Below are 115,343 nucleotides of genomic sequence, written 5' to 3'. Positions count from 1 at the left end.
ACATCAAAACACCTTCAGGCACTACTAGAGGCTAGATTAGTTAAATTTAGTAAGGATAAAAACTTTGTATTCTACTCTTTAACAGATGATAACGTAATTGAACTCCTGCATTCGATTAAAAATTTAGCCGAAATGCAGTTTAGTGATATTACACACGTAAGAAAAGGTTATATAGGAAGAGATGAAAGGATTAAAATGGTTCATCTTAAAGATATGTTGAAAGAGATACAAAATGGTGAGGCTGTTCTAATTGATGTTAGACCAGAAGATGAATATAAAAATCAACATATTACGGGAGCTCTATCGATACCTGTTGAAGATCTAGAGGAGCATATTTCTTCTCTTCCAAAAGATAAAAAAATAATTGCTTATTGTCGTGGACCTTATTGTGCTTTTGCAACACAAGCAGTAGAAACATTAAACTCCCTTGGATACGAAGCTTATCGCATGGAAGAAGGGGTTCATGAGTGGAAACAATCTGATTATATTCATTAATTTTAAGGAGGAATTAAAAATGTTATTTCGTCAATATTTACACACTAATCCAGTAGCAGCATCATATTTTTTTGGGTGTGGAAGTCAATCACAAGGAGTGGTGGTAGACCCACTAGAAGATCAAGTTGATTTTTATGTAGAAGAAGCTGAAAAGTTAGGCATGAATATTGTTTATGTAATTGATACACATCTTCATGCTGACCATGTATCAGGTGCAAGAAAATTAGCTGAGAAAACAGGTGCAAAATATGTCCTTCATTCTTCAGCAGAAACAAGCTTTAACTTTACTCCAGTAGAAGACGGGGATGAATTATTAGCTGGAAATACACTATTAAAGTTCTTGCATACCCCAGGTCATACACCAGAGCACATTTCTATCGTGGTTTCTGATAAACGTCGAGCTGATGAACCTTGGTTTGTCTTAACAGGTCATACGTTAATGGTTGGAGATGCAGGTAGAACTGAATTGGCTGTATCTATTGAAGAAGGGGCAAAAGATTTGTATCAAAGCTTAAAAAAGATCACTCAATTAGAAGACCATGTTGAAATTTATCCTGGAGCGTTTTCAGGATCAGTTTGTGGACGTGGTTTAAGTGGGAAACCTTCTTCAACCATTGGATTTGAAAAACGTCACAATGAAGCAATGAGATTTGATAACGAGAAGGAATTTGTTGATTTTATGACAACGAACGTACCACCACAACCAGAAGGTTTTAAAGAGATGAGAAAAACAAATCAAGGAAAATAATAAAGTGGAGAACCTCTATTTGGTTCTCCCTTTTTGGAGGTGAATGGTTTGAGTAAAGTACAAATTGGAATTAAAGAAAATTTAATAAATTTCATACTTCTAGTTGTTACGAACTTCTTTGTTGGTTCAATGGTTGGTTTAGAAAGAACCATTCTCCCGATTATTGGTGAAGAAGATTTTGGTTTGGCATCGGCTAGTGCGGCATTATCTTTTATTATTAGTTTTGGATTTTCAAAGGCTATTGTGAATTATTTTGCAGGTGCTATCGCAGACCGATTAGGAAGAAAGAAAGTCCTTCTTATCGGTTGGAGTATCGGCTTATTAGTTCCTTTGCTGGTTATATTTGCGACCTCATGGTGGATGATTGTAGTTGCAAATATTTTCTTAGGTATCAACCAAGGATTATCTTGGTCCATGACCGTAAATATGAAAATTGATTTATCGAAACCTACTCAAAGAGGTTTTGCTGTAGGGTTAAATGAATTTGCAGGGTATATAGGAGTAGCTGTAATGGCTGGTGTCTCTGGTTTTGTTGCAACAAATTTTTCTAACCGCCCCGAACCATTTTATTTAGGTATTATTATTGTGGTAATCGGTTTTATCTTATCATTACTTGTAAGAGATACAGAAGAACATATAAAGCTTCAAACAAAATCATCCAATAATGGTCCGACTTTATCTGCAAAAGAAGTGTTCAAAATAACTACGTTTAAGAATAAAAGTTTATCTAGCATCACTTTTGCAGGATTAAGCACAAACCTTAAAGATGGTATGGCTTGGGGACTCTTCCCATTATTCTTTACAGGTGTTGGCTTAACCGTATCAGAAATTGGAGTGTTAGTTGCGATTTATCCAGCTTCATGGGGATTTTTCCAACTGTTTACCGGAGCGTTAAGTGATAAGATCGGACGAAAGTGGTTCATTGTTGGTGGAATGTGGCTTCAAGCTCTTTCTCTGTGGATGATTTTATTTGTAAACGAATATAGCCTATGGTTCATAGCAGCTATTCTTCTAGGACTAGGAACCGCAATGGTATATCCAACCTTACAAGCTTCAATTAGTGATATAGCACAACCAGAATGGAGAGCCTCATCAATGGGAGTTTATCGTTTTTGGAGAGATAGTGGATATGCATTTGGAGCATTATTTGCAGGATTTATTGCAGATATGCTTAATATTAGTTGGGCAATTGGTTTAGTTGCTCTATTACCTCTAATTGCAGGAATCATAACAGCAGTTCGAATGAATGAAACATTAATAAGGTAGGAACAGAGTATTGAATCAATATAAAAGATTTATTGAAAAATCCTACTCAATGTACGACAAAGACCAAACTTAAGGCTTGTAGTATCTTATTACTCATTTTATAATTAATATATACCATTACGGGTATACGTATATAATGGAAGGGGGGATGATTCTGTCTCATCGAACTGATCCAAATAGAGCATATAGGCTCTTTGATCCAAAGAGAAAAAAGCTTATAACACCCAATAAGGCATTGGAATTATTAGAACTTGAAGAGTTTGAAAATGTCGCTGATCTAGGTGCGGGTAACGGCTATTTTACACTTTCACTAACGAAAAAATCTAAGATGGTTTATGCTGTAGATATTGAACCCAGGATGTTGAAATTATTAATGGAACGTGCAGAAAAGGAGAACATAAGTAATATCAGGTATGTTGAAAGTAATCTTGAGGATATAAAATTGGAAAAGAATATTGTAGATAGATAAAGCGTTAATAGCTTTTGTCATACATGAAGTGCCTGATATAAAAGCTGCACTCGGAGAAATTCGTAGGATTATAAAGCCAGGTGGAATGTTTGTATTGTTAGAATGGGAAGCGGTGGAATCAGAGATAGGACCTTCAATAGAACAGAAAGTACCGTCTATAACCATGAAAAAGTTATTAGAACAAAACGGCTTTCATCCAAAACTTGTGCATTTAAATCAATCAATTTATGCAATAATTGCTAAAAACATTAAATTTTAAGGAGGATAAAAAATGTTTGACTATACCGTTGAAACAAAAAAGAGTATTAATGAAGCAGTAACAAGTTTAGAAACTAATTTGAAAGAAGAGAAGTTTGGCGTTTTGTGGATGTTTGATATCAAAGACAAACTTCAAGAGAAGGGACTAGATTTTAATCAGGAATATAAGGTCTTAGAAGTCTGTAATCCACATGAAGCTCAGAGAGTTTTAAATGAAAACTTATTAGTGGGGTATTTTTTACCATGTAAAATTGTTGTTTACAGTGACAATGGGCAAACTAAGATAGGGATGCCTAGACCAACAGCACTTATTAAGCTTGTGAATAATGATGAAATCATAAAGCTTGCAAAAGATATTGAGGATCGTTTAATTAATTGTATTAATAAAAGTATATAGAAACTGTGAATTTGCCAGTCAAGAAATAAATATTTTATAACTACTTTGAAAAAAACGGGCGACGATAAAAAACTATCGCCGTCCTTTTTTTTATTTTTCGTTTACTATTTTATTTATCGTATCTATCATTTCAGGACTTTGAAATATTTCTATCATGCCATCTTGCATTTCCGGTACTGCCATCATGTCCAGCATACATATTTGGGCTTATGCCACCAGAGTACATCATATGATCGATGCCACCATATCCGGCAAGAAGGAGTAAGGCTAAAACGGCAACGACACGTTGATTTGTTTTTATTTTCATTTGTTTTCCTCCTTGTTTAGACATTCACTTTTACTGCTTTCCCGAATAAATGTCTTTTATAGCCCTAAGGTTAATCCACCTAATATTTCAAACAAAATTAAACTCCACCTAAAACTCCACCTACTATTATTATTTTTTTATTCATTTTAATCACTCCAGTTCAACTTTATACCCCTGTTAGTATTGTGATATTAACATTACTAAAATCAATTAGTGTGATAAAAGTTACAATTAGAAGCTTATTTTGGATTTATATGGACGTGGCAAATAAACATATTTAACCGATAAAAGAGAATTCTAAGTATGACTTGTATTACTTCAACATAAGGAGTGACGAAATGAATACTAAGTCAAAAGTTGCTGAGATTTTACCAAAAGAAGTATCTGAAAAAGTAAGGCAAGGAAAAGCACAAAGTATTATCGATGTTCGTGAACATGAAGAAGTTGCACAAGGGAGAATCCCAGGTGCTTACCATATTCCTTTAGGAGAGCTTGAAAATCGATTACATGAAATTGACAAAGACAAGGAGCATTTTATGGTATGCCAATCGGGGAATCGGAGTGGAATGGCTGCTGAATTTTTGCAAGATAAGGGGTATAAAGTGAAAAATATGGTTGGTGGAATGCTTAATTGGGAAGATGAAGTCGAAAAACCGTAACCCAAGAAGGAGGAATCTCAATGGAAGTTACAGTTAATAGGGTGTTAGATGCAAAGGGACTGGCTTGCCCGATGCCAATTGTAAAAACAAAAAAAGAAATGAACACCCTTGAACCAGGTGAAGTGATGGAAATTCAAGCTACCGATAAAGGTTCAACAGCTGATTTAAAGGCTTGGGCTTCTAGTACCGGTCATCAGTATTTAGGAACTGTAGAAGAGGGAGAGACCTTAAAACATTATCTTCGAAAAGTTCGTTCAGAAGAAGAAAAACCTGAAGCAAAACATCCGGATGTGGTTCATTTAGATGAATTATTAAAGAAATTAGATGGAAATGAAAAAATAACTGTTTTAGATGTGAGAGAACCGGCTGAATATGCATTCGGTCATGTACCGGGTGCTATTAATATCCCACTTGGTGAATTAGAAAATCGGTTTGAGGAACTTAACAATGTAGACAATCTACATGTCATTTGTAGAACGGGTAGTCGTAGTGATTTTGCTGCACAAAAGTTAACCGAAAAAGGCTTTAACAACGTTAAAAATGTAGTTCCTGGAATGAAAGACTGGACAGGACCTATCGATAAAAATCATTAAACAAGGAGGAATAATAATGAAAGTAGCTATCATTGCCTCAAACGGTGGGATGTTTGATGCCTATAAAGTATTCAATATTGCAACGGCTGCAGCTGCTACTGATGCTGAAGTGGGAATCTTTTTTACATTTGAAGGCTTAAATCTCATTCATAAAGAAGGTCATAAAAATTTGCCAATGCCTACAGGAACAGAACATTATCAAGAAGGATTTAAAAAAGCGAATGTTCCACCAGTTGAAGAGCTTGTTGCAATGGCGAGTGAGATGGGTGTGAAAATGATTGCGTGCCAAATGACAATGGATGTTATGAGTTTAGAAAAAGAGCATTTTGTAGAAGGGATTGATGTTGGCGGTGCAGTTACCTTTTTAGCGTTTGCTAAAGATGCTGACGTAACGCTAACGTTCTAAAGGAGTGAAGAATGATGAATAAGAATGTTACTGTCTATACCACAAACACTTGTCCCTATTGTGTAATGGTAAAAAACTTTTTAAATGAGCAAGGTGTCGCATTTAAAGAAGTAAATGTGCAAGAAGATCCTGCAGCAGGAGATAAATTGGTTGAAACAACAGGTCAGATGGGAGTCCCTCAAATTGAAATTAGTGGTGAGTGGGTTTTAGGGTATGATCCGGAAACGATTACTCAACTTTTAGAAAAGTAAAAGGAGGAGACACATGGGAACAACAACAGCTCTGAAAACAATATCTGTTAAAGATTTAGCCCAGAAAGTCATTAATCATGAAGACCTTTTCATCCTTGATACCCGTAATACCAGCGATTTTGACGATTGGAAAATAGAAGGGCGCAATATAGAGGTAATCAATTCTCCTTACGTTGAATTATTAGAAGGAGTCGATTCAATATTAGATAAACTACCAAAGAGCAAAGAAATTTATGTCATTTGTGCTAAAGGTGGTGCATCAGAATTTGTCGCCGAACAAATAATGGAACAGGGGTTTACAGATGTTTACTCAGTAGAAGGCGGAATGAAGGCTTGGAGTGAACACCTTGAGCCAATAAAGATTGGTGATTTGAAAAATGGAGGAAGCATCTTTCAATTTGTACGGATTGGAAAAGGCTGCCTTTCCTATTTAATTGAGTCTGACGGAAAAGGGGCAATAATTGATACTAACAGAATGTTGTCTCCATATGAAGAGATGATAAAGGAACATAATATTACGTTAACACACGTTTTAGATACTCATTTGCATGCTGACCATATTTCTGGTGGTAGAGAACTTGCTGAAAAACATGGTGCAACCTATTATTTACCACCAAAGGATGCTAAAGAAGTCACATTTAACTACTCACAAATTAATGACGGCGATGAATACAAGGTTGGACAGACAACCATAAAAGCCATTTACTCTCCTGGGCATACCATTGGTAGTACATCTTTTGTCGTTGATGATCAATATTTGTTAACAGGTGACATTTTATTTATTGATTCCATTGGTCGCCCTGATCTAGCTGGTAAAGCTGAAGACTGGGTAGGAGATTTAAGAAATACCCTTTATCAACGTTACAAAGAGCTAGCTGATAATCTTCTAGTCTTACCTGCCCATTACATGGGAATTAACGAAATGAATGATGATGGAAGTATTTCAGAAAAACTTGGTGTACTTTATCAACAAAATCATGGATTAAATATTAATGATGAAGCTGAATTCAGAAAAACGGTGACAGAAAATCTTCCGCCACAGCCGAATTCATACCAAGAAATTCGTGAGACAAATATGGGTAAAATCAAACCAGAAGAAGAACAACAAAGGGAAATGGAAATTGGACCAAATCGCTGTGCAGTGAGATAGGAGGAAAAGAGATGGAAGCAACAAAAGTATTAGATGCAAAAGGGCTAGCTTGTCCAATGCCAATTGTAAAAACAAAAAAGGAAATGGATTCATTAAGTTCAGGAGAGATCCTTGAGATTCATGCAACAGATAAAGGGGCAAAAAATGACTTGACTGCATGGGCACAATCGGGTGGACACGAATTGCTAAAAGATGAAGAAGAAAATGGTGTTTATAAGTTCTGGTTAAAAAAAGGATAGAATTTAGGGGAAGGTACCTTTAAACGGTTACCCTCCCCCTTTGATTGGAGGAAAAAGAAAGTGGATATTGGATTTATCGTGGTTATATTCCTTATCGGTTTTATTGGATCCTTCATATCCGGAATGGTAGGAATTGGTGGATCGATTATTAAATATCCCATGCTTTTATACATTCCACCACTGTTTGGATTAGCTGCATTTAGTGCACATGAGGTATCTGGAATTAGCGCCGTACAAGTTTTTTTCGCCACAATAGGGGGAGTATGGGCTTATAGAAAAGGAGGGTACTTGAATAAAACGTTAATTATATACATGGGTGTTGCCATATTAATTGGTAGTTTTATTGGTGGATATGGCTCAAAGCTCATGACCGAAAGTGGAATTAACATTGTATATGGAATTCTAGCTTTAATCGCCGTTGTGATGATGTTCTTACCTAAAAAAGGAATCGATGAGATCCCACATGATCAGGTGAAGTTTAATAAATGGCTCGCAGCTGTTCTTGCATTAATTGTTGGGGTGGGTGCGGGAATTGTTGGTGCTGCTGGTGCGTTCATTTTAGTTCCTATCATGCTCGTAGTGCTGAAAATTCCAACTAGAATGACGATAGCGACCTCTTTAGCTATTACGTTTATCTCGTCTATTGGTGCAACTGTTGGGAAAATTACAACAGGTCAAGTCGAATATTATCCAGCGTTAATCATGGTTGTAGCAAGCCTAATCGCTTCGCCACTTGGTGCTAATTTTGGTAAAAAAATAAATACCAAAATCCTACAATGGATTTTGGCATTACTCATATTAGCTACTTCAATTAAAATTTGGTCTGATATTTTATTTTAAGAGACCTTATTACTTTCAACGTATGTCTCAAGTGCAGGATGATATTCCTTTTGAAAATGATTATCTGGACATGATTTGATTACAATTGAGAGTAATGAGTTCGTTTTATCGCTGACTAAATTTTTATTACAAGTAGGGCATTTTTCATTGAAAAAAGATTTGAAAAAACGTTTCATATTAGGTTCCTCCTATACCCATTAATTCCTATTGTTATACTAGGTATTGTAGAAGATTTATTTAAAAAACTCAATGGGTTTATATACCAATCAACGAGAGGATGGGAATGTATGAGAGATCTATTTCCACCAACTACGACTAAAGTAAAGTTAAACACAGATGATAGAATCAATAATGATATAGAACGAAAAACTGCACATAATATCAACAATTACTACGGGAAAACTGAAAAAGAAATAGATAAACGTATTAAAGAATTAAATTATGAATGGGATACCGAAAGAGTTTTAGAACTTAACTTTGCATCAATTGTATTGATATCATCTTTACTTGGATTATTAAGCAATAAAAAATGGATGGCATTGTCAGGAATAACAAGTGTATTTATGATCCAACATTCTTTACAGGGGTGGTGTCCTCCATTACCACTGATAAGGAGACTTGGCGTTAGGACTGCAACAGAAATATTTGAAGAGAAGGAAGCATTAAAGAAGATACTAAATAAAAGCTGATATTGGGTTATTTTTTATAGAACACTCGTGACTTTATGAGTGTTCTTTTATTATGAAAACAGAATCAAAATCCTTCTTCATCACCTATTGTTTAAAAGTAATGGTTGAATGGACAAAATAATTAAATATGAACATATAGGAGGGAAATGGATGAATATTATTAAAAACTCAAAACAAAAGTTTATTATTTTGCGAATCGCAATTTATTTGGTGGCTTTTTATTTGGGCTTGGTCTTGTAGCTTTTATTGATGAAACGGTTTTTCATCAACTACTACACTGGCATCACTTCTATGATAAATCAACAACTGATATTGGACTAGTTTCGGATGGTCTGTTTCATGCTTTTAGTTGGTTTGCGACCATCTTTTCAGCTTTTATGTTTGCAGACCTTCGCCGCAGAAATGCTTTTTGGCTTGCAAGATGGTGGGGAGGAATATTGCTTGGGGCTGGAGGCTTTAATTTGTATGATGGTATCATCCAACACAAGTTCATGAGAATACATCAGATTCGTTACAATGTAGAAATACTTCCTTACGACTTAGTGTGGAATTTAGTTGCTGTAGCACTCATTATTGTTGGGGTGATTCTCGTATTTCGCACAAGAAAGCAATTATCCCAAGGGGAGGAAATTCTTAGTGGATCACAATCACATTGATAGTTCCGGTTATAGTTATTTAGATTATTTCTTCATTTTGGTATTTGTGTTAATGATTATTCTTTATATAATGGGAGTTGTTTTATCCAATCGAAAGCATAAAAAATGGTCGCCATACCGAACGTTATCTTGGCTTTTAGGGGTTCTGTTTGTAGCACTTGCTGTAGTGGGACCGGTAGCTGAACAAGCCCATATGGATCTTAAAATACACATGCTAGGTCATTTATTTCTTGGGATGTTAGGACCTCTACTTATTGCGCTTTCTGCACCGATGACGCTTTTTTTAAGAACTCTGTCTGTGAAATTAGCACGACGGTTTACACAGATATTAAAAAGTTACCCGGTCCGCATTGTAAGTGATCCTTTTATCGCATCGCTTCTAAATATTGGAGGACTATGGGTACTCTATACAACGGACTTATACGCACAAATGCACGGGAATTTATATCTTTATGTCTTTATACACGTTCATGTATTCATAGCAGGATACCTTTTTACAGTATCCATGATCTATATTGATCCAGTTGCCCATAGAACAAGTTTCCTCTATCGTTCTATTGTTTTAATAATCGCCTCAGGCATCCACGGTATTCTATCAAAGTATATTTATGCCCATCCCCCAAAGAGTGTACCAATTTCCCAAGCCGAGATGGGTGGAGTGCTAATGTATTATGGTGGAGATGTGATCGATATATTTCTAATCTTCATTTTTTGTTATCAATGGTATATATCCACAAATAAAAGAAGGGTATCTGATACATCAAAATTATTCTTACAAAGTTAAAAAGAAATAAATTTAAAGGTATTGACAATATACCCTAATGGGTATAATATAAACGTTGTAAGACATTCCTTTTTTTATTAGTAAAGGAGACAGCATATGATAGTTGCTATAATAATGAGTGCCATTATTGTTGCTCTTTTTAAAAGACATTTTCCCGTTTTTAGGGTTGAAAATATAACTAATCACGTTGATATGGGAACATCAATAGTCGTAGATGTAAGAGATTATATTGAGTCTCATAACAGCCCAATAGAAAGAGCCATCAATGTTCCAGTGGCATACCTTAATAGGTTTTATTCAGAAATCCCAAAAAGTGACTTGATTGTAGTGGCATCAAACCGCCTTGAAAGGAATCTAGCGATTCGTTTCTTACGCAAAAGAGATTTTAAGGTCGTTGGCTATTTAATTACAAATCAAACACAAACAGTATTAAAGGAAAATCAATTAAATAAAGAAAGTTATTGTTAAGGGGGAAAACAGATGGAATACAACGACCAAATGAAAAACAGAGTAAAGCGCATTGAAGGACAACTTAGAGGAATTTTGAGAATGATGGAAGAAAATAAAGACTGCAAAGATGTTATTACTCAGTTGTCTGCAGCAAGAACAGCGATTGATCGGACGATTGGAGTTGTCGTCAGTTCAAATTTAGTGGAATGTGTTCGTAACGCCGAAGAAATTGGTGAGAAAAATACAGAAGAACTATTAAAAGAAGCTGTCAATCTGCTTGTAAGAAGTAGATAGAAATAAAGGGGTTGACACTCTCTTTTATTTTTAATAATATTATACCCATAGGGGTAAAGGTAAAAGGAAAATTTTTTATACAGAAAAATACCCTAATGGGTAAACAACAAGAGGAGGAACAAACATGACAGAAACAAAAAAAACAACAATCGTATTATTTAGTGGTGATTATGATAAAGCAATGGCTGCTTATATTATTGCAAACGGGGCAGCTGCCTATGATCATGAAGTAACTATTTTCCACACATTTTGGGGATTAAATGCTCTACGTAAGGATGAAGATATTGAAGTGAAAAAAGGTTTCATGGAAAAGATGTTTGGCAAAATGATGCCAAGAGGTGCTGAAAAAATGGGTCTGTCAAAAATGCACTTTGCAGGTTTCGGTCCTAAAATGATTAAAGATGTAATGAAAAAGCATAATGCAATGCCACTTTCAGACTTAATTGAAATGGCAAAAGAACAAGATGTTAAGCTCGTTGCTTGTACGATGACAATGGATTTATTAGGACTTCAAAAAGAAGAACTTTTAGATAATATCGAGTATGCAGGTGTAGCTGCATATTTAGCTGATGCAGAAGATGGAAATGTAAACCTATTTATCTAAACACGTTAGGGGGATTATCCCCTACATAAAAGGAGGGAGTAAGTTTGGAATATCTAAATTATTTAATCATTGGACTCTTTCTGTTATTTATCATTAAACGAATCATCCCGGCTAAAGGTGTTAGACAGATTTCAACAACAGATTTAAAGAATGAATTAAAAGATAGGAATAAACAATTTGTTGATGTACGTACTCCTGGGGAGTTTAAGGGAAGAAACATTAAAGGATTTAAAAATCTCCCACTCCAACAACTTGCGCAAAAAGCGGAGAAGGAACTATCAAAAGACAAAGAAGTAGTTGTTATTTGTCAAAGTGGAATGAGAAGTCAAAATGCTACTAAAATATTAAAAAAATTAGGATTTACGAACGTGACAAATGTAAAAGGTGGTATGAGTGCCTGGAGATAAAAAGGAGGAGAGAAAATGAAACAACTAACAGCAAAAGAAGTGGAAACATCGTTAGTAGAAGGTCAACCATTAAACTTGATTGATGTTCGTGAAGTGGATGAAGTTGAAACTGGGAAAATCCCAGGAGCGATCCACATTCCACTAGGGTTATTAGAATTCCGTATGCATGAATTAGATAAGTCTCAAGACTATATCATGGTTTGTCGTTCTGGTGCACGTAGTGGTCGCGCCTGTCAATTTCTTGAAAGTCATGGGTTTAAGGTAACCAACATGACAGGCGGAATGCTTGCGTGGGAAGGCGAAACAAAATAAGGTGATTTTTTTTAGAAGTCAATATACTCGTAAGGGTAATAAACAGGAGGTTTTTATATTATGAATTCATTAAAAACAGATCTTTTATTAGATGCAAAGGGCCTAGCTTGCCCAATGCCTATCGTCAAAACAAAAAAGGCAATGAATGAGTTACAATCTGGTCAAGTCTTAGAGGTTCAAGCAACAGATAAAGGGTCAAAAGCTGACCTTGAAGCATGGGCAAAAAGCGCTGGACATCAGTATCTAGGCACAATTGAACAAGGAGATGTGTTAAAGCATTACCTTAGAAAATCTTCCAATGATGGAACAATTGAAAGAAAACATCCTAACATCACAAGCAATGAAGAGTTGGAGAAAAAACTAGATGTTAACGAGAATATTGTTGTTCTCGATGTTAGAGAAGCAGCGGAGTACGCATTCAACCATATTCCAAACGCCATCTCTATTCCGTTAGGAGAGTTAGAGGATCGTCTTTCAGAGCTTAATACAGCTGATGAGATTTATGTGGTGTGTCGAACTGGAAACCGTAGTGATCTCGCAGCTCAAAAATTAGCTGAAAAAGGTTTTGCAAATGTGATTAATGTTGTGCCAGGGATGAGTGCTTGGTCAGGCAAAACCAATAGTTTAAATAAATAAGGAGGGGAAATTTGATATGAGCACAGTAACGGTATACACAACCACACGCTGTCCGTATTGTGTTATGCTAAAGAACTTTTTGGCAGATCAAACTATACCTTTTAAAGAGGTAAATGTTGAAGAAAACCCAGAGATTATGAACCAACTAGTCGCAAAGACCGGACAACTGGGTGTGCCTCAAACAGAGGTAAATGGCAAGTGGGTTGTTGGTTATGATCCAAATAATATAATGCTAGCATTAAGAAACTAGGAGGAATTAAGAATGAGTAAAGTAGCAATTATAGCAAGTAATGGTGGATTATTTGATGCATATAAAGTTTTTAATATCGCAACAGCTGCAGCAGCATCTGATCAGGAAGTTGCCATATTCTTTACATTTGAAGGATTAAACTTAATTCATAAAGAGGCATACACACAACTACCAATGCCAGAGGGGAAAGAGCATTTTGCTGAAGGGTTTGCAAAAGCAAACGTACCAGCTATACCTGAGTTAGTGGCAATGGCACAAGAAATGGGTGTCAAATTCATTGGTTGCCAAATGACAATGGATGTGATGGGATTAGAAAAGGAAGCATTTGTGGATGGAATTGAAGTGGGTGGAGCTGTAACCTTTTTAGAATTTGCAAAAGATGCAGATGTAACTCTTACGTTTTAATAAAAATTAATTATTTTTTTGAATTTAAATATACCATAGGGGGTAAAATGATATGACTGTAAAGGCTATGACTTCAAAAGAAGTAACAAAAAAAGTATTTAATAAAGAACCATTATTTATTCTAGACGTTCGTAATGAAAGTGACTTTCAAGATTGGAAAATTGAAGGAGAAAACTTCGACTATTATAATATTCCGTATTTCGAGTTACTGGATGGAGTGGAAGGAATCTTAGATAAAATCCCGGCTAATCAAGAAGTTTTAGTCGTTTGTGCAAAAGAAGGATCTTCATTAATGGTGGCAGAGATGTTATCAGAACAAGGATTAACGGCTTCTTACCTGCAAGGTGGGATGAAAGCGTGGAGTGAGTACTTAGAGCCTGTGAAGGTCGGGGACTTAAACGATGGAGGTGAAGTGTATCAGTTCGTTCGTATCGGTAAGGGCTGCCTATCTTACATGGTCGTCTCAAATGGGGAAGCAGCTATCATCGATGCAACTCGTATGACTGATATTTATCTTGATTTTGCAAAAGAAATTGGTGCAAAAATTACGCATGTATTTGATACGCATCTTCATGCTGACCACATTTCTGGTGGAAGAGTCATTGCTGAGAGAACAGGTGCTACGTATTGGTTACCACCAAAGGATGCAACAGAAGTCACATTTGAGTATAAGCCTTTAGAAGATGGAAATGTGGTAACAATCGGAAATACTGCCATCGATATTCATGCCCTGTATTCTCCAGGTCACACAATTGGTTCTACATCGTTTGTTGTGGATTCTCAGTTCTTATTATCAGGTGATATCCTATTCATCGATTCAATCGGCAGACCAGACTTAGCTGGGATGGCAGAAGACTGGGTAGCAGATTTAAGAGAAAGTTTGTACATCCGTTACAGAGAGCTTTCAGAAGAACTAGTTGTTCTACCAGCGCACTTTATGATCATTGATGAATTGAATGACGATGGTAGTGTATCAGAAAAATTAGGGACACTATTTGCAAAAAATCATGGTCTAAACATCGAGGACGAAAATGAATTCAGAAAATTAGTAACAGAAAACCTACCACCACAACCAAATGCGTATCAAGAAATTCGTGAAACTAACATGGGGAAAATTAACCCAGATGATGAAAAACAACGTGAAATGGAAATTGGACCAAACCGTTGTGCGGTTCGATAAAAACTTATTTTAGGAGGAATAACGAAATGGAAGCAACTAAAGTATTAGACGCAAAAGGATTAGCATGTCCAATGCCAATTGTAAAAACAAAAAAGGCAATCAATGAATTAGCATCAGGTGAAATTCTAGAAATTCATGCTACTGATAAAGGTGCTAAAAACGACCTAACAGCTTGGGCAAAATCTGGTGGTCATGAACTAATTAAGCATGAAGAAGAAAATGATGTATTTAAATTTTGGATTAAAAAAGGTTAAAAAATAAGGGGAGCCTATGTAGGGTTCCCTTTTTTCAAAAGGAGGTAACACCATGGATTTTGGATTCATCATTACGATTTTCTTAATAGGATTTATTGGATCATATGTTTCAGGAATGTTAGGAATCGGCGGGTCTATTATTAAATACCCAATGTTATTATATATTCCACCGTTATTTGGCTTAGCAGCATTTACTGCACATGAAGTTTCAGGCATAAGTGCGATTCAAGTATTCTTTGCAACTATTGGTGGAGTTTGGGCTTACCGAAAAGGTGGATATTTAAATAAAACGTTAATTATGTATATGGGTGCTAGTATTTTAGTGGGTAGTTTTGTTGGAGGATTTGGATCAAAGTTAATGTCTGAAGGAGGCATTAATTTAATTTATGGGATATTAGCCTTAATTGCAGCAGTGATGATGTTTATTCCGAAAAAGGGAATAGACGACATTCCATTAGATCAGGTGAAATTTAACAAATGGCTTGCAGCACTATTAGCCCTTATTGTAGGGGTGGGGGCTGGGATCGTTGGAGCAGCAGGAGCCTTTTTATTAGTGCCAATCATGTTAGTGGTATTAAAAATTCCAACAAGAATGACGATCGCTTCTTCTCTAGCGATTACGTTTATTTCATCAATCGGAGCGACAGTAGGTAAAATTACGACCGGACAAATTGACTACTTCCCAGCTTTTATTATGATCGTTGCAAGTTTAATTGCTTCCCCATTGGGTGCAATGGCTGGAAAAAAAGTAAATACCAAAGTGTTGCAAGTCATTTTAGCGTTATTAATTGGAGCTACTGCCGTTAAGATTTGGTTAGATATTTTGTAAAAACAGGGGAAAATAAAGTGTATTCATAGTAGGTTTGAAAGAAGGGGTTATAATGACGAACAAGAAATTTGTTTATTTTGTATCGTTAAGCTCAAATGTTCCCTATGTGTTGAAGAAATCAATCGAAATGGTTGAACAAAAAAATGAAGTCGCCATATTTTTTGATCTTGATGGAGCGCGTGTTTTAGATAAACGTTATTTAAAAAGAATGACGAGAACACATGGAGTAGATCTATCCTTACTTTTTAACTTGGCTTTAAATGCGGGAATTAAATTGTATGGTTGTCAAATGAATGTGTTAATTGCTGATGGTTTGGAATTAATAGAAGGGGCAGAACTCGCGGGCGTTGTTACCTTTTTAGAAACAGCCTACCAAGCTGATGCTGTTTTAAGTTTTTAAGAGGGGGACTAAACATGAATACGAAAAAAGTTGTCGTTTTAGCACTTCATGATGAATTAGAGTCTGCTTACCCACCTTTAAATGTTGCTGTTGGAGCTGCTTCATCCGGGGCTGATGTGATCTTAGCCTTCTCACGAAAAGGAGTAAACATTTTAGATCAAAAATACATTCCTATTCCATCGGATGGAATTGAATACTTGTCTAATGCTCTAGCTGATTTTAACGCACCTTCAATTAACGATTTACTTGAGATAGCTGTTGAATCTGGCGTTAAATTTTATGTGGTGGACTTAGATATAAAGGACCATACGCAATTTAAGTACCCAGCTGAGCAAGTCCCCATTAAATGGGTTTTAAATGAGGCAGTTTCAGCGGATTTGTTTGTACATTTTTAAATATTGAGGAGGAATAACGTTGATTAAAATTACAGATGCTGCGATATCAAAAATAAAACAAGAAGTTAAAGATGTAAAAAAACCATTTATTCGTCTTGCAATGGGCATTGGTTGAGGGGGACCTCAGCTTCGTCTGGCTCTGGAAGAGTCAGCTTTAGAAAATGATGAGATTATTGAACAAGATGGCATAAGTTTTTTAGTACATGAAACAAGTAAACCATATTTTAATAATGTCAAAATTGATTATACCAAGACCATATTGGGTGGCGGGCAATTTATTGTCCTTACACTATAAGTACATCTGAAAGCAGGAGTTTCCTTGAAGATTAAAACAATAGCATTATATCTACCCCTTGTCATTTTAGTATTATATTTTGGCTATACCCAGTTTGAAAATAATAGCATTAAAACAATTTCAATTAATGAGTTGGAGCAAAAATTACAGGATCCCAAATCAAGTAACATAATCTTTGTTGATGTGCGTGAACCCCATGAATATGAAGCAGGTCATATTAAAGGGATGAAAAACATTCCACTAAGCACATTAAAATCCGATTATAAAGGTCTTTCTAAAGATGCGGAAATCGTTCTATTGTGCAGAAGTGGGAAACGAAGTCTTCAAGCTGCAAACATTTTAAAAGACTATGGTTATGGTAATGTTGTAAGTGTAAGTGGCGGTATTCAAGAATGGCAGGGAGAAATTATAAAATAAGTAATGGAGTAGGCTGATAATATGAATAAAGATCATAACAACTGTGGCAAAGGTAGTTGAGGAATTCCTAACAAAAAATCACGGTCATTTTTCCCACCCATATGACCAGGGATTTTAGTCTGGCTCCTGGTAGGAGTCATCGTCTTGTTTCAAAGAATCTTTTAAGAAGAGGGGCTAAACAGCCCCTTTTTGTGTAAACATCAAGCAATTTTTTTGGAGGTACCCATGGATATCATTCAAATCGGTTCATTTACGATTCTCCTTAAATGGTTTCTTCTTGGAGTGGCAATTCTATTTGGAATAGTTTTTATAAAAGTATTGCTCCTACGCTTACCGAATAGGGAACATAATAAGGCAGTATTTGACTTATTAACTAATAGCGTGTTTTTAGGCTTTTTTATTTGGAAAGGTAGCTTACTTCTTACGGAACCTTCATTAGTAATAAAAAGTCCTTTGTCGTTGTTGTATTTTACAGGAGGAAGAAGTGGCTTAATTTTAGCTATTATTTTTTCAATCTACTACTTTATTTATAAAGCAAGGAAATTAGATATTTCAATGCTAGTTACTTTGAAATACGGCTTACTATTTAGTTTTTCAGTGCTGTCTGTCTATCACTTTTTATCCGCCACCTTTGTAGAGGATAATTTCATTTATCATGTTCTTTTTGGCATTTATTCGTTGACTAATTTGATACTCATTCTAGTTCAAAAAATTCTATCCTCATATAAATCATTTTTTTCTGTCATCGTCTTATTTTCATTCTACAAAATAATACTCTCATTGGTTCTAATCAATGAAAATACGATTTTTATTTTCTCGATGGAGCAGTGGTTTTTTGTAGGATTAATAATCTTGTCTCTTTACCTTTGGGATAGAAAACTACAGTAGAAAGATAGGTGGGTAAGAATTGGAAAATATCACAATATTTTTTGCATTAACTGCAGGGGTACTTTCATTTTTTTCACCTTGTGTGTTTCCATTAATTCCTGCATATGTTGCTCATTTAACCGATGGTTCAGTAAAAGATGGAAAAGTAAATACCCAGAAGAGTGTCCTGTTTTCTCGTTCAATAAGTTTTATCTTTGGATTTAGTATTGTATTTGTGTTACTAGGAGCTTCAGCAAGTGTTGTAGGACAAATATTTTTAGATAATAAGAAATTAATTCAAATGATAGGGGGATTCCTCATCATTATTTTTGGGTTACAGATGCTTGGTGTGTTTAAAATAAAGTTTTTAATGACTGAAAAACGGTTTGATTATAATAGGAAGTCCAAAGCTAGTTCTCTAAAATCATTTATCCTTGGTTTAGCATTTGGATCAGGATGGACACCTTGTGTAGGACTTGCTTTATCGTCCATTTTATTACTGGCTAGTTCAACTGAAACGATTTATTCTGGCATGTTTTTATTATGGATATACGCCTTAGGTCTAGGCATTCCTTTTCTCATGTTATCTTTTCTTGTGACATACTCTTTAAATGTGATTAAAAGAATCAATAAGGTTTTACCAAAGCTTTCGTTAGTTAATGGAGTAATCCTTATCATAATGGGATTGTTATTATTCACTGGTCAAATGGAAAAGATCAGTGCTTATCTCTCTACATTCACGATTTTTGAAGGAGTGGGATTATGAACAAACAAATACTCGTCTTAGTAGGTTTGATTGGTCTTTTAGGTTGGGGAGTATATGACTATGCATTTTCAGAAAAAGACAATATGGATGAAACCTCCCTTAACAATCGAATAGAAAATAATGATTTAATTAGTGGAATAAAAGAAGGAAATTTGGCACCTGAATTTCAACTCCAGACTTTAGAAGGAAGAGAAGTAAAACTGTCTGACTATAAAGGAAAGAAAGTCATTTTAAATTTTTGGGCTACTTGGTGTCCTCCTTGTAAAGCTGAAATGCCTCATATGCAAGAATTTTATCTAGATCAACAAAATGAAAATGTAGAAATTTTAGCAGTTAATTTAACTACTGCAGAAAAGAACACAAATGATATTGGAAAATTTGTAAAAGATTATGGATTAACTTTTCCAATACTGCTTGATACTAAAGGCGATACAGGAGAAACATATCAAGCTTTTACGATCCCAACAAGTTATATAATTGATTCGCAGGGGATTGTTCGAAAGAAAATTGTCGGACCGATGGATAAGGAAATGATGGAGCAATTAATAAAAAGTATTGACTAAAAAATTAAATCAAAGGAGAACAAGCTATGAATTCCTGGAATGATCGATTTAAAAATGAGAATTATGTTTATGGAACTAATCCAAACGTATTTCTTGCGGATGTCCATAAAAAATTAAACCTATCAGGAGATGCATTGGCTATTGCTGAAGGAGAAGGTAGAAATGCAGTCTACTTGGCGCAACAAGGAATGAATGTAACTGCATGGGATTATGCGCAATCCGGACTGGCTAAAACAGAAAAGCTTGCCAAGGATAGAAATGTAACAGTTCAAACAAAGCTTGTAGACTTAAATGAAGCTAACTGGGATAAAGAGCAGTGGGATGAATTGATTTGTATTTTTGGTCACTTTCCAGAGGCATTACGTACAAAAACACTTGAAGGTGTTAAAGATGCAGTTAAACCAGGTGGTTATTTTATTTCAGAGGTGTATTCGGTTTATCAGCTACCATACAAAAGTGGAGGACCACAAAACGTAGAACTACTTTATAAACCAGAAGAGTTTTTAAGCGTTTTTTTTGATTGGCGGATTGTTCACTTTTTTATGGGCGAGGTTGTAAGGAATGAAGGAGAACTTCATAATGGTTTGTCACATGTTATTCAGTTTGTGGCGCAAAAAAGAGAATAAAATAACTTTGGAGTTGCCTTCAGCAACTCTTTTGGTGGTGAATACAAGTGGAAAATACAATGGAGAATATAATGTTTTATGGTATGGGTGGATTAATTATGACCATTTTTTGGGTAGTTATTTTTGTTGGTGGAGGCTATTTTGTATACACATTCATGAAAAATAAAGAAAACGGACATGAAGATAACACAAAATAGTCGTGAAATGAGTGAATTGATAATGAAAAATCCTATTTTTATTGTTTTATTTATGAATACCGTCTTCTCAGGTGTGTTAGCTTTTTCAAACTTATATATAAACATTTTTTTATGGAATCAAGGAGCAAGTCTTTCTACTATAGGAGTATACAATGCCTCGGTTTTTGTATCTGTGTTCATAGGAACAATGATAGGGGCATATACGATGAGGTGGATGAATAGTCGAATGACGTTTGTTTTATCTTCTTCCTTTCTACTAGCGGTGTTCGGATTACTCATAAGTAAAGAAGAGAATGTAATAGGATATATTATCATTTTAGGTACTTTATATGGTACAGCTGTAGGATTGTATTATTCTGGATTTAATCTTTATTCAATATTATTAACCAACCCTGAAAATAGGCAACTTTTTATGGGGATGGAGCAAGGTATGAACCGGATCACCGCAGTCTTAACACCATTAATATTTTCTTATTTAATTCTTTATTATGATTATAATGAAACATTTCGATTAATATTTGTTATGTTGATTATTCAAGTGATTATAAGTTTATTTACACCAAAATATAAAAGCAACTTCAATATTTCATCCTTACGGTATAAAGATATATGGAAGGAGTATAAAGCTGTTCTCGTTTCTATAGTGGCTTTTGGTTTCTTTCAAAGTATAATTCAACTCGCATCCAGCATTCTCTTATTTCAATATGTTCAGAAGGAAACGATTGTTGGATGGTTAAACACATTATTTGCAATTACAGGAATCTTAACACTTGTTTTCATAAGCCGTCCACGACTTGTAAAAAGTAGAATGAAGGTAACGTATGTAGGTGCTATATTAGCGACCGTCATGACTATTTTTTTATTTTTCCCGAGTTTTTCAACATTGATTATTTTTAATGTATTGGCAGCAATTGCTTTACCTCTAATATGGATCCCGGTTAGTGTTATTCATTATACAAAGATTAAGGAGCTAGCTTGCGAGTCAGAGGTGGATTGTGATATTGGATTAACGGCTCACTATCTGTTAATTAGGGAGTTTATGCTCAATGTGGGGCGTACTTCCTTTTATTTATTCCTTATTATGGGGCTAGATTTTACACAGGGATATCATTACATACCAATCTTTTTATTTTCTTTGGTTATTCCACTAGTAATATATATATGTAATAAAGGTCTGTTTAGAGAACTAGGTTAATTGTTATGGAATTGCTAGTGTAGTAACTCTTCCTACCTTTTAGTTTTATTTTACTCCTTGGGTAAATAAAGAAAAGATGGGATAAGATAATCGTAAAATATTAAAATCAGTGGAGGATATAATCGTGGAAAAAGTCGTTATTTTAGGAACGGGTCCTGCAGGTTTAACAGCTGCTATTTATTTAGCAAGAGCAAATATGAAACCAATTGTTATAGAAGGAGATCAACCAGGCGGCCAATTAACACTAACAACTGAAGTTGAAAACTTTCCTGGTTTTATTAATGGCATTATGGGACCAGAACTCATGGATAATATGAGAAAACAAGCAGAACGTTTTGGAGCTGAGTTTAAAAGAGGATGGGTAACTAACGTTGATTTTTCGAAAAAACCGTATACCTTACAAGTAAACGGAAAAGCAGAAATTGTAACAGAGTCTCTCATCCTTTCAACAGGTGCTTCAGCTAAACTTTTAAATATTCCTGGAGAGAAGGAAAACATCGGGCGAGGAGTGAGTACCTGTGCAACCTGCGATGGATTCTTCTTTAGAGGAAAAAAGGTAATTATTGTAGGCGGTGGGGACTCTGCGATGGAGGAAGCAAGTTTTTTAACTAAATTTGCAAATGAAGTCATTATCGTGCATAGAAGGACTGAACTCCGAGCCTCAAAAATTATGCAGGACCGCGCAAGAGAAAATACAAAGATTACTTGGGAATTAAATAAAACACCTATCGAAGTTTTGGCAGGAGGGAATGGCGTTACAGGTTTAAAAGTGAAGAATAATGAGTCTGGAGAAGATGAAGTGATACAAACAGATGGGATATTTGTAGCGATTGGACATACACCTAATACCGGTTTTTTAAATGGTCAAATTGAAACCGATGAAACGGGTTATATCAATGTTAAGTCTGGAACAACAGAAACGAATATTCCTGGAGTTTTTGCATGTGGGGATGTTCAAGATAAAAAATACCGGCAAGCCATTACAGCCGCAGGTACAGGTTGTATGGCAGAATCTAGATGCAGAAAGGTACGTAGAAGGTAGTGCTGTTCACGACTGGAGTAAAACATTTAGTTGAGTGGATAGTAAAAAACATTACAAAAAGTAGAAAAAACGAGATTGAATCTCGTTTTTTTAATTAGAAGTTCGTTAAATTATGTTAAGTCCAATTTCTATTTCCTTAATCTCCATAAACATCTACTTTTTCTACACTAGTTTGTAGTAATGGTTCAGCGCCTTGGGGTGGAATTGAATCAATAGTATCCCTAATGTTTTGAATCGACTTCTCAGGTTTTTGCTTCTGTATTAACATCGGCAATAATTTTTTCCATTCAGTCCTTTCCTTTTCTTCGTTAAGGTCTTCTATTTCGATTAATCCAGCAGTATATGCTTCTTTTTATGGGCGAAGTTTTACTCCAAGAGGGGGAGCTTCATAATGGATTGTTTCACGTCATTAAATTCGTAGGGCAAAAAAGAGTATCGGTAAAAAAGAATGTATTATTGATCGAGACAAATGCAGATTAGAGACAAGCAATTTTTTCCCATGATATGGTGAATATAGTATAAAGAGGGAAAGCTCTAAATAAAAAAAGTAAAGAAAGGTCCTTTAATTATACATAGAATTTCTTTACTGCACAGTACAAAAATACTGTTCAACAAGAAAATTATATTCTACAATCAGGCGCTTTAATTGAGAAATGAAAAAAGCCTAGTTTCTTCACAGTTAATTGAGAAATTAGGCTTTTTGATATTGAAATTTCCTTAACGTTGTAAATCCGCATTTTCCTGACGCTACCCCAAATAGAAAAGAGGGCGTGATATGAAAGAACTCAAGTTAAATCTGATGCATTTAGATGAGTCAAATAATAAGGAAATTATAATTTAGATAAAAGGAAAGTCCAAAAGTGAACTTGAGCTGACTTTGCAAGCCATTGATGTTCTGATCCATTCCATTGAGGATACCTGTAGGGAAGATCCAGAATGTTACAAGGAAGCTTCTATAAGAATAAAATCTGCATTAAAAAGTACCGATGAATGGGTGAGTTAAAACTAGATATAGTAAAATATTGATAAAGCTAGAAATTTATAGTAAAATATTTCTGTGAGTATTTTTTTCTATTAATTTTTTTGCAGTCTATTGAAGACTAGCGGGAACGCTTAAAAGTTACGGCCTTTGTGGTCGATGGAACATTACTTTATTTGTAATGTCTTTCTATCGCCCAAAGGTCGTTTTTTTGTGCAAATTTTCAAGACAAAAAACGAAAGGGTGAGGTAAAATATGTTAACAAAGATATTAATAGCAGCAGGGATAGGTTCAGTGATGGGCGTATTATCTCATGCTAAGAGGAATAACACCATTAAAAAACCAAGAAACACAAAAAGAACATTCTATCCAGGTTTTTTAACTGATATGGCTTATGGGGCATTGGCTGCCGTCGCAGTTGTTATTGTGGCAGACCCTAATGGTATGGAAAGAGTAATATTGACTTCTATCTTAGGCGGCTATGCTGGAGAAGGTGCAATTGCCAAATTAGAAGCGTCAAATCAGCAAGCTAATATTGATTCGGTTAAGAGCAATTTGGAAAAATTAAACGAATCTTTGCCTGCTCCTGAACCGAAAGACAATGAGTCCTCAGCAAAACAAGAGAAAGAACAATAAACAAGCATTGTTCTTTTTTACATATTTTGCAAGAAAAATATGATATAATTACCGTAACAATTAAACGATATCTAAAAGGAGACTGAATCTTAGCAAATAAAACCCGAAAGGAGATGCCAAGATGCAACTTAAGGACTTTCTAAATGCTAATGAGCTTGAGAAGTTTAATGAACTTCAACTTGAACTACTTGATGCCCATAACAAGAAGGAGAGGATCTTAATTCAGGCTGAGATTGACGAAATCTTAAATACAGCGAGAAGTCGGTACGAATCTTTAATGAGCGGAAATAAAGAACAGGCTTCAACCTATGAACTTATTAGAGCAACGTCACCTTTTGTCCGGATTAAAGGAAAGAAAGAGCATGTATTACAATGAAAAAAGCTGTATTCCATCATATTGTGGGATACAGCTTTTTTAGTTTGTAGATAGCACTATTGAATCGAGTTAAGGCCATCCAGCGTCTTTAGATAATAGTCCGCCGATTATTGGATTAGGCGGTTGTGTACCTTTCCTAAGCAGTAGAAAACATATTTTTAGGGATATACTCGATCAAGTAACAAAGAGACACCCTAATGTTTGTTTTATGGATTAGGCTTAGCAGATGAAATGCTCCTGGATTTTTATCTATTCTCTGTAGACACTACAAGCTAAACAAAATATTCATTTCTTATTAGGACTTGAAGAAATAAAAAACAGGTAGCTATCTTTTACAGAACTGAAAGTGGCATAAATACCATTTAAGCTGAACTTTTGAACAGCTGTTGATTTAAAATAAAGTAGGATAATTTGTAGTAAAATTCGATAATTTATATTAAAGATTAATTAAAATTCCTGAATCAATACAGGAATTTTTTATTCGCAATCGTGCCATTTTCTTGAATAACTCTCGATAAGTAAATTATATAAAACGTGCAATAAAAATAATTTGGGATTATCAAAGTCACAATTGATCAATGGTAGATGGAATATATAATATTGGAGAAATTATAATAATCCTATGTTTTTGAGGAATAATAAATTGAAATGTAATAACAAGAATAAAGCGAGGAGTTTTATGAAAAAGGTTGCAATGTTTCTCCTATGTCTTCTTATATTAATTCTTCCATCACAAGTTTTTGCCCAACGTAAAGTACCAATTTTAATATATCATTCAATTGACGAATATAAAGGGCAGGGTTCTAAGGAGTTATATGTAACACCGAAGAATTTCGAGAAACAAATGATTTATCTAAGAGACCATGGCTACACATTATTAACTTTTGATCGATGGCCAGACATTTATAAAGTAAACAAACCCATTTTCATTACCTTTGATGATGGATACAAAAACAATCTGAATGCATTTGGTATCTTTCAAAAACTGAAAAACGAACGTTTTAAACCAACTGGTACCATTTTTGTTATATCTGACTTTATCGGTCGCTCCAACCGATTATCGGAATCGGATTTAAAAATGATGGCTGATTCGGGGATCATATCAATTCAGTCTCATACTGCTACACATCCTGATTTGACGAAAATGAAAAATTTTGAATATGAACTGAAAGGGTCAAAAGATAAAATTCAAAAAGTTACAGGCAAACCAGTTAATGCTCTTGCGTATCCATACGGAAATTTCAGTAACAAGATCGTAGCAGAAACGAAGAAATACTACTTATTTGGACTTACGACAACTCCTGAACTATTTTCTGAGAAGGGTATAAAAGACGAATACTATCTCTTACCACGGATCTATATCAAGTATTCAACTACTCTTGATGACTTTGCAAAGATCGTTGACGGAGAATGAAGGCGGTTACTATACCAGGTAATCGTTTTTTCTTTTGGAACGAAGCAGGTTAGTTAGAGTGTTATTTATCTTGTGTCCAACTTTCGAATAACTTAATAAGATTGTTAATGGGTGAACTTAAACGAATTTATATTTCAAAACAACATCAGCTTTTTTTATCCCACAAAAATATTATTGTGAAATTCTACAATGAAAACTTTTGGGTGTTCTTATGATGAAGATACGAGTTGAAACTCTACACTTAACCTTATGGGAGGAAAGAAGAACATGAAGAAAAAATTATTGAGCATTACTCTGGCTTCCGCAATAACTCTTAGTGGAGCCGCAGCATTACCAACAGGAGCTTCTGCTACCTCTAATTTATCGAGTAACTTAGGAGTAGTTGAAATTAGTACCAGCCTAATAAAAACCGAGGTAGCAGCATTTGATGAGTTTCAAAAAGCAACCTGGGAAAATATTAATATTGGTACTAAAAAAGTGGGTGAAAAGAATAAATTCCAGATCGAACTTTCTGAGATTCAAAAACTTGCGAAAGTAAAAGACGCTGAAGTAAATCTTGAAAGAGCAAAAGCAGAGTTCAATCAATTAAGAACTAAAAATCCTCAATTAGCGAAACAAAAACTTGATGAAGCCCATAGGAAGTTTGAGCAAGCAAGAGTAAGAGCCGGAGAAGAGTTTAAGCTTCAAGCACAGAAAATACAGACTGATTTCGCAAGAGAGAGAAGCAAAATTAAATCAATGACTTCACAAAACGATAAAGTGATAAAAGATAAGGGCACTAAGGTTCGTAAGACTACTGGCGTTGAAGAGGTACAAAATGCTATTGTACTAGTCAATGAGTATAAAAATTTTAAAGTGGATAGTATCCAGGATCAGGCTGTTGCCGAAAGAGAAATAAATAAAATAACTGCTGAGATCTTAGAGCGCCAATATTTTATCAACAAAGTAGATACAGAAATCATGAAAATAAAAAATATCTTAAGTGAAAAAGGGTACCGCGCTAAAATAGATTCTTTAAATAAAGAGTACCAGCTGCAAAGCAAGAAATTGCAAGACCAATATGCAAAAATTAGAGTTAATGAGAATCAGCGTTACCAAGTGGTCAATAAACGGGCCCAAGATTCAATCTCCTTATTAAAACTAAGGCTCAAGTCAGTTAGTAAGTAATTTTTGTTTTATCCTTTCTTAGATATATGTTAATCTGGTTTTAATTAAACTTATCTAATGGGAGAACCCACGTTACAGAATGTATAAACCTCATTCTGCAATTGTAGGTTTTCTTTTTTTGTATTTAAGAGAGGATAGTTTATAGGAGGATAAGGATGATAAAAAAATTAGATAGAAAATCGAAAGCACAAGTTGGTGAAGAAATCTTATTCACAAGACAAGGAAAGGAGCATGAAGGAATAGTTTATAAAGTCCAGGACAACAGTGTCCTTGTGGTAATATCAAATGATTCCAAGGAGTGTTTAGGTTACGAAAACAACAACACTGTGGTTGCTCATAAAAACTACTGTGTGTTGAAACCAGCTAAAAGATTTCACAATTAAAAACATCACATTATGATATTTTAATAGTATTATGAATTTGTGTTTTGGAGGCAAGCGTGGAACTGAAAAAACAGATTGATCATTTAGATCATAAAAGTACTAACGAGAATACTGATATCGTAAATTTAAAAGAAATTCACATGAGAAAATGGATAAGACTGCAGCTCGACTTGAATAATTCATCTATTCCCCGAACAATGTATGAGTCCTTATAGAGAATATATTTTTTCCTTATACAACACTCGAATCTTAAAATCATTGATTTTATAGATACTGATTGTCTTATCAAGTATATAATGCAAAATGCAAAGAATGAGTTCAAAGACGTTACTCTTAAACAAACCATTAAAGATATAAAGCATCTACTACATTTCCTTATAAATATTAGAGGGATTAAACACCCACCCAAAATTGATCTCTCTCTCCAAAATATAGACTTATGGACAAGACTATAATACTCTCAATCTTAACAATCATTCCGTAAGTACCAATCTTGTAGGTAGATGTAATTTTCGCTATGATATATTTAATAAAATAAACTATAAAATGGGAATTCCCCAAGAGCACACAGTGAACACCTTACTGTGTCTCTTGGGGTTTTTTTGTTTGGAGGGAAGTCATGAAAAGATTAGCAACATTATCAGCTGCCCTTGTTATAGGTGTAGGCAGTCTCCCAGATCCTGTCCTTGCAGAAACAAACAGTACTGTTTCTAGGATTGAGGAACAAATTGAAGGTATACAGCAGCAAATAGTTAAAATGGATAGCACCATTAATCAATTTCAGAATGAGAAGACCGTTTTAAAGAATCATATCGATAGATTAAAAACGGCCATATTAGATAACCGCGAGAAGATAAAAGAAGCTAGAGAGGAGAGCTTTCGACTAGAAACTGAAATTCAAGAACTGAAACTAAATATCAAGCCCCTGCAAGATAGAATTTCTATAATTCCAACTTATGATTCAACACTTTTGCCAACTCACCAAAGGTTCCAACTGATTCCTTCAGCATTGGAAACGACAAAACAGATTATAACTGAAACTGAAACACTTAATATGTTAATAGAGAAAGAAGAAGCAATTACATCTAAATTAAAAAAGCAGCAAAGCCTGGAACTCGAATTAAAGGGTATGGCTGAACTTTTAAGTGAGCAAATCGCTGAAAAAGATAAGCTTCTTTCGGAATTAGAATTTAAGGAAAAACAAAATCATGAAGCTAAAGAAACCTTGGAAAAAGAAAGCCAAATGCTCTCTAAACAAAAGACAGTCGTTGAAAGGGCGATTGAAAATGAAAAGGCTCGGCAGAATGGGACTTTAGGAGATTTACAAGTGGATAAACCTAGAACATCAATTGTTGTTTCAGCGCATCCTAAAGGCCAGGTTCCTCCTGAATATATGAAGTATTATCTTCATGCTGAAAAAGAATATAAGATCCCTTGGTACTACTTGGCCTCCCTACATGGAATAGAAACTGATTTTTCTAGGCACCAAACAATGTTTTCATCAGTAGGAGCAGTAGGTCACATGCAGTTCATGCCGGCAACTTGGGTAGGTCATAGGTATGAAACAAGCGGCGGGTTAGTCGCCCCTGACATTGATATAACGGATTTAACCTTTATTAAGGCGGGTTCTGGGTACGGAGTAGATGCAGATAATGACGGTATAGCAAGCACTTGGAGTATCGCTGATAGCGTGGCCTCTGCCGCTAAATATCTCGCTAGTCATGGATTCAAAAAAGATGTGAGGAAGGCGATATGGCACTATAACCACGCTGATTGGTATGTAGATAAGGTCATTGCACAAGCAGAAGTATACAAAAACAGCATGAAGGTTAATGAAAATGGTGAAGTTAATATAACTCCTGGTGCAGACAATGACGTAACCACTATAGGTAGCCGGTGGATAAATAATTCAGTGTATGTTTTTGGGGGTGGAAGAAACCAAAACGATATTAAAATGGGAAGATTCGATTGTTCTAGCTTTGTCCATTGGGCCTTTTCTCAGGTCGGTGTTAAATTGGGTGAATTAACATCTGTCAGTACTGAAACACTTAAACACATAGGTACTACCATTAATGTGGAGGAAATGCAGCCGGGTGATCTCGTGTTCTTTGACACATACAAAAAGGATGGCCACGTGGGTATATATATAGGTGGTGGGAAATTTATAGGAGCTCAAAGTTCTACTGGAGTAGCGATTGCAAATATAAATGAAGGCTACTGGAAGGAAAAATTTAATAAAAGGGTAAAACGCATTGATTACGTCAAAAGGTAAGTTTCTAAACGTGGTTGTTAGAAAGTAGGAAGCGTATTTATAAGCTTCTCCTGTATTTTTATTTGCTATATGAAGAGATGCCTCTGACGGGATTCGAACCCGCACTCCTTTCGTAAGCATAGGCTAGGGGAGAACACGCTTCCCTACGGAATTTCACCGGCTAGGAATTTCACCTGCCTCAGCTAATTTGCTTTTCGGTGCTTCTGAAACCCTTGCCTTGCGACCCGGTTTCTACAATGTTTTCCGGCGCTCTTCCCTTCTAAAGCTACAGAGGCATTTTTGTATTATATTCTATAACTTTATGGAGTATCAATAAAATTTTTCTTTACTTAAGAAGAATTATTCTAGTTTCCTAGGAAAAAAATTATACGGGTAAAGCGAATTGATTTGAAATAGGAAACTCTAATAAATATTTTGAAAAATATTATATACATAATTATTAATAGTTTTCCATACTTTCTGCATATTAATTATTTATTATAAAGGTCTAGGACAAATACCCACCCTCTATATGTAATAGTAAGAAGAAGCACACTCAAGGGGGTGCTTTTTCTTATAATCATTTCTACTAATCTAAAAAATCTCACGAATATTATTAGATAATTTGTCCATACTAACAAAGAGGAGGGTTGGATATGAAAGAAGCATTTTTTAGCATATCATTAGCAGTATTTTTAATATTTTTCTATGGTCAGGTTGGACAGGGTAAAGATGATAACCTCTTATACATTGTAAATAGTTTAGATGAAATGAACGCAAAAATAAGTGAATGGTCTATGTATTATAAGTATGATGTAAGGTATTCAGATTCCTTAAGCACTTTTAGAGAGCATGAAGCCACTCTGAAAAATAAATATCCCAACTTTCAATGGGAAGAAAATAGAGTCAAAGATCACCACATAATATTAACCGGAAAGTTAAACAGAAAAGATACCCGAGAGCAAATTGTTCTTACAGTACTAAAAGATGGAAACAGGTTTAAACTTTTACAAACATATAGTTATACTAGTGAAATTTGGTCACAAGATGAGTACCTAAGACTAACTAATATTTTTGAAAACAAACATAACCTTTACTTTACTGTAAAGTCTAATATAATGCCTTCTAAGCATCAGAAATTAAGTGATAAGGCCAATAACATCTTGGATAAACTTTCATCACAACCAGTTGAACAACTTGTAGAGGAAAACTTTGTTTCCGTCTCAGCTTATAAAAATTCCTGGGAAAATTTCTTATTAACTAGGAATAATGAAAAAATGAACTTACAATTAGGTTTGAGAAAAAATCATGAAGATAAATTGATAAGCATTACAATTGGAAGCCCTATTATTACAATTGAGTATTAAAAAGGGAATAGGAATCTTAATAAACATAGCTTGCTTTTAGTCTATTTTACAAATTTTAGTTTAAGAGTTTGCATCTATTATTGTCATCAAAAGAAAAGGGAGCTGTCCAGCTCCCAGATATTGAACTTATATTTTAGTGTAAGATTTAATTAAAATTATTAATGATAATTCCTTAGCTGACCTTGATATTCAATATAATCTAAATTTGCAATTGAAATAGAACCTTTTTTTGAATGAGCTTCTAAAGATAAAAGGGAATTTGGATATATTTTTAACATTCTTCTCAGCTCAGTTGGAATAGAGAACTTCCCGTTCCTAAAAATTACTTTATTTAAATGATCATCTTCGTGGTGTTTGCTAATCAGTAACCGCCCGGCCTCCATATATATATAGACATACTCTCCATCATTTACACCCAATTTTTTCTTAAGTGATAACGGAACTGAGATTTGACCATTTTTTGATAACTTTTTAATATACAAGGAATCTTCATCCTTTCTATTCTACAAATTTCCGTTGGAATTCCATTTATATCCTGTTCCCCAAACTGTAATTAAATGATGATCTACGGGATAATCAGACTGCCTTAACTTATCTCGGATATTTCTTATATGCGAATCAATCGTCCTGTTATCTGTCTGGTCATTATTCTCCCAGATACTTTTTAACAGTGCTTCACGGGAAAACACATAGTTGGGCTTTTTTAGCATGGTACCTAAAAGGGCAAATTCCTTCGGGGTTAAGGGGATTGATGTTCCGTTATAAGTAAGATCAAATCCGCTTTCATCCCACAATAATCCTTGAAAGGAAAGCCCCCTCTTCTTGGGAATAGTAGTCCTTCTTATTAAAGCCTCTACTCTCGCTAACAGTTCTTCCTCATTAAAAGGTTTGATAATATAATCGTCCGCTCCTAGCTTAAACCCAGTGAGTATCTCTTTTTTTTCTTTTTTGGTTGTCAAAATTATGATTGGTACATTAGAAATTTTTCGAATCTCTTTGCAGACTGTCCAACCATCTATATTAGATAATGAAATCTCTAGTAATACTAACGACACATTTTCTGAAGTTAGGCATGTTATTGCATGCTTGATAGAGTGTGGACGCACACATTGATAGTATGGTAAGAAAAGCTCTCTTAAATAGTTAATCACTCCTTGATCTTCATCAATAATCATGATCTTATTCATTTCAGTTACTCCTCATTTGGTAATATCCTTAAAGTTACTTTACAAAAAAAATATGAAGAAATTTTGCATTATTATTAACTTCTATAAAAATTCTTAGGTGTTTTCTTTGGAAATTGAAATCTATAAGCATTCCTTCTATGTGGAAATTTATTCGTGGATTAAGGAGTAGTTAACAAAGGGATAAACAAGATAAGGAGGAAACTTTGAAGAGAATTATTAGGTATTTATTAAGACAGGGCTTGATAGTATATAAAAAAGAGAAAGTAGAAATAAAAGTTGACTCAATTGGAAAAGTAAAATCACTGTTTTGTTTTGCTTTTTGCTAATTAATCATTGTAATTTATTTACTAATATTATTTGTTTTAACCATTAGACAGGATAATGTTATTTATTTTGTATAACATATTCAGGTATTTTCTCTTTTTTATTTTACCCATTAGGAATCTCACCAAAGCGAAAATAACTTACGTATTACCTTGTGTCTTTTCTGCACATTAAGTGCATATTTTTGTTGTAATCTTTATTTGATCGTTTGAAGAAGAATTAAGAAAATGAATAAACTTGAGAGGCGCGTGGTCTATATAGAATATATAGGGAAAAGGACTCTGATTCGTTCTCGCCACGTGTCATCTTTAGTTTGTCTTCTTCCTGAAATGATCCTATAATTGGTAACAGGAGTGAGATCTATGAAAAAGTCTTTATTATTAGCAGTACTTGCCTTAGCCTTTAGCCTAGCAGCATGTGGACAGGCTGAAGAAAAAAATAACAAGGTTACCGAACAATCCGAAACTCAAACAAATGAAGATGGAAACGTGGGCGAGGGAGCATCCGATAGCTTTTTTGAAGTCTTTGATGGGAAAATTGATCACATCCATGGGGTAGGCTATTCCGGAAATCAAAGTAAGCCCTTTTATGCAGCTCATGATGGATTAAAAGTTTATGATGGAGGGAAATGGTTTAAAACTAAGGAACAAAACAATGACTATATGGGCTTTAATGCAACCAAAGACGGCTTTTATACGAGTGGTCACCCTGGACAGGATTCAAGCCTTCCAAATCCATTAGGAATACAAAAGAGTACCGATGATGGAAAAACTCTTGAACATTTAGCTCTTGAAGGTGAAACAGATTTCCATCTGATGGGAGTGGGGTATGAAAATCAGGTGATTTTCCTAATGAATCCACAGAAAAATTCCATGATGGAAAAGGGAAAATTCTATCTTAGCGAAGATAATGCAGAGACATGGAAGGAAGTAGCAGCAAATGGTCTTGATGATACATTGCTTAGTGTGGCTGTACATCCTCAAAAAGCTGATTATTTGGCTGCCTCAGGTCAGCAAGGAATATACCTGTCCAAGGATAAAGGTGAAACCTTTGAACGAATCTCGAAAAGCGGACAAGGCACATCCGTCTTTTTTACAAATGACAGCTTAATCTACGGGACTTACGATGGTACAGCTAAACTGACAAAGGTTTCTCTGTCTGATGAAACAGAAGAGGAAATAGCATTGCCTAAAATGAAAGAAGATGCAGTTATGTATTTTGCTCAAAACCCAAATAATGAACAGGAAATGACGTTTGTTTCTTTTAATGGAGACATATATTATACAACTGATGGCGCTAAAAACTGGGATGCCATTGTAGAAGCAGGCAAAATTAAATAAATTAATTATAAAGATCGAAGGCTTTCTTCGATCTTTTTTGCTTTTTAAACAGCTATTATTAACCTTATACTGTCCTTACATCACCGCTTCTTTGTGCTCTACAATATGGCTTTGGTGCATAATGAAGTCTTCTGCTATTACCCTCAATTAATATCTTAAACCCTTCTGCTCCCTTTCGTATTTTATCTTATGCACTTGTATATTAACTGCATAGTTTCACGATGATGTTTTTTATTTATAGCTTATTTTTAAAGCTACCCCAAAATTTTAGTGGTAAATATGCATTTTTTGTTGAGTTTATTTAAAAAATGCAGTGGTAAAACTGTATAGAAGAGTTGATAGTAAAACTTTTTTGAGGTGAAATAATGAATCAGGAATCGAACCATAGTACGCATGGACATGAATCTCATGTCCATACGGTACTTTCTAATAGCGTAGAAGAAATACAAACTGAATGGAATGTCAGTCCTGCTACTGTTAAACCTAAGCAAGATACTGAAATTTCTTTATCAATCAAAAGCAACGGAAAGAATATGATTTCCTTCTCAGCTGTACATGAAAAACAAATGCACATACTAGTTATAAGTCACGATCTAAGTATTTTTCAACATTTGCATCCCAATTATGATGGGGAAGGTAAGTTTATTGTAAAGACCACTTTCCCAAAAGCAGGAAAGTATAAAATATTTGCTGAATTCCTTCCAGATGGTTCTGCTCAGCAACTTGCCAAGTATGACGTAAAAGTAGAAGGCGAGGAACAGGATGAAACAGTCAATTCTGATAAGGAGTTAAAAAAGCATGTAGATCAATTAATGTTTGAGTTGAAATTCGATGATTTGACCGTAAAACAGCCTGTACTGATGACATTTACTGTTACGGATAGCAAAGGCAGCAAAATTACGGATTTGGAGCCTTACCTTGGAACAGCAGGACATGTAGTCATTGTAAGTGAAAAAATGGACGAGTTTCTCCACGTCCATCCAAAAGATGAGGCCGCTAAAGGACCGGATGTGGAATATATGACTACATTCCCTATTTCAGGAAAGTATAAAATTTGGGGACAATTTAAATATCTTGGAAAGCTTTATACGGTTCCATTTGTAATAAATGTTCAGGTAAGTAAATAATATAAATGGCCTAATTATAAACTAGCGCACACTTTTTAGGTGTGCCTTATTTAGTTAAAGGGGTAACATTTATTATTTACAGCCTTCTCAGAAACGGAGGGAAGATAATGAAAGAAGAGGTTGTAGATGCAAAACTGAAAAATGTTCAGTCTAATAAAGATAGGCTAAAAATTATTACAGTGCTTGCCATTCCGGCTGTAATCGAAAATTTTTTTCAAACCATCCTTGGTTTTGTAGACACCTACTTTGTATCAAAGATAGGCTTGGCCGAAGTGTCTGCTGTAGGAGTTACCAATGCAGTCCTTGCTATCTATATTGCCCTGTTCATGGCAATTGGGGTGGCTGCAAACGTTAGAATTGCAAATTTTCTTGGAGCGAACTTACCGGAAAAGGCAAGGCATATTTCCCAGCAATCTGTAGTAATAGCCATACTGTTTGGTTTGCTTACTGGAGTAATTACCCTTTTTTTTGCAGAACCATTACTGAAGCTTATGGGAATAGAGGCTAAAGTGTTAGAAGCTGGTTCTCTTTATTTTCGAATAGTAGGCATTCCGTCTATCTTCATGTCTTTAATGTTTGTATTGAGTGCCATACTTAGAGGGGCTGGAGATACAAAAACACCGATGAAAATCAGCATCATAATTAATATTGTGAATGCGGTATTGGATTACGTCTTGATATTCGGCTTTTTATTTATTCCAGAAATGGGAATTGTGGGAGCTGCACTTTCTACTGTATTTGCCCGTGTTGTTGGAAGTATAGCACTGCTTTATCACTTAAACCGGTCCGAGGTTCTCACTTTTCGAGAGGACTATTGGAAACTAGACAAAGAGCATTTAATGGAGTTGACGACTCTCGGAGCTCCAGCAGCGGGTGAACGATTAGTAATGCGTGCTGGCCAAATCGTTTATTTCGGCTTTGTTGTGGCACTCGGAACAAATGCCTTTGCAGCCCACCAAATCGCAGGAAATATTGAGGTCTTTTCATATATGATTGGTTACGGGTTCGCAACGGCAGCAACAATACTAGTCGGACAGCAAATTGGGGCAGGTAACCTAGATGAAGCGAGAAGATATGCCAAACTTACAACCGTCTTAACTTTAGTATCAATGTCTGTTCTAGGGGCTATGCTATTTTTTCTTGGTGAATGGGCGGGAAGATTCTTTACAGAAGATCAAGAGGTAGTCGGAAACATAGGAACAGCTTTAAAGATATCGGGAGTTTTTCAACCTTTTTTAGCTGTGCTTATGGTCTTAACAGGGGCATTCCAAGGTGCAAATAATACAAAATTCCCAATGTACCTCACCGCCATTGGAATGTGGGCTGTGCGTACACTCCTTGTCTATTTATTAGGCATAAAGCTAGGCTGGGGTTTAGCTGGTGTCTGGATTGCGATAGGCGCTGATATAGCATTCCGGGCTATTGTGCTGGTTATTCAGTTCAGAAGAGGAAAGTGGATGGCTCTTGAAAAAGCACCGGAGGCAGAGTCTGAATGCCATCCGCAGACAACAAAGGAAACAATGTCGTCTTGCATAAACAACTATTAATTTTTGATTTTTGCTAAGAACCAAGGTAAGAATTTGTGTGCTTTTTAATGAAAAAGGACCATAAAAGGTCCTTTTTCATTTTTCTATAAAAATAGGGGGATCTTTATTATATGTTAAAGTTTTGCAAGATTTAAGGATTTAAATAAAACTTTAAAAAAAGTTGCACTGCTTTTATTATTATGATAATTTCCTCACAATAAAAATTTGTCCAACATTTACATAGCAGGATATCCGGAATTTATAAAAGTCATTACCGCAAACCAGCCAAAAACAAGGAAGCTGCCAAATCCAAATAACACACCTAGGAAATTTTTATTTTTTAATGCACTAATTGTTCCAAAACCAGCAAGTAAAGCGACTAGTCCAAAGATAATTACAATGCCCACCCGAAAACACTCCTTTCTTATTATTTTTTAACCTCTCAAAAAAAGCGACCTTTTTTTAGGCCGCTTTTCTATGTCTTCTAGCGGTAGTACTATTCTGGTTTATTATTAGCATTTGGATCAGGAGTAAAACTTGGCTTAAATCCATCGTACTTGACCATATTTACCATTCCAGCTGTGGCATGGTGAAGATCATGACAGTGGAACAGCCAATTGCCTGGGTTATCGGCTTTAAACGCAACAACATATTCATCACCCGGTTTTAAGTTAATGGTATCCTTCATTATCGGAGAGCCTTCTACAGGTTTTCCATTCTTGCTAAGGACCTGGAAGAAGTGGCCATGAAGGTGCATAGGATGATCATCCATCATTGAATTATTAGTCAATGTCACCTTAACGAGATCGCCTTCTTTAACATTTATATTATCTGATTTAGGGAAAGTTTTGCCGTTAATCGTATAGACCATTTCATTGTCATCCATCGCTGTATTCAGATCCATTTTATATTCAACATCATATTTCTGATCCAGCGAAAATTCCCCTTGTTTAGAAGCGCCATAATTAACAAATGTGAATTCTGGAAGTTCTTCGGACTGATTAGATTTATCTGTTGAATTAGAAAAGTTTTCATATTGAATTTTTGTATTCATTCCACTTGTGCCTTCCATGTCACCGTGGCACTCGATGAACCATTCGCCAGGGTTGTCCGCAGTAAACTCAATGTCATATCGCTCCCCTGGTGCTATTGAAATAACTTGATCTTTGATTTCTTTTGGTTCTTTTAGTTCTTGTCCATCGATGGCTGCCACTTTAAAATCATGGCCATGCAGATGGATCTTATGAGACATATACCCTACATTGACAAGACGAATTCTGACTTTTTCTCCTTCTTTTACTTTTAAAGGCTCAATGCTATCGCCGCTTTTGCCATTTATTGAAAAGATATCGTAGGCGCTCATGTCGTGGCCCATTTCCCCCATTTCATTCATGCTGTCATTGCTATCAGACCCCATACTGCCGTGATCCATGCCGCTCATACCTGAATCCTCTGAATCAGCCTCTTTATCGCTGTCTTCTTCTGAACCCATGTTACTGTGATCCATACCTTCCATACTTGATTCACCCTCTTCAGGTTTGCTCATCCACTCATCAAGCATTAGGGTATAGTCGCGATCATATGTCTTCTCTTTTGGTTCTACAATAAAAGAACCGTAAAGACCTTTATCCATTTGCTCAACAGCATTTTGATGGGTATGGTACATGTATGTTCCAGGATCCTCCGGGGTGAATTCATATGTGAAGGATTTACCTGGCTGTACCGCATTTTGTGTTACACCTGGTATCCCGTCCATTTCATTAGGAACCCTAATCCCATGCCAGTGTATGGACACAGGTTCATCAAGTTCATTTTTAAGATTTATTTTTACTTTTTCGCCTTGTTTTACCCGAATTTGGGTACCGGGAACAGAGCCATTGAATGTTAATGCATCCACACTTACGCTCTCATTCAGTTGATGTTTGCCTTCTTTAGCAACAATGTTTATTTCGTTTCCTGTCAGTGTTTCTGTGGCGGTTGTAGTTTGTAGTCCCTCTACTTTTTCTTTTTCATCTGTATTATTTTCTTCTTCCATGTCCATGTTCCCATGGTCCATTCCACTCATGCCGCTATTAGAACATGCAGCAAGAAATAAGATAGAAAAAAGGAATATAGCAAGCAGTTTAAGTTTCATGACTGAATACCTCCTATAATTATTCAAACAAATCATAATAAAAATAAGTGCAGAAATTATGGATAAAAAATTTTTTGCAGATTTTTTTTGGTTTTTAGTTAAAACAATATTCATATTTGTTTCAGGCTCTTTCTGAGGATCATAGAAATTTCTGCAAAAAATAATGTTAACATAAATCCTAAATAAGGGAGGTAGCGAGAATGGATAAATGGAGCAGACGAACATTTATTTCAAAAACGCTAAAAGGAACAGCGGGTGTATTTGCCATTTCAGTTCTTCCTCTGGGTTTGACAGCCTGTAACAACAGGGAAAGGGTGGATACGAGTGCGATGGCCAGCTTAGGGCCAATCAGTGAACTGGATGGGGGAATTTCCAAAGAAAGTCCCTTAGAAAACAACAGTTCAGGATGCCTGGGTTGAACAAAAAATGGAAGGGTTTGTATACATCAATAAAACCGAAAATGATGATTCTTTAATCATAATGTCGCCTAGTACACATTTAGGATGTATTGCAGGAAATGCAGAAGAAGCCATTAAGAAAGAAGGAATTACCTTTTACTGCCCCTGTCAAGGTGGAAGGTATGATGAATTTGGTTTTAATGTCGGAGGACCTCTACCAAGACCACTGGATGTTTTCAAAACGTATATCCAAGACGGTAATGTTTATATAGCTATTCTTAGCCCAATCAAAAGGGAAAAATCAAAAGGATGAACGGAGTGATGTCATATGTCGTGCTGTTCGAATAAGAAGGGGAAAATTAGAAAAAATAGAATACCAACCGGTATATTTTTAATAGTCTGGTCTTTGATTGTGGGATTGATAGGATTAATCAGTTTATTTTTCAGATAAAATAAACTAGTAATTCCTAATGAACAGGCAACAATTTGGTTTGTTCATTTTTTTGCGTTGAAAATTCTTATCGTACATTCCAAATATGAAAATTTTATGGAGTTCAAAAGATTGTTAGACTTTTTAAAAATAAACTTGGCATAGTGAAATAAATCACTATTGTATTCTTTTTTAGTTATTATGCTTTCCTTAAATTCGAAAAGGAGGAACATATAATGAGTAATATAAAAAAGAGTGTATTTATTTTTCTTTTGCTTTTAGGAGCGATACTGGCAGGATGTAGTTCAGCAAGTAATGCTGGGGAAGATAAAAAGAGTGAAGAGGAACCTGTTTCCAAAGTAGAAAACAAGGAGCGGGAAGTAGATGGGAATAAAGAAAAGGCCGATGAGAAGACAGCTGTTCAATATTATTTCACCGCAAACGAGGGAGGAAGCATCTCTAAAATTGATGCAGCTAATAATTCAATTGTATCGACAATAGAAGTAGATGGTTCGGTTCATAATGTGCAGGTTTCACCAGATGGAAAAATGATTGGGGTAACGGTGGTGCCTAGTATGGCAGGGCACGGTGGAGAGGATGATGGTCACGGAGAAGAAATGGAAATGGGTGCAAAAGCTATTTTTTACAGCATTGAAAACGATGAACTACTGCAGGAAGTCGAAGTTGGCAACCATCCTGCCCATATTGTTTTTTCAGAGGATGGGAAGTACGCTGCCGTAACAAACAATGAAGACAATAATGTGACCGTCATTGATATGCCGAGTTTTAATGTAATTAATACAGTGGAGACAGGGAAAGGGCCACATGGATTCAGAATTTCATCAGATAGCAAGAGAGCTTATATTGCCAACATGGGTGAAGACACAGTAAGTGTTGTTAACCTTGAAACCATGAAGGAAGAAAAGCGAATCAAAGTGGGAACAGCTCCTGTAACTACGGGTGTTACTTCTGATGGAAAAACGCTTGTCGCTACATTAAATGGAGAAAATGCTCTCGCTGTGGTTGATTTGGCTACTGATAAGGTTGATAAAATTCCAGTGGGGACTGGTCCTGCACAAGTATATATTGATGAGAAAGATCAGTTTGCCTATGTTGCAAACCAGGGAACAGAAGAAGATCCTTCTAGCAGCGTTACAGTTATAGATCTTATTGCAAAGAAAGCAACTACCGAAATCAAAACTGGAAAAGGTTCGCATGGAGTGGTTACAAGTCCAGACAATAAGAGGGTGTATGTTACGAACATGTTTGAAGATACGGTTAGCATCATCGATAAGGAACAGAATAAAGTCATTCAAACAATTGAAGTAAAAGGAGTGCCGAATGGAATAAGTATTACTAATTAATTCATATGCTATCCTCATCCTATATTCCTTTACAAACGGTTACAGCAGAAACTGTGCCAAAGGGAGAAGAGATGTATATGACAACTGATAAATGGTAATTAAAGAGCATGGGGGCGATACCCTTTTTGAACCTGAGACAGTGGAAAGCTTAATAAGCTGAAATGCAATCATGATTTTAAGATTGAGATAATAGATTACAAACATTTGTCAAAGTAAGAGTAATTACCATTACAAACCAGGCGGCTTTTTCTTATTGTGCTAAAGGGGCAGTTTAGTTAAAGAAGGAAATTAAATATATTTAGCGAATTTGATAAAGAAAATCTCGAAAAAGAAGGAATTTTTTTATGGAATATAGGGATCTAATGAATCAGAAAGGTTACTTCTATCTTCACAGCTTAATAGAACCTGAAACCAATTTGTTAAGAATTTTCGTTGATAGATGTAAAGTAAGCCAGCAAGTTGAAGATATTGAAATAGGTAAAAATATTATAAGAGACACACACCCAATAGAAGTCGATGAAGAATTGCCAATAATACAGTTAGACTTTGATTCATATGTATCTTATTCAATTATTAATGAGTCATTTACTGTTTTAGACGACTATGAAATCTTTGAAGGGGAGTCATTTCGAATATTTAAGAAATCAAGATATTTAGACTTCATTAACAAAGGTACTATCGCTAACGATGTATTTCCAGAAGAACAACTTGTTCATTACGAGATAGCCTGTTTAGACCATATCATTGATGTTATTTCTTTTGATGAACCAATAGTTACTGAAATTAATAGGAATTGTTCTTCAGCTAACGGTGCGATTCTTCAATAATGGAGGATCGCTTTTTCTTATTCGACTAACGGGTCAGGTTTGTTCAAGAAGGAGCTTCTTAAATAGAAGTTGAAGATAATACATACTTATTTAATATTAAAGGGTGAAATCATTAAATGTGGAAAGAATTTATCACTTCTATTTCTATGGAACATCAGTTTAAAAACCCTGCAACCAAGTTTGAGATTGCTCAGATAAAAAAGGGATTAAATGTTGAATTACCAGATGAATTAGCTGCCTTATTTAATGAAACAAACGGTGTGTTTGACAACTGGAATTGTCCTTTGGTTTGGTCAACTTCCCAAATTATTAAGGACAATCTATTTTATAGAAATTTTGAAGGGTATAGAGATATTTATATGCCATTTGATGATCTATTCTTTTTTTCAGATGCAGGTAATGGCGATTTATTTTGTTATGCAATCTTAAAAAGCGGGACCATTGAAAAAAACGATATATATGTTTGGAATCACGAGGATGATAGTCGAACCTGGGTTGCAGCCTCACTAAAACATTTTATTGAAGGTTGGATCACTGGTAAGATTGACATTTAATTTCTTGTTGTACTAACCGGGCAGGTTTGTTCAATAAGAACAATCTTTATTAGAGCTAGTTAAGAATCAAAGGAGGGGATGCTTTGAAAAAGAAAAGATATATGTTATTTGTTATGGCTGGGCTTTTATTAGTTGTAGTGACTGGGATTTTTATGAGTAAACCAAATGAAAATGAATTTGTTCAATGGTTTGAAAAAGAATTTGATGTAAATTGCCTCGATACTGATTTTGATTGTTCATCTTTAGAAATAGGAGGTAAGACGTATAATCACACAGATGGGTACTATGATTCTTCAACAGGATTTTTGGCCATGGCAATGCAAATCAAAAGGCTCTACAGAAATGCTAATGATCCCAATGAGTTCTTTTCGATTGAAGCAAAAGGGTTCCTCGGAGACTTTAAAGAGATCGAGTTCATACAGAATAAAGTGGATATTAGATAACTATACCAAATTCACTATTCAACAGACGGGTGCTTTGGATAAAAATCTAGCTGCTAAAATGCAGCCTTTTCTTATTCAATAAACGGGGCAGGTTTGTTCAATAAGAATTAGTTAATATCGACTTTGACGAATTATAATTATAGTGTTAGTAAGTGTTTGTAAAAGGAGAAAATAAAATGCCTGTTATTGAGCATCAACAATTTATTAAAGCACCTGTTGAAGTATGTTTTGACCTTGCTAGAAACGTAGATATTCATACTCAAACGACCTCTAAAACTAAGGAAAGAGCTGTTAGTGGAGTGACAGAAGGGTTATTAGAACAAGGCGATACTGTTACCTGGGAAGCCATCCACTTTGGTATTAAACAAAGGTTGACAGCCAAAGTGACATTAATGGAAAAACCTCATATGTTTGTAGATGTTATGGTGAAGGGTGCATTCCATTCCTTTGTTCATACCCATCAATTTATTGAAAAAGCTGGCGGAGCTATTATGATTGATAAATTTCAGTATAAATCACCATTCGGACTAATTGGCATAGTAGTGGACAAGTTATTTTTAGAGAAATATATGAGGGCATTTATTGTTTCCCGTGCAAAGGCATTGAAAAAGATTGCTGAAAATATGGATTAACCTCGTCATAAAAAAGGTGCTTGTGTTTAACTGCTAATCGAGTAGCTTTTTCATTTTGAACTAATGGACAGTATAGTTCCATAAGGAACAGTATTTACATTAGTTTTTTACAATCATTAAAAAAGGGTTTTTAGTGAATAAACCAGAAAAAAAATAGATAGGAGGTGGTAATATTAGAGTCGCAATAATTGGTGGTGGTTTTGGATTAAGAGTTCAAGCACCTATAATTAAAACTCATCCAATGATGACGGTAACTGCTGTTAGCACAATGGAGCGTCATCAACTTCCTGATGTATTAACAATTGGTGATAATCCTCCTACACATTATAAGAACTGGGCTGAAATGTTAGATAAAGAGGAAATTGACCTCTTATTTGTATCTTCCATACCAACTTATCATTTTGAAATGGTTAAATACGCTATGAAAAAAGGAATAAATGTTGTATGTGAAAAACCCTTCACGATGAATAGTAATGAATCAAAGGAGTTAATTAAGCTATCTAATCAGTATAATAAAAAGGTTGTTATAGATTTTGAATGGAGATATCTTCCTGCCCGTCAAAAAGTCAAAGAGTTAATTCATCACAATGCTATTGGTAATATTATTCATTTTGAATACCATATTTCAAATCCCAAGTATCAGATTCTTCAATCAATGAAAATAGGTTGGATGGGAGAAAGACAGAAATTCGGAGGAATGTTAGGTGCATTAGGGACACATATGATTGATTGTTTGAGATGGTTAGTAAGAGATGAAATAGAAACTCTTAATGGGCTAGTGTATACTCACGTTTCCAAAGGAGCAGGAGAACATAGAGATGCAGATGACGCTTTTTTTGTTCACGGAAAGATGAAAAGAAACTCTACCTTCTCAATTCAATTTTTATCAGGTATTAACCACGGATTCGGTTCTAATTTAAAAATTTTCGGTAGTTTAGGGACAATCACATTAAGCAATGACAACAAACTGTGCTTTGGAGAAGCAAATAAAGAATTAACAGAAATTACAGTACGAAAAGAAGGGAGTACACCCTCGCATCTATCTATGGAGGCAAGTGCTTACTATCCAGCATTTTATCCATTTATTGGAAAAGTCTATAATTACATTGAATATGATAAAGTAGATAGTGATTTACCAACAATCCTAGATGGACACGTAAATCAAGTAGTAATAGATAGGATTTTGTCTAATTAATTTCCCTTTCTTATTCGGCTAACGGATGCGATTCTTCAATATGAAGGTCGCCTTTTTTCTTATTCCATAAGAAAGTTTGTGAAATGTTGCACTTAAACTAACGGGTGCTTCGTATTATAGAGTTAACCAGTTTTTACTGGTTGCTCTTTTTTTTATAGGACCTATTATTTCAGTAGCCAGGGTAGAACGTACGGGTGCGTGGGAGTTAGATCTCGTCAACTAAACTGTTCGCCCCCTACTTGTAGAATGATGTTTGAGGCTGGTTGGGACAAATGATCTCGTATAACAAGCGAAGCTATGGAACTACAGGAAGGTATAGGGGTTACTGGTGAGTAAAACTAAGGGAGAGATATTAATGAATCCAGTCATTGGCCTAGATGTAGCCAAAGGAGAAAGTGAGGTTCAAGCCTTTTTAGATAAAGACAAGCCGTTCGGGAAAAGTTTCAGTGTAAAGCATACCAAGGAGGATTTAGATTCGCTTATTTCTTTTTTGAGAGAGATAGAGGGACATAATGGGGTTAGACCAGCAGTTATTCTTGAATCTACAGGACATTACCATACACCGATTATTCAATGTCTTGAGGGATGTCAGTATCTAAACATCTTGGTAAATCCCATCATTTCTTATCAAGCTAAGAAAACAAGCCTTAGAAAGGTAAAGACTGATGCCGTTGATGCATATCACCTTTGTGTTCTTTACTACAAGGAAGAATTTGAGCCATATAAGAAAAGAGGACTGAGACTTCTAAACCTGAGAACATTGTCAAGGCAATACGAAACCGTTACGAACCTTTACATCCAGGCAAAACTTCAGTTTCATACTCTTCTTGATCAGATATTTCCTGAATACAGGGGAGTCTTCGGGGATTTATTTTCGAAAGTTTCTCTTAAAATATTAAAGGAGTTTCCAACATCCGAAGATGTACTGATGGCAGGAAAAGCAAAGATTTTGGCACGAATTAAGGAAATGCGTATTAAACGATCCCCAAGTTGGATGAGGGAGAAGGCACACAAATTAATGGCTTCAGCTAAGAGGAATCCATTCCAACAAGGTGTTTATGAAAGCCAGTTGTTCAGTTTGGATATGTATATCAATATGCTTCTTCAATACCAAGAACACCTATCAAGCTTGGAGAGGCAGATAGATGTCCTGGCAGAAGAAATTGAAGAATGTAAGATAATCCAATCAATTCCCGGTATAGGAGAAAAAATCGCGGCAACGATTATTTCTGAAATCGGGGAAATTGACCGGTTTAATCACCCTAAAAAACTTGTGGCTTACGCAGGAATTGATCCAAGTGTCCATTCATCAGGTAAGTTCACCGCTACGATAAATCATATTACCAAACGAGGTTCAAGCCGATTACGGCACGCTTTATATATGGCCGTTTTATGCGGTATAAGAAGCTCGAGGAACAAGAAGCTAAAAGAGTATTATGATCGGAAACGAAATGAAGGAAAGCCTTCAAAAGTAGCAATGATAGCTTGTGTAAACAAGCTTTTACACTGTATTTATGCAATCCTAAAAAGGAATGAGCAGTTCCTAGATATGGCTTAATCAACAAGAAAAAGCAGCTAATAAAAAACCTTCCAAAAGGTATTTGGAGGGTTATTTGGCGTGCCTTCCAAAGTATAACACGGAAGAAAAAAATTTTTAATAAGAAGTTCTTGACTCCTATTAGCTGGTTAGTTGAATAATCCAATCTAAAAAGTCGGTTGCTTCCGTACAGGAATTCGACTTTTTTAGGTTGAATATCACAATTCATGTTTCTTTAATGCTATTTTTGATATCGCGTAATTTGGAAAAAAAGAAAGATATGACCTATTTTTACACGTATCTCTGCTGAACCCCAATATATATATATAAATTAATTACTAACTGCTGTATATTTTCTCTAATCGAATACGTCTAGTATTCAGGAGGGGAGTAATGAATGAGTTAAATAAGAATAATGCATTGAATACAGAGCTTAACATCGTATATAGGTACTTACGTAAATTAGGAATTTCACAAGCTGATGCTGAGGATGCTGTTCAGGAAACTGCGTACAAATACTTATTGTATTACGATTCTATTAAAGCTTCAAAAATACGTAGTTGGCTAATACGTGTAGCATTAAATTTTTATTATGATCAATGCAGAAAACAACAGAGATATAAGCTTGATTTAGATGCAAATGTTACAAAATTAGTTGCGGCGGATCAGCCAGAAGAGTTCTTTCTTGAAAAAGAGCGGAACAATCATCTTTCGTTTGCAATTTCCAAGCTAAAGCCGTACTTTAAAGAACTATTATTGTTAAAGTACCAATCCGGCTTATCCTATAAAGAAATTGCAGAGCTGCTGGGATCAAATATCAATTCAGTAAGGACAAATTTATTTAGGGCTAGAAAACAACTAGCGAAGATTTACAAGGAGGAAAGCGATGAGTAATAAACGTATATCAAAAGAAGAGGATGAGAAAGAGATTGACTTTATGAGCAAGCCTTCCTTACAGTTAGCCGTAAAAAGATCCAAGATAAAACAAACATTCAAATATATTGGCATTACTGTTTTTACAACAATCGTCTTATTATATGTACTGATAAGCGGCAGCCAATACATACTAAATCAGCGTATTGAAGATGACAACCAGAAGTCTCTTTTGGACCCCATTTATGGCGCAAACCTATCATCGGGTGGTGGCTCTTATAATTATGATCTATTAAGTGTAACAGTAGACGAAAGTACTTTTAAGACCGTAGGAGACCGTTCTATATTATGGGATACGAAAATAAAAAAAATACCTTTATTCGGCAGGATAGAAACTCTTAGTCAAGGGAGCGGTATGGTTTATACTACTTCACTTGATAAAGAAGCTCACCGGCATATACGCTATAACAATTTTAATAATGAACGAAAAATTGATTTTTATTATCCGGGTTTGAGATACGATTATTTACCTCATGAACTCGATATTGCTACTGATTTAGATAAAAATAAGTTAATTGAAGTAGCAATTTCCTTTGATAAGCCAATGACCTTAGCTGATGTTTCCAAGCAGCTTGGTTATAAAAATGTGAATTGGTTATGGGTAGACACGTCGACGAAAGCTCAAATGCATAGAATGGAAGATGAACTAGATAGTGATAGTGTAAAGACAAAAGGCGGGGGTGGAGCTTTTGGATTTGATATTAATCCTCAAGAGCCTTATGCCAACCAACATGAAGAGTTTTTTATGAGAACGCTTGAAGAATTAAAGAAAAGAGGAGTCCGTAAAAGTCTAGTCAACGATGCTTTAAAAGGAATTGAGGAAAACACCCGTTCCACTGAAGGGAAGATTCGTTATAACGGAGCTGTTGTGACGGGAACAGCTGAAGAGCTTAAACGTTTTCAAGACCTTTCTTTCATTCGTGCCTCTGTTCTCGGTGCTACAATCGATAAATATTAATGGTATTGTAGGGGAACGGAAACGATTCAAAGAATGAGGGGCCACTATGGAAAACAAAACACAAAATAAATAATTAGATGTTTAATGTCAATCGAGTTGTTTCAGAAAAGGGTGCTATTATTCAGTAAGACATGTAATAGCGCTTCAGCAATACTGAGTCATTATTAAAAGAGCTTAGACAATTTTTTTCATGTTTCTTAGTGTAGTAAAGTTACTTACATCAAAAATTAAACATCCGTATTTTTAACCTCGTCCTATATATAGAACGGGGTTATGTTTGTTTGAGCTTTTTAATTAAATTAACTTCTATTATTACTTTACATTATTGTTGGTTACAATTTTAAAAAAAAATTAATCATTCTTGCATATTTTCTCGACATTATCCAGTTAAACTGCTAATTACAAATAGGAACGAAGAGGTGATAACCTATGGAAAATATTGAGGCGCTTGATCGCATAGCCTTCGAACTTGGGCCGATTACAGTTTATTGGTATGGACTAATTATTGGAACAGGGTTGTTTTTAGGATGGCTTCTTGCGACAAGAGAATCAAAAAAACTTGGACTTGATAAAGATATTTTTGCGGATTTATTACTGTGGGCGATTCCAATATCCATTTTGAGTGCCAGATTATATTATGTTGTATTCAAATGGGATTATTATATTGATAATCCCAGCAAGATTTTTGCGATATGGGAAGGCGGCATTGCTATCCATGGAGCATTAATAGGTGCAGTATTAACAGCAATCGTTTTTGCCAAAAAAAGAGGTGTTTCGTTTTGGAAACTTGCTGATATTGCTGCACCGAGCCTAATTCTTGGCCAGGCAATTGGTAGATGGGGTAATTTTATGAATCAGGAAGCGCATGGAGGGGAGGTTACCCGTTCTTTCCTTGAAGGACTTTTCTTACCGGACTTTATTATCAATCAAATGTATATTGAAGGTACCTATTATCATCCTACATTTTTATATGAGTCTCTATGGAATATTGCAGGCTTTGTCATTTTGATTGTTATTAGGAAACTTCCTTTAAGACGTGGAGAAGTCTTTCTTTCATACATTATTTGGTATTCTATTGGCAGATTTTTTATAGAAGGGCTTAGAACGGATAGCCTCATGCTAACAGAATCTTTAAGAATAGCCCAAGTTATGTCCCTCAGCCTAATTATAGGTGCAGCAGTTATGATTGTTTTTAGACGAAAGTTTGGGAAAACAAATAATAGCTATGCGGGGGGTTAATTAATCAGCAAAGCACTAACAAGAAGCCATTGTTGGTGAAGATTTGATTCTGTTATTGCTTACAACACTACCAATTATGCAGTTTTTGTGGAGTTTATGTATAAGGTGGATGGGTAGAATTGAGGTATGTAAAAAAATTACCTTTTAGATTTAACAGTACTCCTTATTACTAGCCTTATCAGAGTTAAAATCCGAGGATACACATAATGGAACTCGAGGTTATAACACAAAAAATATAAAAAAGAAGAAAATTGATAAATGATATTGCTTAAGAGTTATCCTGTAAATATTTGCTGTCTGAAATCAGACAGCTTCTTTATTTTCGAATTAGCGGAGGCATCAAATGAAGCTAAAAAATCTTATTTCATCTATTGCTGGGACAAATGAAAATGTAGCTGATATTGAAGTAGTTCAAATTCAATTCAAATCAAGAAATGTAAAAAAAGGAGATATCTTTGTTGCGATCAAAGGATTAAGGCATGATGGTCACAATTTTATAAATGAAGCCATCTCCAAAGGAGCGGTCGCTGTTATAGGTGAAGAAAACAATTATTCTCTACCTGTTCCTTACATCAAAGTAGAAGATACAAGGAAAGCTCTTGGGAGACTTGCAAAAACACTATATAGAGATCCTTCATTGATTCATAACATGATTGGGATTACAGGAACAAATGGAAAAACCACAACAGCTTATATGGTAAAACACATTTTCGAAACTGCAAAGGAGTCCTGTTCACTCTTTAGCACTGTCTCAAATGTTGTAAACGGAATCGAGCTTATGTCTACTGCAACAACACCCGATATACTAGAATTAAATAATATGCTGAGGATGAGCACGGATAAGAATGTGGTGATGGAAGTTTCATCACATGGTCTCCATCAGAAGAGGGTAGAGGGTTTGGAATTTAATTATGGGGTTTTCACCAACCTTACTCATGATCATTTAGACTATCATCAAGATATGGATGATTATTTTAATACAAAAGCAGAACTATTCAAGCTTCTGAAAAAAAATGGCGAAGCAATCATTAACTCATCCTGTCCCTGGGGAATGAAATTAATGAATCAACTTAAAAATAATAGACAAACTGTCTTTTCTTATGGAAATTCGGAAAACGACGACCTTCAGTTATTATGTACGGAAGCTGGAATTTCAAAGATAAAAGTAAAGGAATCGAATGAAATATTTGAGATCAAAATGCCTATGCCAGGCAAACATAACTTACAAAACGCACTTGGTGCGATACTATGTACATTGCGGGCAGGGGTAAAAATCCAGAATATCATATATGCCGTAGAAAATTTCCCTGGTGTTCCTGGACGTTTTGAAGAAATTCGACATCGAGGTGCTAATTTTATCTTAGATTACGCGCATACTCCTGATGGTCTAGAAAACCTTTTACAGACTGTTAAAAGCATGAAACAAAATAGGATTATTCACATTTTTGGGTTTAGAGGGAACAAAGATAAGACTAAGCGACTAGATATGCTCGACATTTCTGCTAAATATTGCGATGAGATTATTTTAACGTTTGATGATTTAAATGGAGTTTCGAAAGATTTAATGGTAACCGATTTGGAAAAAGCAGTAAAATATCTTGAAAGTAGGAATGTCCACTTGATTATAGATAGGACAAGGGCTATTGAATATGCGTGGAAAAACTCTGAAAAAGGGGATCACATAGTGATAACCGGCAAAGGGCCTGAACCATATGAGCAAGAGTTTGAAATTCCCACCGATAACGATGCAGGAACAATTAAATATTTATTTTCAAAGTATTACAATACATCTAAGGCTTAAATAAAGATTACCAAGATAAAATAGCAAGAACACCATTTTATTTCAGAGAAAATCAAATTTTACTGAATGTACGAAAGCCCATGTTTATACAATGGACTTTCGTACTTTTTTATTGTTAACTGCATATTTTCTTGATATTAATGTGTAATAATATTTTTTATCTTTTATCACAGCGACCTATTTCAATTAAAAGGAAATGACCTTGTTAGCAGTGTAAAGAAAAATGAAAAGAGGGATAGTTATCCATGGGGTTACTAATGAGGCATTTAATTATTGGATCGGTAACTATACTTTTAGTATATATTTTCTTAACAAGTAGATCGGAATGGAGTGATATGCACTCTTGGAACCGGGCATTTGCTGATGTAGCGCTCATTTTTCTTTTCATAACCATTATGATTGGGCCTTTGAGCCGGCTAAGTAACCTCTTTGTACGCTTTTTATCTTGGAGAAGAGAGCTTGGGATTTGGTGCTCCATTTTGGCTCTAATGCATGTATATGTACTTTTCCAAGGGTGGTTTTACTGGGAACCAATTAGATTAATAATTGGCGTTAATCAAGAAACAGGCCAGCTTACATTTGATCCCGGCTTTACTCTTGCAAACCTGTTAGGTTCTATAGGTCTTTTATATTTGTTTTTACTAGCTTTGATCTCAAATAAAAAAGCAATAGAATTACTGGGCAAAAGGGGATGGGGCTACCTGCAGCAAAAAAGCGGAACTCTATATATTTTAGTTGTATTACACACGGCATTCTTTCTCTTCTTTTTTAGATTAGGCAGTTACAATTGGGTGCAAAAGCCTTTTCTCGGACTGTTGACAGTTGCTTTCGTGATTCAGTGGATTGGATTTTTTAAAACGGTATTTAAAAGCAAAAAAAGAAGACAGTAGGGCTGTCGTTTTGAATGCGGAATTTTGAGAAAAATACAACTGAGGAAATAAAGATGAAATTATTTTTAATTTTAAACAGTTTGGCTGCAGCAACTCTTATGTTAATTCTCATATTAGGGAAAGAAGAGCTCACAAAACTATTGAATTTGCTAGTTTCAGAGGCTCCTAAAGAAGTTTACAGCGATCTTGGCGAGGTGCATGATTATACAAATAAAATTGTAAAGATAAAAGATCAAGTTCTTCTTGATGCGCCTGTAATTAAGCAGTTTCCCGAACTTCCAAGAGGATGCGAGGTGACAAGCCTTGCAATGCTGCTGCAATACAGTGGCATTGACACTGATAAAATGACTCTTGCAAAAGAAATTAAAAAGAATGCTGTTCCTCTAAAGAAAGAAGGAGGCCATATTTTTTGGGGACATCCAAATGATGGCTTTATTGGGGATATGTATTCATATGATAATCCCGGATTAGGAGTATACCATAAACCAATAAAGGAATTAGCTGAAAAGTATATGCCTGGACAAATTATTGATTTAACAGGAAGAGAGTTTTCCGAGCTTATGATTTTTCTTTCATTGGACACTCCAGTCTGGATTATAACAAATACAACTTATAGGGAATTGCCCAAAACAGCATTTGAAAAATGGAAAACACCTGCTGGAGAAATAGATATTACCTATAAAGAACACTCGGTCCTGATAACTGGATATGATGAAAAAAATATATTTTTTAACGACCCTATAACGGGGATGAAAAATAAGTCTATGAACAAAGAAGACTTTCTTAAAGCCTGGAAGCAAATGGGGAGTCAGGCAGTGACCTTCATTCCTAAAAGAGTTTTAAAATGAATATATTAAACTACGAAAAAATTTTTTAATGTTAGGAGTGTTAATATGAATGGTGTTAATCTTGTAAAATCACTATTAAACAAGAGGCTATGCCTATTTTATTTTGCAGTTTTACTCTTCTGGATAAAAACATATCTAATTTATAAAACCGAATTTAATCTTGGAGTAAATAATGGGATGCAACAGTTTCTACTAGTGCTCAACCCCGTTAGTTCAGCATTATTATTCCTGGGAATTGCTCTATTATTTAAAGGAAGAAAACAGCATTGGATGCTCCTGGCCATCAATTTTGTGCTAACTTTCTTCTTATATGCTAATGTTGCTTATTATCGATTCTTTAACGACTTTATTACAATTCCGGTTCTTTTTCAGACACAAAATTTTGGAAAAGTTGGAGGGAGTGCAGTTGCTCTTTTAGAGCCAACAGATATATTCTATTTCTCTGATACCATTTTGTTGTTTGCCCTTATTCTTTCAAAGAGACTGAAAATGCCTGACAGATTACCGAGAAGATCTTTAGGTAAGTTATATTTAGTGGGGCTATTGATACTTGGAATAAATGTTGGGCTTGCTGAAGCGGATAGGCCACAATTGCTGACTAGAAGTTTTGATAGGAATTACCTTGTAAAGTATCTTGGAGCATTTAACTTTGCCATATATGATATTGTCCAAAACGCTAGGTCTTCTGCCCAAAGAGTTATGGCTGACAGCAGTGATATTACAACAGTTGAAAATTACACATTATCAAAGAATACAGAGAAAAATCCGGATTATTTTGGTGCAGCCAAAGGGATGAATGTCATTTACATTTCGATGGAATCTTTTCAGAACTTTCTTATCGGATATAAGCTTCATGGAGAAGAGGTTACGCCATTCTTAAATTCATTGGCAAAAGATCCGAATACAATCTATTTTCCGAATTTCTTTCATCAAACAGCACAGGGCAAAACGTCTGACGCCGAGTTCCTAATGGAAAATTCTTTGTATCCCCTTCCTCAAGGTTCTGTATTTACGACTAAAGCACAAAATACGTTTCAGGGATTACCGGCTATCTTAAAAGACAAGGGCTACTATTCTGCTGTTTTCCATGGAAACTACAAGTCGTTTTGGAACCGGGAAGAAATGTACAAGTCTTTAGGATACGATATGTTTTATGATGCCACTTATTATAATATGCGAGAGGAAAATGTTATTAACTACGGTCTAGAAGATAAACCGTTTTTTAAAGAAACAATTCCTTATTTACAATCCATTCCTCAGCCGTTTTACACCAAATTAATTACGCTTTCTAATCATTTTCCATATCTGATTGACGAAGAAGATCAGTCGATAGCCCCTGCACAAACTGGTGATGAAACAGTTGATGGTTATTTCCAGACGGCCCGATATTTAGATGAAGCACTAAAGCAGTTTTTTGAAGATCTAAAGATTTCTGGTCTTGATAAAAACACAATGGTTGTAATGTACGGAGATCATTATGGAATTTCTGAAAACCGCAAAAAAGCAATGTCGAATGTTTTAAACAGGGACATAAATAACTTTGAACAAGCTCAACTTCAGAGAGTGCCTCTATTTATATACGCTCCAGGCCTGAAGGGTTTTGTTAATGAAACATATGGGGGAGAAGTTGATGTGCGGCCAACAGTATTAAATTTACTCGGTGTTGACACAACACATCAGGTTGCCTTTGGAACAGACTTATTATCTAAAAATAGAGATGAAATAGTCGCATTTAGAAATGGCGATTACATTACGGATAAAGTGACATCCGTTAAAGGTAAAATTTATGAGAACGATACAGGGCAAATTGTAGAGGATGCGACACCATATCAAAAATACTCAGAGATTGTTAAAAACGAATTAGAGTTATCTGATAAGGTGGTATATGGAGATTTGCTTCGTTTCCACAAACTTAGCGGTATTAAAACTCCAGATAAAACAAAATTGGATTATACAAAAGCCGAGCATTACAATGAAGATTGGACTCAGGAGCAGAAATAGAATTCAGGGGGGGATGCCCCCCCTTTTTTATTCATATTTTCTGCATATTTTAGAAGGTATATTGTCTTTTTAGTTACTTTTTTATAGAATACAAATCGTAACGGTTACTATTTAACATCATAGGAGGAAGCACTTTGTATAAATTAATTTGGCTAATACTGTTTGCCATCGGCATTTTAGTCCTTGGGGGATGCAGTAAAGCAACTCAAGAGGACAAAAACATTCAAACAGATGATGAGAAGATAAAAATTTACACAACAATTTTTCCGCTCAAGGATTTTGTTGAAAAAATTGGAGGGGAGTTAGTACAAGTGGAAAATATTGTTCCTGCAGGATCGGATGCTCATTCCTTTGAACCTACAACTAAAACCATGGTCAAAATAGCAGAGGGGGATGCATTTATCTATTTAGGAACCGGAATAGAAGGGTTTGCCGATGCGGTCATTAATGCCGTGAAAAATGAAGATACAGCCATTGTAAAAGCATCAGAAGGAATTCCTTTAATTGGTGCTTCAGAATCCTCTGAAGATGCACAACATGAAGAGGAAAATAATGAGGAGCATGCTGGTGAAGAAGGAGATGATGTTGATCCTCATGTTTGGCTTGACCCAGGCAGGTCCGTGCAGCTTGCGGGAAATATAAAGAATGCATTAATCAAAATTGATCCTAGCCAGCAAGATTACTTTGAAAAGAACTTCCAGGCTCTCAAAAATAACTTAGAAACAGTAGATTCTAACTTTGAAAGCATGGTCAACGAATCACAAAATAAAACCTTCATCGTCGCCCATTCTGCATACGGTTATTGGGAAGATGCATATGGCTTAAAGCAAATAGGAATTAGCGGCCTTTCTCCTAGTGCTGAACCTTCTCAAAAAAAGCTCGAAGAAATCATTAAGACCGCTGAAAATGCTGAATTAAATTATATCCTATTCGAGCAAAATGTCGAGAATCGGGTTGCTGAGGTGATAAAAAGAGAACTCGGTGCAGAAACTCTGACTCTTCATAATTTAGAATCATTAACAGAAGAAGATATTCAAAATAATGAAGACTATATAAGCTTAATGAATAAAAATATTGAAACCTTAAAACAAGCATTAAATAATAAGTAAAGGATATCAAACCAGCTTTGAATAAAGCCCTTTCTAATTAGTTCCATTTTTGTAATGGATAAAAACATGTATTAATTTGCAGCCTAAATCGCATAGTGATTTAGGCTGCTTTCTCTTTGTTAAGTCAATAATTGTGGAGTCTTAGTAACCAAATAGTAAATAATAATGTAACATTGCAGCTTCTCTTAATTTGGTTTGGGAAACCAAATGTTTTAATAACCCTTTAGGAGGTATATACCCATGTCAAATAATTTAAAGGAGGAAGACAATGACCAACAAAATTTTAAAAATATCAGGATTAGGTTTGGCATCGCTCGGAATCGTTTTTTCAGCTGGGGGAGTTTCTGCAGATGCCCACAATATGGGAGTCAAAATGCAAAACAGTGCACAAGTTAAAGCTGAATCGAACTTTGAGAAAAATCTAGCTAAAATAGACAAAAAAGTGAATGCTATTATCGTTAAGATAAAGGGAATTAGAGCATCCCTTGAAGAACCCCTTTATCTGCTGAAGAGGTAGAGAGATACAAGGAATATAAAGAAGAAATTGACGATCTACTTAATCGTTTAAACGCTACGGAAAAGCATTTAGAGGCCATAACTAAAAATACAGACAAACCAAATGTTTCCTCGGAAGAGATCGAAGGACTGCTTAATGAAGTGCGCCTTAATGCTTTAGAAATCAAAGAAACAATTGAAGTTCATTTTGCTGAGACAATGTCAAGTTCAGGTGACGTTCCTGATAAACTTGAAGAAGCTGAGAATCCAGCTTTTGAAATCGGCAGTCAGGCCATAATTGAAGCAGATCATATGCCAGGCATGAAAGGTGCGCTAGCAACCATTGCAGGAGCATATGAGACTACTGCTTACTCTGTTACGTATTATCCTACGACTGGAGAAGAGCCGGTAAAAGATCATAAATGGGTCATCCATGAGGAAATTGAAAACGCTGGGGAAGAGTCTCTTAAACCTGGTACAGAAGTTACCCTTATTGCAGATCATATGGAAGGTATGGACGGAGCAAAAGCGGTCATTGAATCAGCGGCCGAAACTAATGTCTATATGCTTGACTTTACTACCACAACCGGCGAAAAAGTAGATAATCACAAATGGATCATTGAAAGTGAACTAGCACCAATTGAGTAGAAGTTATTAGATATTTAAAGCATATTAGCAAAGCCAATGTATACAAGCCTTTTCTCTTGTATATATTCGGCTTTTTTAATAGAGATAATAGTGAATTCTTTAAAAAGGATATCTATCGGTTTACAAATAATTCTTTGAGGATCACAAAGTACAGGCAGACTCCTCATCTTTGTAAGGAGATCAACCGTTTTTATAACCCGAAAACCCCCTAATCATTTCCTGCTACAATGGAGACTTCAAATCCATTAAAAATCCATACTTTTTTGAGAAACTAATCTCAAAAAGATAGGTGAGAAGAAATGGATATTTCAAGAAATGAAGTGATCATACAAAGATATGACAGAATTTCTCTTCTCTATGACTGGATGGATAAGATGATTAAGGATGAATGGAGAAATAGTCTATTGGCCAATGTCAGAGGAGACATTCTGGAGGTAGGGATCGGAACAGGAATAAACCTTAAATATTATCCAAAAGATATTAATTCCTTAACTGGCGTAGATTTTAGTGAAGGAATGCTCAACTTAGCAAGGAAGAAGAAAAAAAAATTACAAGTAGATTTTAAAGTGAATTTGATGAATGCTGATATCCAGGTCCTTCCATTCCCTGACAATACTTTCGACTCTATCGTTTCAACCTGTGTGTTTTGCTCTGTTCCTGATCCGGTAAAAGGGTTAAAGGAACTTAAAAGAGTATGTAAGCCTGAAGGAGAGATTTTTATGATTGAGCATATGAGAAGCAGCAACCCTCTTGCAGGAGTGTTAATGGACGCGCTTAATCCATTAACAGTTAGGCTTTGGGGAGCCAATATTAACCGGGATACACTACATAATATAGATCAATCAGGACTAGTTATAGTAGATAATATTCCATTAATGGGTACGGTTGTCCGAAAACTTACTTTAGGGCCAAATAATTAAATACAAGTACTTTGTTGAATGAGGCTATGCAAAATTATGCATTTTTTATGCAGTTTATTTTCTTAAAGTAGGGGGAATCTATTTAATGAATTAGAATATTGGAAAGGATGATCCTATGTATAGCCAAACCTATGAACAATGCATTCAGGCATGTCTTGAATGTATAGAGGCCTGCAATATTTGTTATGATGCATGCCTTCGCGAGGATGATTTGAAAATGATGGTAGACTGTATCCGGATGGATCGTGATTGTGCAGATATTTGTGCTTTTGCTACAAAATCGATGCAATCCAATAGCCCCTTTATAAAACAGATATGTCAATTATGTGCCGAAATTTGTGAAGCATGTGGAAACGAATGCAAGAAACATCAACATGAACATTGTCAAAAATGTGCAGATGCTTGCTTTAAATGCGCAGATGCTTGCCGTCAAATGGTACAATAAGCAATAAACAGGCACCTGAGGTGCCTGTTTTTGTTTGTATGAATTGAAATCAAAATGAAAAGCCCGCTCATCACAGTGAAAAAATACAAACTCTATTAGATCTAAAAGTTCTTCCTAGATTCTATTCTATTATCCTTCTTCTGTTCATATATTCTGAGTAGAAAACAGAATAAATAGAACGGAGGGGTACAAATGAAAGAAAGGAAGAATACATCTATTTTGTTTATACGAGTTCACTGGATTTATTTATCTCTATTTTTCTTGATTTTTAGTATTTCATTTTTTATAAACTTTCTTGATTTAAAAGAAAGATTAAATTCTTCCATAATAACAGCTACTAGTGAAAAAGTGCATACTAATTTCTTTCTAAGGCTAATGTCTACTGAAATAGGTCCGCTAAAATCAAGTATTAAGGAAGAAGAAGAGCCCTCCATTTCCCAAGTTGTATTTCACACCTTTACAAATATTTGGCCAGAAGACATTCGGACTTTTCTTGGCAGAGAAATACCTGGATTCTCTACTTTTAACACCGAAATTGCCATTGCAGGTCTCGGAACAGACCTTACCACGTTGCCTATTGAATCAGCTCCACCGTTGGAGATGCTGTTGAAAGAGAAAGAGCAGGCAGAAAAAGACCAAGATCAACCAAAAGGTACAGAAGAAAAGGGAGCTTCACCAATCCCTAAAACCGGAAAAGATGTTGCGTATATTTATCATTCACACAGCTGGGAGGCCTTTTTGCCTTTACTTCCCGGAAAAAAAACGGCTAATGAAGCTGTAAGTTTAAATGAAAGTAAAAATATTATAGCCGTGGGTAAAAAGCTGAAAGAAGAGTTAATGAAACGAGGGATAGGAGCAAATCATAGTACATCTAATGTTACAGAAGAATTGAAAAAGAAAAATTGGAATTATAATTATTCTTATGCTCTATCAAGAGAAACAGTAAAAGAGGTAATGGCCCAAAACTCTTCCATTAATTATCTTATTGATATTCACAGAGACTCCCAGCCAAAGAAACTAACAACTACTATGATAAACGGTAAGCCATTTGCAAGATTATTTTTTATAGTCGGGAAGGAAAATATAAACTACGAAAGGAACCTTGCATTAGCTAAAGAATTAAACAAAAAACTAGAAGAAAAGTATCCAGGGATTAGCAGAGGTGTATTTATTAAAACAAAAGACGATGGGAACGGAGTTTATAACCAAGACCTTTCCAGCCAGTCCATGCTGCTTGAGTTTGGGGGAGTAGAAAATAACAACACTGAACTTGATCATTCTATTGAAGCGTTTGCGGAGATTTTCAGTGAATATTATTGGGACGCTGAGGAAGTAAGCGGAAATGAAGGATGATTTATATCCTTAACTGCTGATAGGCTGCATTTTTTCATCTACACATTTCTTTTAGAAAGATTGAAGCTGATTTTTGAACATTCAAAGATCGGCTTTTTTAATTATATTACGATATTTTTTTCAACACATAACCCCCCACTCTATTAGTAAAAAATAAAATTCGTTTAAAGACACAGGAGGTTACTTTTCCTTTTTCTATAAATACCTTAAATATTGTGTTTCTTCATAAAATCTTCATAATTAAATGTTATGAATAATGAGTGAACAAAATAGGATTTTCATTTTTTTCAGCAAATGGATTTGGCATTGTCATACAAGAATAGGGGTATTAAAAATGTATGAATTTTTCAGCATAATAAGCAACTTTTTTAGCCAGCCTTTAATTAATATTGGTTTGAGCACTAAAGACATTCCCATAATATCAGCTTTTATATTGGGACTTGTAGGGGCATTGGCACCCTGTCAATTCACCGGGAATTTGGGGGCCATTACATTATATGGAAGCAGGTCTATACAAAAAAATATCGCTTGGAAAGAAGTTTTGTATTTTACGTTGGGTAAAATAGCTGTATTTTCTGGTTTTGGTTTATTAGTTTGGATATTCGGCAGTGAAATTAAGACTTCTTTGACCGTTTATTTTCCTTGGATAAGGAGAATTATTGGACCAATGTTTATTTTGATCGGTTTATTCTTACTGGGGTTCATTAAATTCAGGAAATCAATATCACTAGGGGATTTTTTTAAGAGCTTTCAAAAGGAAGGGAGATTTGGAGCCTTCTTTATGGGAGTTAGTTTTAGCCTTGGTTTTTGTCCTACAATGTTTGTGTTATTCTTTGTCACTCTGATGCCAATGGCACTCTCAGTAAATTATGGGATGATATTGCCTCCAATCTTTGCAATAGGGACTTCTCTTCCTCTAATTATTTCTGTATTTCTGATTTGGTATCTAGAGCTAGGAGGGAAGTTTTTGAAAAAGGGGAGAAGAATAGGGGCTATTGTTCAAAAAATTACAGGTATCATAATGCTTATAATTGGGGTACTTGATACCATTACGTACTGGAGTCTTTAATAGAATTGTCGAGGAAATTTAATGCTTTAATAGTAAATTTTTGTGCATTTTGAGAATGTTGCAGATGAATATACATGTGTGGTTTTATTGGTTGTGTACATAAAAAAGCACAAAAATTATCGAGATGCAGATAAAGAGCAATTCCAAAAATGAATGATATCATAATGTAAAAGTAAATTGAACATTCTAATTTGAAAATGGTAAAAGAAAAGCCATCCCTCTGCAATGCAGAAGGGATGGCCTTTCTCAATTTACTGTAATTGTACCTATCATACCATTTTCTTTATGACCAGGAATAGAACAATAGAATTCAAATACCCCAGACTTAAGAGGTGTAAATGTCAGAGTGGCTTCACTTTTTCCAGATGCATGGAGATGAAAATCAGCCTGCGCAGTGCCATGGTTACCATGTTGATTGTTTTCAGTCTTAATAGCTATTTCCTTTATTTCAATGTCATGATCCGTATTATCAAGATTTTTTAATATAAGAGAAGCTTCCTTATCTTTTTTAAGCGTTATTTCTGAAGGGTCATAGGAAAACTTTGAAGGATGAACAGTTAAAACGATTTCATTAGCATTCAAGTTTTTAGTATTTCCATGCTCACTATGATCCTGCCCAGCCTGTGAAGAGCTAAAGTTAGAGAAGGCTTTGCTTTTATCTAGCTGATTTCCAAAGTAAAGAATGGAAAAAAGAAGGACAAAAGTTAAAACAGGCTTTAAAAACCATTTTTTTTCATCAATAGAGCTCTTTGCTGATAGGATATTATATAGTAATAGTGAACTTGTTGTCAGAGTGAGTAAAATATTTAACATGGTGAAAGCTTGATTCTGGGAAACCATTTCACCAAGCATGGCTCCCATCATTCCCCCCATTAAACCTGACATAAACCCTTCTAATGAAGGAAGGATACCAAATGCTATTCCGCTAGCTGATCCTGCAATAACCCCAATTCCAGCAGAAACCAATGTAGAAGTATACAAATCTCCTTGATAATATGTTCCAAACAAGACTCCGGCTGTTAAACCTATATTCATTCCCATTGCCATTGTGATAACCATTGCTTGCATTTTTGATAATTTGTGTCTGAATTTTATGGATAGAATAATGGCTGCGATAGCCGAAGAAGCTATTGTTGTTAGAACAAATAACTGGTATATTCCCAAAATTATCAACTCCTCTTTATTTGCTACATGATATGTAAACAGTAAACAAGCCATGCCAAAAAATATCCGAATACTAAAAATAAATAATTTTCTAAAAATTCTCTATTTACAAAATGATAATTCAGTATTATTATAGTTTTTAATACCCAATATACGATAGCGGGGTACTGTACTGAACATTAAAAGGAGGTAAGGTAATGTCAAAAGGTAAAAAAATTTTATTTCTTGGTGTTTATGGTATGGAAGTAGTTGAATGCGGTGGAGCATTAGCTAAAAATGTTTTAAATGGGGGAGAGTCATATGCTAGCATTATGCTTTGCAGGGAAACAAGCCAGCCCCAAGTTAGAAATGCTGCAGAGATATTGGGGGTCAAGATTTCTTTCTTGAATTTTGAATATGGGACTGTGGATTTAAGTAAGGAGTCCAAAATTAAGTTGATTAAGTTGATACGTGAAGTTAAGCCAGATATTATTATCACCCAAGATCCAGAGCATTCCTTCCATGATTTAGATCCTGACCGTAGACCAGCTATGACCCTTTTGCTTGAATCTATTGCACTTGCAAGCAGAGATTTCGCATTAGAAGAAACTCCCGGTTTATCCCCACACCCCATTCCGACCATCTACTACATGACACCTCATCACCCAAATACTGTCGTTGATATTTCTCAAGTTTGGGAGAAAAAAGAAAAGGCAATGGACATGCTTGAAAGTCAAATGGAATTTAGCGGTATGCATTTTGATGATATTCTTGATTCCAAAACAGTAGAAATTTTATCACCTGGTTATTCCCAATTAAAAAACCATCAAGAAAAAGGAAGAGCAATGCATAGAGTGTTAGACAAAGCTGTTCATGTTTATCATGGTCTGGCAACTCATGGGCATTTTGCCCTTGCTGAAGCATACAGAAGAGAAGGAAACTTCCACTTACAAGAACTAATCAAATAGATAATCTAGATCACTACTAAATAGGGGGAGTGAAAATGAAAAGATCATTTTTTAGTGTTGGAATAATAATATTGTTACTTCTATCAAGTTTCAACCTTGTTCTAGCCGAAGAGAAAGTGCAATCGTTAAAAGTCGGCATTTCAAAAGATGAGAATGGATTAAACCCTTATACGTATGTTACAGGGTATCCAGGGTTAGATTTGGTCAATTTATTGTACGATACACTGTTTAATTTAGATGAAAATAATAAGCCGGAACCTTGGTTGGTAAAGGATTTTAAAGTTAGCAAAGATGGTCTAACCTATGAGCTGACTCTGCATGATAACGTAAAGTGGCACGATGGTAAACCTCTTACTGCAGATGATGTTAAATTCACAATGGAATATTTCATCAAATATCCGAAATCCAGATTTACGAATCCATTAAAAACAATAAAGTCCATAGAGGTAAGCGGTGAAACTGGTATAACATTAAATTTATCGCAGGCTGACCCCAATTTCATGATTCAGCCTCTTGCAGATTTGCCAATTCTACCACAACATATCTGGTCTGAAGTAAGTACTCCTGATGATGAAACTAATGCACTTGGAAGTGGGCCTTATATACTGGAAGAACACAAATCTGGCCAGTACTACAAAATGAAATCAAACGAAGATTATTTCAAAGGTGCTCCGCCAATAAATGAATTAATATTCCCGATCATTGAAGATACAACTGCAATGTATAATGCCCTTCAGGCAGGCGAGCTGGATGTAATTTCGTCAAGTATATCTCCTGAACTTGTAGAACAATTTAGTTCCAACCCTGCTTTGAAAGTTGTAAGGGGGCCAGGATACAGTACAAGCCTGTTTCAAATTAATGCAGAGAAATACCCTATGACGGAAACCGCATTTCGTCAAGCTATTGATTTTGCCATTGATAAAGAAAATTTGGTAAAAACAGTGCTTCTTGGCTACGCAGAAGTAGGGAGCCCTGGATTTATTCATCCGTCCTCTTCCTATTTTAATTCTGAATTAAAGCCAGTTTTTGATAAGGAAAAAGCCAAACAAATTCTAGAGGAAGCTGGTTTTATTGATAAAGACGGTGATGGATTTAGAGAAGACCAAGAAGGGAAAAAAATTGACTTAACGACTTTGGTTTATTCAGGTAACCCAATTAGAATCAGAACAGCTGAATTAATATCTGAAGCATTAAATGAAGTAGGAATCAAAAATGCTGTAAAAGCAATGGATTCAACTACAGTAGACTCATTAATGTGGCCTGATTTTGATGTCAGCAAAGGCAGAGATTACGACCTTGGTGTCTGGAGCTGGTCCAACACCATGCAGCTATTTCCAGATCGAATGAATGATCTATTTCATTCCGATCCAGCTATTGGGTCTGTCAATATTGGGGGGTACAAGAACCCTGAGTTTGACCAATTGGGGGAAAAACTTAAACAGACATACGATGAAAATGAACGTCTAAGTTTAATTAAGGAAATACAAGCTTTTGTAGCGGAGGATGCTCCTATTATACCTCTTTATTACCAAGAGATTGTTGGTGCGTTTAATCCTGAAAAATATGATCAGTATGTCTTCCAGGTGGGCAAGGGCATTATCAACAAACTATCCTTTGTTTCGACTGAAAAATCAGATTTGCCTGATAATGAGAAAGCTAGTAGCGATACACCTGTTTCAACAGATAGCAAAACAGCAAATATGAGTACAGATAATGATGGGAATAACACTTCATTAATCGTATTTGGATTAATACTTCTTGTGGCTGTCATTGGATTTATTCTATTAAGAAGAAAGAAAAAAAATAAAGGCAATGATGATTTTGATTTTTAATTGAAATAACTTCCCGTAAAAGCAATTTCTTTTACGGGAACTCTTTTTAAAAATATTATTTACATATTTGGAGGTGAAAGTGTTGGGTAAATTTATTACAGGAAAACTTTTACAATATTTCATTGTCATTTTCCTAATGTTGACGCTAAATTTTCTATTACCCCGTCTTATGCCTGGAAATCCATTGGTTTTTTTAGCAGGCGAAGATGTAGGCTTTATGTCCAGTGCTGAAAAAGACGCTATTTTAGACAAGTATGGCCTTAATGATTCAATCCTCGAACAATATGGAACTTATATAAAGAATATTTTCACTGGTGACTTTGGATATTCCTATCAGCAAAAACGGCCTATCTCAGAACTTTTGATGGAGAGGCTCCCATGGACAATGCTACTTACAGGTCTAGGATTGGTACTCTCAACCGTTATCGGAGTCATGTTTGGAGCAATTTCCGCATGGCGCAGGGGCACCAACACAGATGCTAACCTTCTAACAGTCTTTATGTTTTTAAGTGCCATGCCATCTTTTTGGGTTGGCATGATACTTGTATCTATTTTTTCCGCTCAATTAGGATGGCTGCCCGTTTTTGGAGCAGAAAGCGCTTGGTCAAATTATACGGGAATGGACCGGTTTATTGATATCGGTAAGCATCTGATTCTCCCATTAGCCACCCTTATCCTAATTTCTGTTACTAGCACTTTTATGATCATGCGGTATTCAATGCTGAACGTCCTCGGAGAAGACTATATTATGATGGCCAAAGCAAAAGGAGTAAAAGAAAAGGTAATCAAGTATAAACATGCCATGAGAAATGCATTACTTCCTGTGGCTACTGTATTTATGCTTAGCTTAGGATTTACCCTGGGCGGTGCGACTGTTATCGAAACCGTCTTTGCATATCCGGGTGTAGGCCGTCTTATGTTTGAATCGGTATTAAGCAGAGATTACCCGCTTATCCAAGCTACATTCCTGATTATTACTTTCAGTGTAGTCATTGCTAACTTTCTAGCAGATTTAATTTATCCTTTACTTGATCCAAAGGTGGGAAGCCGCAATGGTTAATTCAAGATGGAAGAAATATTGGCAAGTGCTCACATCTAATAATATTGGCTTGTTTGGCTTAATCCTTTTAGTGATTTTTTTGCTAATTGCGATTTTAGCCCCAATCCTTGCTCCATTTGACCCGACAGATCGAGTTGGAGCTCCTTTTACGAAGCCTAATGGCCAATTTTTGCTAGGAACGAATGATGTCGGACAAGATATCTTAAGCGAACTTCTATATGGCACGAGGATTTCATTATTAATTGGTGTCATTGCAGCTTTTATTTCCATTCTTCTTGGCTGCCTAGTCGGTATCGTTTCAGGGTACTATGGCGGCAAAGTAGATGCATTTTTAATGAGATTGGTAGACTTAGTACTTGTTATTCCTTTTCTTCCTTTAATGATATTACTGGCTGCTTTTATTGGTCCTAGTTTTTGGAACATTGTACTGGTTATTAGCCTAATTTCCTGGGCTAGCCCAGCAAGGGTAATAAGATCTCAGGTTCTAACTTTAAAAACAAAAGGGTATGTAGAGGCTGCAAAGTCAATCGGAACAAACATTAAAGTCATCTTAGCCCGACATATTCTGCCGGGGGTTATTCCAATAGCACTCTCCCAATTTGTTTTAGCCGCAAGCCATTCAATTTTAATCGAAGCATCTTTAAGCTTCTTGGGGCTAGGAGATCCATTTACAAAGAGCTGGGGGACCATTTTATATTATGCTCAGGCCAGAGGAGCTTTTTTAACTGATGCGTGGATTTGGTGGGTTCTGCCTCCAGGATTATTAATCACAACATTGGTTATAGGGTTCGCCTTTACAGGATACTCACTTGAAGAGATCCTGAATCCCCGATTAAGAAAGGAGCGTTAATTTATGAACACCGTGTTGTCAGTTGAAAACCTTTCTACTTACTTTAAAACGGATAAAGGGATAGCCAAGGCTGTAGAGAATGTTTCTTTTTCACTCAATAAAGGGGAAATGCTAGGTTTAATAGGTGAGTCCGGATGTGGAAAAACAACAGTTGCTCAATCCATTTTAAGGTTAATAGAGTATCCCGGAAAAGTGGTGTCAGGTCGTGTCCTTTTAAATGGAAAAGATCTCATAAAGGCTTCTGAAAAAGTACTTTCATCCTTGAGATGGAAAGAGATTTCTGTTATTCCCCAAAGTGCAATGAACGCGTTAAATCCTATATTTACTATAGGAGATCAAATAATGGAATCCATTTTACTGCACGAGAATGTAAGCAAACGGGAAGCACTTCAGCGCACTAAGACCCTTCTCGAGTTGGTCGGTATTGATGGGGAGAGGTGGAAGAGCTATCCGCATGAATTCAGCGGAGGAATGAAACAGAGAGTCGCCATTGCTATGGCATTGGCCTGTAATCCAAAATTGGTTATATCTGATGAATCCACAACAGGATTGGATGTTTTAACTCAAGCTCAGGTAATTGCCTTAATCAAAAGCCTTCAAAAGAAAATGGACTTATCCGTCATCCTGATCTCTCATGATTTGCCGATGGTAACAGCTATATGCGATAAAATAGCCATTATGTATGCAGGCAATATCGTAGAATGGGCATCCACGGAAGACCTATTGAAAAACGCCAGACATCCATACTCGCAAGCACTTTTAAACGCTTCGCCTGATTTAGGCAATCCGGAAAAGGAAGTCGTATCTATACCGGGAAGCGTACCAAATTTGGTGAATTTCCCTGATTCCTGCCGTTTTCATACCAGGTGCCCCCATGCTTTTGACAAATGCCGGCAAGAAACTCCGGAATTTAGAGAAATCAAGAACGGACATTACACAGCCTGCTTTTTAGAGGAGGAAGGAAACCATGGATAAAAGCACCCTTTTAAAAGTGAGCAATTTGAAAAAAACCTTTATAAAAAAATCGGGAACTTTTTTAAAAAGAAAAAAAACCGAGGTATATGCAGTTAACAATATCAATTTTGAAGTAAACAAAGGTGAGATATTGGGAATCATTGGTGAAAGCGGTTGCGGCAAAACGTCAACTGCCAGAATGGTTATGCGCCTTATGAAAGAAACCAAAGGAGAAATAACTTTTGAAGGAGTTAATCTTTGTAATCTAAAAGAATCAGAGACAAATAAAATTAGAAAAAAAATGCAGATGATTTTTCAAGACCCTTACGATACGTTAAACCCCGGTATGAAAATTCTTGACATATTAATGGAACCGATTAATGCTCATGAAAAGGGTTTGACTTACGAAGAAAAGTATCAAAAGGTGATTGAGGCCATAGAAGCTATTGAGCTACGACCAGCCCAGGACTTTATCCATCGTTTCCCACATCAATTAAGCGGCGGGCAAAGACAGAGAATTGCCATTGCAAGAGCAATTATTTTAAAACCTTCTTTTATTGCTGCAGATGAACCAACATCCATGCTTGATGTTTCTGTTAGAGCCGGAATACTGAACTTGCTGCTGGATTTAAGAAAGAAAATGGGCCTTACGATGATGTTTATTACCCATGATTTATCTACTGCGAGTTATATGTGTGACCGAATTGCTGTCATGTACCAAGGAAAAATCGTAGAAATAGGACCTACGAAAAAAATTATTCAGCATCCTTCCCATCCGTACACAAAAGCACTTGTGGCTGTAGTAAAAGATTTAAACCATTTTATTAAAAATAGAGAAAAACTGATTCTGGATGGGGAAGTGGATTCCACAAAAGAAGAAAAAGGCTGCCCTTTTGTTGCAAGATGTCCTCATAAAGAAGCAGTTTGTCATACGCAAGTGCCAGAGTTAGAGGATGTAGACAGAGGACATTCAGTTTCTTGCCATTGTCATATTGAATTATTAGAAAAGACTTCATAAAAAAGGGGAAACATATGGATACGCAAAGAAAGAAAGTAAAGATAGCTGTAAACGGAGGTATACATTTTGGGGCAAAACTAACTGCCAAGCAACTACTTGTAATTGCAAAATATATGGATGATCAGGATGAGCTTGAACTGACTACATTTCAGCAGCTCTACATCGATATATTTGATGACAAGAAAGATGAAATTATATCAGAGTTTGAACAGGTAGGGCTTCGATGTTATCCAGTGGGGAAATTTGTTAAAAGCTTACGGACATGCAATTTTTGTAAAGGGGAAGAAGAAGAAGGAATGCCTGTAGCAAAAGAATTGAATGAGCGTATAGCAGGAATTCCTGTCCCTTTCACATTAAAGCCAGCTTATACTGGCTGTCCTGTCGGCTGCGGTGAACCACTAATCAATGACATAGGTATAATGAAGGTGAAAAATCATTATGATTTATATATTGGAGGAAAATCGAAAGGGAAAGATGCAGAAACCGGGTCCCTATTAATGACTAATCTTGAACCTGAAGATTTATATTCATCTGTAGAAAAGATCATTGAATTTTACCAGCAACAGGCCAAGAAAAGAGAGACGTTCCATAAATTTGTAAACAGGCTCGGGCATGAGGCAATATTAGAGGAAATGAATAAATGAAAAAATAATCTACCCTTTAAATTTTTCTTTATAAAAAAATTACCAATTATAACAAAATATTTCATACCTTTCTCTTTACATAGGGTACGGGGGTATGATATATTAAATTTGCAAGGGGGGAAGCTAAGTGATTTCCAAATTAGAAAAAAATGAATTGCCAACCGAAGAAGTAAGCTGCTGCGCAAGCGAGAGTACGAGAAAAAGTCACCATTCTGATAAAGTTAAGAATAATCTTGTCGTTCGATTAAACCGAATTGAAGGTCAAATCCGCGGTATAAAAGGTTTAATTGAAAGGGACACTTATTGTGACGATGTCATTACACAAATTTCAGCTACACAATCTGCGTTAAACAGCGTTGCAAAGATTCTTTTGGAAGGGCATTTAAAAGGATGCGTAGTGGACCGCCTTCAAGAAGGAGATTTAGAAGTTTTAGATGAAGTACTCATTACTGTTCAGAAATTAATGAAAAAATAAAGGAGAGAATGAATGATGGAAAAAGTTACATTGAATGTAGAAGGTATGTCCTGTGGTCATTGTATTAAAGCGATCGAAGGTAGCGTCGGCGAGTTGGCGGGCGTTTCCAATGTTAAAGTTCACCTAGAAAGTGGAAAAGTTGATGTCGAATATAATTCCACGCAAGTTTCTTTAGACAAAATCAAGGAAACTATTGATGATCAAGGATATGATGTAGTTTAAATAAAATGATGGGGTGTGCTAAACGCAGCACCCTCTCTTTTTAAGTTTAATATACCCATGACAGGTATATTAAGCACTGACCTTCAATAATGAATTATTTATCCTCGATCAATTTTAAAAGGAGGAACATAAATATGGCTGAGCAATCAATTGCCAAAACACAAAATGATGCTGCCGGGGAAAATGTTACATTGAGCATAACCGGCATGACATGTGCAGCATGTGCTACCCGTATTGAAAAAAACATTGCTAAGGTTCCAGGTGTGCAAAAAGCTAGTGTTAACCTCGCTACAGAAAAAGCTTCTGTTACGTATGATTCAAAAACAGCTAATGTTAACGATGTCATTGAAAAAATAAAAAAGACTGGTTACGGTGTTCAAGAGGAAAAAGTCCAGCTTGACATCATAGGAATGACATGCGCAGCATGTGCAACCCGTGTAGAAAAAGGATTAAAAAAAGTAGAAGGAATAACAAGTGCTACTGTCAATTTAGCTACTGAAAAAGCAATAATCGAGTTCATTCCTGGAAACACGAATATTGAGCAAATCATCGCCGCTATAAAAAAGGTCGGCTATGATGCAAAGGTAGTTGGAGAGAGAGATGAAGATTATGAGCGCAATGCCAGGGAAAAAGAATATAAAAAGCAAATAAGGAAGTTTACTGTAGGGGCAATTTTATCCGTATTCTTTTTAGTTCAAATGATATCGGATTTTGCTATGGAGTATGGCAATGGAATGTTCTTTCATATGAGTCCTTGGGTACAATTCCTACTTGCTACACCAGTGCAATTCTATGTAGGCGGCCATTATTACCGTGATGCATACAATGCAGTTCGAGGCGGAAGTGCCAACATGGCTGTTTTGGTTGTACTGGGAACTTCAGCAGCCTACTTTTACAGTCTGATTGTTACAATTTTGGGAACTGGTCAATTTTTATATTACGAAGCTGCTGCTATCGTCATGACTTTGATTGTTTTAGGGAAATTGCTTGAAACAAGAGCTAAAGGACAAACATCGGAAGCTATTAAAACGCTGATGGGACTTCAAGCGAAAACCGCAAGAGTCATTAGGGATGGAGAAGAACTTGATATACCCCTGGAAGAGGTTCAAACAGGTGACCTGATTTTTGTTCGTGCTGGAGAAAAGGTTCCTGTTGATGGGGAAATAATTGAAGGAAACACTACCGTTGATGAATCCATGCTAACTGGGGAAAGCATGCCTGTTACAAAAGGGATTGGTGACACAGTCATTGGAGCAACGGTAAACAAACATGGTTCATTTACATTTAAAGCTACCAAAGTTGGCAAGGACACGGCACTGGCACAAATTATTAAACTTGTCGAAGAAGCTCAGGGCTCAAAAGCCCCTATTCAAAAACTCGCAGATAAAATTTCTGGAATTTTTGTACCAATTGTAATCTTAATTGCTTTAGCAACCTTTGCCATCACTTATTTCATCTCAGGATTTACACCTGCACTTGTTAGTACGATCGCTGTCCTGGTTATTGCATGCCCTTGTGCGTTAGGATTGGCAACTCCGACAGCTGTAATGGTTGGGACAGGAAAAGGCGCTGAAAATGGACTTCTTATTAAAGGTGCCGAACACCTCCAAACATCTCAGAGTGTAACTACGGTTGTTTTGGATAAAACAGGCACGATTACAAAAGGTGAACCAGATGTCACCGATATTATAGCTTTTGGAAAATATAAAGAAGATGAATTACTGCAGATAGCTGCATCAGCTGAAAAAGGATCGGAGCATCCTCTTGGGGAAGCAATTGTAAATGGTGCTAAAGAAAGTGGCATTCAGCTTCAGGAAACACAAAACTTTACTGCCATCCCTGGTCACGGAATTCAAGTAAGCATCAAAGATCAGAAGGTGCTGATTGGAAATAAGAAGTTAATGATCAAAAATAATATAGAGATAGGCACTGCTTTAAGCCGCATGGAACAGCTTGAAGGGGAAGGAAAAACCGCTATGCTAATAGCAGTTGATGACAGCCTAGCAGGCATAATCGCTGTCGCGGATACAGTTAAAGAAACATCTGCCAAAGCGATTAAACATCTTAAAAATATGGGAATTGAAGTCATTATGATCACTGGTGATAATAAATTAACGGCCGAAGCCATTGCCAAGCAGGTTGGTGTCGATAGGGTCCTCGCTGAGGTACTTCCTGAAGACAAATCTGCAGAAGTTGAAAAATTGAAGCAGGAAGGAAAAATAGTTGCAATGGTTGGGGATGGGATTAATGATGCCCCAGCACTAGCTGCTGCCCATGTTGGAATTGCCATTGGAACAGGTACAGACGTTGCAATGGAGGCAGCGGATATAACATTAATGCGCGGTGACCTGATGGGAATTGTTGATACAATCAGTCTTTCCAAAACAACAATGAGAAAAATCAAACAAAATCTTTTCTGGGCATTTGCATACAACGTTGTATTGATTCCAGTTGCAGCAATCGGCCTTTTAAATCCGATTCTTGCTGGTGGAGCAATGGCTTTCAGCTCTGTCTCAGTAGTTGGTAACACATTATTTTTACGAAAATGGAAACCTGTACGTTGATATTGTCTGAACTAACACCTAACAAAATAAAATTGGAATTAAAGAATAGGATGACTCACATTAGAGTCATCCTATTCTTTTTTATATTGAGGGCTCTGTAATTCATTTAAATAAAAAACCGAAGAAATGACCAACTCAATAAAAATAATGTGCCACCAGAGGCTATTAATATAGTAGTTAACTGTATTTTTTCTTTAGCTTGAAGACGTTTATATTCTTTATAAGTAACTTCACCTTTAGCAAATTGAAGCCCTGCTTCATCTGGTGAAACCGAATAATCTCTTCCATAAGCATCTTGTAGCATGACATTTGTGATCAAAGGTAAAGCTTCACCAGGTAGTAATTTAAAGTTACTTTCAATGGATGTATTTTCTTGAATCTTCACTTGATCACCAGTGGTAGCAACACCCACAAGGCTGTAAATGGAATACATCTTCATCTCTTCACATATTTTAAGGGCTTGTCGTTCAATGACATCATGAGTAAAGCACAATTTCTTTCACCTCATTTTATTAAAGACTGTGAGAGGAGAGTTTTTCTTAATTTTTCGGTTTGTGTTGTATATCAGTATTGACCTCCACATTTTTCTTTTTTTTAACATTTATATGCATGGTCAATTTCTACTGTGTATGCATAAATTATGCATACTTATATGGTAAAAGTGAGATGTATCTAAAACACTTTTTATAATTTTAAACTCTTTTATTATAAATGGTCAACAATCCAAGAAAATGAAATCAACTCTTGCTTCAGAGTTAGATATCCTGAAAACCCTCGTGCCATTATCTTTAATAAACCTTCATAACTCATAAGATTGGAGATAACTAAATGGTTTTTTTATCTTGGATTTTTCAAATTTTGATCATTTTCGTCATAATTATTATAGAACATATTGAAAAAGTACAGCTAAAGAAAGTTTTACCTTTAATTGCGATAGTGTTTGCTGCAGTGATTTTGTTGGTCATGATAAAGTAAGGATAAGTTTCAAAGAAACCAAGTTAAAACACATTATATCCCATAAGTGATCTATATTTCATGGGAAGTTATTAATGTCTCAATTCTTAATCTGGAAATTAGTCATAGTGAAATCTCAATAATCAAGTTAGTATTTTATATATATGTATTTTAGAACAAATCTTACACAAATCATACTTAGTGATTGTTAGATAAACAGAAGAAGTTAATTGAAAAATATCCGTTTATATAAAGAAAGGAAAGATGCCAAAGTGGTTATTCAATCAAATATGTCACCAGCAGCAATAGTTGAAGTTTGGTCCAATACAGCAGAAATTTTTAAAAGGCATAAAATTCCGTTTACAAAGCAGGTCTTAGCAACATTGATTGATGAAGAACAACTAATTCCGCTTCTCCACGAACTAAATGCAGCTGTAGGAAGCTCTGTTTCTACTTGCATAGATGGCGGCTGACAAATGCCATCTACAAAGGAGTAGGTGACTCCTTGGCTTAATGAAATAGTCTTACACTTGTGTCTTTTAACTTCTATGTTATTCTCTTATAACGAAGTAACATTTTTAACAAATATTAATTTGAGTTTATTCTAAAAAGACATCCTTTTGGTGCAAAGATTTCTTAGTAAAAGAAAAAGGCGGTATTTTACTAGTTGAATTGGAGCCATTTCGAAATACCTTTCAAAAGTTAAAAGGAAGAAAATTTGATAATAAAAAATGAAACCAAGATTACCAACAGCTTTTTTCAAGAAAGGGAGCAAATCAAAAACGCTTGGGATTATTATTTCCAAGCGTTTTTATGTGCTAATAATGTTGTTAAATTAGCTGTTGTTTATCCATGTTTAATGATTGACTTTTGATTTTTTTATTGCCATTTTCACAGTGAAAAATACTACGATTCCAATCATGGTAAGATTAAGCAGCCAACCTATAATACCATAAGCCATCATGCCAATTCCATATCCGCCCATCATTCGGGATCAACTCCCTTAAAAGTTATTCATCATACTTTCAGCACCACTTTGCTGCATCATACCATCCTTACCATGGCATGATTCAAACATATCTTTTTGCTCCTTTGTTGAGAGGTCGGGATGCATTTCTTCAATCATGGGCTTCATTTGCCCGAAGTTTAAACCTCCGTTTCCATTCTCCTCTGCAAATGCATATGTTCCTGCTCCTAAAATAAACCCTGCACCTAAGATACCAATCACAAATTTTCTCATGTATATTCATCTCCTTTCTTGTTTTTAGAATACCTTATGGAAATGTAAATCTTATGGAGAACTTATGTGGAACATATGAAGATTGCAATTCTAATAATCGAGGATGATAAAATGTATACAAGGAGTGGTTACGGGTGACTAAAATTCTTCTTGTAGATGATGAAGATATGATTCTTGAGGTATTAAAAGCCTATTTTGAAAAAGAGGGCTGGGATATTCTGTTGGCTTCTAATGGGATAGATGCCTTAAAAAAAGCAAAAGCCGACGACATTGATATTATTATTCTAGACCTAATGCTTCCTGATATTTCTGGAGAAGAAATATGTCGTTTAATAAGGAAAGAAAGTGATGTACCAATAATCATGCTGACTGCAAAATCAGACGAAGAGGATTTGTTAAATGGAATTAATCTTGGAGCGGATGATTATGTAAAAAAACCCTTTAGTCCAAGAGAAGTAGTAGTGAGAGCTCAAGCAATTTTAAGGAGAGTGAATAAAAGGATATCAGCTCACAAGCTTATATTTAATGAAAAAGAAATGATTATTGACTCAATAAAAAAAGAAGTAAAATTGAAAGGCAAGATTATTACCCTCACACCAATTGAATATAGACTCCTATTTACACTGGCCAGTTACCCAGGCAGGGTTTATAGTCGGATGGAGTTACTTGAAAAGTGTCAGGGGGACGGAACTTATTATGAAGGATATGAACGGAGCATAGACACTCATATTAAAAACCTTCGAAAAAAGATTGAAAGAGATTCACGGCAGCCTGATTATATACTGACCGTCTTTGGAATGGGTTATAAGTTTGGAGGAAGGCCCCATGCGGAAAACCATGCGCACTAGAATATTTTTTTATTTCTTAATAGTATCCTTATCAGGCATTTTATTAACTAGCCTTTCGATATTATGGGGTTTTGAAGGTCGCTTTAATGATTATTTATTAGAAGGAAGAGAGAAAAATATAAATCTGATTAAAGAAGAAATACTCAATGAGTATAAACAGACTGGCTCACTACAGAGTGACCAAGTTGTAAGTATTCTGCATGATCAAGCTATGACGGAAAATCTATATTATGAAATATATAATTCAAATGGAAAAATCCTCATTGAGACTAGCTCAATGAGAAAGATGATGGAGAATATGGGTCACAGACAAGATTCAGAGGCGAACTATAATTCAGATACTTATAATCTTTCTGTAGATAATAGTATTATTGGCAGCCTACAAGTGTATTATCAAGAGGAACTAGTCGCTGAGGATTTTTCATTTTTTCAAGCTATTAAAAGATATGTTTATGCTGCAGCTTTTTTTACAGTTATACTATCAGTTTTCTTTAGTATTTTATTTTCAAAATGGCTTTCAGCTGGATTCAATAAACTTTCGGTTGCTGTACAGGAGCTCCAAAAACATAAATGGAACACCCGCTTGAACGTTGAGGAATTGACTGAGGAAATGAAAGCTCTTGGATGGTCTTTTAATAATTTAGCAAGTTCACTTTCTAATGAAGAAAATCTTAGAAAGCAGTTTACCGCAGACCTCGCACATGAACTTCGCACACCTCTTGCATCATTGAGAAGTCAAATAGAGGCTTTTCAAGATGGAATTTGGGATCCTACTCCGGAAAGGCTGCAACAAAGCCATAATGAGTTAATGCGCTTAGTACGTCTTGTAAATGAACTAGAAAAACTTCTTGCTGCTGAGAATCCACAGATTAAGTTAAATGTGAGTAATATAGAAGCAAATAAGATGGCATGTTTCTTAAAAAATCAATTTGATTCAATATTTAATGAGAAAGGAGTAAAACTCCAAATCCTTAATTCTGGAAAAGAATTATGGTTTCGTGCTGATCAAGACCGAGTTATTCAAATATTAACTAACATTCTTAATAATGCTCTTCAATATACTTCACCAAATAAAAGGGTGGTTATCTCAGTTCTTGAAAAGAATGACAATATAGGTTTCGTTGTAGCCGATGAAGGAGTTGGGATAGACGAAAAGGATCTTCCCCATCTTTTTGAACGATTTTACAGAGGAGATAAATCTAGAACCCGAAAAACCGGAGGGATTGGTATTGGCCTCTCCATAGTAAAAGCATTAGTAAATGCACATGGTGGAGGCATACAGGTTACAAGTGAATTAAATAATGGCACTATCATAACGATTTTGTTCCCCAGAAATTAATAGGCACCAAAACCTTTTCAATTTTGAATTCACAACTTTTGGTCGGGGATTTCGCTAGCTGCTATTTACTTTTGTAAGTCCTCAATCGGATCAAAAAAACTCAAGAGGAATAAATATTTATCGAATGGGGAAAAGATTAAAAGCCAATGTTTTTATCTTACATAAGCTTACACCATATTTTCTGCACATTTTACAGTTATAATATCGGAAATTGCTAAAGGAGGATTTTGTATATGTTGAAAAAAGATTTTAGAAAATCAATTTTATTTGCATTGCTTGCTTCTCTTTTATTACTTTTGGGAGCCTGTACAAATGCAAATGATGAAAACGCAGAAAACAATGAAGGCACCGAGAATACAGAAGAGAGCAAAGACAATGAAGATATGGAAGGCATGGATCATGATAATATGGATGAAGATACAGAAGGCATGGATCATGATAATATGGATATGTCCAGCTCGGGCGAAGTTCCTGAAGGTTTAGAAGAAGCAGCTTCACCAACTTATGAAGTTGGAAGTAAAGCCATTATTGAGTCAGATCACATGTCAGGAATGAAAGGCGCTGAAGCAACAATAGTTGGAGCATATGATACTACGGTTTATACAATATCTTATACCCCGACGACTGGCGGAGAGAGAGTGGAAGATCATAAATGGGTGATCCATGAAGAGTTAGAAGGAGTCGAAGAAGAACCGCTTGAACCTGGAACAGAAGTTACTGTAAATGCGGAACATATGGAAGGTATGGACGGAGCAACAGCTGTAATTGACTCCGCTGAACAAACTACTGTATATATGGTTGATTTTACTACAACAACCGGTGGTGAAGAAGTGAAAAATCACAAATGGGTAACAGAAAGCGAGCTATCTCCAGCTGAATAAATTAATAAAACTTTAACATAATAAATAAGAATAAAAAGTCGATTCCAAACCATGGAATCGACTTTTTAAATCCTTAATCACAAATAGGCCCAGTACCAGCGTTCGTGCAACCAGGGGCAAAGTAAATCTTTTTATTGATTCAGTCCTGACTCTAGGGGCTTTTTTTATATTCTGAATTCCTATAAGATTTGCTGATACGTATGATAAGGAGGAAAAACAAAGTGAAGCAAAATTGGGACTTAGAAGAACTTATTGAACATTTTACCGTTATTCCAGAAGAAATGCGTTTACTCGGAAACAGATATGGAGGAACACGACTGGGGTTTGCCGTTCTAATAAAGTTCTTTCAATATCAGGGACGTTTTCCAAAAGGAAAACAGGAAATAAGTAAAGATGTTATTCAATACATTGCCAAGCAAGTAGATGTACCTGCGGATTTATTTCATGCGTACGATTGGGACGGAAGGTCAATTAAATATCATCGTGCTCAAATTCGCGATTACATGGGATTTAGGGACAGCACCCTTACTGATATGGAAGAAGTAAAATCCTGGCTTCAGGCTAACATCTTACCGCAGGAACTACAAATAGACAGAGTAAGAAAACATGTACTACATCACCTAAGAAAACAACAAATTGTTCCCCCAGCTCATGACCATTTAGAGCGAAACATCAAGTCAGCCATTTATCAGTATGAGGACCGGATTTCTCAATCCATTTACTCTAAACTTTCTGATCACTCCCAATCTAAGTTAGATACGTTTATACGTACTTGGTCCCATACAGAACAGATAGAAAAAGATCAAACCATTCTCAGTTTCCGAGAGCTTGTATCTGATCCGGGAAGAATCGGGTTAGACAGTTTATTTCAAGAGATAGAAAAACTACGAACAGTACGAGATATACAGCTTCCACCAAATTTATTCTACGGTGTTTCACCCAAGATGATCCGAACGTACAGACAGCGAGCTGTTTCTGAAGATATTAGAGAGTTGCGCAGGCATCCTGATCCGATCCGTTATACTTTATTGGCAGCTTTCTTTTGGTGTAGAGGTAGAGAAATTACGGATAACTTAGTTGAGCTCATTATCCAAATTGTTCATCGAATCGGTGCTCGGGCGGAACGAAAAGTAGAAAAAGAATTTTTACGGGATTTTCGTAAAGTAAGTGGAAAGACAAACGTATTGTTCCGCATGGCTGAAAAGGCAGTGGAACAACCAGACGGTATTGTGCGAGATGTTTTATTTCCTGTCGTAGGCGAAGATAAATTAAAAGATATTGTGAAGGAAATGAAACATACAGGTCCCTCCTATAAACAAAAAGTACATACTGTTATGAGATCCTCCTACGGTACTTATTACAGAAGAATGGTTCCAGCTTTACTTGATATTCTAGAATTTCAATCCAATAATGATGTGCATCGACCTGTGATAGATGCAATTGATTTACTTACACAATATAAGCTTACCAATCAGTATACATATAATGAAACAGATTATATCCCAATTGAAGGAATCGTTAAGCCAGGTTGGATTGATACGGTCATTGATAAAGAAACAAACAGTGTAAACCGAATGAATTATGAAATCTGTGTACTCCAAGCTCTGCGAGATCGATTACGTTGTAAAGAAGTATGGGTGGTCGGAGCTGATCGGTATAGAAACCCAGAGGAAGATTTACCAAAAGATTTTGAACAAAATAGAGAAAAACATTATAAAGCGCTTTGTAAGCCCCTTGAAGTACAAACACTTATTCACGAACTGAAACAGAGTATGAATACGGCTCTTGAGAAATTAAATAGAAGTGTTAAAAATAACTCCAAGGTACGTATATTGAGTAAGGGAAATGGCTGGATTTCTGTGTCACCTTTACAGGCACAGGCTGAACCGGTTAACCTAAATCTCGTAAAGGCAGAGGTCATGAAGCGTTGGCCCATGACCAATCTTTTGGATATTTTAAAAGAGGCCGATTTACGTGTACATCTGACACATGTGTTCCAAACGCTAGGTAATCGTGAGATCATTGATAAGGAAACACTGCAACGAAGACTTATTCTTTGCTTATATGGATTGGGAACAAACACAGGATTAAAGCGAATTGCGGCTGGTGAACATGGGGAAAGTTACAAGGACTTACTCTATGTACGGCGGAAATTCATCCATAAAGAGAACCTACGGCAAGCCATTTCAAAGGTAACCAATGCCATTCTAGATGCTCGTGTAACAGAAGTATGGGGTGAAGGAACAACTGCATGTGCGTCTGATAGTAAAAAGTTTGGAGCTTGGGATCAGAACTTGTTGACTGAATGGCATATTCGATATAGGGGACGTGGAGTAATGATTTATTGGCACGTGGAAAAGAACTCTACATGTATTTATTCGCAACTAAAATCCTGTTCTTCATCCGAAGTAGCTTCTATGATCGAAGGGTTACTTCGTCATTGCACAAATATGGAAGTAGAAAAAAACTACGTGGATACACACGGTCAAAGTGAAGTTGCCTTCGCTTTTTGTCATTTGCTTGGATTCCAACTAATGCCGAGATTTAAAGCCATTCATGCTCAAAAACTGTATCGTCCAGATGTAGGCATGCAAGACTCATATCCAATCTTACAGCCTGTTTTAACAAGAGCGATTAATTGGAGTTTAATTGAACAACAGTATGATCAAATGATTAAATATGCAACTGCTTTACGATTGGGTACAGCTGAAACAGAGGCGATTCTCAAGCGTTTCACTCGTAATAGTGGGCATCCAACGTATCGGGCACTCAGCGAATTAGGAAAAGTGTTAAAAACGATCTTCCTTTGTGAGTATTTATCATCAGAAGAAGTCCGAAGAGAAATCCATGAAGGGTTAAATGTCGTTGAAAACTGGAACTCTGCCAATAGCTTTATTTTTTACGGAAAAGGGGGAGAAATTCAAACAAACCGAATGGAAGATCAAGAAGTCGCTGTACTTGCTCTCCATCTTCTTCAAAACTGTTTAGTGTTAATTAATACACTGATGATTCAAGAGGTACTTTTGGAACAAAATAAATCTCTTCTCCAAAAGTTAACTCCTGAGGATTTTAGAGCCTTAACACCATTAATCTATGCCCATGTAAACCCGTATGGGACATTTAAGCTAAACATGCAAGAACGTCTGCCAATTGAAAGATCTTCCTAAGAATTACGATATATCATTTCTTTTTAAAGAGAAACTTACCGTCATGGGGTCCTGAAACGATTTAAAGAATAAGGGGTCACTATGAAAAACATCACCAAAAATCAAAAATCAGATGTTAAATGACCATAAATTGTGACAATTTGAACCCCCTTAGCGATTATGGGGGTGATAACTAGAAATGAATAGAGTATTTATTATAACTAAATTATTAATTTAGATGGCATGCTTAAACTTGACACCAAGTAAATATATATACTGTGCGTGGTAATTTTATGGAGGTGTATGTATGCATAAATGTCATTGCTGCCAAGGAGCAGGATGCTGTCGTTATTGTGGTGGTGCTGGTATGTGCTGTTGTTGTAGTGGGAGAGGATGTCATCATTGTCAGGGAAGTGGATGTTGTCCGTGTTGTCATGGTGGCAAAAAATGTGGTTGTTGTGGTGGATCAGGTGTTCAACCAATGTAAAGCTTACTAATTCAATTAAAACGGGAGCTTGTTACCCTAAGCTCTCGTTTCTTATGTTTGAAGTGTTAGAAATCTAGTGAGTGTTAATTAGCGATATAGTATAATACCCTTGGACACATCAATCATTTTTACATAAGGGGGGAAAAGGGATGAAGAAAATAATTTTTTCTTTAGCATTTTTAGTAGTGATGGCATTTAGTGGTTCTGTTTATGCAGCACAATCGGAAGAGATGGATTGTTGTCAATCAAAAAAAGAATGTATGGAAATGTGTGAGGAAATGAACTGTCAAATGGATTGTTGTGAAATGACGAAAAATGGAAAAATGAAAATGAAAGATTGTAAGAAAATGATGAAAAAGTCAAATATAGATTGCTGTTAATTTAGTATAAAAGGATCTTCCAGTCGAAACAACCCATTGATTTTACTACATTTTAAACAGGGTACACTCAGAATAAACAAAAAAATAAAAAGACCCTAATTTGGATTATGGTCTCAGGCTGTCGACAAAGTCGGCAGCCATTTTTTTATCTTGATAATGTCCAATATGTGGTATGTGATCCATGTTTTTTTATGAGTAAATAGGGAAAAGTTACAAAGAATAAAATTATCACTAATGAAAATGGAGATGAATAATATGGCAGATACAAATCAAATGCCTCGGGAAGAGGGCATAGATCATAGCTTAAGCCTTATGAGAGAAGGATACATGTACATTTTGAACAGACGTAAAAGTTTTAATTCTGATATATTTGAGACCCGATTGCTAGGAAAGAAAGCGATTTGCATGGTAGGAAATGAAGCTGCGAAAGTTTTTTATGACACTGAAAAATTCAAAAGAAAAGATGCAGCACCGAACCGGGCGGTTCAAACATTGTTTGGGAAGAATGGTGTGCAGGCATTGGATGGACTAGTTCACAAACATCGGAAAGAAATGTTTATGTCCATCATGTCTCCTAAAGGACTTCAAAAATTAACAAACATTACAAAAATACAGTGGAAGACAGCACTAAAAAAATGGGGACAGATGGATGAAGTTATTCTTTATGAAGAAGTAAAAGAAATCCTATGCAAAACAGCCTGCCAGTGGGCAGGTGTCCCGTTGGAAGAAGACGATGTTAAGGATTTTACAAAAGACTTGGCGGCGATGTTCGAGTCTCCGGCTGCCGTTGGTCCAAATCATTGGCTAGCGAGAAATGCACGGAATAAAGTGGAAAATTGGATTGGTGAGTTGGTTGATAAGGTGCGTAATGAGGAAATAAATCCTCCAGAAGATACAGCTTTACATATATTTGCCTGGCATCGCGATTTAGAAGGGAATCTTTTGGATACCGAGACTGCTGCTGTGGAAGTGATCAATATCTTGAGACCTATTGTGGCGATCGCTATATTCATCAATTTCACTGTGCTTGCATTGTATCATTATCCGGAAGAAAGGGAGAAACTTGAATCCCGTGATGAAAAATATGCTCAGATGTTTGTACAGGAAGTTCGCCGTTTTTATCCGTTTTTTCCGTTTGTCGTAGCATTAGTAAAAAAAGATTTCACCTGGAACGGCTATAAATTTGAAGAAGGCACATTAACTTTACTAGATCTTTATGGCACAAATCATGACCCTGAAATTTGGGAAAATCCTGATATGTTCAGTCCTGATCGGTTTGCTAAATGGGAAGGAAGCCCATTTGGCTTCATTCCGCAGGGTGGTGGTGATTACTTTATGGGTCATCGCTGTGCTGGAGAGTGGGTCACCATTGAAGTCATGAAAGTAAGTCTTGATTATCTGGCCAAGCGTATGGAATATGAAATTCCTAACCAGGATTTAAGTTACAGCATGGTGAGCATGCCAAGTATTCCCCATAGCAAAGTAGTGATAAAAAATGTTAAACGAAAGTTATAATTACACTAAATTTTTGTAGATAATTAGCTTATTAAGTTCGCCTTTTGCCGAACAAGATAAATGACAAAAGTTGATTTCTTAATCACAGAAGTCTGTTTTATAAGGTGGACACCTTAATTAATGGAGAACCAGCCGCAAAGCCTATTTTTCTCTAATAGGGGTACCGCCAACATTTTGACATAAAACCCACGTTAAGACAATAAATGGAAAACAAAAGCTGATTTCTCTAACGCTAAGAGAAGATCAGCTTATCTTTATGTCTTTAATGGACGTAGTTTATTTGAGTTAGGTGCCTTTTTTAAGTCAAATGTATATTCATTCAGTGCCCCTTTGAGTTTAATAAATTAAAAAGTAAGCTTCAAAAGTCCCTCTGGTTAACAGTAGGGACTTATGTTTTTCTCCTTTTAAATAATGGAATCTATCTTAACCAACTAACTATTGGATATAAGTAATTGCTTGTCTACCCATTTGCACCCATGCAGCTTCAAAGTCTGCTATTTTGGCCTTTTTATTCTTTGTATTTGTTAGTGGATCATTAAAGTAAATATAGCTTTGGTCATATCCTGTCACTAATACAGAGTGCAGCTTATAAGTGATTTCAATCAGGCCTGTTGGAGTAATCCATGTTTCAAATTTATCTTCTGGTAATTCAGTATATAAGGTATTTGTAATAACCCATACTGGCGATCCAAGATTAAGATAATACTTAATAGTACTTAAATCGCTTCCTGTTATATCAATAATTGTTTCAGGTAAATATTTTTCAGCTAATTCCCGTATTGGACCGTGGTACACACCATAGCCAGGTTCAGTTAATATGTACATGTTTCCAACAAAACCACTATTAGGGTTCCCAAAATACTCTTTATCTCCCTCTTTTCGATAACGAGTAGAATCTTTTTTGACTACCTTTGCCAAATGCATTTTATCCACTGCAACACCCGCGGATTGGAGCAGCATTGCCAGCGATGTAACTTCACATCCTCTTGGTAATTCTGGAAGCTGAGAGATAATTGGTGCACTTAAAAGGACACTTTTCTTAAATTCTAGCTTTTTTAATGATAGATTATTATGTTTTTCTGAATGTAATGTAACGTTGACAGGCTTTAATGTCATGTGATTTTCATCTAAATAGGAAAAAGGGGAAAATCCTTCTTCATTTAAATAGCCATAACTACTTATAAAAAATAGAATCAAAAATAAAACAGAATAAACAAAAGCTGCTTTTTTATAAGTTGAAGCAATAAGTTTAGATGCTCCTAATTTTGATATAAGAAGAAAAAGAGTGAGTGAGACCCCTGCTAAAAAAATAAACATATCAATTCTCCTGATGGATTTTAAGTAGATGTGTAAAAGCATCAATTTTTGTTCATTAGGGGACTGAAGAAACACTTTTTTAATGGTTTAGAGTATCTCTTAAATAAAATACACTTATTGTTCCATTCTCATTTAATAGGATTGATTTTGGATGCTTTTGATTCTTTATATGTACTAATTAGCAGCAAGAAAGCTCCACTAACTAGAAAGACATCTGCTGTGTTGAAAATGGGGTAATTTATAAATTGTATATCAAACATATCCGTGACTTCTCCGAAAATTAATCGATCTGTTACGTTTCCAGCCGCACCTCCAATAAACAAACCAAGAGCTATACGTGTTAGTTTATCTGTAACCTTCCGGGAATAGAAGATAATTCCGATTATTGCAATAAAAGCAATACTGATTAGAAAGAATTTTTGTCCCGAAAAAATTCCCCATGCAGCTCCTGCATTACGATGGGAGGTTAGATGGAAAAAATTATTAATTATAGGAATGGTTTGACCATATTCCATAAAGTTCCTGGTCATATATTTAGCAAGTTGGTCAATTGTTAATGTTATAAGAGCAATCCAATACAAAATTGTCACCTCAAAATTATAGAGTTTCTGTTATTATTTGTGAGCATCATTATTTACCTTTCATTCAAATAAACATTTGAGTAAGTTGCGTTTCTAGATTATAATTATTAATGGAAAATGTCAACCCTTCACTTAATCTATGAAATATAAGACACGGTGTCTCCGGAACCATGCAAATGCGGAAAACCATTCCCAGTCGTACAAGTTGAAGGGCGAACCGATGACATTTTAAAATTCTCTGCTCCGAACGGACAAGTCGTCAATATCCTGCCCTTGGCTCTGAAAACCATTGTCGAGGAAATTACAGGAGTTGACGTTTCCAACTGATTCAAACGGCACCGGAACAATTAACAGTACGTATAAAAGTGGACGAGGGTAATCCAAGAGATCAAGTTTGGGAAAATGTTAGAGAAGCCCTTTTAGATTACTTTGCAACACAGGGGCTAACTACCATTTCAATAGAAAAACTGATGAGTTACCACAAAGGAACCCTAAAAGTGGCAAGTACCAGCATGTTGATTATCATGAATAACCAAATGGTAATGTATCTAGATTTATTTTATACGGAGAATAAAACGACTAGAATAGTTACTAATAAGCCGATGATTCCTTAGAGTAGGAATCATCGGCTTATTTTATGTCGAAATTTGCTTAGCGTGGGTTTTATGTCAAGATGTTGGTGGTACCCCTAATAAAGAGATAAATTGGGCTTTTTATATTGAAAAACTCTTCAAGTTTTAAAACTGGCACCCTTACACTATTCCTAGTGTATCCAACATAGAAAGGAAATTAAATTTAGTTATAAGAATAATTAATTACTGCAAACTAAAGAAAACCTGCTTTTTATGGGAATTATATTCAAACGTATATTTGACTATTTGTTTTTGTTCACATATAATAATATTCAAATGAATATTTGATTGATCTGAGGTGAAAAATTTGCAAAATGATGCATGTGAAGTTACGTGTATAGATGAAGAAAAAGTCAATAGAGGTAAAAATGAACTACTCCAACAAAATCCTTTGGAAGTAGCCAAAGTTTTTAAAGCTTTATCGGATGATACTAGGATTAAGATTGCGTATGCTCTTTCTTTGGAAGATGAATTGTGTGTATGTGATGTAGCAAATATTGTTGGTGCTACAACTGCCACAACATCTCATCATTTGAGGTTACTTAAAAATCTTGGATTAGCTAAATATCGAAAAGAAGGTAAGTTAGTTTACTATTCATTAGATGATGATCATGTAAAGCAACTAATACAGGTTGCATTTGCACATCAAAAGGAGGTTGTAAAAATTGTCTGAAGCAAAAGCATTAAAGGCTGAAAAAAATGTTTATCGCGTTCAGGGGTTTACATGCGCAAATTGTGCAGGGAAGTTTGAAAAAAATGTTAAAAAACTTCCAGGAGTTCAAGATGCAAAAGTGAATTTTGGTGCATCTAAGATATCCGTTTACGGTGATACAACGATTGAAGAACTAGAAAAAGCTGGTGCATTTGAGAACCTTAAAGTGGCTCCTGAAAAACCAAGGCGGGAAGCTAAACGAGAGGTTAAAGAGGATAAAAATGTTTACCGTGTTGAAGGATTTACATGTGCAAACTGTGCTGGGAAATTTGAGAATAACGTAAAACAGCTTCCAGGAGTTCAGGATGCAAAAGTAAATTTTGGTGCATCTAAGATATCTGTTTACGGTGATGCAACAATTGAAGAACTAGAAAAAGCAGGTGCATTCGAAAATCTTAAAGTGACTCCTGAAAAATCTGCTCGCCAAGTTTCACAAGAGGTAAAAGAAGATACGAAAGAAGAAAAAGTGCCGTTTTATAAAAAGCAGAGTACTCTACTGTATGCTTCCTTATTGATTGCATTTGGTTACCTTTCCTCGTCTGTGAACGGAGAAGAGAACATTGTTACTACCTTATTGTTTTTAGCATCCATGGTTATTGGAGGGTTGTCACTTTTTAAAGTCGGTTTGAAAAATTTACTACGCTTTGAATTTGACATGAAAACCCTTATGACAGTAGCCGTTATAGGTGGTGCTATTATTGGAGAATGGGCAGAAGTTGCCATTGTTGTTATTCTCTTTGCAATCAGTGAAGCACTTGAGCGATTCTCTATGGATAGAGCAAGACAATCGATTCGTTCATTAATGGATATCGCTCCTAAAGAGGCACTCGTTAGACGTAATGGACAGGAAATAATGATTCATGTCGATGATATTGCTGTTGGGGATATTATGATTGTAAAACCAGGTCAAAAGATTGCGATGGATGGTGTAGTCGTAAGTGGCTACTCTGCAGTCAACCAAGCAGCTATTACCGGTGAATCAGTCCCTGTTGAGAAAACCGTTGATGATGAAGTATTTGCAGGTACCTTAAATGAAGAAGGATTACTTGAAGTAAAAATAACGAAACTTGTAGAAGATACAACGATTTCTAAAATTATTCATCTTGTAGAGGAAGCACAAGGAGAACGTGCTCCTTCACAAGCATTTGTCGATAAATTTGCCAAATATTATACACCGATCATTATGATCATTGCAGCATTAGTTGCTGTTGTTCCACCATTATTCTTTGATGGTAGCTGGGAAACATGGATTTATCAAGGCTTAGCTGTTCTTGTTGTTGGTTGTCCTTGTGCGTTGGTCATATCGACTCCGATTTCTATTGTTTCAGCGATTGGAAATGCCGCAAAAAAAGGTGTACTTGTCAAAGGCGGAGTGTATTTAGAAGAAATGGGTGCCTTAAAGGCTATTGCATTTGATAAAACAGGTACCTTAACAAAAGGGATCCCAGCTGTAACTGATTATAATGTGTTGAACAAACAGATAAGTGAAAAAGAATTACTATCCATCATTACTGCATTGGAGTATCGTTCTCAGCATCCACTTGCATCTGCGATTATGAAAAAAGCAGAAGAGGAGAACATTACTTATTCTGACGTACAGGTAGAGGACTTTTCTTCTATTACAGGTAAGGGTATTAAAGGTACTATAAACGGAACGACTTATTATATCGGTAGCCCGAAACTCTTTAAGGAATTATTGAGCACTGATTTCGATAAAGAATTTGAGCAAAATGTTACTACTCTTCAAAATCAAGGTAAGACAGCCATGATTATTGGAACCGAAAAAGAAATACTTGCAGTTATTGCAGTTGCTGACGAAGTTCGTGAATCAAGTAAGGAAATTATTCAAAAGTTACATCAACTTGGAATCAAAAAAACAATTATGCTTACAGGTGATAACAAAGGTACTGCTAACGCTATCGGAGGGCAGGTTGGAGTATCTGACATTGAGGCAGAACTAATGCCGCAGGACAAATTAGACTTTATTAAACAGTTAAGATCCGAGTATGGCAACGTAGCAATGGTAGGAGATGGTGTCAATGATGCACCTGCATTGGCGGCCTCAACAGTTGGTATTGCAATGGGTGGAGCTGGTACAGACACAGCCCTGGAAACGGCAGACGTCGCTCTAATGGGTGATGATTTAAGAAAACTTCCATTCACTGTAAAACTTAGCCGAAAAACTCTAAATATAATCAAAGCTAACATTACTTTTGCAATTGCTATTAAATTTATTGCCTTACTATTGGTTATCCCAGGTTGGTTAACGCTCTGGATTGCCATCCTTTCAGATATGGGCGCAACTCTTCTGGTAGCACTAAATGGTTTGCGACTAATGAGAGTGAAAGAATAAAGTGAAAAGGGATAAAAAGGGCTTTCCAGACAGATTGGAAAGCCCTTTTCTAAAAATAATTTCATTAATCCTATAACTTCTAAATATCCAGCCTAATTAAAAATGGAAAGATTGGGTATAAGTAAAACATCGGATTTTACATTACATATAGGTATCTTCTGGAACAAAAAAGCTTACATTCTTTATAAGATCGAAGGAGGAAACTGAAATGACTGTTGAAGGTAAAAAGGAAGTGGATTTGTTAGTTATAGGCGCAGGATCAGGAGGTTATGTGGCGACCATACGTGCTGCTCAGTTAGGGAAAAAAGTGGTTTTGGTGGATAAAGCAGAATTAGGAGGGGTTTGCCTTAACCGTGGGTGTATACCTTCAAAGGCTCTTATTAGTGCTTCTGAACGAGTAACACACATAAAACATGCCAACTCAATGGGAATAAAGGTTTCTGGTGAAGTTGAAGTAGAGATGCCAGAAGTAGTGAAGTGGAAGGACGGTATAGTAAATAAACTAACGAATGGAGTCCGGACTTTACTGAAAGGCAATGGAGTGGAAGTCATTAGTGGGGAAGCTTATCTTACTGAACCCTATGTTGCCAAAATCAAAATTGGTAACGAAGAACAATTCTTTTCATACAAAGACTTAATCCTTGCGATAGGATCATTACCTACTGAGTTAAAAAGTATTCCATTTGATAGAAAAAGAATTATCTCTTCAACTGAGGCATTGATGCTTCAAGAAGTACCAAAACATTTAGTTGTAGTAGGTGGTGGTTATATCGGTTTGGAGTTGGGAACTGCTTATGCTAAATTTGGGGCTAAAGTGACCATTCTTGAGGGATCAGATACAATTCTTCCAGGTACGGACCCTATGCTTACGAATGTAGTAAAACGTCATTTAAAGGAACTTGGAATCACAGTTATAACGAATGCTTTAGTCCAAGGCGGAGAAAATACTGGCGATGAAGTAAACGTTCGTGTTCAGGTTAATGGAAAGGAAGAGATCATTAAAGGGGATTATTGCTTAGTTTCCATTGGAAGAAAACCGAACACAGGAAAAGTTGGATTGGAAAATATCGAGGTTGAATTAGACCAACGCGGTTTTATTAAGATAAATGATAAATGTCAAACAAATGTTGAACATGTATATGCGATCGGGGACTGTGCTGGTGGTTACCTCCTTGCTCATAAAGCTAGTTACGAAGGTAAGATAGCTGCAGAGGTAATAAGTGGGCTAAAAAGTGTAATTGATTTTCAGGCAATGCCTTTTGTTATTTTCAGTGATCCTGAAGTAGCCTATACAGGTTTAACCGAGAAGGAAGCAAAGGAAGAAGGATATGAAACAGTTTCTAGCCGTTTTCCATTCCAAGCTAACGGGAGAGCTTTATCTGTTTCGGATGCTGATGGTTTTGTACAAGTTGTGGCGGAAAAGGAATCTAATCGGGTGTTAGGTGTACAAATGGTAGGTCCAGAAGTATCCTCTCTTATTGCTGAAGCCGTTTTTGCAATTGAGTCAGGGGCAACGGCGGAAGATCTCAGCCTTACAATTCATGCACACCCAACTTTACCTGAACCACTCATGGAAGCAGCTGAAGGCGTTATGGGACATGCTATTCACATGCTCAATAAAAAATAATAATGTGAAGGCAGGCAAACCTGCACTTATGATAAGTGCAGGTTGAACTTTTTATTAATGGAGTGGGAATCAATGGACATTTTGTTTTATGTTTTAACCGTAGCTTTCGCAAATGTCTTGGGAGGTCTTGTGATCTTTCTTAAAAAAAATTGGTCTAGAAGAAGCTTGAATGGTTTAATGGCCCTAAGTGCGGGAATACTTTTCACCATTGCAATTATGGATTTAATACCAGAAGCATTAGAAATGCATGAATCAAGTGCTGTACATATTGTTATTGGTTTTTTATTGATTTTTCTATTTCAACATTTGCTTGCTCCGCATTTTCATTTCGGGGAAGAAACCCATAAACATTCTCACTCTAAAAGTGTAACACTTGGTGCCTTATTAGGAATGTTGATTCACACGTTTTTTGATGGATTATCGATTGTGGCCAGTTTTAAAATAGATGAAAGAATCGGATTTGTTGTATTGATTGGTGTTTTACTACATAAAATCCCAGATGGTTTAACGATTTCTTCTATCGTATTTACAAGCTTGGGAAGCAAGAAGAAGGCAATCGGGGCAGCTTTCTTATTGGCAATATCAACGCTATTGGGTGCGATTGTGGCCTTGTCTTTAAATCAATTTTTTACGGTAAATAACAGTCTCCTCTCCATTGCGCTATCCATTACAGCAGGTATTTTTCTCTATATAGCTACGGCTGATTTGTTACCTGTTGTTAGTGCGACTGAAGATCGACCAATTATTCTTTTCTTCTTTGTGGGAATTATATTATATTTTCTACTTCATTGGATATTGGAGCTAATTGCTCCAGTCGTACATTAGAGTTTTAAAGATCTTATTGAAATTTTTAGGTGAAAAATAAATCTGATTAAACAGGTTAATATAATCCATGAAAATATATTCAATCGTTTGTTTGATTGTTTATGAAAATATGAAGGAGTTGACACTAATGAATTTAATTTTAACCGTTCTCTCTGCTTTAGGGTCTTTTATAGTAACCAATGTCGATGATATTTTTGTCTTGATGTTGCTTTTCTCCCAGGCAAGGACACAAGCTAAAGTAAGTAACGGCCAAACGGTTAACATGCAGTCGAAGGGAAACCGTATATATCCTAGAGATATAGTCATTGGCCAATATCTTGGTTTTGCGCTTTTAGTTTTAATCAGTCTTTTAGCAACATTTGGTGTAACACTTATTCCTGAACAGTGGGTAGGCTTACTAGGACTAATCCCGATCTATTTAGGAGTTAAACTTTTTATAAAAGGTGAAGATGAAGATGAAGGGGAAATTCTATCTAATTTAAACAAATTTAATAAGTTCTATCTAAGTGTAGCCTTTATTACATTTGCTAATGGTGGAGACAATATTGGCATTTATGTTCCGTTTTTTTCCACTTTAAATTCAAACCAACTGGTCATTACAGTTGTTACTTTCTTTATAATGGTTGCGGTCTGGTGTTTTATCGGCTATCGTCTAGCAAGATTCAGATATGTTTCTGAAACACTTGAGAAGTATGGCAGATGGATAATCCCAATTGTGTTTATAGGGTTAGGAATATATATTATGTTAGAAAATGAAACTTTTAGCGCGCTGTCAAATCTGTTCAAATAAATTCAAACTAAACGTCTCCTTCAGGTACCATAGTTCTATTCTGGAGGCTTGGGGTGCCGAATAGGTTTGTCAGATGTCCGTATGCTAAATTTCATCTCATTAATAAGTTACTAATATGAAAGATATTTGACATATTGATCGAATCGAGTACCCCTAAAAGAAAAATATTTTATCATAATAAAGAAAGAGAGCAGGGACAAAACCCATGCTCTTTCTTTTTTTTATTTTTCCCTCAACAATCATCATACATAGAATGGTCTTGGTACTGGTGGTTGTTTGTGGTATTGTGCATACTTTTAATTGAATTTGTCTGTCCTGTATTTAAATTCTCTGATGGTGAGGTTTCATTAGGAATATTGTTTTGATGATTATTATCCATGAAAGAATTCATCATTTCATAACAATAATCCATCATTTGTTGCCAATTTCCATTCCCTTGACTAGGCGTACTGTTTGAATGTGCAAGAGCAGCAGTGCCAATACCTAGAAATAAAGCAATAGCTACTATAGACGTAAGTAATTTTTTCAATACTTCCACCCTCCTTTGTCCCATTATACCCATATATATAAAATTCGAAAACCGTGAAGATTGAAATTTACAAAAAGTCAAACTTGGTAAGGTTTTATTTATAAGTAAAAAACTTTTTTTGAACAAACACTGAGTTTTACCTATATACATACTTTAGATTGAGCGCTCGTATGAAAGGGAGAGTAAAAATGTATTATTATCCAAATCAATGGTATCAATATCCATATGTTTATCGATTAGAAGAAAATAATGGACAAGAGGAACAAGAATGGGAAATTGAGAAAAAATTTATGGATGATATGAGGAAAATGGTGTATCAACAATTGTTGATGCAAAAGGAAATATTAGAAAAGATCCATCATATTGAAACGAGATTATGTAATTTAGAAAGAAAGTATAAAGGCCTTTCATAATATTTAAAAAGGTTACTCCTTTTTCACTAAAAAAATTCTATGGGTGTAGCTTTTAACAAGTTACACCCATAGAATTTTTAACCTTCGAATTGGTAAAGAGGTGTGCTTAAATATCTTTCTCCATTACTTGGAATAATCGCAAAAACTTTTTTTCCTTTTCCAAGCTTCTCAGCTACTTTTAAGGCGGCGTATATGGCAGCTCCTGAAGAAATCCCACCAAGAATCCCTTCTTGTTTTGCTACCAGACGTGAAGTTTCAAAAGCTTGCTCATTCTCTACTGTAATGACCTCATCATAAACTTCAGTATCTAAAATTTCCGGTATGAATCCAGCTCCAATTCCTTGAATTTTATGAGGTCCTGGCTTACCGCCAGAAAGGACTGGGGATGCTACTGGCTCAACGGCAACAATATGTATTGCTGGAAACTTTTCCTTAAGGACTTGACCAGCACCTGTAACCGTACCTCCTGTACCAATTCCAGAAACAAAAGCATCAATTCTACCAATTTCTTCAGCTTGTCCAAGAAGCTCTTGTCCAGTTGTTTCTTCATGGATTTTTGGATTGGCTGGATTATTAAACTGCTGAGGTACAAAGTACTGTGGATTTTCCTCCAATAACTCTTGAGCTTTGCGAATTGCTCCGCCCATACCTTCCGGTCCAGGAGTTAAAACGAGCTCGGCACCATAGGCACGGAGTAAATTTCGACGTTCCATACTCATGGTTTCTGGCATGACGATAATCGTTTTGTATCCCTTTGCGGCAGCTACCATTGCTAACCCAATTCCTGTATTTCCACTAGTTGGCTCAACAATCGTACTTCCCGGCTTTAGGATTCCATCTTTTTCAGCTGATTCAATCATGGCTATAGCAATACGATCCTTTACACTACTTCCTGGGTTAAAATATTCAAGCTTTAAATAGACATCTGCATGATCAGGATTTACAACGCGATTTAGTTTAACAAGTGGAGTATTCCCGATAAGTTCTACAATTGAATTAGCCACTTTCATCAAAATCTCCTCCAATACTAGTAATTGTTGGTATAAGCTTGCCAACCACTGCCCTTCACAGTGATAGAGCTTATCTTTCCTGTAATGGCGATAGCTATTTATTACCACCCTATATCACAGTCGCTATACACGTATTGTCTATGACTTAGTTCAACATTGCTTGCATTTAGCTCATTATTTTTCGTACTGAGCATATCGTTTAAGGCTTGTCCATGGTCGCTGAGACACAAATCATACATATTTTTGATTTCTTGTTCGGTTAGATTTGGATGCATTTCCTTCATAAATGGTAGTGTGTACGATCGAAGATTGAGTGATTATTGCTATTGTTATTACTGTTGTGTGCTAACGCAGTAGTTCCGATTTCAATCAATAATACAAATTATCACCTCCTTTCGAAAGGACGATAAAAAAAACTTAAAAGCTCTTTCCTGAAGAATTTTACGGAATATTCATATAAAGAAAAACACACTTCCTTTCAATAATAAAATAATCGTTTGATTAATAAAGTTATTTTGTCAATTTCTTTAAAAGTCGAATGAGATATAGATTTGTGTCTATAATCTAGGATAGATTTTTTTGTGTTTTAGATTCTCTATAAGTACTTATCATTAATAAAATAGCTCCACTAACTAAAAATACATCCGCAGTATTAAAAATTGGATAATTAATAAATGTAACTTCGAACATATCTGTTACTTCCCCAAAAATTAAACGATCTACAACGTTTCCCATTGCACCTCCTATAAAAAATCCAAAGGCGATACGTGTTAGCTTATCGGAGACTTTACGAGAATAAATAAGGCCAAAGACAATAACAATAATTGCAATACTAATCAAGAATATTTTTTGTCCCGAAAAAATTCCCCAGGCAGCACCCGCATTACGATGAGATGTTAATTGGAAAACACCATTGATAAGTGGAATGGATTGCCCGTAGTCCATGAAGTTTCGTACTAAATATTTACATAATTGATCAATACTTACTGTGAGAATAATGATCCAATACAAAGTCGTCACCTCGGAGTTCTATTTTTATAAAGAATTGAACTTAATACTTTAAAAGTAAAGGGGATTTATCAGTAAAATGATCGTAAACCATTACGGTTAATTCGAGAATTTAATTATTTTCAAAATTTACGAAGTGAGACCACAGGTTAGGAAATATATTATTTTCTGCCATGATATAAAGGCCTAAACCTATAAATACAATTGGAATAACCCATCGGCCGTATTTCTCAAGTGTTTCAGAAACAAAATGAATCTTGCTAGACGATATCCGATTAAACACCAGACCGCAAACATTATAAAGAAAGTAACAACTATAATGACCAGTTGGTTGTTAATTAAAGTGGAAAAGAACGGAACATAAATGCCAATATTATCTTTACTATTGCAAAGGTGATTAAGGCTACACTTAAATAGAGCTTATTAAATTTGTTTAAACTTGATAGAATTTCCCCTTCATCCTCACCCTTTATAAACAGTTTAACTCCTAAATTGATCGGGATTAGTCCTAATAAACCTACCCACTGATCAGGAATAAGTGTCACACCAAATGCAGCTAAAAGACTAATCAAAACTAAAAGTGCAAAACCAAGATATTGGCCAATGACTGTATCTCTAGGGTAAATACGATTTCCCTTTGGCCCCATGTTAAACGTTCGGCCATTACTTGCTTTAGCTTGTGAACTTGCTTGAGAGAACGGCAACATCAAAATAAAAATGTCATCGATATTGGTTACTATAAAGGACCCTAAAGCAGAGAGAATGGTAAAAAATTAAATTCATAAAATAACTCCTTTCTAAAATACTTCCTAATCGGAAAACAATATATTTTAGTTTTGTTAGTTTTGTTAATATCTCTATATTTCTCCTTCATGTATGATTTAGAATTTCACTTTGCACGTTCTAATATTAATAGATAGTATTTTAGGTGAAAATATTGGAAGTTATTATTCAAACATTTATTTGAATATAATGTGCTTTTAGATTAAAATTATTAATGTAAAATATCAACATTAAAATGTTGGTTTGAATGAAATAAAAAAGGAGAGTAAAATGAAAAACAAAAGAACCAGATCTATTGTACGTATTAGTCTTCTATTTCTTATGGCTTTAGCAGTAGCCTATACTCTTTATCAAAACTTTATCACTGAAAAAATACGGGTTCAAGCAGGTGATCAAGCACCTGATTTTGTTCTTGAAGATATGAACGGTAATAACGTTCAACTTTCAGATTTAAAAGGAAAAGGAGTTTTTCTTAACTTTTGGGGTACTTGGTGCAAGCCTTGTGAAAAGGAAATGCCTTATATGGATAAACAGTATAGTCATTTTAAAAATCTTGGTGTAGAGATATTAGCTGTTAATATCGGAGAAAGTGATATTGCTATTGAATCGTTTGTAAATAGGCATGGGCTTACATTCCCTATTCTTAAAGATAAAGATAGAGCTGTAACGGAAGCATATGATATAACCCCGATTCCTACAACATTTTTGATCGATAAGAATGGAAAAGTGTTAAAAGTGATCACAGGAAGTATGACTGAAAGGGATATAGCAAAATACATGGAACGCATTAAGCCGTAGAGCTAAATAAACAGTAAGGTGGTATCTTCTTGGAACAAATAAGCTTGTTTCTAGCATTTGGTGCAGGTCTTTTATCATTTATTTCACCTTGTTCCCTTCCTTTGTATCCGGCTTTTCTTTCATATATTACAGGAGTCTCCATTAATGATCTAAAGGAAGGAAAAGGTATTTTAAGAAGGAAAGCTTTTTTACACACTATCTTATTTCTAGTTGGATTCTCCATTATCTTTTTAGCTTTGGGGCTTTCCACTTCTTTTATAGGGACGTTCTTTATGGATTATCAAGACTTGTTAAGACAACTTGGGGCTATTGTAATGGTGTTTTTTGGTTTAGTTTTAACTGGGGTTCTTAAATTTGATTTCTTACTTTCTGATAAGAAAATTCATTTTCAAAAAAGACCTTCAGGTTATATAGGATCAATTTTGATTGGAATTGGTTTTGCTGCTGGATGGACTCCTTGCACCGGTCCAATCCTTGCAGGAGTCATTGCGTTAGGTGTATCAGACCCAGGAAAAGGACTACTATACATGGTTTTCTATGTCTTAGGTTTTTCTATTCCATTTCTATTAATGTCTTTATTTATCGATAAAATGACTTTTCTAAAGAAACACAGTGCAATCTTTATGTCTATAGGAGGCATTTTGATGATTTTGATGGGGGGATTATTGTACTTTAATATGATGACAAAAATTATTGCAGTCTTAACTAGTTTGTTCGGAGGATTTACTGGATTTTAAAGTGGATTATCATCATTTTTAATGGGATTAAAAAGCAAATCTTAAAAGTTAGAAGTATTTTGTTAAATAAATTTTTAAGAATTAAATCGTAAGGAGTTTTAGAATGGAACATGTCAAATGCGTATGTGGTCACTCTATTCCATATGGAACGCTTCTTTGTGAATCTTGTGGACGCAATATCGGTAATAGCAAGAATGAAGTTTCTGAAAAACTATTGGATATGAGATACGATGGAAGCGCAAGACGCTCACAAACATATAAAAAGTCACTTATAGATAAGATTTGGAACTTTTTCTCATCCGTTAAAGTAGGGGTTTGGATAATTGTTCTCCTCTTAATTGCTTCTGCAATTGGAACAATTTTTCCTCAAGAGATATATATACCTCAAACGGTTGTTCCAAAAGACTTTTATAAAGATGAATATGGATTTCTTGGACAACTGTATTATGAATTAGGTTTTCACAATCTGTATGGTTCATGGTGGTATTTTTTATTAATAGCAGCTCTAGGTATATCACTTGTTATCGCGAGTTTGGACCGGTTTATTCCATTGTATCGCGCTTTGAACAAACAAGGGATTACACGTCATAAAAGTTTCTTGAGTAGACAACGTCTTTTCAGTGAAACAAAAGTCGAAGAGAAGCTTGATGAACAACTGGATTTGATAATATCCAACTTGGAAAGGAAGCGTTATCAAGTACGTGAAGAAAATGGTCATTTTTTAGCTGAAAAAAGTCGATTTTCAAGATGGGGACCTTATGTGAACCATGTTGGACTAATTATTTTCCTTATTGGAGGAATGCTGCGATTTGTGCCGGGGATGTATGTAGACGAAATGCTCTGGATTCGTGACGGTGAAACAAGTGTTATCCCAGGAACCGATGGAAAATACTATTTAACCAGCGATAAGTTCATTATGGATACCTATCAAAAAGATCAAGAGGATGAAGTTTTTGCTAATACTCTTTCACGGGTCGGTGATGGAAATGTCGTTAAAAACTTTCAAACAAACGTGATTTTGTATGAACGAAAGGGTGAAATTGTTCACGGGGCAGAACCTGAACTTGAAAAGATAAAAGATGAACAAATTAGAGTTAATTACCCCTTAAAACACGATTCATATGCTCTTTATCAAACCTCTTATAAATTAAATGAACTAAATAAGTTTAATTTTAATTTAGTAGACAAAGAGACAGAAGAAAGTTTTGGCAAGATTAAAGTTGATTTGTTAGAACCAAAGAAGGAGTATGATTTAGGCAATGGGTATAAAGTTGAAATTGTGACTTATTTGCCAAACTTCTATTTCAATAGTGAAGGTGTACCTGATACAAAAAACCGCGTTCCCGACAATCCAGCATTTGTGTTTAACATGATATCTCCTGAAAAACCAGAAGGTGAAAGAAGCTTTGTTGCCATTAAACAAACGTTTGACCCAGACGAAGATAATCAATTTAAAATGAAATTTGAAGGCGTTGAAACAAAAAACCTGTCAGCCCTTACAGTTCGGAAAGATAATACGTTATGGTTTCTTGGAGTTGGCGGTGCTATTTTCATGATTGGAGTTATTCAAGGAATGTATTGGAATCATAGACGTATATGGATTAGACGGGATGGTGACAACGTATTAATTGCAGGACATACAAATAAAAATTGGTATGGTATTCAAAATGAAGTGAACCGTATTTTAAAAGAAACCAGCATTCAAGAACTAACCGATCAAACAAACGAGAAAAGCTAAAATTCGTAAAGGAGGAAATGATGTGGTAGCTCTTAGCAGTAACTTATTATATGCAGCATTCTTACTATATCTAGTTGCAACATTTTTATTTGGAGGAGCCATTCGAGATAAGAGACAACAATACGAAAAACCAAGTAAATGGGCAAAAGTCGCAATAACTATCACTATTCTAGCTTTTGCTTCCCATTTGGGATATTTTATTACTCGATGGGTCGCTTCTGGACAAGCGCCTGTTAGTAATATGTTTGAATTTATTACAGCCTTTAGCATGATGATGGTCCTGGCTTTCATAATTCTTTATTTTATCTATAAGGTAGCTGTATTAGGTTTGTTTACTTTACCAATAACATTATTGATTATTGCTTATGGGAGTATGTTTCCCACAGACATTTCTCCATTAATTCCAGCACTGCAAAGCGATTGGCTTGCCATCCATGTAACAACAACTGCACTAGGTTCAGCTATTTTAGCCAGTAGTTTCATTGCAGGGGTCATTTATTTACTTCGTTCTGTTGATCAGACGAAACGCTCAAAAGAGACTTTTTGGCTTGAGGTTGTTATGTACACGATTGTAGCGACACTTGCTTTTGTAGTGATTACAAGTATTTTCAGAGGAGTGGAGTATGAAGCCGTCTACAAATGGGTGGATAAAAATGATCAAGAGGTTGAAATGACATATAATCTACCTTCAATTGTAGGGCCAAATCAAGGTGAATTACTTACAAAAGGTAAAATGGAAGCTCTTGTTGAGGTACCAGCGATTATCGCAGCAGGAAAATTAAACACAGTCATTTGGTCTGTTGTTACTGGTTTATTTTTATACGGAATTCTAAGGCTGATTTTAAGAAAAAGAATTGCTGCAGCGCTTCAGCCATTAACGAAGAATATCAAACTTGATTTGGTTGATGAAATTGGATACAGATCGGTTGCAATAGGTTTTCCGGTATTCACTTTAGGTGCACTCATCTTTGCGATGATCTGGGCTCAAATTGCGTGGACCCGTTTCTGGGGATGGGATCCTAAGGAAGTATGGGCATTAATTACATGGTTATTTTATGCTGCCTATTTACACCTCCGCTTATCGAAAGGTTGGCATGGTGAAAAATCAGCATGGCTCGGAGTTATAGGTTTTGGAATTATTATTTTTAACCTGATTTTCGTTAATCTAATTATTGCTGGTTTACACTCATATGCGTAAAGGAATTAATTAAGAGGGTTTTTTTAAAAGTAAAAGTTTACTATGAAAAAAATAAATTCATTTTTTATCCATGTTCTTGGAGGGGTGAATTTTTAAATCCCCTCCAACTATGTAAATCGATAAAATTCTTTTAAATTTTTTATAAACACATCCGAATTATACTCCTATTCAAGGCTCCTTATGATGAAAAGAGAGTAATACCATCGACTTGAAAATTTCATCATCGATATAGTAAAATGCTAATTTACCTTCCTTTCTATAATTAGCTACACCTGATTTTTTTAAAAACCGTAAATGATAAGAAGCTGTAGCTATTGAGGAATGAATAATATTAGCGACATCACAAACGCAAAGTTCCCCTTCTATAGCTAATGAAAGAATAATTTTTAATCTTGTCTCATCAGCAAGAAGTTTAAATTTTTTTGATAGATGAAGTGTACTTTTAGAACTTAACAAATCTTGTAACTTTGATACTTTTACAGGGTCATAACAATAGATTTCACATTCATCTTTTAGAGTATCTTTCATATTTTTATCAACTAAAGACAATTCTCCCACCTCATTAAAAAATATGTGATTAGCTTATAATGAGTAAGCTTTCATGTCAACATTCAAATATTTACTTGAATAAAGAAGCGAAGTGTTTCATATTCTCTTATGTCTGAAGACGTAAGTATATCTGATTCACGTGTTACTTTATATCGGCTCTTAACAAAAACGCGTGAGAATAACCAAAAAATCATAACTTATTATGAATGAAGGGATGCATGTTTAATGGATAAAAACAAGAAAGGTGAGTATATACCTGCACTAAAATACCATTGGATGACTCGATTTTATGATCCATTAATTCAATGGGGAATGCAAGAAAAAAAGTTCAAAACGCATTTAGTTAAGCAAGCTACCCTCCAACCAAATGAAACGATAATGGATTTAGCTTGCGGTACAGGTACACTTGCACTTTTAATACAGCAATCACAACCTGGTGTGCAAGTAATTGGGGTTGATGCTGATCCTAAAATATTATCAATTGCTAAGGGGAAAATTAAAGAAACTCAAGTTAATAATATCACCTTTGAGGAAGGGTTTTCTGATAAACTGCCCTTTTCCAATAATCTATTTCATCACATATTTACAAGTTTATTTATTCATCATTTAACTCAAGAAATGAAAAAGAAAACATTTGAAGAAGTTTATCGGACACTCAGGTCTGGTGGCCAATTCCATATTATTGATTTTGAAAAGCCACAAAATTGGCTGATGCGTGTTGCATTTTTCTCTATTCAATTTTTAGATGGGTTTGAAACAACTTCAAATCATGTAAAAGGGATAATTCCTAATCTATTAAAAGAAACTGGATTTGTCTCAATTGAAGAAACTGGTCAATTTTCTACTATCACGGGCACACTAAGAGCATATAAAGCTTTTAAGCCATAAGCTTTTTGATTTTTTATCAGACTTCTTGCATTTTTAGCACATGTAATTTTTAATGTCCATTTTACTGTAAATAGTATTGACCATAAAATTAAAATAGAGAGATGGGAATGACATACATGGAGAATATTTCACCTTTAAAAGCAGTTATGGATATCTGGAAGGTTAAACGAGGCAAACCAGAAGACATTCTCTCTCGGCAACAATCTCGTTTACCTGACCTTATTAGTTTTGCAAGATCAAACTCTCAATATTACGCACAAAAATACAGCCTGTTGCCTGAACGGATTTCAAGCTTACAGCAAATCCCACCAGTCACGAAATCAGAACTCATGGCCAATTTTAATGATTGGGTGACTGACCCAGAAGTATCCATCGAAAGTGTGAAAGAATTTGTGTCAGATATGTCATTAGTTGGACAACTTTATTTAGAACGCTATATGGTTTCGACCACTTCAGGGTCAACCGGGGTACCCGGAATCTTTATTCAGGATAAAAGTTCAGATACAATCATGAAAACATTGATGGCGATTCGCGGAACAACAAAATTGATATGGAGTGACATATTGAAAGTGGCAGCAAAAGGCGGACGAAATGCGGCGGTATGTTCTACAGCTGGTCATTTTACGGCATTCAGCACAGCTGAACGTCTGCGTTTAAAAAATCCATCAAACGGAAAAATTAGAGCTTTTTCTATCCAATCCCCCCTTTCCACGCTTGTAAAAGAATTGAATGAATATCAACCAGCCTTAATTGGGGGGTATGCAACAGCGATGGAAATTCTAGCAGAGGAACAAAAAGCAGGTCGGTTAAATATTCAGCCTGTTGCAATCCTTTTGGGGGGAGAAAAGTTATATCCAAATGTTCGTGCGAAACTAGAATCTTTTTTCCAAGCTCGCGTTCTAGATCTTTACGGCGGTACAGAAGCAACAGCCATGACTTTCGAATGTGAAGAAGGTCAGTTTCATGTAAATACCGATTGGATTATATTTGAACCCGTAGATGAATTTTACCAACCTGTGCCACCAGGAAAACAATCCCATTCGGTTTTAATTACAAATCTGGCCAACAGAATTCAGCCCCTTATTCGTTATGAACTAACTGACCGTGTCACCATGTTTTCGGAACCATGCAAATGCGGAAGACCATTCCCAGTAGTACAAGTTGAAGGGAGAACGGATGACATTTTGAAATTCTCTACCCCCAACTGTCAAATCATTCATATTCTGCCCATGGCTCTCAAAACTATTGTTGAGGAAATACCAGGAGTAAGGCGTTTTCAACTGATTCAAACGGCACCGGATAAATTAACAGTACGTTTAGAAGTAGACGAGGGTAATCCTAGAGATCAGATTTGGGAAAATGTTAGAGAAGCTCTTCTAGATTACTTTGCTACCCAGGGACTAACTAACCTTTCAATAGAAAAATCGGAAGAATTGCCACAAAGGCACCTTAAAAGTGGAAAGTACCAGCATGTTTTGATTGATTATCTTAAATAAAACAAATATTAAATAACATTGACGTATATTCTGTACGCTAAGAGATTTCAAATTTGCTTAAAGTATTAAATTCACGTTTTTGCTCTGGACATATAAAGATAAGGCTAATTCACCTTAGTGTTGGAGAAATCAGTCTTATCTTTTCTATTTATTGTATTAGATCCCAAATAGTACATAAAATAAATATCATAAACATTATTATTTTTAATAATAAGCTTTTTTTGTACTACACGTAACAAAAACGAACATTTTTGTTACGTGTAGTAATGATCAACTTTTACTCTAGCTAACTCGTATAATGAGCGTAACAAAAATATGTAACAATATTATTCGTAACAATATTTATCACGAATCGATTTTGGTACAATAGGAGAGGATGAACATGAAGTTTGGCTATATGCGTGTTTCTACATTTGATCAAAATTTGGATCGCCAAAAGAAACAACTTGAAGAATTTGGGTGTGATCGCATTTTCTTTGAAAAAGTAACCGGTACGAAACGAGAGCGACCGGAGTTGAATCGTATGTTGGAATTTTTGCGAATGAACGATACGGTTGCTGTGACGGATCTGACTCGTCTATCCCGTTCTACGAAAGACCTTATTGAAATTACAGAACTCATTTCACAAAAGGGAGCGCATTTAAAAAGTTTAAAGGAATCCTGGCTTGATACAACAACAGCACATGGGAAAATGTTGTTTACTATCTTTGCAGGTATTGCTCAATTTGAGAGAGATTTAACTTCTGAACGGACAAAAGAAGGGATTCTGGCTGCAAGGAAACGAGGAAAATATCCTGGAAGACCGAAAACCGATGAGGAAAAGGTTAAGTATGCCTTGTATCTTATGGACCAAGGGTTGAGTCGTACTGATGCTGCCGAGAAGGCTGGTATTTCTCGCATGACTTTGTATCGTAAGATGCAAAATAACAATAAAATCGAGTAGCAACCATCGGACAAAGGAATTCTGTCGATCATTTCTCAGATTTACTTTGCCCCTGGTTGCACGAACGCTGGTACTGCCCCAAATAGAGTTTTATTCCTTGCCAGTCCATTTATATCCAACACCCCAAACGGTTAGTAAAAACTCATCCGCGGGAAATCCTGCCCTTCTCAACTTTTCCCTAATATTTCTAACATGCGAATCAATCGTGCGGTCTTCAATTGATACTCCATATCCCCAAACCGATTCAATTAAGTGATCTCTGGAGAAAACCTTGTTTCTGTTACTTATAAATAACTGGACCATCGCAAACTCCTTAGGTGTGAGCAAGATCTCTTTATCTTCAAAATAAAGTTCATAAGAAGCTGGTTTAAGTAATAGGCCTTTAAATGAGAGGAATTCTTCTTCTGTTGTAGTTCTTCTAAGTACGGCTTCTATCCTTGCTACAAGTACTTCTTCATCAAATGGTTTCAAAATATAATCATCTGCGCCTATTTTTAACCCTTTAACGATATCAGGCTTCTCACTTCTGGCCGTGAGCATGATAATCGGGATATCCCTAATTTTCTTGAATTCTTTGCATGCTGTCCAGCCATCCATTTCAGGCATCATCACATCTAACAATATTAAATCGGCATGATTTGTTTCTATATACGTTATTGCATCTACCGCAGATGACTTTTTAACACATTTATAACCTAATGGGGTTAAATAAAGCGCAAGTAGATCTAACATTCTGGATTCATCATCAACTAATAGTATCGTTTTCAATGCTATCTGCTCCTTTAAAGACTAATTCAAATTCAGTTCCGATGCCTTCCTTGCTTTTTACTGAGATTGTCCCACCATGAGCAAGGACAAGCTCCTTTACTATGGCAAGCCCCAAACCTGTTCCTCCTAAAGATCTGGTTCTGGACTTATCTACTCGATAAAAGCGGTTTAAAATATAAGGCAGGTCTTCTTCAGGTATTCCTTTTCCATTATCTCGAACCTTAATACTGACATCCTTCTTTTTGCTGCTGACAGCAAGGATTGTTTTGCCTCCAGATGGAGAGTATTTAATAGCGTTATCCAGCAAGTTAAAGATGATTTGCTCAAGTCTGATAGGATCAGCCATAATATATACTCCTTCTGGACAAACTACTTCAAAATCCATTTCTTTTTCGTGGAATGCAGGAGAAAACTTTTGCTCAATTTTCGTAATAAAGTCAGTTAAGTCTATTGCTTTTTTTTGTATTATAAATGAATTTTTGTCCATTTTCGCTAGGTCGAAAAGGTCCTTAATTAAATCAGAAAGGCGATTCGCCTCCTCATGAATTATATTTAAATATTTGTCACGGTCCTCATTGGATAAATTGCGTTTATGAACAATATCTGCATAGCCCTTAATATAGGTGAGGGGGGTCCTTAATTCATGAGAAATGCTCGCTAAGAAATCGTTTCGCTCTAGTTTTAAATAATTCAAGTCGCTGGCAAGCTGAGAAATAGAATCTGCTAAATCCCCGAGTTCGTCATTCCTGTTCTTTGGGAGTGAAATTGTAAAATCTCCCTTGCTAATTTTGGAAGTAGCTTCCTTCATTTTTATTAAAGGTTTTGCAAGTCCTTTAGAAAGAAAAATGATAACAATCAAGGTTAAAAAAACCGCTATTAATCCTGTTAATATAAAATGTTTATTAATTCTTTCAATTAAAGAATGTATTGATTCTGTTTCTTGAAACATAAAAACCTTGCCAGATGTTTTGCCATCTAAATCTATTGGACTAACTGTTGAGATAAACTTTCCCTCTTTCCAGTTATTATCAACAACCTCTCCACCTCGAGGGATATCTGAGTCTGACCTGTTAATATGGTCTTGAACCTCATAGCTCTTTACTGATGAACCAAGAATCTTACCATTCATATCAGTGATAACGACATCGGTATTTGCCTCCGATTCCATTAAAGTTACATGAGAGATTGTATCTGTATCAAAGTGTTTTTCCAGTATATCCCTGTGAGCGTTGCCTCTTGTCTGCAAAGATAGAAACTCTTCTTCTATCCTTGAATCCACAAGGGCTGAATGTAAAAAGAAAAACATAAAAATCTCAAGGCTAAAGATAATTAGAAAGAATACTATTCCAAGCTTAATCGAAATTTTTGTCAATTAATTCACCCGTTTCTCAAGAAACTGCTAATTTAAATTATATTTCTTAAATTTGAAGAATTTATGCAGAATGAGACATATTTTAATACTGAGAACTTTTATATTTTTAGTGTTTAATTAAAGTCTATTCAAAATCTCGAGAATCGAACTATTGACAACTTAATCGAATTTACTTAATATTATGATTAGTTATTTTATTTTGAATATTTAAAATTATATTTATCAATTCATATATAGTCTACAGTTATTAGTTGAATTAAGGGGGCTATATCGAATTTCTTTATGCATTATGCATAGGTTATTCGATATGCCTCCTTTTTTATTATTAAATTAGATATTGGAGGTGATATTGTTAGAAGTTTCATAATAACAAGAGTTTCCGCTGTTTAAAAAGAAGATAGGGGGATATGTGATGATTAAATTAAGAAGTCGAATTGTATTTCTAACCTTCTTTTTTGTAATTACCTTACTTATAAGTGCATGCAGTAATAATAGTCAGGTGAATAACCAGACAGATAATGAAAACAAGGATGCGAAAACAGATTCCACCAAAGAACAGGTGATTACAGTAAATGCCTTATCTGAACCACCCAGTCTCGAACCTGCTTTAATTGATAACCAGGTTGCTGGGGATATATCAAACCAATTATTTGAGGGCCTCGTTCGTTTGGATAAAGAAGGAAAAATTGTTCCAGGTGTGGCTGAAAGATGGGAAACTTCAGATGATGGGACAATTTACACGTTCTACTTAAATAAAGATGCGAAATGGTCAAATGGTGATCCAGTGACTGCTCAAGATTTTGTCTATTCCTGGGAAAAGGTATTAAGGCCTGAAGTAGCCTCTCCGCTAGGAAGTAATTTATTTTTTATCAAAAATGGAGCAGCATATAATGAAGGCTCGTTAAAGGATCCTGCTGAGCTTGGTGTTAAAGCTGTAGATGAATATACCCTTGAAGTTACTCTAGAAAAACCAACTTCCTTCTTCTTGGGACTAACAGCCTTTTTCACCTTATTACCAATCAATGAAGAAGTTGATAAAGCAAATTCGAAATGGGCATCAGAAGCTGACACCTTTGTTTCAAACGGCCCCTTTACAATTGAGAGTTGGAAGCACGGACAAGAATTAGTAATGGTACCTAATGAAAACTATTGGGGGAAAGATGTTGTTAAACTGGATAAGCTAAAGTGGGTAATGGTGAATGAACAAAATACTGAATATGCAATGTACCAATCAAATGAGCTTGACTTTTCTACAAACCTACCAAATTCGATAAGAAATAAATTAATTTCTTCTGGAGAGGCAAATACTGCACCAAGTGCAAGTTTAGCTTACTTACGTTTTAATCATAAAAATGACGTTTTCGCGAACGAAAAAATACGCCAAGCATTAGGTCTAGCGTTGGATAGAAATCTTTTAGTTGAAAAAGTAACACAAGGAGGAGAAATTCCAGCCTTAGGTTTAATTCCAATTGGATTGAGCAGCGGTGCAGGAGAATTTAGGGATTTAGCGGGAGAATCCTTGTTTAAGGATAATGATGTGGAAACAGCAAAACAAAAGCTACAGGAAGGGCTAGATGAATTAGGCCTCTCCTCGTTACCGAAAATCAATCTACTATTCTATACCGATGATACGTACAATAAGCTTTCACAAGCAATGCAAGAAATGTGGAAGAAAAACTTAGGGATAGAAGTTGAACTCCAAACAATGGAGCGTAAAGTATTTGTTCAAAATATTCAAGCAGGGGATTATCAACTAGCAATTTACAGTACAGGTGCGGACTATGATGATGCAAGTAATTTAATGGGACAATTCATGACAGGGGATGTTTATAACTATAGTAATATCTCTATTCCCGAGTACGATCAATTAATGAAAAAAGCAGAAGCAGAATTGAATTTGGAAGAGCGTGCTCAGTATTTGGTGGATGCAGAAAAAGTTCTGATAGACCAAATGGCCATTTCACCTCTTTATTATAGGACGAAGGTATATCTGCAAAAGGATAATATTGATGGAATCTTTCAATATACTATCCAAGCCATTGATTTCCGGGAGGCGTATGTGAAGTAAAGAAAAAAACATTCAATCGCTGAAAGAGTGTACTAAAAGTACACTTTTTCAGTTGTTATCAGACAGGTCCTGCTACAGGAAAATAGGAGGGGAATTATGCGACAATTTCTGGTTAGGAGGATTATTAGTGTTTTTGTGACACTATTCGTTATTATTTCACTAACCTTTTTATTAATGTATGCCATACCAGGAGATCCTTTTACAAGTGAAAATCGCATACCTGAACAGGTAGTCGAAAACTTAAAGGAGCATTATGGGCTTAATGATCCAATGTTAATTCAATATATAAAATACCTAAAAGGAGCCCTATTATTCGACTTCGGTCCTTCAATCAAATGGGATAATCAAACAGTAAATGAACTAATTGCAAGTGGTTTTCCAGTTTCGTCCATGATTGGTCTGCAAGCCATTCTTATTGCAACTTTTTTTGGTATTGTATTAGGAATATTTGCTGCTATTCGCCACAATAGTGCAATTGACTATTTTTCTATGATTATCGCTATTCTTGGCCTTTCTGTTCCCAGTTTCATATTCGCAACAGTTTTAATCAACTTTTTTGCAATTAAGCTACAATGGTTTCCAGTTGCAACCTGGGGGACATGGAAGCATTCCGTCTTGCCAAGTGTTGCACTCGCCGTTACACCAATGGCATATATTGCCCGCCTAACTAGATCGAGCATCCTTGAAGTTTTATCTATGGATTATATTCAAACTGCAATGGCAAAGGGTGTAACCGGTATCAGATTCGTATTTAGGCATGTGCTTAGAAATGCTATGATTCCAGTTGTAACCATACTGGGACCTATAACAGCCACTGTATTGACAGGAAGCTTTGTTATTGAACAAATTTTCGGTGTGCCTGGATTAGGCAAGTACTTTGTGGAAGGAATTACAGATAGAGATTATCCATTAATCTTAGGGACAACAGTTTTTTATAGCGCTATCTTAGTATTCTTTATTATATTGGTTGATATTGCATATGTTCTGATTGACCCAAGAATAAAACTTATGAAAGGGAGGGGATAACAGATGCAGCCAGTGCGGGATGAACTCTTTGTGTTTAGGAAACAAAACAAAGATGAGGATTTACTAAGTAAACCGAGTGTCTCTTTTTGGAAAGACGCATTGGGGAGACTAAAACATAACAAGTTGGCTATGACAGGTCTTGGAATCATAATCTGTTTAATCACGATGTCCATTATAGGTCCCATGCTTGTACCTTATTCATATTCAGACCAAAGTCTGTTAAATGCTAATCTCCCTCCATCAACAGATAATTGGTTTGGAACAGATGATTTAGGAAGGGATATATTTTCAAGGACTTGGGTTGGCTCCCGAATTTCCCTCTTTATTGGGATAACAGCGGTTATATTAGACCTAATAATAGGTGTTATATGGGGAGCGATTGCAGCTTACAAAGGTGGAAAAACAGATGAAATTATGATGAGAATCGTAGATATTCTTTATGGACTGCCTCATTTGCTTGTAACAATTTTATTAATGGTCGTATTAAAACCAGGTTTACTTACAATTATTATAGCGATGGCTGCCACTGGATGGATAGGAATGGCACGTTTAGTTAGAGGGGAAATTCTAAGATTGAAAGAGTCTGAATTTGTATTAGCATCACAGGTATTGGGAGGAAGTTTTTTCAGAGTACTTTTTAAACATCTTATTCCGAATGCGATGGGTCCGATCATTGTAAGCATGACATTATCTGTTCCTGGTGCCATATTTGCAGAAGCAACATTAAGTTTTTTAGGGCTTGGTGTGCCGGTTCCGCTTGCAAGTTGGGGAACTATGACGTCAGAGGGCCTTGTCACTTTATTAACAGGGGAAACATGGAGACTATTTTTCCCTGCATTGTTTATTTCCTTAACTATGTTTTCATTTAATGTACTTGGAGATGGTTTAAGAGATGCCCTAGATCCTAAGCTGAAAAAATAAAGATACCTCATAGTTTAATTCATATATTAGGGGAGGAGATAAATGTGAACAGACTACTTGAAGTGAAAGACCTTCACGTTAATTTTAATTCTAAAAACCAGCATATCCAAGCTGTCCGCGGGATTTCCTTTCATGTCAATAAAGGGGAAGTTCTTGCTATTGTCGGTGAATCGGGTTGCGGGAAATCAGTTACTGCAAAAAGCATTATGAAATTGCTGCCTGAGAAATCTTGCACCATTCCAAAGGGATCCATATTGTTTAACGGTGAAGAAATCACAACAATGAAGAAAAAACAGTTATCGAAGATTCGAGGAGCAAAGATAGGAATGGTTTTTCAAGATCCGATGACCTCATTAAATCCGACAATGAAGGTTGGCGACCAAATTGCAGAGGGTCTCATTATTCATAAAGGCTACAATAAAAAGTTGGCACGCGAAAAAACAATTGACATTATAAAGCAAGTGGGTATACCCAACCCTGTACATTGCTGTACCAAATATCCTCATCAGCTCAGCGGAGGAATGAGGCAGCGAATTGTCATAGCTATGGCGCTGATCTGCGAACCTGATCTTTTAATTGCGGATGAACCCACGACAGCTTTAGATGTCACCATTCAATCTCAAATTCTAGATCTATTAAAAGAACTCCAGCAAAAAATGGGCATGGCGATTATTCTTATTACACATGATTTAGGAGTAGTGGCAAGGTTTTCGGATCGAGTCAATATTATGTATGCTGGAAAAATAGTCGAAAGTGGTACAAAAAGTGAAATCTTTTACAATCCTAAGCACCCCTATACTCTTGGATTATTAGAATCTATACCCAAACTTGATCACAGCCGAGACCAAAAGTTAACGGCCATTGACGGAACTCCGCCGGACCTTGCAGAACCTCCAAAAGGCTGCGCTTTTACTCCGCGATGTCCTTTTGCAATGGATGTCTGCGATGAATATATTCCGGAAAAAACGGTGCTATCACGTACTCATCATTTAAATTGCTGGTTAATGGACCCAAGAGCCCCGAAAGTCGCAACTAACAAAACAGTATCCCAAGCGGCTAATGAATAAGAATCCTTCCATGCATCCATTATTATATCTTGTATTTTTTAAAAAAGTGAAAACCAACTAACCCTGCCGATGCCGGGATTTTATTAAATAGGAATTAGTAATGAAGGGAGATCTTGATGGAAAAAATCCTGGAAGTAAAAAAACTAACAAAACATTTTCAAGTGGGAAAAGGATTCGAATTAAAAGCGGTTGATGATATTTCGTTTGATATTTATGAAGGAGAAACACTTGGATTAGTAGGCGAGTCCGGCTGTGGTAAATCAACAATTGGAAGGACTATTATTCGATTATACCAAGCAACATCAGGAAAGGTATTTTTTAAAGGAAAAGATGTGCACAAGTTATCTAAAAACGATAAAAAAGATTTTCATAAAAATATACAAATGATATTTCAGGACCCATACGCTTCATTAAATCCGAGGATGACGGTTGCAGATATCATTGCAGAAGGACTAGATATCCATCGCTTAAAAAAAGGGGAAGAAAGAAAAAAGGCAGTATATCAGTTATTAGAAACCGTAGGCTTAAAGCGAAAGCATGCTAATCGTTATGCACATGAGTTTAGCGGTGGCCAGAGGCAAAGAATAGGCATAGCACGGGCATTGGCTGTTGAACCACTGTTTATTATAGCGGATGAGCCCATATCAGCGTTAGATGTATCCGTTCAGGCACAAATTGTAAATCTTTTGATGGAGCTTCAGCAAAAGAAAAAGCTGACCTATTTATTTATTTCTCATGATTTATCCATGGTAAAGTTAATCAGTGATCGAATCGGTGTAATGTATTTAGGAAATTTGATGGAATTAGCACCTAGTAAAAGGCTCTATGAAAACCCGCTTCATCCATATACTACTTCTCTTCTTAAAGCGATCCCGATCGCTGACCCAGCTATAGAGGAAGCTAAAGAAAAGATAACTGTTTCAGGAGACTTACCGAGTCCAACCAATCCTCCCTGCGGTTGTGTTTATCAAACAAGGTGTTCTCTAGCAACAGAGATGTGCTTTCAGCAAAAACCTATTCTAAAACAAGTAGACAAACAGCATTTCGTAGCTTGCCATTTAGCTTGAAAAATTGTTAGAAAATTCGATATTGACAAAATATTAATCTGTTAATAAGATTAATATAATCCTTTAGTCATATAATCTAACAGAATTGTGAGTGTCTGCCCTATGGACGTAAGACCTGATTCAAGAATTGGAAGAAACGCAATGCTATTGGCTCTTTTAGGTAATGAGAAGCTAGAACCTGAATTTATTAAAGATTTAAGATTACAAGGTTATATATATTGTCAGGGTAAAACCGGCTCGATGGAAACTCAGAAGGTGGTTGCTGCAATAGAAACAGCTGCCAGGCAAAATCAAGTCATTGAAAAAGACTTATACCGTGAAACGCATGCTTTATATCATGCAATCATGGAGGCGCTTCATGGGGTTACAAGAGGGCAAGTACTACTAGGAACTGTTTTACGAACCGTAGGATTAAGTTTCGCTGTAATAAGAGGCAAGCCATATAGTTCCGAGGAAGAAGGAGAATGGGTAGCGGTGGCCCTTTACGGAACAATTGGTGCTCCAGTAAAAGGTTCTGAGCATGAAGCAATTGGTTTGGGTATCAATCATATTTAAATTAGTCCATAGTGATTAAGTTATCAGGGGACTATATCATCAGATTTCAACAGTAGGAATCTGGTGGTATGGTCTCCTTTTGTTTTTAAATATTTCTTAAATCTACTACTATCTCACGGATAGTTAATTTACCAGAAGGGTGGAATAGTTTTGATCGAATTGACAGGAAATTCATTAACCATGGAAAAAGCATTTAAAATTATATTCGAAAATGAACCCGTTTTTGTCCCTGATTACATTTGGGGTCAAGTAAATGCAAGTAGAAAAGCTGTATATGATATTGTAGCCAACCAACAGGTAATATACGGGATTACAACCGGGTTCGGTAAATTTAGCGATGTTTATATACAACAAGAGAATGTAGAAGAGCTACAATTGAATTTAATTAGGAGCCATGCATGTGGGGTTGGTGAGCCTTTTTCTGAAGCTGTGACAAGAGCTATGGTATTATTCCGCATAAACGCTCTGCTGAAAGGTTTTTCGGGCATTCGAAGGGCGGTGATTGAATTATTAATAAACTTATTAAATTATCAAATTCACCCTGTTGTACCTCAACAAGGATCACTAGGTGCGAGTGGGGATCTTGCTCCTCTTTCCCACATGGCACTTGTTTTAGTGGGAGAAGGGGAAGTAATTTATCAGGATAAAAGAATGGAAACACTAGAAGTATTTAATAAAACTGGGCTACAGCCTATTTTTTTAAAAGCTAAGGAAGGGTTAGCGCTTATTAATGGTACCCAAGCAATGACTGCAATGGGAGCAGTTTCTTACATTGAAGCAGAAAATCTCGCATTGCAGGCAGACTATATCGCCTCGCTTACTTTAGAAGGACTTCAAGGTATTATAGATGCATTTGATGAGGACATACAAATAGCAAGAGGGTACAAAGAACAAATAGAGGTAGCCGCAAGAATCCGGCAGGTTTTACATGGTAGCCAGCTTGTAACAAAGCAAGGTGATCTGAGGGTTCAAGATGCTTATTCATTGCGTTGTATCCCTCAGGTCCATGGAGCAACATGGCAAGTATTGTCCTATGTTAAAGATAAATTAGAAATTGAAATGAATGCAGCGACAGATAATCCGCTCATTTTCGATAACGGTAAAAAAATTTTGTCCGGTGGAAACTTTCATGGGCAATCAATTGCCTTTGCAATGGACTTTTTGGCAATCGGAATGTCGGAACTCGCAAACATCTCAGAAAGACGAATTGAACGTTTGGTGAATCCTCAATTAAATGATTTACCGCCTTTTCTTAGCCCTGAACCCGGGCTGCAATCCGGTGCAATGATCATGCAGTATTGTGCTGCTTCTTTAGTTTCTGAAAATAAGAAATTAGCTCATCCGGCTAGTGTAGATTCTATCCCTTCATCTGCTAATCAAGAAGATCATGTTAGTATGGGTACAATAGCTTCCCGGTACGCATATAAAATTATTAATAATACAAGAAAAGTACTATCAATTGAATACATTTGCGCTATGCAGGCAGTTGAATATAGAGGTATTTCAAAAATGGCACCGTTTACTTACCAGTTATATGAATTCGGCCGAAATATGGTTCCATCGATTAAAAAAGACCGAGTCTTTTCAAAAGATATAGAGCATATGGCATCCAGGCTAATAGCTTCGGATTTCAAACAAAATATCTTATGCAGGTAGAGAAAGCTGTATCAATAAAAAGGGGTTAGCTTTTGCCCATCCAACAAAAGTTTAACTAGCTTAAAGTATATTCCTCAAGTGAGGCCAGAATCAGATCTCACTGGCTAAAAGGAAAAACAGTTATCTAAAAATAGAGCATCTATATATAAGATTAATATAATAAAATCCCCCCTGTAAGAATGAAGTGCTTATCTTACAGGGGGTTGCTATATTAAGCAAAGATTTTTTATTCCGAAATTATAAAGGACTTAACCATTGAGACTTCATCCAATTTAATGCGGGAATGAGCTCCAAAATAAAATTGAAATCACAAAAAAGCTTCCTTTAATACGTTTGTAAGTAATTCAGAGCTTTCCATTGATTTTGTCATTTTTCTTTTCAGTAGATATATTGATCTTTTCGGCACAGCTATGTCTGTATGAAAGGGAACAATAACTACTTCATCTTGCTGGATCAAACGTTTAGCAACTGCATTGGGAAGAAAACCAAGTCCATTTCGTGTTTT

At 35.7% G+C, this 115,343-nt stretch carries 126 protein-coding genes and 3 pseudogenes (2 of these 129 cut by a window edge); 109 read left to right on the top strand and 20 right to left on the bottom strand.

Annotated features, from left to right (window positions below; all coding sequences use genetic code 11):
- The 6 genes from A361_RS28340 to A361_RS28315 all read left to right on the top strand — a co-directional run.
- On the top strand, nucleotides 1–495 hold the 3' portion of the coding sequence (locus tag A361_RS28340; protein ID WP_016204421.1) for an ArsR/SmtB family transcription factor. Its footprint begins 159 nt before the window's first position; 495 of the gene's 654 nt are visible here — the last part of the coding sequence; its start codon lies beyond the left edge, outside the window; its stop codon occupies nucleotides 493–495.
- A gap of 19 nt (nucleotides 496–514) precedes the next feature.
- Nucleotides 515–1,243 carry an MBL fold metallo-hydrolase gene (locus A361_RS28335; protein ID WP_016204420.1) on the top strand — a complete coding sequence of 243 codons (729 nt, stop codon included), beginning with the start codon at nucleotides 515–517 and terminating at the stop codon, nucleotides 1,241–1,243.
- Nucleotides 1,244–1,291: 48 nt separating this feature from the next.
- A complete protein-coding gene (locus A361_RS28330) occupies nucleotides 1,292–2,509 on the top strand; it encodes an MFS transporter (RefSeq protein ID WP_016204419.1) in 1,218 nt (405 codons plus the stop codon).
- 136 nt (nucleotides 2,510–2,645) lie between these two features.
- Nucleotides 2,646–2,978: a class I SAM-dependent methyltransferase gene (locus A361_RS31150; RefSeq protein WP_250637168.1), complete on the top strand. Its 333-nt coding sequence runs from the start codon at nucleotides 2,646–2,648 to the stop codon at nucleotides 2,976–2,978.
- On the top strand, nucleotides 2,971–3,237 hold the full coding sequence (locus A361_RS31145) for a class I SAM-dependent methyltransferase (protein WP_142385655.1): 267 nt from the start codon (nucleotides 2,971–2,973) through the stop codon (nucleotides 3,235–3,237). The genes A361_RS31150 and A361_RS31145 overlap by 8 nt, the downstream gene beginning before the upstream one ends.
- 12 nt (nucleotides 3,238–3,249) lie before the next feature.
- Nucleotides 3,250–3,633, top strand: a complete 384-nt coding sequence (locus A361_RS28315; RefSeq protein ID WP_019380820.1) for a DUF302 domain-containing protein — start codon at nucleotides 3,250–3,252, stop codon at nucleotides 3,631–3,633.
- Between the two features lie 130 nt (nucleotides 3,634–3,763).
- Here A361_RS28315 and A361_RS30150 read toward each other — a convergent pair whose 3' ends face one another.
- Nucleotides 3,764–3,940 (bottom strand): hypothetical protein, encoded by a 177-nt coding sequence (locus A361_RS30150; RefSeq protein ID WP_019380821.1) that lies wholly within the window; start codon nucleotides 3,938–3,940, stop codon nucleotides 3,764–3,766.
- Between the two features lie 338 nt (nucleotides 3,941–4,278).
- Between A361_RS30150 and A361_RS28310 the strand changes: the two genes are divergently transcribed.
- Genes A361_RS28310 through A361_RS28280 form a run of 7 tightly spaced genes read left to right on the top strand, consistent with a single transcriptional unit; the run spans nucleotide 4,279 to nucleotide 8,078 of the window.
- The gene (locus A361_RS28310; RefSeq protein WP_016204414.1) at nucleotides 4,279–4,599 is read left to right on the top strand and encodes a rhodanese-like domain-containing protein; all 321 of its coding nucleotides are present in this window, start codon (nucleotides 4,279–4,281) and stop codon (nucleotides 4,597–4,599) included.
- 20 nt (nucleotides 4,600–4,619) lie between these two features.
- A complete protein-coding gene (locus A361_RS28305) occupies nucleotides 4,620–5,192 on the top strand; it encodes a sulfurtransferase TusA family protein (protein ID WP_016204413.1) in 573 nt (190 codons plus the stop codon).
- A 16-nt stretch (nucleotides 5,193–5,208) separates the two neighbouring features.
- Nucleotides 5,209–5,598: a DsrE/DsrF/DrsH-like family protein gene (locus A361_RS28300; protein ID WP_016204412.1), complete on the top strand. Its 390-nt coding sequence runs from the start codon at nucleotides 5,209–5,211 to the stop codon at nucleotides 5,596–5,598.
- Between the two features lie 14 nt (nucleotides 5,599–5,612).
- Nucleotides 5,613–5,849, top strand: a complete 237-nt coding sequence (locus A361_RS28295) for a glutaredoxin family protein (RefSeq protein ID WP_016204411.1) — start codon at nucleotides 5,613–5,615, stop codon at nucleotides 5,847–5,849.
- Between the two features lie 13 nt (nucleotides 5,850–5,862).
- Nucleotides 5,863–6,999, top strand: coding sequence for an MBL fold metallo-hydrolase (locus tag A361_RS28290; protein ID WP_016204410.1), 1,137 nt, complete (start codon nucleotides 5,863–5,865; stop codon nucleotides 6,997–6,999).
- 11 nt (nucleotides 7,000–7,010) lie between these two features.
- Nucleotides 7,011–7,238 (top strand): sulfurtransferase TusA family protein, encoded by a 228-nt coding sequence (locus A361_RS28285; protein ID WP_016204409.1) that lies wholly within the window; start codon nucleotides 7,011–7,013, stop codon nucleotides 7,236–7,238.
- A 60-nt stretch (nucleotides 7,239–7,298) separates the two neighbouring features.
- Entirely contained in the window at nucleotides 7,299–8,078 is a 780-nt protein-coding gene (locus tag A361_RS28280) for a sulfite exporter TauE/SafE family protein (RefSeq protein WP_019380822.1), read from the top strand.
- On the opposite strand, the gene A361_RS31095 is transcribed toward A361_RS28280, so the two are convergent.
- Complete coding sequence (locus tag A361_RS31095) at nucleotides 8,075–8,254, bottom strand: hypothetical protein (RefSeq protein ID WP_016204406.1); 180 nt, start codon at nucleotides 8,252–8,254, stop codon at nucleotides 8,075–8,077. The genes A361_RS28280 and A361_RS31095 overlap by 4 nt on opposite strands.
- Before the next feature lie 111 nt (nucleotides 8,255–8,365).
- On the opposite strand from A361_RS31095, the gene A361_RS28270 reads away from it, so the two are divergent.
- The 31 genes and pseudogenes from A361_RS28270 (at nucleotide 8,366) to A361_RS28125 (ending at nucleotide 31,164) form a co-directional block, all read left to right on the top strand.
- Nucleotides 8,366–8,767, top strand: coding sequence for a DUF2892 domain-containing protein (locus A361_RS28270; protein WP_016204405.1), 402 nt, complete (start codon nucleotides 8,366–8,368; stop codon nucleotides 8,765–8,767).
- A gap of 188 nt (nucleotides 8,768–8,955) precedes the next feature.
- Nucleotides 8,956–9,423, top strand: a pseudogene (locus A361_RS28265) (DUF2243 domain-containing protein); the annotation flags it as partial.
- Nucleotides 9,404–10,207, top strand: coding sequence for a cytochrome c oxidase assembly protein (locus A361_RS28260; protein ID WP_019380825.1), 804 nt, complete (start codon nucleotides 9,404–9,406; stop codon nucleotides 10,205–10,207). The pseudogene A361_RS28265 and the gene A361_RS28260, both read left to right, overlap by 20 nt.
- A gap of 96 nt (nucleotides 10,208–10,303) precedes the next feature.
- Nucleotides 10,304–10,675 (top strand): rhodanese-like domain-containing protein, encoded by a 372-nt coding sequence (locus tag A361_RS28255; protein ID WP_016204402.1) that lies wholly within the window; start codon nucleotides 10,304–10,306, stop codon nucleotides 10,673–10,675.
- A 12-nt stretch (nucleotides 10,676–10,687) separates the two neighbouring features.
- Nucleotides 10,688–10,951, top strand: coding sequence for a metal-sensitive transcriptional regulator (locus A361_RS28250; RefSeq protein WP_016204401.1), 264 nt, complete (start codon nucleotides 10,688–10,690; stop codon nucleotides 10,949–10,951).
- A 124-nt stretch (nucleotides 10,952–11,075) separates the two neighbouring features.
- Nucleotides 11,076–11,555 (top strand): DsrE/DsrF/DrsH-like family protein, encoded by a 480-nt coding sequence (locus A361_RS28245; RefSeq protein ID WP_016204400.1) that lies wholly within the window; start codon nucleotides 11,076–11,078, stop codon nucleotides 11,553–11,555.
- 44 nt (nucleotides 11,556–11,599) lie between these two features.
- Complete coding sequence (locus A361_RS28240) at nucleotides 11,600–11,962, top strand: rhodanese-like domain-containing protein (protein ID WP_016204399.1); 363 nt, start codon at nucleotides 11,600–11,602, stop codon at nucleotides 11,960–11,962.
- 15 nt (nucleotides 11,963–11,977) lie between these two features.
- Nucleotides 11,978–12,274 carry a rhodanese-like domain-containing protein gene (locus tag A361_RS28235; RefSeq protein WP_016204398.1) on the top strand — a complete coding sequence of 99 codons (297 nt, stop codon included), beginning with the start codon at nucleotides 11,978–11,980 and terminating at the stop codon, nucleotides 12,272–12,274.
- 60 nt (nucleotides 12,275–12,334) lie between these two features.
- Nucleotides 12,335–12,910, top strand: a complete 576-nt coding sequence (locus A361_RS28230; RefSeq protein WP_016204397.1) for a sulfurtransferase TusA family protein — start codon at nucleotides 12,335–12,337, stop codon at nucleotides 12,908–12,910.
- A 16-nt stretch (nucleotides 12,911–12,926) separates the two neighbouring features.
- Nucleotides 12,927–13,160, top strand: a complete 234-nt coding sequence (locus A361_RS28225; protein ID WP_016204396.1) for a glutaredoxin family protein — start codon at nucleotides 12,927–12,929, stop codon at nucleotides 13,158–13,160.
- 12 nt (nucleotides 13,161–13,172) lie between these two features.
- Nucleotides 13,173–13,565, top strand: coding sequence for a DsrE/DsrF/DrsH-like family protein (locus A361_RS28220; RefSeq protein WP_016204395.1), 393 nt, complete (start codon nucleotides 13,173–13,175; stop codon nucleotides 13,563–13,565).
- Between the two features lie 52 nt (nucleotides 13,566–13,617).
- Nucleotides 13,618–14,745 carry an MBL fold metallo-hydrolase gene (locus tag A361_RS28215; RefSeq protein ID WP_016204394.1) on the top strand — a complete coding sequence of 376 codons (1,128 nt, stop codon included), beginning with the start codon at nucleotides 13,618–13,620 and terminating at the stop codon, nucleotides 14,743–14,745.
- Between the two features lie 26 nt (nucleotides 14,746–14,771).
- On the top strand, nucleotides 14,772–14,999 hold the full coding sequence (locus tag A361_RS28210; protein ID WP_016204393.1) for a sulfurtransferase TusA family protein: 228 nt from the start codon (nucleotides 14,772–14,774) through the stop codon (nucleotides 14,997–14,999).
- Nucleotides 15,000–15,051: 52 nt separating this feature from the next.
- Nucleotides 15,052–15,828: a sulfite exporter TauE/SafE family protein gene (locus tag A361_RS28205; RefSeq protein ID WP_016204392.1), complete on the top strand. Its 777-nt coding sequence runs from the start codon at nucleotides 15,052–15,054 to the stop codon at nucleotides 15,826–15,828.
- Nucleotides 15,829–15,880: 52 nt separating this feature from the next.
- Entirely contained in the window at nucleotides 15,881–16,228 is a 348-nt protein-coding gene (locus A361_RS28200; RefSeq protein ID WP_016204391.1) for a DsrE/DsrF/DrsH-like family protein, read from the top strand.
- Between the two features lie 14 nt (nucleotides 16,229–16,242).
- Nucleotides 16,243–16,623 (top strand): peroxiredoxin family protein, encoded by a 381-nt coding sequence (locus A361_RS28195; RefSeq protein WP_016204390.1) that lies wholly within the window; start codon nucleotides 16,243–16,245, stop codon nucleotides 16,621–16,623.
- A 319-nt stretch (nucleotides 16,624–16,942) separates the two neighbouring features.
- On the top strand, nucleotides 16,943–17,335 hold the full coding sequence (locus A361_RS28190; protein ID WP_019380827.1) for a rhodanese-like domain-containing protein: 393 nt from the start codon (nucleotides 16,943–16,945) through the stop codon (nucleotides 17,333–17,335).
- Nucleotides 17,336–17,560: 225 nt separating this feature from the next.
- Complete coding sequence (locus tag A361_RS28185) at nucleotides 17,561–18,223, top strand: hypothetical protein (RefSeq protein ID WP_016204387.1); 663 nt, start codon at nucleotides 17,561–17,563, stop codon at nucleotides 18,221–18,223.
- Nucleotides 18,224–18,242: 19 nt separating this feature from the next.
- A complete protein-coding gene (locus A361_RS28180) occupies nucleotides 18,243–18,968 on the top strand; it encodes a cytochrome c biogenesis CcdA family protein (RefSeq protein WP_019380828.1) in 726 nt (241 codons plus the stop codon).
- The gene (locus tag A361_RS28175) at nucleotides 18,965–19,531 is read left to right on the top strand and encodes a peroxiredoxin family protein (RefSeq protein ID WP_016204386.1); all 567 of its coding nucleotides are present in this window, start codon (nucleotides 18,965–18,967) and stop codon (nucleotides 19,529–19,531) included. Before A361_RS28180 ends, A361_RS28175 begins: the two co-directional genes overlap by 4 nt.
- A 26-nt stretch (nucleotides 19,532–19,557) precedes the next feature.
- On the top strand, nucleotides 19,558–20,157 hold the full coding sequence (locus A361_RS28170; protein ID WP_016204385.1) for a class I SAM-dependent methyltransferase: 600 nt from the start codon (nucleotides 19,558–19,560) through the stop codon (nucleotides 20,155–20,157).
- Between the two features lie 47 nt (nucleotides 20,158–20,204).
- Nucleotides 20,205–20,354, top strand: a complete 150-nt coding sequence (locus tag A361_RS30145) for a hypothetical protein (protein WP_019380829.1) — start codon at nucleotides 20,205–20,207, stop codon at nucleotides 20,352–20,354.
- 7 nt (nucleotides 20,355–20,361) lie between these two features.
- Nucleotides 20,362–21,549 (top strand): MFS transporter, encoded by a 1,188-nt coding sequence (locus A361_RS28165; RefSeq protein ID WP_236888094.1) that lies wholly within the window; start codon nucleotides 20,362–20,364, stop codon nucleotides 21,547–21,549.
- Nucleotides 21,550–21,673: 124 nt separating this feature from the next.
- A pseudogene (gene trxB, locus A361_RS28160) lies at nucleotides 21,674–22,625 on the top strand (thioredoxin-disulfide reductase).
- 1,200 nt (nucleotides 22,626–23,825) lie between these two features.
- On the top strand, nucleotides 23,826–24,206 hold the full coding sequence (locus tag A361_RS28155) for a DUF4257 domain-containing protein (protein ID WP_019380832.1): 381 nt from the start codon (nucleotides 23,826–23,828) through the stop codon (nucleotides 24,204–24,206).
- 121 nt (nucleotides 24,207–24,327) lie between these two features.
- On the top strand, nucleotides 24,328–24,582 hold the full coding sequence (locus A361_RS28150; RefSeq protein WP_019380833.1) for a hypothetical protein: 255 nt from the start codon (nucleotides 24,328–24,330) through the stop codon (nucleotides 24,580–24,582).
- An 844-nt stretch (nucleotides 24,583–25,426) separates the two neighbouring features.
- Entirely contained in the window at nucleotides 25,427–25,996 is a 570-nt protein-coding gene (locus A361_RS28145; RefSeq protein ID WP_236888093.1) for a polysaccharide deacetylase family protein, read from the top strand.
- Nucleotides 25,997–26,263: 267 nt separating this feature from the next.
- Entirely contained in the window at nucleotides 26,264–27,163 is a 900-nt protein-coding gene (locus A361_RS28140; RefSeq protein ID WP_019380835.1) for a hypothetical protein, read from the top strand.
- A gap of 155 nt (nucleotides 27,164–27,318) precedes the next feature.
- Nucleotides 27,319–27,546, top strand: a complete 228-nt coding sequence (locus A361_RS28135) for a DUF2187 family protein (RefSeq protein WP_019380836.1) — start codon at nucleotides 27,319–27,321, stop codon at nucleotides 27,544–27,546.
- Nucleotides 27,547–28,165: 619 nt separating this feature from the next.
- Nucleotides 28,166–29,818 carry an NlpC/P60 family protein gene (locus A361_RS28130; RefSeq protein WP_019380840.1) on the top strand — a complete coding sequence of 551 codons (1,653 nt, stop codon included), beginning with the start codon at nucleotides 28,166–28,168 and terminating at the stop codon, nucleotides 29,816–29,818.
- A 635-nt stretch (nucleotides 29,819–30,453) separates the two neighbouring features.
- Nucleotides 30,454–31,164, top strand: coding sequence for a YwmB family TATA-box binding protein (locus tag A361_RS28125; RefSeq protein ID WP_019380841.1), 711 nt, complete (start codon nucleotides 30,454–30,456; stop codon nucleotides 31,162–31,164).
- Between the two features lie 158 nt (nucleotides 31,165–31,322).
- On the opposite strand, the gene A361_RS28120 is transcribed toward A361_RS28125, so the two are convergent.
- Complete coding sequence (locus tag A361_RS28120) at nucleotides 31,323–31,646, bottom strand: AbrB/MazE/SpoVT family DNA-binding domain-containing protein (protein ID WP_019380842.1); 324 nt, start codon at nucleotides 31,644–31,646, stop codon at nucleotides 31,323–31,325.
- Between the two features lie 21 nt (nucleotides 31,647–31,667).
- Nucleotides 31,668–32,351, bottom strand: a complete 684-nt coding sequence (locus tag A361_RS28115) for a response regulator transcription factor (RefSeq protein ID WP_019380843.1) — start codon at nucleotides 32,349–32,351, stop codon at nucleotides 31,668–31,670.
- Between the two features lie 686 nt (nucleotides 32,352–33,037).
- On the opposite strand from A361_RS28115, the gene A361_RS28110 reads away from it, so the two are divergent.
- The 3 genes from A361_RS28110 to A361_RS28100 all read left to right on the top strand — a co-directional run bounded on the left by A361_RS28110 (nucleotide 33,038) and on the right by A361_RS28100 (nucleotide 36,689).
- Nucleotides 33,038–34,015 (top strand): F510_1955 family glycosylhydrolase, encoded by a 978-nt coding sequence (locus A361_RS28110; RefSeq protein ID WP_019380845.1) that lies wholly within the window; start codon nucleotides 33,038–33,040, stop codon nucleotides 34,013–34,015.
- 365 nt (nucleotides 34,016–34,380) lie between these two features.
- Complete coding sequence (locus A361_RS28105) at nucleotides 34,381–35,142, top strand: hypothetical protein (protein WP_019380846.1); 762 nt, start codon at nucleotides 34,381–34,383, stop codon at nucleotides 35,140–35,142.
- Between the two features lie 107 nt (nucleotides 35,143–35,249).
- A complete protein-coding gene (locus A361_RS28100) occupies nucleotides 35,250–36,689 on the top strand; it encodes an MATE family efflux transporter (RefSeq protein ID WP_019380847.1) in 1,440 nt (479 codons plus the stop codon).
- Between the two features lie 215 nt (nucleotides 36,690–36,904).
- Here the strand turns inward: A361_RS28100 and A361_RS29195 are convergent, their stop codons facing one another.
- Together A361_RS29195 and A361_RS28095 are read right to left on the bottom strand one after the other, a co-directional pair.
- Nucleotides 36,905–37,075: a DUF2759 domain-containing protein gene (locus A361_RS29195; protein WP_019380848.1), complete on the bottom strand. Its 171-nt coding sequence runs from the start codon at nucleotides 37,073–37,075 to the stop codon at nucleotides 36,905–36,907.
- An 89-nt stretch (nucleotides 37,076–37,164) separates the two neighbouring features.
- A complete protein-coding gene (locus A361_RS28095; protein WP_019380849.1) occupies nucleotides 37,165–38,802 on the bottom strand; it encodes a multicopper oxidase family protein in 1,638 nt (545 codons plus the stop codon).
- A 200-nt stretch (nucleotides 38,803–39,002) separates the two neighbouring features.
- On the opposite strand from A361_RS28095, the gene A361_RS31090 reads away from it, so the two are divergent.
- From A361_RS31090 to A361_RS27985, 23 genes are all read left to right on the top strand, one after another.
- Entirely contained in the window at nucleotides 39,003–39,221 is a 219-nt protein-coding gene (locus tag A361_RS31090; protein ID WP_019380850.1) for a hypothetical protein, read from the top strand.
- Nucleotides 39,222–39,228: 7 nt separating this feature from the next.
- Nucleotides 39,229–39,513 carry a ubiquinol-cytochrome c reductase iron-sulfur subunit gene (locus tag A361_RS31085; RefSeq protein ID WP_019380851.1) on the top strand — a complete coding sequence of 95 codons (285 nt, stop codon included), beginning with the start codon at nucleotides 39,229–39,231 and terminating at the stop codon, nucleotides 39,511–39,513.
- Between the two features lie 353 nt (nucleotides 39,514–39,866).
- Nucleotides 39,867–40,994, top strand: coding sequence for a beta-propeller fold lactonase family protein (locus A361_RS28085; protein WP_019380852.1), 1,128 nt, complete (start codon nucleotides 39,867–39,869; stop codon nucleotides 40,992–40,994).
- Nucleotides 40,995–41,338: 344 nt separating this feature from the next.
- Nucleotides 41,339–41,821 carry a hypothetical protein gene (locus A361_RS28080; protein WP_019380853.1) on the top strand — a complete coding sequence of 161 codons (483 nt, stop codon included), beginning with the start codon at nucleotides 41,339–41,341 and terminating at the stop codon, nucleotides 41,819–41,821.
- 116 nt (nucleotides 41,822–41,937) lie between these two features.
- The gene (locus tag A361_RS28075; protein WP_019380854.1) at nucleotides 41,938–42,375 is read left to right on the top strand and encodes an SMI1/KNR4 family protein; all 438 of its coding nucleotides are present in this window, start codon (nucleotides 41,938–41,940) and stop codon (nucleotides 42,373–42,375) included.
- Between the two features lie 83 nt (nucleotides 42,376–42,458).
- Nucleotides 42,459–42,818 carry a hypothetical protein gene (locus A361_RS28070; protein WP_019380855.1) on the top strand — a complete coding sequence of 120 codons (360 nt, stop codon included), beginning with the start codon at nucleotides 42,459–42,461 and terminating at the stop codon, nucleotides 42,816–42,818.
- A 176-nt stretch (nucleotides 42,819–42,994) separates the two neighbouring features.
- Nucleotides 42,995–43,450: an SRPBCC family protein gene (locus A361_RS28065; RefSeq protein WP_019380856.1), complete on the top strand. Its 456-nt coding sequence runs from the start codon at nucleotides 42,995–42,997 to the stop codon at nucleotides 43,448–43,450.
- Nucleotides 43,451–43,607: 157 nt separating this feature from the next.
- Complete coding sequence (locus A361_RS28060) at nucleotides 43,608–44,645, top strand: Gfo/Idh/MocA family oxidoreductase (protein WP_335582815.1); 1,038 nt, start codon at nucleotides 43,608–43,610, stop codon at nucleotides 44,643–44,645.
- A gap of 355 nt (nucleotides 44,646–45,000) precedes the next feature.
- Nucleotides 45,001–46,203, top strand: coding sequence for an IS110 family transposase (locus A361_RS28055; RefSeq protein ID WP_019380858.1), 1,203 nt, complete (start codon nucleotides 45,001–45,003; stop codon nucleotides 46,201–46,203).
- A 372-nt stretch (nucleotides 46,204–46,575) separates the two neighbouring features.
- Nucleotides 46,576–47,076, top strand: coding sequence for an RNA polymerase sigma factor (locus A361_RS28050; protein ID WP_019380859.1), 501 nt, complete (start codon nucleotides 46,576–46,578; stop codon nucleotides 47,074–47,076).
- Nucleotides 47,069–48,073 (top strand): anti sigma factor C-terminal domain-containing protein, encoded by a 1,005-nt coding sequence (locus A361_RS28045; protein WP_019380860.1) that lies wholly within the window; start codon nucleotides 47,069–47,071, stop codon nucleotides 48,071–48,073. Before A361_RS28050 ends, A361_RS28045 begins: the two co-directional genes overlap by 8 nt.
- Nucleotides 48,074–48,502: 429 nt before the next feature.
- On the top strand, nucleotides 48,503–49,312 hold the full coding sequence (gene lgt / locus A361_RS28040; RefSeq protein WP_019380861.1) for a prolipoprotein diacylglyceryl transferase: 810 nt from the start codon (nucleotides 48,503–48,505) through the stop codon (nucleotides 49,310–49,312).
- Between the two features lie 343 nt (nucleotides 49,313–49,655).
- Nucleotides 49,656–51,113, top strand: a complete 1,458-nt coding sequence (locus A361_RS28035) for a UDP-N-acetylmuramoyl-L-alanyl-D-glutamate--2,6-diaminopimelate ligase (protein WP_019380862.1) — start codon at nucleotides 49,656–49,658, stop codon at nucleotides 51,111–51,113.
- Nucleotides 51,114–51,370: 257 nt separating this feature from the next.
- The gene (locus A361_RS28030) at nucleotides 51,371–52,003 is read left to right on the top strand and encodes a ferric reductase-like transmembrane domain-containing protein (RefSeq protein WP_236888108.1); all 633 of its coding nucleotides are present in this window, start codon (nucleotides 51,371–51,373) and stop codon (nucleotides 52,001–52,003) included.
- 53 nt (nucleotides 52,004–52,056) lie between these two features.
- Nucleotides 52,057–52,851, top strand: coding sequence for a C39 family peptidase (locus A361_RS28025; RefSeq protein WP_033196533.1), 795 nt, complete (start codon nucleotides 52,057–52,059; stop codon nucleotides 52,849–52,851).
- A 45-nt stretch (nucleotides 52,852–52,896) separates the two neighbouring features.
- Nucleotides 52,897–54,852: an LTA synthase family protein gene (locus A361_RS28020; RefSeq protein ID WP_019380865.1), complete on the top strand. Its 1,956-nt coding sequence runs from the start codon at nucleotides 52,897–52,899 to the stop codon at nucleotides 54,850–54,852.
- 134 nt (nucleotides 54,853–54,986) lie between these two features.
- Entirely contained in the window at nucleotides 54,987–55,961 is a 975-nt protein-coding gene (locus tag A361_RS28015) for a metal ABC transporter substrate-binding protein (RefSeq protein WP_019380866.1), read from the top strand.
- Between the two features lie 268 nt (nucleotides 55,962–56,229).
- The gene (locus A361_RS28010) at nucleotides 56,230–56,478 is read left to right on the top strand and encodes a hypothetical protein (protein WP_019380867.1); all 249 of its coding nucleotides are present in this window, start codon (nucleotides 56,230–56,232) and stop codon (nucleotides 56,476–56,478) included.
- Between the two features lie 140 nt (nucleotides 56,479–56,618).
- Nucleotides 56,619–57,104, top strand: coding sequence for a YdhK family protein (locus A361_RS28005; protein ID WP_019380868.1), 486 nt, complete (start codon nucleotides 56,619–56,621; stop codon nucleotides 57,102–57,104).
- Between the two features lie 299 nt (nucleotides 57,105–57,403).
- Nucleotides 57,404–58,024: a class I SAM-dependent methyltransferase gene (locus A361_RS28000; protein WP_019380869.1), complete on the top strand. Its 621-nt coding sequence runs from the start codon at nucleotides 57,404–57,406 to the stop codon at nucleotides 58,022–58,024.
- 115 nt (nucleotides 58,025–58,139) lie between these two features.
- Nucleotides 58,140–58,469: a four-helix bundle copper-binding protein gene (locus tag A361_RS27995; RefSeq protein ID WP_019380870.1), complete on the top strand. Its 330-nt coding sequence runs from the start codon at nucleotides 58,140–58,142 to the stop codon at nucleotides 58,467–58,469.
- A gap of 192 nt (nucleotides 58,470–58,661) precedes the next feature.
- Nucleotides 58,662–59,822, top strand: a complete 1,161-nt coding sequence (spoIIP, locus tag A361_RS27990) for a stage II sporulation protein P (RefSeq protein WP_019380871.1) — start codon at nucleotides 58,662–58,664, stop codon at nucleotides 59,820–59,822.
- Between the two features lie 334 nt (nucleotides 59,823–60,156).
- Nucleotides 60,157–60,891, top strand: a complete 735-nt coding sequence (locus tag A361_RS27985) for a sulfite exporter TauE/SafE family protein (RefSeq protein ID WP_019380872.1) — start codon at nucleotides 60,157–60,159, stop codon at nucleotides 60,889–60,891.
- Nucleotides 60,892–61,137: 246 nt separating this feature from the next.
- Here A361_RS27985 and A361_RS27980 read toward each other — a convergent pair whose 3' ends face one another.
- A complete protein-coding gene (locus A361_RS27980) occupies nucleotides 61,138–62,055 on the bottom strand; it encodes a plastocyanin/azurin family copper-binding protein (protein ID WP_019380873.1) in 918 nt (305 codons plus the stop codon).
- A gap of 197 nt (nucleotides 62,056–62,252) precedes the next feature.
- Between A361_RS27980 and A361_RS27975 the strand changes: the two genes are divergently transcribed.
- The 10 genes from A361_RS27975 (at nucleotide 62,253) to A361_RS27930 (ending at nucleotide 72,621) form a co-directional block, all read left to right on the top strand.
- On the top strand, nucleotides 62,253–63,002 hold the full coding sequence (locus A361_RS27975) for a PIG-L deacetylase family protein (protein ID WP_019380874.1): 750 nt from the start codon (nucleotides 62,253–62,255) through the stop codon (nucleotides 63,000–63,002).
- Nucleotides 63,003–63,037: 35 nt separating this feature from the next.
- The gene (locus tag A361_RS27970; RefSeq protein WP_019380875.1) at nucleotides 63,038–64,834 is read left to right on the top strand and encodes an ABC transporter substrate-binding protein; all 1,797 of its coding nucleotides are present in this window, start codon (nucleotides 63,038–63,040) and stop codon (nucleotides 64,832–64,834) included.
- Nucleotides 64,835–64,916: 82 nt separating this feature from the next.
- Nucleotides 64,917–65,894 (top strand): ABC transporter permease, encoded by a 978-nt coding sequence (locus tag A361_RS27965; protein ID WP_019380876.1) that lies wholly within the window; start codon nucleotides 64,917–64,919, stop codon nucleotides 65,892–65,894.
- A complete protein-coding gene (locus A361_RS27960) occupies nucleotides 65,887–66,744 on the top strand; it encodes an ABC transporter permease (protein ID WP_019380877.1) in 858 nt (285 codons plus the stop codon). Before A361_RS27965 ends, A361_RS27960 begins: the two co-directional genes overlap by 8 nt.
- 3 nt (nucleotides 66,745–66,747) lie before the next feature.
- Nucleotides 66,748–67,719, top strand: coding sequence for an ABC transporter ATP-binding protein (locus A361_RS27955; protein ID WP_019380878.1), 972 nt, complete (start codon nucleotides 66,748–66,750; stop codon nucleotides 67,717–67,719).
- On the top strand, nucleotides 67,712–68,716 hold the full coding sequence (locus A361_RS27950; RefSeq protein ID WP_019380879.1) for an ABC transporter ATP-binding protein: 1,005 nt from the start codon (nucleotides 67,712–67,714) through the stop codon (nucleotides 68,714–68,716). The genes A361_RS27955 and A361_RS27950 overlap by 8 nt, the downstream gene beginning before the upstream one ends.
- 14 nt (nucleotides 68,717–68,730) lie before the next feature.
- Nucleotides 68,731–69,360: a nitrite and sulphite reductase 4Fe-4S domain protein gene (locus A361_RS27945; RefSeq protein ID WP_019380880.1), complete on the top strand. Its 630-nt coding sequence runs from the start codon at nucleotides 68,731–68,733 to the stop codon at nucleotides 69,358–69,360.
- A 130-nt stretch (nucleotides 69,361–69,490) separates the two neighbouring features.
- Nucleotides 69,491–69,835, top strand: a complete 345-nt coding sequence (locus A361_RS27940) for a metal-sensitive transcriptional regulator (RefSeq protein ID WP_372675482.1) — start codon at nucleotides 69,491–69,493, stop codon at nucleotides 69,833–69,835.
- 15 nt (nucleotides 69,836–69,850) lie between these two features.
- Nucleotides 69,851–70,057, top strand: coding sequence for a copper chaperone CopZ (gene copZ / locus A361_RS27935; protein WP_026041633.1), 207 nt, complete (start codon nucleotides 69,851–69,853; stop codon nucleotides 70,055–70,057).
- Nucleotides 70,058–70,191: 134 nt separating this feature from the next.
- Nucleotides 70,192–72,621 (top strand): heavy metal translocating P-type ATPase, encoded by a 2,430-nt coding sequence (locus A361_RS27930; protein WP_019380883.1) that lies wholly within the window; start codon nucleotides 70,192–70,194, stop codon nucleotides 72,619–72,621.
- Nucleotides 72,622–72,727: 106 nt separating this feature from the next.
- On the opposite strand, the gene A361_RS27925 is transcribed toward A361_RS27930, so the two are convergent.
- Nucleotides 72,728–73,033, bottom strand: a complete 306-nt coding sequence (locus A361_RS27925; RefSeq protein ID WP_162272029.1) for a hypothetical protein — start codon at nucleotides 73,031–73,033, stop codon at nucleotides 72,728–72,730.
- A 772-nt stretch (nucleotides 73,034–73,805) separates the two neighbouring features.
- On the opposite strand from A361_RS27925, the gene A361_RS27920 reads away from it, so the two are divergent.
- Complete coding sequence (locus A361_RS27920) at nucleotides 73,806–74,048, top strand: hypothetical protein (protein WP_019380886.1); 243 nt, start codon at nucleotides 73,806–73,808, stop codon at nucleotides 74,046–74,048.
- 383 nt (nucleotides 74,049–74,431) lie between these two features.
- On the opposite strand, the gene A361_RS31330 is transcribed toward A361_RS27920, so the two are convergent.
- Both A361_RS31330 and A361_RS27915 read right to left on the bottom strand, forming a co-directional pair.
- Nucleotides 74,432–74,563, bottom strand: a complete 132-nt coding sequence (locus A361_RS31330) for a hypothetical protein (RefSeq protein ID WP_019380888.1) — start codon at nucleotides 74,561–74,563, stop codon at nucleotides 74,432–74,434.
- A gap of 15 nt (nucleotides 74,564–74,578) precedes the next feature.
- The gene (locus A361_RS27915) at nucleotides 74,579–74,815 is read right to left on the bottom strand and encodes a hypothetical protein (protein WP_019380889.1); all 237 of its coding nucleotides are present in this window, start codon (nucleotides 74,813–74,815) and stop codon (nucleotides 74,579–74,581) included.
- A gap of 134 nt (nucleotides 74,816–74,949) precedes the next feature.
- Here A361_RS27915 and A361_RS27910 point away from each other — a divergent pair, with 134 nt between their 5' ends.
- From A361_RS27910 to A361_RS27880, 7 genes are all read left to right on the top strand, one after another.
- Nucleotides 74,950–75,663 (top strand): response regulator, encoded by a 714-nt coding sequence (locus A361_RS27910; RefSeq protein WP_019380890.1) that lies wholly within the window; start codon nucleotides 74,950–74,952, stop codon nucleotides 75,661–75,663.
- Complete coding sequence (locus A361_RS27905) at nucleotides 75,641–77,002, top strand: sensor histidine kinase (protein WP_019380891.1); 1,362 nt, start codon at nucleotides 75,641–75,643, stop codon at nucleotides 77,000–77,002. The genes A361_RS27910 and A361_RS27905 overlap by 23 nt, the downstream gene beginning before the upstream one ends.
- A gap of 233 nt (nucleotides 77,003–77,235) precedes the next feature.
- A complete protein-coding gene (locus A361_RS27900; RefSeq protein WP_019380892.1) occupies nucleotides 77,236–77,883 on the top strand; it encodes a YdhK family protein in 648 nt (215 codons plus the stop codon).
- A gap of 221 nt (nucleotides 77,884–78,104) precedes the next feature.
- Nucleotides 78,105–81,050: a Tn3 family transposase gene (locus tag A361_RS27895; RefSeq protein WP_019380893.1), complete on the top strand. Its 2,946-nt coding sequence runs from the start codon at nucleotides 78,105–78,107 to the stop codon at nucleotides 81,048–81,050.
- Nucleotides 81,051–81,322: 272 nt separating this feature from the next.
- Nucleotides 81,323–81,526, top strand: a complete 204-nt coding sequence (locus A361_RS27890) for a hypothetical protein (RefSeq protein WP_019380894.1) — start codon at nucleotides 81,323–81,325, stop codon at nucleotides 81,524–81,526.
- A 139-nt stretch (nucleotides 81,527–81,665) separates the two neighbouring features.
- Nucleotides 81,666–81,896: a hypothetical protein gene (locus tag A361_RS27885; RefSeq protein ID WP_019380895.1), complete on the top strand. Its 231-nt coding sequence runs from the start codon at nucleotides 81,666–81,668 to the stop codon at nucleotides 81,894–81,896.
- Nucleotides 81,897–82,151: 255 nt separating this feature from the next.
- Nucleotides 82,152–83,411 (top strand): cytochrome P450, encoded by a 1,260-nt coding sequence (locus A361_RS27880; protein ID WP_019380896.1) that lies wholly within the window; start codon nucleotides 82,152–82,154, stop codon nucleotides 83,409–83,411.
- Nucleotides 83,412–83,846: 435 nt separating this feature from the next.
- Here A361_RS27880 and A361_RS27875 read toward each other — a convergent pair whose 3' ends face one another.
- Together A361_RS27875 and lspA (A361_RS27870) are read right to left on the bottom strand one after the other, a co-directional pair.
- Nucleotides 83,847–84,728 (bottom strand): C39 family peptidase, encoded by an 882-nt coding sequence (locus tag A361_RS27875; RefSeq protein WP_019380897.1) that lies wholly within the window; start codon nucleotides 84,726–84,728, stop codon nucleotides 83,847–83,849.
- 128 nt (nucleotides 84,729–84,856) lie between these two features.
- Complete coding sequence (gene lspA, locus A361_RS27870) at nucleotides 84,857–85,318, bottom strand: signal peptidase II (protein ID WP_236888106.1); 462 nt, start codon at nucleotides 85,316–85,318, stop codon at nucleotides 84,857–84,859.
- Nucleotides 85,319–85,674: 356 nt separating this feature from the next.
- Between lspA (A361_RS27870) and A361_RS30355 the strand changes: the two genes are divergently transcribed.
- From A361_RS30355 to A361_RS27840, 6 genes are all read left to right on the top strand, one after another.
- Nucleotides 85,675–85,923: a hypothetical protein gene (locus A361_RS30355; protein WP_019380899.1), complete on the top strand. Its 249-nt coding sequence runs from the start codon at nucleotides 85,675–85,677 to the stop codon at nucleotides 85,921–85,923.
- 325 nt (nucleotides 85,924–86,248) lie between these two features.
- Nucleotides 86,249–86,614, top strand: coding sequence for an ArsR/SmtB family transcription factor (locus tag A361_RS27860; protein WP_019380900.1), 366 nt, complete (start codon nucleotides 86,249–86,251; stop codon nucleotides 86,612–86,614).
- A complete protein-coding gene (locus tag A361_RS27855; protein WP_019380901.1) occupies nucleotides 86,607–89,006 on the top strand; it encodes a heavy metal translocating P-type ATPase in 2,400 nt (799 codons plus the stop codon). The genes A361_RS27860 and A361_RS27855 overlap by 8 nt, the downstream gene beginning before the upstream one ends.
- Nucleotides 89,007–89,214: 208 nt before the next feature.
- Nucleotides 89,215–90,633, top strand: a complete 1,419-nt coding sequence (lpdA, locus tag A361_RS27850) for a dihydrolipoyl dehydrogenase (protein ID WP_019380902.1) — start codon at nucleotides 89,215–89,217, stop codon at nucleotides 90,631–90,633.
- Between the two features lie 72 nt (nucleotides 90,634–90,705).
- Nucleotides 90,706–91,458, top strand: a complete 753-nt coding sequence (locus A361_RS27845; protein WP_019380903.1) for a ZIP family metal transporter — start codon at nucleotides 90,706–90,708, stop codon at nucleotides 91,456–91,458.
- Between the two features lie 127 nt (nucleotides 91,459–91,585).
- Nucleotides 91,586–92,248 (top strand): CadD family cadmium resistance transporter, encoded by a 663-nt coding sequence (locus A361_RS27840; RefSeq protein ID WP_019380904.1) that lies wholly within the window; start codon nucleotides 91,586–91,588, stop codon nucleotides 92,246–92,248.
- Nucleotides 92,249–92,480: 232 nt separating this feature from the next.
- Here the strand turns inward: A361_RS27840 and A361_RS27835 are convergent, their stop codons facing one another.
- Nucleotides 92,481–92,786: a hypothetical protein gene (locus A361_RS27835; RefSeq protein ID WP_251264583.1), complete on the bottom strand. Its 306-nt coding sequence runs from the start codon at nucleotides 92,784–92,786 to the stop codon at nucleotides 92,481–92,483.
- Between the two features lie 179 nt (nucleotides 92,787–92,965).
- Here A361_RS27835 and A361_RS27830 point away from each other — a divergent pair, with 179 nt between their 5' ends.
- The gene (locus A361_RS27830; protein ID WP_019380906.1) at nucleotides 92,966–93,190 is read left to right on the top strand and encodes a hypothetical protein; all 225 of its coding nucleotides are present in this window, start codon (nucleotides 92,966–92,968) and stop codon (nucleotides 93,188–93,190) included.
- Nucleotides 93,191–93,267: 77 nt separating this feature from the next.
- Here the strand turns inward: A361_RS27830 and cysK are convergent, their stop codons facing one another.
- The 3 genes and pseudogenes from cysK to A361_RS27815 form a co-directional block, all read right to left on the bottom strand.
- Nucleotides 93,268–94,200: a cysteine synthase A gene (gene cysK, locus A361_RS27825; protein WP_019380907.1), complete on the bottom strand. Its 933-nt coding sequence runs from the start codon at nucleotides 94,198–94,200 to the stop codon at nucleotides 93,268–93,270.
- A 564-nt stretch (nucleotides 94,201–94,764) separates the two neighbouring features.
- Nucleotides 94,765–95,220, bottom strand: a complete 456-nt coding sequence (gene lspA, locus A361_RS27820) for a signal peptidase II (protein ID WP_226752555.1) — start codon at nucleotides 95,218–95,220, stop codon at nucleotides 94,765–94,767.
- A 100-nt stretch (nucleotides 95,221–95,320) separates the two neighbouring features.
- Nucleotides 95,321–95,855 (bottom strand): annotated as a pseudogene (locus A361_RS27815) (CadD family cadmium resistance transporter).
- A gap of 406 nt (nucleotides 95,856–96,261) precedes the next feature.
- Between A361_RS27815 and resA the strand changes: the two are divergent.
- From resA to ccsB, 4 genes are all read left to right on the top strand, one after another.
- The gene (gene resA / locus A361_RS27810; protein ID WP_019380909.1) at nucleotides 96,262–96,789 is read left to right on the top strand and encodes a thiol-disulfide oxidoreductase ResA; all 528 of its coding nucleotides are present in this window, start codon (nucleotides 96,262–96,264) and stop codon (nucleotides 96,787–96,789) included.
- Nucleotides 96,790–96,818: 29 nt separating this feature from the next.
- Nucleotides 96,819–97,526, top strand: a complete 708-nt coding sequence (locus A361_RS27805; RefSeq protein ID WP_019380910.1) for a cytochrome c biogenesis CcdA family protein — start codon at nucleotides 96,819–96,821, stop codon at nucleotides 97,524–97,526.
- A gap of 103 nt (nucleotides 97,527–97,629) precedes the next feature.
- Nucleotides 97,630–99,264, top strand: a complete 1,635-nt coding sequence (gene resB, locus A361_RS27800; RefSeq protein ID WP_019380911.1) for a cytochrome c biogenesis protein ResB — start codon at nucleotides 97,630–97,632, stop codon at nucleotides 99,262–99,264.
- Between the two features lie 22 nt (nucleotides 99,265–99,286).
- Entirely contained in the window at nucleotides 99,287–100,462 is a 1,176-nt protein-coding gene (ccsB, locus tag A361_RS27795; RefSeq protein WP_019380912.1) for a c-type cytochrome biogenesis protein CcsB, read from the top strand.
- A gap of 168 nt (nucleotides 100,463–100,630) precedes the next feature.
- Here the strand turns inward: ccsB and A361_RS27790 are convergent, their stop codons facing one another.
- The gene (locus A361_RS27790; RefSeq protein WP_019380913.1) at nucleotides 100,631–101,011 is read right to left on the bottom strand and encodes an ArsR/SmtB family transcription factor; all 381 of its coding nucleotides are present in this window, start codon (nucleotides 101,009–101,011) and stop codon (nucleotides 100,631–100,633) included.
- Between the two features lie 225 nt (nucleotides 101,012–101,236).
- On the opposite strand from A361_RS27790, the gene A361_RS27785 reads away from it, so the two are divergent.
- The 3 genes from A361_RS27785 (at nucleotide 101,237) to A361_RS27775 (ending at nucleotide 104,338) form a co-directional block, all read left to right on the top strand.
- Entirely contained in the window at nucleotides 101,237–101,899 is a 663-nt protein-coding gene (locus A361_RS27785; protein ID WP_019380914.1) for a class I SAM-dependent methyltransferase, read from the top strand.
- A 116-nt stretch (nucleotides 101,900–102,015) separates the two neighbouring features.
- A complete protein-coding gene (locus A361_RS27780; protein WP_051005544.1) occupies nucleotides 102,016–103,395 on the top strand; it encodes a phenylacetate--CoA ligase family protein in 1,380 nt (459 codons plus the stop codon).
- Nucleotides 103,396–103,777: 382 nt separating this feature from the next.
- A complete protein-coding gene (locus A361_RS27775; RefSeq protein ID WP_019380916.1) occupies nucleotides 103,778–104,338 on the top strand; it encodes a recombinase family protein in 561 nt (186 codons plus the stop codon).
- A 90-nt stretch (nucleotides 104,339–104,428) separates the two neighbouring features.
- Here the strand turns inward: A361_RS27775 and A361_RS27770 are convergent, their stop codons facing one another.
- Together A361_RS27770 and A361_RS27765 are read right to left on the bottom strand one after the other, a co-directional pair.
- Nucleotides 104,429–105,106 carry a response regulator transcription factor gene (locus A361_RS27770; protein ID WP_019380917.1) on the bottom strand — a complete coding sequence of 226 codons (678 nt, stop codon included), beginning with the start codon at nucleotides 105,104–105,106 and terminating at the stop codon, nucleotides 104,429–104,431.
- Nucleotides 105,084–106,478: a sensor histidine kinase gene (locus A361_RS27765; protein WP_019380918.1), complete on the bottom strand. Its 1,395-nt coding sequence runs from the start codon at nucleotides 106,476–106,478 to the stop codon at nucleotides 105,084–105,086. The genes A361_RS27770 and A361_RS27765 overlap by 23 nt, the downstream gene beginning before the upstream one ends.
- Nucleotides 106,479–106,890: 412 nt before the next feature.
- Between A361_RS27765 and A361_RS27760 the strand changes: the two genes are divergently transcribed.
- The 7 genes from A361_RS27760 (at nucleotide 106,891) to hutH (ending at nucleotide 114,838) form a co-directional block, all read left to right on the top strand.
- Nucleotides 106,891–108,546, top strand: coding sequence for a peptide ABC transporter substrate-binding protein (locus tag A361_RS27760; protein WP_019380919.1), 1,656 nt, complete (start codon nucleotides 106,891–106,893; stop codon nucleotides 108,544–108,546).
- Between the two features lie 96 nt (nucleotides 108,547–108,642).
- Nucleotides 108,643–109,572: an ABC transporter permease gene (locus tag A361_RS29765; RefSeq protein ID WP_019380920.1), complete on the top strand. Its 930-nt coding sequence runs from the start codon at nucleotides 108,643–108,645 to the stop codon at nucleotides 109,570–109,572.
- 3 nt (nucleotides 109,573–109,575) lie between these two features.
- Nucleotides 109,576–110,493, top strand: a complete 918-nt coding sequence (locus A361_RS29760) for an ABC transporter permease (protein ID WP_019380921.1) — start codon at nucleotides 109,576–109,578, stop codon at nucleotides 110,491–110,493.
- A gap of 44 nt (nucleotides 110,494–110,537) precedes the next feature.
- A complete protein-coding gene (locus tag A361_RS27745) occupies nucleotides 110,538–111,560 on the top strand; it encodes an ABC transporter ATP-binding protein (RefSeq protein ID WP_019380922.1) in 1,023 nt (340 codons plus the stop codon).
- A 116-nt stretch (nucleotides 111,561–111,676) separates the two neighbouring features.
- Nucleotides 111,677–112,627: an ABC transporter ATP-binding protein gene (locus tag A361_RS27740; protein ID WP_019380923.1), complete on the top strand. Its 951-nt coding sequence runs from the start codon at nucleotides 111,677–111,679 to the stop codon at nucleotides 112,625–112,627.
- Between the two features lie 102 nt (nucleotides 112,628–112,729).
- Nucleotides 112,730–113,182: a hut operon transcriptional regulator HutP gene (gene hutP / locus A361_RS27735; protein WP_026041640.1), complete on the top strand. Its 453-nt coding sequence runs from the start codon at nucleotides 112,730–112,732 to the stop codon at nucleotides 113,180–113,182.
- A gap of 150 nt (nucleotides 113,183–113,332) precedes the next feature.
- Nucleotides 113,333–114,838, top strand: a complete 1,506-nt coding sequence (gene hutH / locus A361_RS27730; RefSeq protein ID WP_019380925.1) for a histidine ammonia-lyase — start codon at nucleotides 113,333–113,335, stop codon at nucleotides 114,836–114,838.
- A 307-nt stretch (nucleotides 114,839–115,145) separates the two neighbouring features.
- Here the strand turns inward: hutH and A361_RS27725 are convergent, their stop codons facing one another.
- A protein-coding gene (locus A361_RS27725; RefSeq protein ID WP_019380926.1) for a LysR family transcriptional regulator crosses the window boundary here: on the bottom strand, nucleotides 115,146–115,343 show its 3' end. It continues 675 nt past the right edge of the window; the window shows 198 of its 873 coding nt (coding positions 676–873); the start codon falls outside the window, past its right edge; the stop codon is at nucleotides 115,146–115,148.

The organism is Cytobacillus oceanisediminis 2691, from assembly GCF_000294775.2.
In the GTDB taxonomy this organism is placed as follows: Bacteria; Bacillota; Bacilli; order Bacillales; family Cytobacillaceae; genus Cytobacillus; species Cytobacillus pseudoceanisediminis.
The sequence above is the reverse complement of the archived record's forward strand: the minus strand, read 5'-3'. Positions and strand labels throughout refer to the sequence as shown.

Coding starts and splice junctions, on each gene's coding strand:
- A361_RS28335 (WP_016204420.1), top strand. CDS start 515: ATGTTATTTCGTCAATATTTACACACTAATCCAGTAGCAGCATCATAT.
- A361_RS31150 (WP_250637168.1), top strand. CDS start 2,646: ATGGAAGGGGGGATGATTCTGTCTCATCGAACTGATCCAAATAGAGCA.
- A361_RS28315 (WP_019380820.1), top strand. CDS start 3,250: ATGTTTGACTATACCGTTGAAACAAAAAAGAGTATTAATGAAGCAGTA.
- A361_RS30150 (WP_019380821.1), bottom strand. CDS start 3,940: ATGAAAATAAAAACAAATCAACGTGTCGTTGCCGTTTTAGCCTTACTC.
- A361_RS28310 (WP_016204414.1), top strand. CDS start 4,279: ATGAATACTAAGTCAAAAGTTGCTGAGATTTTACCAAAAGAAGTATCT.
- A361_RS28305 (WP_016204413.1), top strand. CDS start 4,620: ATGGAAGTTACAGTTAATAGGGTGTTAGATGCAAAGGGACTGGCTTGC.
- A361_RS28300 (WP_016204412.1), top strand. CDS start 5,209: ATGAAAGTAGCTATCATTGCCTCAAACGGTGGGATGTTTGATGCCTAT.
- A361_RS28295 (WP_016204411.1), top strand. CDS start 5,613: ATGAATAAGAATGTTACTGTCTATACCACAAACACTTGTCCCTATTGT.
- A361_RS28290 (WP_016204410.1), top strand. CDS start 5,863: ATGGGAACAACAACAGCTCTGAAAACAATATCTGTTAAAGATTTAGCC.
- A361_RS28285 (WP_016204409.1), top strand. CDS start 7,011: ATGGAAGCAACAAAAGTATTAGATGCAAAAGGGCTAGCTTGTCCAATG.
- A361_RS31095 (WP_016204406.1), bottom strand. CDS start 8,254: ATGAAACGTTTTTTCAAATCTTTTTTCAATGAAAAATGCCCTACTTGT.
- A361_RS28270 (WP_016204405.1), top strand. CDS start 8,366: ATGAGAGATCTATTTCCACCAACTACGACTAAAGTAAAGTTAAACACA.
- A361_RS28255 (WP_016204402.1), top strand. CDS start 10,304: ATGATAGTTGCTATAATAATGAGTGCCATTATTGTTGCTCTTTTTAAA.
- A361_RS28250 (WP_016204401.1), top strand. CDS start 10,688: ATGGAATACAACGACCAAATGAAAAACAGAGTAAAGCGCATTGAAGGA.
- A361_RS28245 (WP_016204400.1), top strand. CDS start 11,076: ATGACAGAAACAAAAAAAACAACAATCGTATTATTTAGTGGTGATTAT.
- A361_RS28235 (WP_016204398.1), top strand. CDS start 11,978: ATGAAACAACTAACAGCAAAAGAAGTGGAAACATCGTTAGTAGAAGGT.
- A361_RS28230 (WP_016204397.1), top strand. CDS start 12,335: ATGAATTCATTAAAAACAGATCTTTTATTAGATGCAAAGGGCCTAGCT.
- A361_RS28225 (WP_016204396.1), top strand. CDS start 12,927: ATGAGCACAGTAACGGTATACACAACCACACGCTGTCCGTATTGTGTT.
- A361_RS28220 (WP_016204395.1), top strand. CDS start 13,173: ATGAGTAAAGTAGCAATTATAGCAAGTAATGGTGGATTATTTGATGCA.
- A361_RS28215 (WP_016204394.1), top strand. CDS start 13,618: ATGACTGTAAAGGCTATGACTTCAAAAGAAGTAACAAAAAAAGTATTT.
- A361_RS28210 (WP_016204393.1), top strand. CDS start 14,772: ATGGAAGCAACTAAAGTATTAGACGCAAAAGGATTAGCATGTCCAATG.
- A361_RS28205 (WP_016204392.1), top strand. CDS start 15,052: ATGGATTTTGGATTCATCATTACGATTTTCTTAATAGGATTTATTGGA.
- A361_RS28200 (WP_016204391.1), top strand. CDS start 15,881: ATGACGAACAAGAAATTTGTTTATTTTGTATCGTTAAGCTCAAATGTT.
- A361_RS28195 (WP_016204390.1), top strand. CDS start 16,243: ATGAATACGAAAAAAGTTGTCGTTTTAGCACTTCATGATGAATTAGAG.
- A361_RS28185 (WP_016204387.1), top strand. CDS start 17,561: ATGGATATCATTCAAATCGGTTCATTTACGATTCTCCTTAAATGGTTT.
- A361_RS28175 (WP_016204386.1), top strand. CDS start 18,965: ATGAACAAACAAATACTCGTCTTAGTAGGTTTGATTGGTCTTTTAGGT.
- A361_RS28170 (WP_016204385.1), top strand. CDS start 19,558: ATGAATTCCTGGAATGATCGATTTAAAAATGAGAATTATGTTTATGGA.
- A361_RS28165 (WP_236888094.1), top strand. CDS start 20,362: ATGAGTGAATTGATAATGAAAAATCCTATTTTTATTGTTTTATTTATG.
- A361_RS28155 (WP_019380832.1), top strand. CDS start 23,826: ATGTTAACAAAGATATTAATAGCAGCAGGGATAGGTTCAGTGATGGGC.
- A361_RS28150 (WP_019380833.1), top strand. CDS start 24,328: ATGCAACTTAAGGACTTTCTAAATGCTAATGAGCTTGAGAAGTTTAAT.
- A361_RS28145 (WP_236888093.1), top strand. CDS start 25,427: ATGATTTATCTAAGAGACCATGGCTACACATTATTAACTTTTGATCGA.
- A361_RS28140 (WP_019380835.1), top strand. CDS start 26,264: ATGAAGAAAAAATTATTGAGCATTACTCTGGCTTCCGCAATAACTCTT.
- A361_RS28135 (WP_019380836.1), top strand. CDS start 27,319: ATGATAAAAAAATTAGATAGAAAATCGAAAGCACAAGTTGGTGAAGAA.
- A361_RS28130 (WP_019380840.1), top strand. CDS start 28,166: ATGAAAAGATTAGCAACATTATCAGCTGCCCTTGTTATAGGTGTAGGC.
- A361_RS28125 (WP_019380841.1), top strand. CDS start 30,454: ATGAAAGAAGCATTTTTTAGCATATCATTAGCAGTATTTTTAATATTT.
- A361_RS28115 (WP_019380843.1), bottom strand. CDS start 32,351: ATGAATAAGATCATGATTATTGATGAAGATCAAGGAGTGATTAACTAT.
- A361_RS28110 (WP_019380845.1), top strand. CDS start 33,038: ATGAAAAAGTCTTTATTATTAGCAGTACTTGCCTTAGCCTTTAGCCTA.
- A361_RS28105 (WP_019380846.1), top strand. CDS start 34,381: ATGAATCAGGAATCGAACCATAGTACGCATGGACATGAATCTCATGTC.
- A361_RS28100 (WP_019380847.1), top strand. CDS start 35,250: ATGAAAGAAGAGGTTGTAGATGCAAAACTGAAAAATGTTCAGTCTAAT.
- A361_RS28095 (WP_019380849.1), bottom strand. CDS start 38,802: ATGAAACTTAAACTGCTTGCTATATTCCTTTTTTCTATCTTATTTCTT.
- A361_RS31090 (WP_019380850.1), top strand. CDS start 39,003: ATGGATAAATGGAGCAGACGAACATTTATTTCAAAAACGCTAAAAGGA.
- A361_RS31085 (WP_019380851.1), top strand. CDS start 39,229: ATGGAAGGGTTTGTATACATCAATAAAACCGAAAATGATGATTCTTTA.
- A361_RS28085 (WP_019380852.1), top strand. CDS start 39,867: ATGAGTAATATAAAAAAGAGTGTATTTATTTTTCTTTTGCTTTTAGGA.
- A361_RS28080 (WP_019380853.1), top strand. CDS start 41,339: ATGGAATATAGGGATCTAATGAATCAGAAAGGTTACTTCTATCTTCAC.
- A361_RS28075 (WP_019380854.1), top strand. CDS start 41,938: ATGTGGAAAGAATTTATCACTTCTATTTCTATGGAACATCAGTTTAAA.
- A361_RS28065 (WP_019380856.1), top strand. CDS start 42,995: ATGCCTGTTATTGAGCATCAACAATTTATTAAAGCACCTGTTGAAGTA.
- A361_RS28055 (WP_019380858.1), top strand. CDS start 45,001: ATGAATCCAGTCATTGGCCTAGATGTAGCCAAAGGAGAAAGTGAGGTT.
- A361_RS28050 (WP_019380859.1), top strand. CDS start 46,576: ATGAATGAGTTAAATAAGAATAATGCATTGAATACAGAGCTTAACATC.
- A361_RS28045 (WP_019380860.1), top strand. CDS start 47,069: ATGAGTAATAAACGTATATCAAAAGAAGAGGATGAGAAAGAGATTGAC.
- lgt (WP_019380861.1), top strand. CDS start 48,503: ATGGAAAATATTGAGGCGCTTGATCGCATAGCCTTCGAACTTGGGCCG.
- A361_RS28035 (WP_019380862.1), top strand. CDS start 49,656: ATGAAGCTAAAAAATCTTATTTCATCTATTGCTGGGACAAATGAAAAT.
- A361_RS28030 (WP_236888108.1), top strand. CDS start 51,371: ATGAGGCATTTAATTATTGGATCGGTAACTATACTTTTAGTATATATT.
- A361_RS28025 (WP_033196533.1), top strand. CDS start 52,057: ATGAAATTATTTTTAATTTTAAACAGTTTGGCTGCAGCAACTCTTATG.
- A361_RS28020 (WP_019380865.1), top strand. CDS start 52,897: ATGAATGGTGTTAATCTTGTAAAATCACTATTAAACAAGAGGCTATGC.
- A361_RS28010 (WP_019380867.1), top strand. CDS start 56,230: ATGACCAACAAAATTTTAAAAATATCAGGATTAGGTTTGGCATCGCTC.
- A361_RS28000 (WP_019380869.1), top strand. CDS start 57,404: ATGGATATTTCAAGAAATGAAGTGATCATACAAAGATATGACAGAATT.
- A361_RS27995 (WP_019380870.1), top strand. CDS start 58,140: ATGTATAGCCAAACCTATGAACAATGCATTCAGGCATGTCTTGAATGT.
- spoIIP (WP_019380871.1), top strand. CDS start 58,662: ATGAAAGAAAGGAAGAATACATCTATTTTGTTTATACGAGTTCACTGG.
- A361_RS27985 (WP_019380872.1), top strand. CDS start 60,157: ATGTATGAATTTTTCAGCATAATAAGCAACTTTTTTAGCCAGCCTTTA.
- A361_RS27975 (WP_019380874.1), top strand. CDS start 62,253: ATGTCAAAAGGTAAAAAAATTTTATTTCTTGGTGTTTATGGTATGGAA.
- A361_RS27970 (WP_019380875.1), top strand. CDS start 63,038: ATGAAAAGATCATTTTTTAGTGTTGGAATAATAATATTGTTACTTCTA.
- A361_RS27960 (WP_019380877.1), top strand. CDS start 65,887: ATGGTTAATTCAAGATGGAAGAAATATTGGCAAGTGCTCACATCTAAT.
- A361_RS27955 (WP_019380878.1), top strand. CDS start 66,748: ATGAACACCGTGTTGTCAGTTGAAAACCTTTCTACTTACTTTAAAACG.
- A361_RS27950 (WP_019380879.1), top strand. CDS start 67,712: ATGGATAAAAGCACCCTTTTAAAAGTGAGCAATTTGAAAAAAACCTTT.
- A361_RS27945 (WP_019380880.1), top strand. CDS start 68,731: ATGGATACGCAAAGAAAGAAAGTAAAGATAGCTGTAAACGGAGGTATA.
- copZ (WP_026041633.1), top strand. CDS start 69,851: ATGGAAAAAGTTACATTGAATGTAGAAGGTATGTCCTGTGGTCATTGT.
- A361_RS27930 (WP_019380883.1), top strand. CDS start 70,192: ATGGCTGAGCAATCAATTGCCAAAACACAAAATGATGCTGCCGGGGAA.
- A361_RS31330 (WP_019380888.1), bottom strand. CDS start 74,563: ATGATGGGCGGATATGGAATTGGCATGATGGCTTATGGTATTATAGGT.
- A361_RS27915 (WP_019380889.1), bottom strand. CDS start 74,815: ATGAGAAAATTTGTGATTGGTATCTTAGGTGCAGGGTTTATTTTAGGA.
- A361_RS27905 (WP_019380891.1), top strand. CDS start 75,641: ATGCGGAAAACCATGCGCACTAGAATATTTTTTTATTTCTTAATAGTA.
- A361_RS27900 (WP_019380892.1), top strand. CDS start 77,236: ATGTTGAAAAAAGATTTTAGAAAATCAATTTTATTTGCATTGCTTGCT.
- A361_RS27890 (WP_019380894.1), top strand. CDS start 81,323: ATGGAGGTGTATGTATGCATAAATGTCATTGCTGCCAAGGAGCAGGAT.
- A361_RS27885 (WP_019380895.1), top strand. CDS start 81,666: ATGAAGAAAATAATTTTTTCTTTAGCATTTTTAGTAGTGATGGCATTT.
- A361_RS27880 (WP_019380896.1), top strand. CDS start 82,152: ATGGCAGATACAAATCAAATGCCTCGGGAAGAGGGCATAGATCATAGC.
- A361_RS27875 (WP_019380897.1), bottom strand. CDS start 84,728: ATGTTTATTTTTTTAGCAGGGGTCTCACTCACTCTTTTTCTTCTTATA.
- lpdA (WP_019380902.1), top strand. CDS start 89,215: ATGACTGTTGAAGGTAAAAAGGAAGTGGATTTGTTAGTTATAGGCGCA.
- A361_RS27845 (WP_019380903.1), top strand. CDS start 90,706: ATGGACATTTTGTTTTATGTTTTAACCGTAGCTTTCGCAAATGTCTTG.
- A361_RS27840 (WP_019380904.1), top strand. CDS start 91,586: ATGAATTTAATTTTAACCGTTCTCTCTGCTTTAGGGTCTTTTATAGTA.
- A361_RS27830 (WP_019380906.1), top strand. CDS start 92,966: ATGTATTATTATCCAAATCAATGGTATCAATATCCATATGTTTATCGA.
- cysK (WP_019380907.1), bottom strand. CDS start 94,200: ATGAAAGTGGCTAATTCAATTGTAGAACTTATCGGGAATACTCCACTT.
- resA (WP_019380909.1), top strand. CDS start 96,262: ATGAAAAACAAAAGAACCAGATCTATTGTACGTATTAGTCTTCTATTT.
- resB (WP_019380911.1), top strand. CDS start 97,630: ATGGAACATGTCAAATGCGTATGTGGTCACTCTATTCCATATGGAACG.
- A361_RS27785 (WP_019380914.1), top strand. CDS start 101,237: ATGGATAAAAACAAGAAAGGTGAGTATATACCTGCACTAAAATACCAT.
- A361_RS27780 (WP_051005544.1), top strand. CDS start 102,016: ATGGAGAATATTTCACCTTTAAAAGCAGTTATGGATATCTGGAAGGTT.
- A361_RS27775 (WP_019380916.1), top strand. CDS start 103,778: ATGAAGTTTGGCTATATGCGTGTTTCTACATTTGATCAAAATTTGGAT.
- A361_RS27760 (WP_019380919.1), top strand. CDS start 106,891: ATGATTAAATTAAGAAGTCGAATTGTATTTCTAACCTTCTTTTTTGTA.
- A361_RS29765 (WP_019380920.1), top strand. CDS start 108,643: ATGCGACAATTTCTGGTTAGGAGGATTATTAGTGTTTTTGTGACACTA.
- A361_RS29760 (WP_019380921.1), top strand. CDS start 109,576: ATGCAGCCAGTGCGGGATGAACTCTTTGTGTTTAGGAAACAAAACAAA.
- A361_RS27740 (WP_019380923.1), top strand. CDS start 111,677: ATGGAAAAAATCCTGGAAGTAAAAAAACTAACAAAACATTTTCAAGTG.
- hutP (WP_026041640.1), top strand. CDS start 112,730: ATGGACGTAAGACCTGATTCAAGAATTGGAAGAAACGCAATGCTATTG.